Annotated in this window: 99 protein-coding genes, 1 tRNA gene and 3 pseudogenes (1 of these 103 running past the window's edge); 54 read left to right on the forward strand and 49 right to left on the reverse strand. The window is 65.7% G+C overall.

Annotation, left to right across the window (positions count from 1 at the left end; all coding sequences use genetic code 11):
* Positions 1 to 604 precede the first annotated feature (604 nt).
* Positions 605 to 1099: a hypothetical protein gene (locus tag HLH35_RS01595; protein ID WP_182977449.1), complete on the forward strand. Its 495-nt coding sequence runs from the start codon at positions 605 to 607 to the stop codon at positions 1097 to 1099.
* Entirely contained in the window at positions 1081 to 1371 is a 291-nt protein-coding gene (locus HLH35_RS01600) for a hypothetical protein (RefSeq protein ID WP_220790484.1), read from the forward strand. The genes HLH35_RS01595 and HLH35_RS01600 overlap by 19 nt, the downstream gene beginning before the upstream one ends.
* Before the next feature lie 50 nt (positions 1372 to 1421).
* On the opposite strand, the gene HLH35_RS01605 is transcribed toward HLH35_RS01600, so the two are convergent.
* The 6 genes from HLH35_RS01605 to aac(6') form a co-directional block, all read right to left on the reverse strand.
* Positions 1422 to 3704: a TonB-dependent receptor gene (locus HLH35_RS01605; RefSeq protein WP_246384755.1), complete on the reverse strand. Its 2283-nt coding sequence runs from the start codon at positions 3702 to 3704 to the stop codon at positions 1422 to 1424.
* Between the two features lie 179 nt (positions 3705 to 3883).
* Entirely contained in the window at positions 3884 to 5425 is a 1542-nt protein-coding gene (locus HLH35_RS01610; protein WP_182977450.1) for a PepSY-associated TM helix domain-containing protein, read from the reverse strand.
* Positions 5422 to 5718, reverse strand: a complete 297-nt coding sequence (locus HLH35_RS01615; RefSeq protein WP_182977451.1) for a hypothetical protein — start codon at positions 5716 to 5718, stop codon at positions 5422 to 5424. Before HLH35_RS01615 ends, HLH35_RS01610 begins: the two co-directional genes overlap by 4 nt.
* Positions 5715 to 5996, reverse strand: a complete 282-nt coding sequence (locus HLH35_RS01620) for a hypothetical protein (RefSeq protein WP_182977452.1) — start codon at positions 5994 to 5996, stop codon at positions 5715 to 5717. The genes HLH35_RS01615 and HLH35_RS01620 overlap by 4 nt, the downstream gene beginning before the upstream one ends.
* Positions 5996 to 8263 (reverse strand): TonB-dependent siderophore receptor, encoded by a 2268-nt coding sequence (locus HLH35_RS01625; RefSeq protein WP_182977453.1) that lies wholly within the window; start codon positions 8261 to 8263, stop codon positions 5996 to 5998. Before HLH35_RS01625 ends, HLH35_RS01620 begins: the two co-directional genes overlap by 1 nt.
* 238 nt (positions 8264 to 8501) lie before the next feature.
* Positions 8502 to 8951, reverse strand: a complete 450-nt coding sequence (aac(6'), locus tag HLH35_RS01630; protein ID WP_182977611.1) for an aminoglycoside 6'-N-acetyltransferase — start codon at positions 8949 to 8951, stop codon at positions 8502 to 8504.
* 164 nt (positions 8952 to 9115) lie between these two features.
* Between aac(6') and HLH35_RS01635 the strand changes: the two genes are divergently transcribed.
* The 3 genes from HLH35_RS01635 to HLH35_RS01645 all read left to right on the forward strand — a co-directional run bounded on the left by HLH35_RS01635 (position 9116) and on the right by HLH35_RS01645 (position 13533).
* Positions 9116 to 9802, forward strand: a complete 687-nt coding sequence (locus HLH35_RS01635) for an aspartate/glutamate racemase family protein (RefSeq protein ID WP_246384756.1) — start codon at positions 9116 to 9118, stop codon at positions 9800 to 9802.
* 101 nt (positions 9803 to 9903) lie between these two features.
* Positions 9904 to 12102 carry a TonB-dependent siderophore receptor gene (locus tag HLH35_RS01640; RefSeq protein WP_182977455.1) on the forward strand — a complete coding sequence of 733 codons (2199 nt, stop codon included), beginning with the start codon at positions 9904 to 9906 and terminating at the stop codon, positions 12100 to 12102.
* A gap of 255 nt (positions 12103 to 12357) precedes the next feature.
* Positions 12358 to 13533 carry an MFS transporter gene (locus HLH35_RS01645; protein WP_182977456.1) on the forward strand — a complete coding sequence of 392 codons (1176 nt, stop codon included), beginning with the start codon at positions 12358 to 12360 and terminating at the stop codon, positions 13531 to 13533.
* Here the strand turns inward: HLH35_RS01645 and HLH35_RS20125 are convergent.
* On the reverse strand, positions 13516 to 13647 hold the full coding sequence (locus HLH35_RS20125) for a hypothetical protein (RefSeq protein ID WP_275944203.1): 132 nt from the start codon (positions 13645 to 13647) through the stop codon (positions 13516 to 13518). The genes HLH35_RS01645 and HLH35_RS20125 overlap by 18 nt on opposite strands.
* A 249-nt stretch (positions 13648 to 13896) precedes the next feature.
* Between HLH35_RS20125 and HLH35_RS01650 the strand changes: the two genes are divergently transcribed.
* Complete coding sequence (locus HLH35_RS01650; protein ID WP_182977457.1) at positions 13897 to 14784, forward strand: hypothetical protein; 888 nt, start codon at positions 13897 to 13899, stop codon at positions 14782 to 14784.
* Between the two features lie 133 nt (positions 14785 to 14917).
* Here HLH35_RS01650 and HLH35_RS01655 read toward each other — a convergent pair whose 3' ends face one another.
* Together HLH35_RS01655 and phnX are read right to left on the reverse strand one after the other, a co-directional pair.
* Entirely contained in the window at positions 14918 to 16033 is a 1116-nt protein-coding gene (locus HLH35_RS01655) for a TIGR03364 family FAD-dependent oxidoreductase (protein WP_182977458.1), read from the reverse strand.
* A complete protein-coding gene (gene phnX, locus HLH35_RS01660) occupies positions 16030 to 16866 on the reverse strand; it encodes a phosphonoacetaldehyde hydrolase (protein ID WP_182977459.1) in 837 nt (278 codons plus the stop codon). The genes HLH35_RS01655 and phnX overlap by 4 nt, the downstream gene beginning before the upstream one ends.
* Before the next feature lie 104 nt (positions 16867 to 16970).
* On the opposite strand from phnX, the gene HLH35_RS01665 reads away from it, so the two are divergent.
* The gene (locus HLH35_RS01665) at positions 16971 to 17873 is read left to right on the forward strand and encodes a LysR substrate-binding domain-containing protein (RefSeq protein ID WP_182977460.1); all 903 of its coding nucleotides are present in this window, start codon (positions 16971 to 16973) and stop codon (positions 17871 to 17873) included.
* Here HLH35_RS01665 and panB read toward each other — a convergent pair.
* Genes panB through HLH35_RS01680 form a run of 3 tightly spaced genes read right to left on the reverse strand, consistent with a single transcriptional unit; the run spans position 17850 to position 20793 of the window.
* On the reverse strand, positions 17850 to 18677 hold the full coding sequence (gene panB, locus HLH35_RS01670) for a 3-methyl-2-oxobutanoate hydroxymethyltransferase (protein WP_182977461.1): 828 nt from the start codon (positions 18675 to 18677) through the stop codon (positions 17850 to 17852). The two genes, HLH35_RS01665 and panB, sit on opposite strands and share 24 nt — an antisense overlap.
* Positions 18678 to 18716: 39 nt before the next feature.
* Positions 18717 to 19313, reverse strand: coding sequence for a GNAT family N-acetyltransferase (locus HLH35_RS01675; RefSeq protein WP_246384757.1), 597 nt, complete (start codon positions 19311 to 19313; stop codon positions 18717 to 18719).
* A gap of 58 nt (positions 19314 to 19371) precedes the next feature.
* Positions 19372 to 20793, reverse strand: coding sequence for a helix-turn-helix domain-containing protein (locus HLH35_RS01680; RefSeq protein WP_182977462.1), 1422 nt, complete (start codon positions 20791 to 20793; stop codon positions 19372 to 19374).
* Positions 20794 to 20911: 118 nt separating this feature from the next.
* On the opposite strand from HLH35_RS01680, the gene HLH35_RS01685 reads away from it, so the two are divergent.
* From HLH35_RS01685 to HLH35_RS01700, 4 genes are all read left to right on the forward strand, one after another.
* Entirely contained in the window at positions 20912 to 22438 is a 1527-nt protein-coding gene (locus tag HLH35_RS01685) for an MmgE/PrpD family protein (protein ID WP_182977463.1), read from the forward strand.
* A 106-nt stretch (positions 22439 to 22544) separates the two neighbouring features.
* Positions 22545 to 23705 (forward strand): bifunctional 2-methylcitrate synthase/citrate synthase, encoded by a 1161-nt coding sequence (gene prpC / locus HLH35_RS01690; RefSeq protein ID WP_182977464.1) that lies wholly within the window; start codon positions 22545 to 22547, stop codon positions 23703 to 23705.
* Positions 23702 to 24622 carry a methylisocitrate lyase gene (prpB, locus tag HLH35_RS01695; RefSeq protein ID WP_182977465.1) on the forward strand — a complete coding sequence of 307 codons (921 nt, stop codon included), beginning with the start codon at positions 23702 to 23704 and terminating at the stop codon, positions 24620 to 24622. The genes prpC and prpB overlap by 4 nt, the downstream gene beginning before the upstream one ends.
* A 289-nt stretch (positions 24623 to 24911) precedes the next feature.
* On the forward strand, positions 24912 to 25841 hold the full coding sequence (locus HLH35_RS01700; RefSeq protein WP_182977466.1) for a lysophospholipid acyltransferase family protein: 930 nt from the start codon (positions 24912 to 24914) through the stop codon (positions 25839 to 25841).
* Positions 25842 to 25853: 12 nt separating this feature from the next.
* Here the strand turns inward: HLH35_RS01700 and HLH35_RS20435 are convergent.
* The 3 genes and pseudogenes from HLH35_RS20435 to HLH35_RS01710 form a co-directional block, all read right to left on the reverse strand.
* Positions 25854 to 26174 (reverse strand): annotated as a pseudogene (locus tag HLH35_RS20435) (transposase); the annotation flags it as partial.
* 33 nt (positions 26175 to 26207) lie between these two features.
* Positions 26208 to 26348: pseudogene (locus HLH35_RS20440) on the reverse strand (IS630 transposase-related protein); the annotation flags it as partial.
* Positions 26349 to 26627: 279 nt separating this feature from the next.
* On the reverse strand, positions 26628 to 29486 hold the full coding sequence (locus HLH35_RS01710) for a TonB-dependent receptor domain-containing protein (protein ID WP_182977468.1): 2859 nt from the start codon (positions 29484 to 29486) through the stop codon (positions 26628 to 26630).
* Between the two features lie 318 nt (positions 29487 to 29804).
* On the opposite strand from HLH35_RS01710, the gene HLH35_RS20445 reads away from it, so the two are divergent.
* Together HLH35_RS20445 and HLH35_RS20450 are read left to right on the forward strand one after the other, a co-directional pair.
* Positions 29805 to 30056 carry an IS630 transposase-related protein gene (locus HLH35_RS20445; RefSeq protein ID WP_456305628.1) on the forward strand — a complete coding sequence of 84 codons (252 nt, stop codon included), beginning with the start codon at positions 29805 to 29807 and terminating at the stop codon, positions 30054 to 30056.
* Positions 30010 to 30296: pseudogene (locus tag HLH35_RS20450) on the forward strand (transposase); the annotation flags it as partial. The gene HLH35_RS20445 and the pseudogene HLH35_RS20450, both read left to right, overlap by 47 nt.
* Before the next feature lie 30 nt (positions 30297 to 30326).
* Here HLH35_RS20450 and HLH35_RS01720 read toward each other — a convergent pair.
* The 4 genes from HLH35_RS01720 to HLH35_RS01735 all read right to left on the reverse strand — a co-directional run bounded on the left by HLH35_RS01720 (position 30327) and on the right by HLH35_RS01735 (position 33497).
* Positions 30327 to 31631 (reverse strand): replication-associated recombination protein A, encoded by a 1305-nt coding sequence (locus HLH35_RS01720; RefSeq protein WP_182977469.1) that lies wholly within the window; start codon positions 31629 to 31631, stop codon positions 30327 to 30329.
* Between the two features lie 45 nt (positions 31632 to 31676).
* Positions 31677 to 32099 (reverse strand): alternative ribosome rescue aminoacyl-tRNA hydrolase ArfB, encoded by a 423-nt coding sequence (gene arfB / locus HLH35_RS01725; protein WP_182977470.1) that lies wholly within the window; start codon positions 32097 to 32099, stop codon positions 31677 to 31679.
* A 74-nt stretch (positions 32100 to 32173) separates the two neighbouring features.
* Positions 32174 to 32893: a glutathione S-transferase gene (locus HLH35_RS01730; protein ID WP_182977471.1), complete on the reverse strand. Its 720-nt coding sequence runs from the start codon at positions 32891 to 32893 to the stop codon at positions 32174 to 32176.
* Between the two features lie 19 nt (positions 32894 to 32912).
* Positions 32913 to 33497, reverse strand: coding sequence for a glutathione S-transferase family protein (locus HLH35_RS01735; RefSeq protein ID WP_182977472.1), 585 nt, complete (start codon positions 33495 to 33497; stop codon positions 32913 to 32915).
* Positions 33498 to 33600: 103 nt separating this feature from the next.
* Here HLH35_RS01735 and HLH35_RS01740 point away from each other — a divergent pair, with 103 nt between their 5' ends.
* Positions 33601 to 34581 carry a LysR family transcriptional regulator gene (locus tag HLH35_RS01740; protein WP_182977473.1) on the forward strand — a complete coding sequence of 327 codons (981 nt, stop codon included), beginning with the start codon at positions 33601 to 33603 and terminating at the stop codon, positions 34579 to 34581.
* Between the two features lie 192 nt (positions 34582 to 34773).
* Entirely contained in the window at positions 34774 to 36033 is a 1260-nt protein-coding gene (locus tag HLH35_RS01745; protein ID WP_182977474.1) for a cation:proton antiporter, read from the forward strand.
* A 35-nt stretch (positions 36034 to 36068) separates the two neighbouring features.
* On the opposite strand, the gene HLH35_RS01750 is transcribed toward HLH35_RS01745, so the two are convergent.
* The gene (locus HLH35_RS01750) at positions 36069 to 36959 is read right to left on the reverse strand and encodes a pirin family protein (RefSeq protein WP_182977475.1); all 891 of its coding nucleotides are present in this window, start codon (positions 36957 to 36959) and stop codon (positions 36069 to 36071) included.
* Positions 36960 to 37054: 95 nt separating this feature from the next.
* A complete protein-coding gene (locus tag HLH35_RS01755; RefSeq protein WP_182977476.1) occupies positions 37055 to 37924 on the reverse strand; it encodes a pirin family protein in 870 nt (289 codons plus the stop codon).
* A 122-nt stretch (positions 37925 to 38046) separates the two neighbouring features.
* Here HLH35_RS01755 and HLH35_RS01760 point away from each other — a divergent pair, with 122 nt between their 5' ends.
* Positions 38047 to 38967, forward strand: coding sequence for a LysR substrate-binding domain-containing protein (locus HLH35_RS01760; RefSeq protein WP_182977477.1), 921 nt, complete (start codon positions 38047 to 38049; stop codon positions 38965 to 38967).
* Between the two features lie 9 nt (positions 38968 to 38976).
* Here HLH35_RS01760 and HLH35_RS01765 read toward each other — a convergent pair whose 3' ends face one another.
* Positions 38977 to 39420, reverse strand: a complete 444-nt coding sequence (locus tag HLH35_RS01765; protein WP_182977478.1) for a GNAT family N-acetyltransferase — start codon at positions 39418 to 39420, stop codon at positions 38977 to 38979.
* 169 nt (positions 39421 to 39589) lie between these two features.
* Here HLH35_RS01765 and HLH35_RS01770 point away from each other — a divergent pair, with 169 nt between their 5' ends.
* The gene (locus HLH35_RS01770; RefSeq protein ID WP_182977479.1) at positions 39590 to 39985 is read left to right on the forward strand and encodes a hypothetical protein; all 396 of its coding nucleotides are present in this window, start codon (positions 39590 to 39592) and stop codon (positions 39983 to 39985) included.
* Positions 39986 to 40000: 15 nt separating this feature from the next.
* Here HLH35_RS01770 and HLH35_RS01775 read toward each other — a convergent pair whose 3' ends face one another.
* On the reverse strand, positions 40001 to 40495 hold the full coding sequence (locus HLH35_RS01775) for a hypothetical protein (RefSeq protein WP_182977613.1): 495 nt from the start codon (positions 40493 to 40495) through the stop codon (positions 40001 to 40003).
* A gap of 493 nt (positions 40496 to 40988) precedes the next feature.
* Here HLH35_RS01775 and HLH35_RS01780 point away from each other — a divergent pair, with 493 nt between their 5' ends.
* Positions 40989 to 41531: a DUF4142 domain-containing protein gene (locus tag HLH35_RS01780; protein WP_182977480.1), complete on the forward strand. Its 543-nt coding sequence runs from the start codon at positions 40989 to 40991 to the stop codon at positions 41529 to 41531.
* Between the two features lie 51 nt (positions 41532 to 41582).
* Positions 41583 to 42107: a GNAT family N-acetyltransferase gene (locus tag HLH35_RS01785; RefSeq protein ID WP_182977481.1), complete on the forward strand. Its 525-nt coding sequence runs from the start codon at positions 41583 to 41585 to the stop codon at positions 42105 to 42107.
* Between the two features lie 109 nt (positions 42108 to 42216).
* Here the strand turns inward: HLH35_RS01785 and HLH35_RS01790 are convergent, their stop codons facing one another.
* Positions 42217 to 44784 carry a mechanosensitive ion channel domain-containing protein gene (locus HLH35_RS01790; RefSeq protein WP_182977482.1) on the reverse strand — a complete coding sequence of 856 codons (2568 nt, stop codon included), beginning with the start codon at positions 44782 to 44784 and terminating at the stop codon, positions 42217 to 42219.
* Between the two features lie 369 nt (positions 44785 to 45153).
* On the reverse strand, positions 45154 to 45834 hold the full coding sequence (locus HLH35_RS01795; RefSeq protein ID WP_182977483.1) for a TetR/AcrR family transcriptional regulator: 681 nt from the start codon (positions 45832 to 45834) through the stop codon (positions 45154 to 45156).
* 132 nt (positions 45835 to 45966) lie between these two features.
* Here HLH35_RS01795 and HLH35_RS01800 point away from each other — a divergent pair, with 132 nt between their 5' ends.
* The 4 genes from HLH35_RS01800 to HLH35_RS01815 all read left to right on the forward strand — a co-directional run bounded on the left by HLH35_RS01800 (position 45967) and on the right by HLH35_RS01815 (position 49477).
* Positions 45967 to 47625, forward strand: coding sequence for an efflux transporter outer membrane subunit (locus HLH35_RS01800; protein ID WP_182977484.1), 1659 nt, complete (start codon positions 45967 to 45969; stop codon positions 47623 to 47625).
* Positions 47626 to 47779: 154 nt separating this feature from the next.
* Positions 47780 to 48193: an RNA polymerase-binding protein DksA gene (gene dksA / locus HLH35_RS01805; protein WP_182968246.1), complete on the forward strand. Its 414-nt coding sequence runs from the start codon at positions 47780 to 47782 to the stop codon at positions 48191 to 48193.
* Positions 48194 to 48301: 108 nt separating this feature from the next.
* Positions 48302 to 48376: transfer RNA gene (locus HLH35_RS01810), tRNA-Thr, on the forward strand.
* A gap of 912 nt (positions 48377 to 49288) precedes the next feature.
* Positions 49289 to 49477, forward strand: a complete 189-nt coding sequence (locus HLH35_RS01815) for a hypothetical protein (protein ID WP_182977485.1) — start codon at positions 49289 to 49291, stop codon at positions 49475 to 49477.
* 149 nt (positions 49478 to 49626) lie between these two features.
* Here HLH35_RS01815 and HLH35_RS01820 read toward each other — a convergent pair whose 3' ends face one another.
* Both HLH35_RS01820 and HLH35_RS01825 read right to left on the reverse strand, forming a co-directional pair.
* Positions 49627 to 50967 carry an amino acid permease gene (locus HLH35_RS01820; RefSeq protein WP_246384758.1) on the reverse strand — a complete coding sequence of 447 codons (1341 nt, stop codon included), beginning with the start codon at positions 50965 to 50967 and terminating at the stop codon, positions 49627 to 49629.
* Between the two features lie 123 nt (positions 50968 to 51090).
* On the reverse strand, positions 51091 to 51864 hold the full coding sequence (locus HLH35_RS01825; protein WP_182977487.1) for an SDR family oxidoreductase: 774 nt from the start codon (positions 51862 to 51864) through the stop codon (positions 51091 to 51093).
* A 153-nt stretch (positions 51865 to 52017) separates the two neighbouring features.
* On the opposite strand from HLH35_RS01825, the gene HLH35_RS01830 reads away from it, so the two are divergent.
* From HLH35_RS01830 to HLH35_RS01860, 7 genes are all read left to right on the forward strand, one after another.
* Positions 52018 to 52920 (forward strand): LysR family transcriptional regulator, encoded by a 903-nt coding sequence (locus HLH35_RS01830; protein WP_182977488.1) that lies wholly within the window; start codon positions 52018 to 52020, stop codon positions 52918 to 52920.
* Positions 52921 to 53080: 160 nt separating this feature from the next.
* A complete protein-coding gene (locus HLH35_RS01835; RefSeq protein ID WP_182977489.1) occupies positions 53081 to 53371 on the forward strand; it encodes a YtcA family lipoprotein in 291 nt (96 codons plus the stop codon).
* Between the two features lie 17 nt (positions 53372 to 53388).
* Entirely contained in the window at positions 53389 to 54423 is a 1035-nt protein-coding gene (gene mdtN, locus HLH35_RS01840; protein ID WP_408870079.1) for a multidrug transporter subunit MdtN, read from the forward strand.
* Positions 54404 to 56206: an FUSC family protein gene (locus HLH35_RS01845; protein WP_182977491.1), complete on the forward strand. Its 1803-nt coding sequence runs from the start codon at positions 54404 to 54406 to the stop codon at positions 56204 to 56206. The genes mdtN and HLH35_RS01845 overlap by 20 nt, the downstream gene beginning before the upstream one ends.
* Positions 56203 to 57810, forward strand: a complete 1608-nt coding sequence (locus tag HLH35_RS01850; protein WP_182977492.1) for a TolC family protein — start codon at positions 56203 to 56205, stop codon at positions 57808 to 57810. The genes HLH35_RS01845 and HLH35_RS01850 overlap by 4 nt, the downstream gene beginning before the upstream one ends.
* 413 nt (positions 57811 to 58223) lie before the next feature.
* Complete coding sequence (gene exaC, locus HLH35_RS01855; protein WP_182977493.1) at positions 58224 to 59726, forward strand: acetaldehyde dehydrogenase ExaC; 1503 nt, start codon at positions 58224 to 58226, stop codon at positions 59724 to 59726.
* Positions 59727 to 59833: 107 nt separating this feature from the next.
* Positions 59834 to 61117, forward strand: a complete 1284-nt coding sequence (locus tag HLH35_RS01860; RefSeq protein ID WP_182977494.1) for an NAD(P)/FAD-dependent oxidoreductase — start codon at positions 59834 to 59836, stop codon at positions 61115 to 61117.
* A gap of 387 nt (positions 61118 to 61504) precedes the next feature.
* Here the strand turns inward: HLH35_RS01860 and HLH35_RS01865 are convergent, their stop codons facing one another.
* A complete protein-coding gene (locus tag HLH35_RS01865) occupies positions 61505 to 62227 on the reverse strand; it encodes a TetR family transcriptional regulator (RefSeq protein WP_338029264.1) in 723 nt (240 codons plus the stop codon).
* A 255-nt stretch (positions 62228 to 62482) separates the two neighbouring features.
* Here HLH35_RS01865 and HLH35_RS01870 point away from each other — a divergent pair, with 255 nt between their 5' ends.
* Entirely contained in the window at positions 62483 to 63187 is a 705-nt protein-coding gene (locus tag HLH35_RS01870; RefSeq protein WP_246384759.1) for an HAD family hydrolase, read from the forward strand.
* A 207-nt stretch (positions 63188 to 63394) separates the two neighbouring features.
* Here HLH35_RS01870 and HLH35_RS01875 read toward each other — a convergent pair whose 3' ends face one another.
* Entirely contained in the window at positions 63395 to 64933 is a 1539-nt protein-coding gene (locus tag HLH35_RS01875; RefSeq protein WP_182977495.1) for an MBL fold metallo-hydrolase, read from the reverse strand.
* A 125-nt stretch (positions 64934 to 65058) separates the two neighbouring features.
* On the opposite strand from HLH35_RS01875, the gene HLH35_RS01880 reads away from it, so the two are divergent.
* The 3 genes from HLH35_RS01880 to HLH35_RS01890 all read left to right on the forward strand — a co-directional run bounded on the left by HLH35_RS01880 (position 65059) and on the right by HLH35_RS01890 (position 68058).
* Positions 65059 to 66111 (forward strand): TolB-like translocation protein, encoded by a 1053-nt coding sequence (locus HLH35_RS01880; protein WP_182977496.1) that lies wholly within the window; start codon positions 65059 to 65061, stop codon positions 66109 to 66111.
* Positions 66108 to 67013, forward strand: coding sequence for a hypothetical protein (locus HLH35_RS01885; RefSeq protein ID WP_182977497.1), 906 nt, complete (start codon positions 66108 to 66110; stop codon positions 67011 to 67013). Before HLH35_RS01880 ends, HLH35_RS01885 begins: the two co-directional genes overlap by 4 nt.
* 427 nt (positions 67014 to 67440) lie before the next feature.
* Complete coding sequence (locus tag HLH35_RS01890; RefSeq protein ID WP_182977498.1) at positions 67441 to 68058, forward strand: LOG family protein; 618 nt, start codon at positions 67441 to 67443, stop codon at positions 68056 to 68058.
* A 260-nt stretch (positions 68059 to 68318) separates the two neighbouring features.
* Here the strand turns inward: HLH35_RS01890 and HLH35_RS01895 are convergent, their stop codons facing one another.
* The 7 genes from HLH35_RS01895 to HLH35_RS01925 all read right to left on the reverse strand — a co-directional run bounded on the left by HLH35_RS01895 (position 68319) and on the right by HLH35_RS01925 (position 75424).
* Complete coding sequence (locus HLH35_RS01895; protein WP_182977499.1) at positions 68319 to 68900, reverse strand: nucleotidyltransferase family protein; 582 nt, start codon at positions 68898 to 68900, stop codon at positions 68319 to 68321.
* A 174-nt stretch (positions 68901 to 69074) separates the two neighbouring features.
* Entirely contained in the window at positions 69075 to 70451 is a 1377-nt protein-coding gene (locus tag HLH35_RS01900; RefSeq protein ID WP_220790485.1) for a CoA transferase, read from the reverse strand.
* 182 nt (positions 70452 to 70633) lie between these two features.
* On the reverse strand, positions 70634 to 70867 hold the full coding sequence (locus tag HLH35_RS01905) for a hypothetical protein (protein ID WP_246384760.1): 234 nt from the start codon (positions 70865 to 70867) through the stop codon (positions 70634 to 70636).
* A gap of 36 nt (positions 70868 to 70903) precedes the next feature.
* Entirely contained in the window at positions 70904 to 72379 is a 1476-nt protein-coding gene (locus HLH35_RS01910; RefSeq protein WP_182977500.1) for an efflux transporter outer membrane subunit, read from the reverse strand.
* Entirely contained in the window at positions 72379 to 73497 is a 1119-nt protein-coding gene (locus HLH35_RS01915; protein WP_182977501.1) for an ABC transporter permease, read from the reverse strand. Before HLH35_RS01915 ends, HLH35_RS01910 begins: the two co-directional genes overlap by 1 nt.
* A complete protein-coding gene (locus HLH35_RS01920; RefSeq protein WP_182977502.1) occupies positions 73497 to 74420 on the reverse strand; it encodes an ABC transporter ATP-binding protein in 924 nt (307 codons plus the stop codon). The genes HLH35_RS01915 and HLH35_RS01920 overlap by 1 nt, the downstream gene beginning before the upstream one ends.
* Positions 74417 to 75424 carry an HlyD family secretion protein gene (locus HLH35_RS01925; protein WP_338029265.1) on the reverse strand — a complete coding sequence of 336 codons (1008 nt, stop codon included), beginning with the start codon at positions 75422 to 75424 and terminating at the stop codon, positions 74417 to 74419. Before HLH35_RS01925 ends, HLH35_RS01920 begins: the two co-directional genes overlap by 4 nt.
* Positions 75425 to 75741: 317 nt before the next feature.
* Here HLH35_RS01925 and HLH35_RS01930 point away from each other — a divergent pair, with 317 nt between their 5' ends.
* Positions 75742 to 76311, forward strand: a complete 570-nt coding sequence (locus HLH35_RS01930; RefSeq protein ID WP_182977503.1) for an HPF/RaiA family ribosome-associated protein — start codon at positions 75742 to 75744, stop codon at positions 76309 to 76311.
* 83 nt (positions 76312 to 76394) lie between these two features.
* Here HLH35_RS01930 and HLH35_RS01935 read toward each other — a convergent pair whose 3' ends face one another.
* Positions 76395 to 77810 (reverse strand): mannitol dehydrogenase family protein, encoded by a 1416-nt coding sequence (locus HLH35_RS01935; RefSeq protein WP_246384761.1) that lies wholly within the window; start codon positions 77808 to 77810, stop codon positions 76395 to 76397.
* Positions 77811 to 78123: 313 nt separating this feature from the next.
* Here HLH35_RS01935 and HLH35_RS01940 point away from each other — a divergent pair, with 313 nt between their 5' ends.
* The 3 genes from HLH35_RS01940 (at position 78124) to HLH35_RS01950 (ending at position 85785) form a co-directional block, all read left to right on the forward strand.
* Positions 78124 to 80196 carry a glycogen debranching protein gene (locus HLH35_RS01940; RefSeq protein WP_182977505.1) on the forward strand — a complete coding sequence of 691 codons (2073 nt, stop codon included), beginning with the start codon at positions 78124 to 78126 and terminating at the stop codon, positions 80194 to 80196.
* Positions 80197 to 80223: 27 nt separating this feature from the next.
* Positions 80224 to 82740 carry an alpha-glucan family phosphorylase gene (glgP, locus tag HLH35_RS01945; RefSeq protein ID WP_182977506.1) on the forward strand — a complete coding sequence of 839 codons (2517 nt, stop codon included), beginning with the start codon at positions 80224 to 80226 and terminating at the stop codon, positions 82738 to 82740.
* A 492-nt stretch (positions 82741 to 83232) separates the two neighbouring features.
* The gene (locus tag HLH35_RS01950) at positions 83233 to 85785 is read left to right on the forward strand and encodes a putative bifunctional diguanylate cyclase/phosphodiesterase (protein ID WP_182977507.1); all 2553 of its coding nucleotides are present in this window, start codon (positions 83233 to 83235) and stop codon (positions 85783 to 85785) included.
* 22 nt (positions 85786 to 85807) lie between these two features.
* Here HLH35_RS01950 and soxR read toward each other — a convergent pair whose 3' ends face one another.
* Positions 85808 to 86242, reverse strand: coding sequence for a redox-sensitive transcriptional activator SoxR (gene soxR, locus HLH35_RS01955; protein ID WP_220790486.1), 435 nt, complete (start codon positions 86240 to 86242; stop codon positions 85808 to 85810).
* Between the two features lie 121 nt (positions 86243 to 86363).
* On the opposite strand from soxR, the gene HLH35_RS01960 reads away from it, so the two are divergent.
* Positions 86364 to 87836, forward strand: a complete 1473-nt coding sequence (locus HLH35_RS01960; RefSeq protein WP_182977509.1) for an MFS transporter — start codon at positions 86364 to 86366, stop codon at positions 87834 to 87836.
* A gap of 141 nt (positions 87837 to 87977) precedes the next feature.
* On the opposite strand, the gene HLH35_RS01965 is transcribed toward HLH35_RS01960, so the two are convergent.
* The 4 genes from HLH35_RS01965 to metX all read right to left on the reverse strand — a co-directional run bounded on the left by HLH35_RS01965 (position 87978) and on the right by metX (position 92243).
* Positions 87978 to 89252, reverse strand: coding sequence for a DEAD/DEAH box helicase (locus HLH35_RS01965; protein WP_182968515.1), 1275 nt, complete (start codon positions 89250 to 89252; stop codon positions 87978 to 87980).
* 279 nt (positions 89253 to 89531) lie between these two features.
* Positions 89532 to 90449, reverse strand: coding sequence for a BadF/BadG/BcrA/BcrD ATPase family protein (locus HLH35_RS01970; protein WP_182977510.1), 918 nt, complete (start codon positions 90447 to 90449; stop codon positions 89532 to 89534).
* A 30-nt stretch (positions 90450 to 90479) separates the two neighbouring features.
* Positions 90480 to 91085, reverse strand: a complete 606-nt coding sequence (metW, locus tag HLH35_RS01975) for a methionine biosynthesis protein MetW (RefSeq protein WP_182968513.1) — start codon at positions 91083 to 91085, stop codon at positions 90480 to 90482.
* Positions 91086 to 91088: 3 nt separating this feature from the next.
* Positions 91089 to 92243, reverse strand: coding sequence for a homoserine O-acetyltransferase MetX (gene metX, locus HLH35_RS01980; protein ID WP_182977511.1), 1155 nt, complete (start codon positions 92241 to 92243; stop codon positions 91089 to 91091).
* Between the two features lie 388 nt (positions 92244 to 92631).
* Here metX and HLH35_RS01985 point away from each other — a divergent pair, with 388 nt between their 5' ends.
* Positions 92632 to 93063, forward strand: coding sequence for an OsmC family protein (locus HLH35_RS01985; RefSeq protein WP_182977512.1), 432 nt, complete (start codon positions 92632 to 92634; stop codon positions 93061 to 93063).
* Positions 93064 to 93238: 175 nt separating this feature from the next.
* Here the strand turns inward: HLH35_RS01985 and aroC are convergent, their stop codons facing one another.
* Positions 93239 to 94324, reverse strand: a complete 1086-nt coding sequence (gene aroC, locus HLH35_RS01990; RefSeq protein WP_182977513.1) for a chorismate synthase — start codon at positions 94322 to 94324, stop codon at positions 93239 to 93241.
* Positions 94325 to 94526: 202 nt separating this feature from the next.
* The gene (fabI, locus tag HLH35_RS01995; RefSeq protein WP_182977514.1) at positions 94527 to 95366 is read right to left on the reverse strand and encodes an enoyl-ACP reductase FabI; all 840 of its coding nucleotides are present in this window, start codon (positions 95364 to 95366) and stop codon (positions 94527 to 94529) included.
* A 170-nt stretch (positions 95367 to 95536) separates the two neighbouring features.
* On the opposite strand from fabI, the gene pdxH reads away from it, so the two are divergent.
* The 12 genes from pdxH (at position 95537) to HLH35_RS02055 (ending at position 108397) form a co-directional block, all read left to right on the forward strand.
* The gene (pdxH, locus tag HLH35_RS02000; protein WP_182977515.1) at positions 95537 to 96145 is read left to right on the forward strand and encodes a pyridoxamine 5'-phosphate oxidase; all 609 of its coding nucleotides are present in this window, start codon (positions 95537 to 95539) and stop codon (positions 96143 to 96145) included.
* Positions 96146 to 96187: 42 nt separating this feature from the next.
* A complete protein-coding gene (locus HLH35_RS02005) occupies positions 96188 to 97072 on the forward strand; it encodes a universal stress protein (RefSeq protein ID WP_182977516.1) in 885 nt (294 codons plus the stop codon).
* A 303-nt stretch (positions 97073 to 97375) separates the two neighbouring features.
* Positions 97376 to 98059: a phosphoadenylyl-sulfate reductase gene (locus HLH35_RS02010; RefSeq protein ID WP_338029266.1), complete on the forward strand. Its 684-nt coding sequence runs from the start codon at positions 97376 to 97378 to the stop codon at positions 98057 to 98059.
* 57 nt (positions 98060 to 98116) lie between these two features.
* Positions 98117 to 98911 (forward strand): sulfate adenylyltransferase subunit CysD, encoded by a 795-nt coding sequence (gene cysD / locus HLH35_RS02015; RefSeq protein WP_182977517.1) that lies wholly within the window; start codon positions 98117 to 98119, stop codon positions 98909 to 98911.
* Between the two features lie 26 nt (positions 98912 to 98937).
* Positions 98938 to 100815 carry an adenylyl-sulfate kinase gene (gene cysC, locus HLH35_RS02020; protein WP_182977518.1) on the forward strand — a complete coding sequence of 626 codons (1878 nt, stop codon included), beginning with the start codon at positions 98938 to 98940 and terminating at the stop codon, positions 100813 to 100815.
* Between the two features lie 148 nt (positions 100816 to 100963).
* Entirely contained in the window at positions 100964 to 101302 is a 339-nt protein-coding gene (locus HLH35_RS02025; RefSeq protein ID WP_182977519.1) for a DUF2849 domain-containing protein, read from the forward strand.
* Positions 101295 to 102989 (forward strand): nitrite/sulfite reductase, encoded by a 1695-nt coding sequence (locus HLH35_RS02030; RefSeq protein WP_182977520.1) that lies wholly within the window; start codon positions 101295 to 101297, stop codon positions 102987 to 102989. The genes HLH35_RS02025 and HLH35_RS02030 overlap by 8 nt, the downstream gene beginning before the upstream one ends.
* Positions 102976 to 103464, forward strand: a complete 489-nt coding sequence (locus HLH35_RS02035; RefSeq protein ID WP_182977521.1) for a DUF934 domain-containing protein — start codon at positions 102976 to 102978, stop codon at positions 103462 to 103464. The genes HLH35_RS02030 and HLH35_RS02035 overlap by 14 nt, the downstream gene beginning before the upstream one ends.
* Before the next feature lie 202 nt (positions 103465 to 103666).
* Complete coding sequence (locus HLH35_RS02040) at positions 103667 to 105628, forward strand: glycosyltransferase N-terminal domain-containing protein (RefSeq protein ID WP_182977522.1); 1962 nt, start codon at positions 103667 to 103669, stop codon at positions 105626 to 105628.
* A complete protein-coding gene (gene lpxK / locus HLH35_RS02045; protein ID WP_182977523.1) occupies positions 105628 to 106611 on the forward strand; it encodes a tetraacyldisaccharide 4'-kinase in 984 nt (327 codons plus the stop codon). Before HLH35_RS02040 ends, lpxK begins: the two co-directional genes overlap by 1 nt.
* Positions 106608 to 107546, forward strand: coding sequence for a lysophospholipid acyltransferase family protein (locus HLH35_RS02050; protein ID WP_182977524.1), 939 nt, complete (start codon positions 106608 to 106610; stop codon positions 107544 to 107546). The genes lpxK and HLH35_RS02050 overlap by 4 nt, the downstream gene beginning before the upstream one ends.
* Positions 107547 to 108037: 491 nt before the next feature.
* Positions 108038 to 108397: a hypothetical protein gene (locus HLH35_RS02055; protein WP_246384762.1), complete on the forward strand. Its 360-nt coding sequence runs from the start codon at positions 108038 to 108040 to the stop codon at positions 108395 to 108397.
* Positions 108398 to 108442: 45 nt separating this feature from the next.
* Here the strand turns inward: HLH35_RS02055 and HLH35_RS02060 are convergent, their stop codons facing one another.
* Positions 108443 to 109858: a penicillin-binding protein activator gene (locus HLH35_RS02060; protein ID WP_246384763.1), complete on the reverse strand. Its 1416-nt coding sequence runs from the start codon at positions 109856 to 109858 to the stop codon at positions 108443 to 108445.
* Between HLH35_RS02060 and rsmI the strand changes: the two genes are divergently transcribed.
* Complete coding sequence (rsmI, locus tag HLH35_RS02065; protein WP_338029267.1) at positions 109846 to 110892, forward strand: 16S rRNA (cytidine(1402)-2'-O)-methyltransferase; 1047 nt, start codon at positions 109846 to 109848, stop codon at positions 110890 to 110892. The two genes, HLH35_RS02060 and rsmI, sit on opposite strands and share 13 nt — an antisense overlap.
* 40 nt (positions 110893 to 110932) lie before the next feature.
* Here the strand turns inward: rsmI and HLH35_RS02070 are convergent, their stop codons facing one another.
* Both HLH35_RS02070 and HLH35_RS02075 read right to left on the reverse strand, forming a co-directional pair.
* Entirely contained in the window at positions 110933 to 111595 is a 663-nt protein-coding gene (locus HLH35_RS02070; RefSeq protein ID WP_182977525.1) for a LolA family protein, read from the reverse strand.
* A 121-nt stretch (positions 111596 to 111716) separates the two neighbouring features.
* Positions 111717 to 112379, reverse strand: coding sequence for a pyridoxamine 5'-phosphate oxidase family protein (locus tag HLH35_RS02075; RefSeq protein WP_182977526.1), 663 nt, complete (start codon positions 112377 to 112379; stop codon positions 111717 to 111719).
* Positions 112380 to 112475: 96 nt separating this feature from the next.
* On the opposite strand from HLH35_RS02075, the gene pdxR reads away from it, so the two are divergent.
* Positions 112476 to 113891 (forward strand): MocR-like pyridoxine biosynthesis transcription factor PdxR, encoded by a 1416-nt coding sequence (pdxR, locus tag HLH35_RS02080; RefSeq protein WP_220790487.1) that lies wholly within the window; start codon positions 112476 to 112478, stop codon positions 113889 to 113891.
* A gap of 126 nt (positions 113892 to 114017) precedes the next feature.
* Here pdxR and mbfA read toward each other — a convergent pair whose 3' ends face one another.
* Both mbfA and HLH35_RS02090 read right to left on the reverse strand, forming a co-directional pair.
* A complete protein-coding gene (gene mbfA, locus HLH35_RS02085; RefSeq protein WP_182977527.1) occupies positions 114018 to 114977 on the reverse strand; it encodes an iron exporter MbfA in 960 nt (319 codons plus the stop codon).
* A gap of 356 nt (positions 114978 to 115333) precedes the next feature.
* Positions 115334 to 115343, reverse strand: partial view of a glutamate--cysteine ligase gene (locus HLH35_RS02090; RefSeq protein WP_182977528.1) — the end only. 1403 nt of this gene lie beyond the right edge of the window; 10 of the gene's 1413 nt are visible here — the last part of the coding sequence; its start codon lies off the right edge, out of view; its stop codon occupies positions 115334 to 115336.

The following is a 115343-nucleotide window of genomic DNA, read 5'->3' on the forward strand; positions in this document are numbered from 1 at the left end:
TTCGGGCTGCGCAAGGGTATCGTGGAATCGACAGCGGCGGGCCGATTCTCTTACCTGCAAGGTTTGACAATCGTCGCAAAAACACCATGAATCACGGCGAGCCTCGCAGAACGATTTGACACACTATCTACTTGGTTTTCCCTACTTGTCCGTGTCCTGTCGAGTCCGCCATTCTCCTTAAAATTGATGAATAGAATCAATCTGTCAGATTGAGCGCATCAATTCTGACCCATGAAAAAACCCACGACATGGGTTGGAACACGGTCAGCCCCCGACGCCCGCGCACAATCGCCAGGCCGCGGCCGTCCCTCAGCACCGAATGGACAGCCATCCCGCCGCCCGCCTGCCGCCTGCCGCCTGCCGCCTGCCGCCTGCCGCCTGCCGCCTGCCGCCTGCCGGGCGGAGAATGAATGGAATCGGCGGAACTCCAATTTGAATTCCTGTGTGATGTCAGCATGATATCACATGATTTCGCAATCATCGCATCTCGGCGAGGCATCAAACATGCCCTCCGCCTTGCCAAACGATGGCTACCTTGGTACCAAGATAGCACATTCAGCTCGATCGCAGCCCCACGGCGTCACATGAAAACGAGCGAAGGCCAATGACCACCGACATTCATCCTGACGCGGAAGAGATCGCCGAAGTCGGAGAAGGGTTCTTGGGCAAGACTTTCCCCCCTGACCGTTTCCACCATCGTGAACACTTGATCATGATGGCCTATCTGCTCGTGAAGTATCCGGCCCACGACTGGCGAGCGGAACTTCCCGACCTCATTCGCAGCTATAATGTGGCTGCTGGCGGCATAAACGACGAAACCAGAGGCTATCATCACACCATCACCATGGCGTTCGTCACGATCGTCGAAACAATCGTTGCGCGGGCAGAGCACGGGGATCTCGTCGCGGCCTGCCGTGCCGTTCTCGCGTCGCCGGCCGCAAGGCAGGATGCCCTGCTGCAATTCTGGAGCCATGAACTGCTTTTTTCGAGAGAAGCACGGCGGAATTGGGTAGCCCCCGATCAGCGCGCGTTCAACGTGAGCGGCGTCGGCGATGATCTGACAACAGCGGAGAGAGAGGCGTGCGTAAGACGGCGATGAGTGGAGAAACCGGAAAGCACACGGTCGAGCGGGTCCAGACCGGCGTCCGGATCGAAAGGCGCATCCTCAAGGTCACCAAGGGACTCGCCGAGTATCTTGATATGAGCTTGGGAGACCTACTCGAAGGTGTCTTGCTGCACGCGTTCGAAGGGGAGGCCCCATTCGGCGCGCAGACGCTTGAGCGCATCAAGATCCTGCGCGGCCTCTACGAGCTGGATCTGACCGCAGCGGATGCGCACCAACTGGACGAAGCGCGCACCGCACGAAAATAGGGTTTGAGGAATGCAGCGGCAGCCGGTGCCGGCGCCCGATGGTCAGCCCCTCAGAACCCGCAGGACACCCGCCCACCGATAAAACGCGGCGAACCGGGAATATAGAGATAGGTCGTCGTCGCCTGCCCGCCGGAGGTGAAATACTGCCGGTTCAGGATGTTCGACGCATAGACCGTGACCTGCCAGCGGTCCGACGCGGGCCGGAACGTGACATGCGCGCCGAGCAGGAAATAAGGCGGCAGGCGATAGAATCCCGTCCCACCCGGCGTCATGGCCTGCGCACCACGGTAGATCCAGTTGGGCCCGAACTCGACCGCATAATGGGGGCTGACCGCCTGCCGCCAGTCGAGCTGCCCGTTCAGCGTCAGTTTCGGCTGCCCGTTATCCACGCCCGAGAAATTGTCGGTGATCGCCTTCCACACGCCATTCTGCGCGTAATAGGCATTCGTCTTCGCGCGGTTGACGGTCGGGAAATTCTGGAAAATGCCACGCTGCCAGCCGAAATTCTGGGTGACGAACAGATGGCGGAACGGGTGCAGGTCGATCGTGCCCTCGAACCCCCAGCTTTCGGATTTCGGCACATTGGTCAGTTGGCTCAGCGGCCCGTAATTCGGGATCAGGATCGTGCCGAGAATCTGCTGGTTGTGAAAATCATTGTAGAATGCGGCGGCGTTGATCCGCAGCACGTTGGGGATCGGGTCGCTCTTCAGCCCCAGCTCATAGGTCAGCACGGTTTCGGGCCTGAAGGGATCAAGCTGCGCCTGGACCTGCGTATTGTTGGCGGTAAACCCGCCGGGTTTGAACCCCTTGCTCATCTTGTAATAGAGCAGGACATTGCGCGTCGCCTGCCACGACACGCCCACCTGTCCGGCGAACTGCGCCGCCGCCGTGCTTTCGCCGTGGAAATCCAGCGTGCGCCCGCCATAGATCCGCGACGTCAGCCCGGTGATCGCCCGATCGTCGATCTCATGCAGTAGCCCCACGAACAGCGTCACATTGCGCGGCAGGCGGTAGCTGACATGGCCGAACTGCGACGTGGCCTCCTGATTCAGACCGAAGGTGGAGACCTGCATATAGCCACGGGCCGGCAGGTAATCCGTATAATCGAACGGAAAGGCCTGATTCATGCGCGAGCGCTGGTAATACGCGCCGACCACCCATTGCAGCCTGTCTTCGGCGTGCGTGTTCGCCAGCCGCACTTCCTGCGTAAAGCTGTTGGCCGCAACGGTGCGATAGGCATCCGCCTGCGCCGCCGCCGTCGCGTCCTGATCGGTGAACTCGGCCTCCCGCTCGGTCTCGAAGGCGCTGATCGCGGTCAGGGCGACGGGGCCGAAATCATGGGCAATATGCAGGTCCGCGCCCCAGAACCAGTTATTCTCGCTGGGCTTCAACCCGTTCTGGCGCCCGATCACGTTGGTAAACGCGTCCTTCGCCGACCATTCCGTCTGCGTCCAGCCCAGATGCGGGATCGGCGCCGAGCCGATCAGGCGCGCAATGGGCACGCCCCCCACCACCTCGCTCTGGTCGCGCACCACATGGCCCGACAGCATCACCGTCGTCCGCTCATCCGGCGTCCATTTCAGTTTCGCCCGCAGCGCCCAGCTATCGGCATCGCCCAGATGGGCGCCGTTCAGCGGATTGGTCTGCCAGCCGCCCCCCTGCCGCACCTGCCCGGCAAGGCGGAAGCTCAGCCCGTGAGCGATCGGCCCCGAGACATAGGCATCGCTGCGGCTGCGCGCGTAGGAAGCGATATCCTCGCTGGCGCCGTAATGGAAACTGTCGGTCGGGTCGTTCGTGCGCAGCATCACCTCGCCGCCGGTGGCCGACTGGCCATGCTGGGTGCCGACCGGGCCAGGGGTAACGGTCACGTCCGCCATGTCGAACATCAGCCCGGAAGCCATGGTCGAATAGGGATAGGCCACGTCGTCCACATAGGTCACGACCGGCCCCATATTGTTCTGGGTAAAATCGTTGAAGCCCAGGCCGCGCAGATAGAAATTGGTCGAGGCCGTACCGTTGATCGTCTGCACCGTCAGGTTCGGCGCCACATATTCCAGCCCGCGCAGATCCACCACACCCCGTTCGGTCAAACGTTCGGCCGTCACGCGCGTATCGGCATCGGGCAGATGCTGGGCGGCTTCATGGGTAAAGGCGCGACGGATACCGCTGACCTCCACCGTCTCGGGCGCCGGGCTGGCCGGATGCGGCACCGGCTTCACAGCCGCCGGCCGGCGCGGCGCGGCCTGTGTCACGGCACCATCCGGCTCGGCCCGGGCCGGCCCGCAAACCAGCAGCGCCGCCGTCAGGCAGACACTGGCGGAGCCGACCGCCATCACCCGATGTCCGGCAAGCGGGCACATCTTGCCGAATACGATCATATTGAGCCTCGCCGGGCGCCGTTCATTCTCGTTCATGACGGCATGGGCTATGACGCATCACATGCGCGAGAGCAACAAGGTTCGCCCAACCGCCTGCTTTCCCGCGACAGAACCGGTCGCCCTGTGGCCCGTGGTCAACGCTCGCCCGTCCCGGCAGCCATTTGCGTCAGGCTCCGCCACCCAGGCACCATCAGGCCCGCGGCCACAAGCAGCGCCGTCACCGCGATGCCGAACGAGATATCGAGGCCCCGCGCCCCGCGGCCCATCGCCACCAGCGCCAGCACAAGATTGGAGGCGGCCGCAACGAGAAGCAGAACAGGCGCCCCCATTCGCGGCGCCAGGCAGAATGAGGCCGCCACGCTCGCGACGAACACCCCATAATAACTCGCCGAGACCACAGCATAGGGCACAGGCCCCGAAGACATGGCCGCCACCACAAGCACCACCGCCACCCCGATCATGCACCCGGTGGTGCAGCCCAGTGTCAGGCGGGAGAGAATCCAGGTGCCGCGCGAGTCCGTGGCCATGCCTCTCCGGCGCTCCGAACGTCGCCGAGCCATGATCCACAGCCGATTGCCCGTATAGAACAGGAAGGCCCCGCCGAACCCCAGCACCAGATACCCCCAGCGCACGGGTGCTCCCCCATAACTGCCGAAATGCAGCGCGAAAAACGCGGTCACGATCGCGAATCCGGTCGACTGGCGACCCGGCAGGTAATCCGCCGAAATCACCCGGCCGGTATAGGGATCAAGCGTCGCGAAGCCGCTGACCGACCCGCGCAGCCCGAAGCGGACATCATGCCCGGCGACGCGCAGCGTCAGTTTTCCACCGCCCGGCCCCATGGGGCGCATGGCGTATTCAAGCGTATCCGGCACGAATCCCGGCGCCTGCCGCGCCAGGGCATCGACCACGGCGCGCGGCGCCAATGGGGCCGCTTGGGGCATGGCCGCAATCCGCACATGCGCCACCCTATCCTGATGGAAGAGATGCCCCTGGACGGCGAAGATCTGCTCGTGAAACGCAAAGACGACCGACGTGACCGCCATGACGACGTGAAAAGGCAACGAGAAGAACCCGAACAGATTATGCAGGTCGAGCCACGCACGAGACCTTCCGCCCTCCAGCCGGACCGCGAACAGCGTCCGCGTCAGCGCCGGCAGAAACGCGATCACCCCGGAAACCAGCGCCACGGCATAGACTAGGGCCACCACGCCCATGATCGGCATCGCCACCTCATGCGGCAGCGGCAGGCCGATCTTCTGGTGCAGTTCATCGATGAAATGAACAGCCTCGGACGGCGCCTGCGTGACAGTGACCGCCGTGCCGTCCGGCGCCAGCGCCGCCGCCATGATGACGGCCGGACCATGCCCATGGCCGCCCGGCCCCTTGGGCCACATCAGGCGCCCTGGCCGCATCCGGTCGGGCGCCAGCACGACCGTATAATGCGCCCGCGCCTCGGGAAACGCGGCGAAGGTCTTTTCCATCAATTCCGGCGTCCGGTCGAGCGGCACCGGCGCGGGCAGGCCCGTCGGCGGCGTCAACCAGTTCTGGAGCGGCTGCTCGAACATGCTGACGGCGCCGGCATAAAAAGCGACGAACAGGAACAGCCCCGCGAGAATTCCCGCCCAGCTATGAACCTCGCGATAGACCGCGACAATATCGGAACGGATTTTCATGACGCCACGATCTTCAGGATGACGAACAGCAGCCAGAGCGCCACGCTGCCCGCGCCCAGCACGGCCCAGGCGCGGGCACCGGAGCGAAACAGGAAACAGACACTGAGAACGACCACCCAGACCAACCCGGCCAGCCACATCAGAAACTGCGCAGAGAGCGTCATCGGACTGCCCGTCGTATGGCAGAGCGCCCCCACCACGGCCATGACCGCGAGGGCAAGGGCGCATCCCGGCACGATGCCGGCGGACAGTTTCGCCACCCACTGGCGATTATCCAGCCTGGCGCGCGTCATCGCCGTCTCCCCTGCCGGTCCAGCAGCGCGACCAGCGCCGGCACGATGCTCCAGAAGACCATCAGCAGCAGTGCTACCATGAAGATCGCCGTCGCGGGGCTCCGCACGCGAAGCACGCAGCCCAGTGCAACAGCTGCGGCGCCAGCCGCACCCGCCAGGCACGGCCCAGTCGCGGGACGGACGGCGAAAAGACGCTGGTGCGGCGAGGCGAGATAGGACAGCAGCCCGCACAGCACCGACGCCACGCCCCCGGTCGCCAGAAGGACAATCGCCAGCATCACCAGCGATATTCCAGACGCATGGTCAGGCTTCGCCCCTGCCCGTAATAGCAGGCCGAAACCGCGGTGCAGGTGGCGACAAACCGCTTGTTGGCGATATTGCGCATGTTGACCGAGAAGGACAGCCCGTCATAGCGGGGATGCGCCACGCCGAAATCATAGCGCAGGAACATGTCGAACAGCGTATAGGCCGGGATCGACAGCGTATTCGCCGTATCGCCATAACTGTGGCCGGTATAGCGAACCCCACCGCCGACACCCGCGCCCCGGAACATTCCCTGCCGGACGCGCTGGTCCACGAACAGCGACGCCATCCATTTCGGTGCCTGGGGCAGATAGTTGCCGACCTGCGACGCGGTATTCGACCGCGTGACCTTCGGATCACTGCGTGTGCCGGTGAAAATCACCGTCATGTCCCAGGGTAGCGTGGCGCGGCCTTCCAGCTCCAGCCCGCGCACGCGTCCTTCGCTGGTCTGCACCAGGCAGGTCGTGGTGCCACACAGCTCCCCTCCGGGAGAGGGGGTCGTCATGTTCTTCTGGGTAATCTGGTACCCACCGAACGTGACATAGATCGATTTGCCGTACTGATACCGCAGCCCCGCTTCGTACTGGTCGCCCGTCGTGGGCTTGAAGGGCTTGCCGTCCAGCGCGGTGGAAGGGTCGGACACCAGAGGCTGGAACGACGTGGCATAGCTGAAATAGGGTGCAAGGCCGAAATCCAGCAGATAAACCGCGCCCGCCCGCCAGGTGAATTTGTTCGAGTTCGTGACATAGCGTTTGCTGGTCAGGATGTTCAGCGTATCGTCCGACGCCCAATCCTGCCTGCCGCCGATCGTGACCCTCAGCCGCTCGTATTTGAGCTGATCCTGGAAATACACCCCGTTCTGGCGCGAAACCGTCGCGCTATAGACCTGCGGGCTCAATCCTGCCCCATAGCCCGCCGCCCCGCGCGAGACTGGATCGAAAATATCAAGCGTCGGCAGCACCAGCGAGGAATTCACCAGATCGCGCGAACTCTCCCAGTTCGTATAGAAATAATCCGTCCCAGCCAGCAACATGTGACGCACCGGGCCTGTGCTGACATGCCCCTCCGCCTGCGTATCCATGGCCACGCCCTGCGAACGGCCCCGCCCTTCCACCGCACGCCGATTGACCGTCTCTCCCGCGACACAGCCCGCGACCGTCGACGGACAGGCCGCCAGCGTGTCCCCGGACAGCACCGTGGCGCGATAGAGATTGTCCAGATAGGTGTAGCGCACATTGTTGCGCACCGTCAGGAAACGGTTGAAACGATGTTCCAGGAACGACCCGACCAGCGCCTGGGTACGGTCGAACGTGTCCCAATCCGGCTCGCCGATATTCGCATCATTGGCGATATAGCGCCCTTTCGAGGCCACGAGGGTGCCGGTCTTCGGCAGGAACTGGAAGGTGGAACCACCGGTATCGCGCTGATATTGCGCCAGCAGCGTCCACGACGATTGCGGCGCGAACGTCCAGGTCAGGCTGGGCGACACATAATACCGGCCGATCGATACGTCGTTCACCTGCGTCCCGCCATAGCGGGCCACACCAACGATCCGACCCAGCAGGGTACCGCTCTTGTTCAGCTTGCCGGAGACATCGCCCGACGCCTGCCCCTGCCAGTTTGCCAGATCCGTAAAGCCCGCCGTCTGCAGGAAGAATTCGCCATGGCTCTGCTCGGTCGGCTTCTTGGTCGTCAGATTGACGATGCCGCCCGGCGCCGTCTGCCCATACAGCGCGCCCGACGGCCCCTTGAGAACCTCGATCTGCTGCAATGCGAACGGATCGAACGATGTCCGGGTCCACTGTCCGCCGGCCGGCAGGCGCAGGCCGTCGACGAAATTATTGTTCGAGGAAAATCCCCCGGCGCCAAAGCCACGGACCGACACCTCATCCACGCGACTGTCGATGCCGCTCGGCTCGGCCTGCACGCCGGCGGTATAGGCCAGCGCATCCGCCACGGTCGGCGACGCCCGCAATTCGATTTCCTCGCGACTGACGATGGAAATGGATTGCGGGGATTCGATGATGGGCGTCCGCGTCTTCGTCGTGGAGGTGGCGTGCGACAGACCGGTCGCCGTCACCACGATCACCTCCTCCTTGGCACCCTTCTTTTCCTGCTTCTCACCTGTCGTTTCATCCTGAACGACATCCTGCTCGGGCACGGCCGCCATGGCAGGCGCGCCAAACGACGCCATGAAAGCAACGGGGGCGACGATGCCCGCCAAACGAACTGACTGTCTCATCGGCCCCTTTCCGCAACTGAAACCATGCAGCGGGTTCTTCTATGCAAATGAGACTTATTGTCAATAACGGACGATATTCGTTTACTTTTTGATACTCTTGCCACGATACGATATATTCACATTCCTCACTTTCCTTCTGCAAAATAAGGATTTTTTCAATATCCCCGCACCGAGGGCGCGCGGATGCCCATCGGCGTCCGCCGCCGCATGTTCCGTGTCCGGCCCGTCCCGGGCGACCTCAGATCAGGCTGCGCCGGAAGAAGACGACACGTTCGGTTTCACAAAATCCGAGCGCCTCGTGCATCGCGTGGCTGTCCATATTGCCGGCATCAGCGTCAGACGCGATTTCCGAACATCCGCGTGTCCGCGCCCACGCGACGATCCGGTCCATCAGCCGACGCGCCACACCGTTCCGACGCATGTCCGGCGACACATAGAGTCCTTCGACAAAAGCAACGGGCGACGTCGTGCACCCATTCACATAATCATGCCGCAGCGCAGCCTCCCCGAAACCGACGCACACATCCCCTCCCGCGACCGCCAGAAAGGCCACATGGTCGACGCTTGATGACGCCAGGGCCTCTTCAATGTCCCCTCGATGCCGGGCAATCGTCTCGGACGGCCACGATGCCGTCCGCATGGTCGCGTAGGCCTCGATATGCCTTTCGGCCACCGGCAGGATTTCCATCGCCCATCCCTCACGCACCTTTTCCGACAGGATGAGCATGATCCGCCTGAACACGGCACGCAACGCCTGCGCCCCGCATCGTCAGGGGCCGCAAGCCGCCATTCCGTCCTGAGTCCATTCGCGATAAGGAACGGAAAGACCTTATCCCCGGAGGCACCATGCGGATGATTGGCCTGATTGGCGGCATGAGCTGGGAAAGCTCGGCGGAATATTATCGTATCCTGAACCAGGGCGTGCGGGACCGCCTGGGCCCGACAGCATCTGCCCGCTGCCTGCTATGGTCGTTCGATTTCTCCGAGATCGAAGCCCTGCAGCATCGGAACGACTGGGAGGGCCTGACCGCCCGCATGGTCGATGCCGCCCGGCGCCTCGAAGCCGCCGGTGCGGACATGCTGCTGATCTGCACCAACACCATGCACCGGATGGCACCCGACATTCAGGCTGCGGTCCGCATCCCCCTGCTGCACATCGCCGATCCGACGGCCGCACACATCAAGGCGGCCGGGTTCCGGAAGGTGGGCCTGCTGGGCACCGCCTTCACGATGGAGCAGGCATTCTACAAGGACCGCCTGTCCGGACATCACGGCCTGGATGTCCTTGTGCCCGGCGCGCAGGACCGCGCCGAGGTGCACAGGATCATTTATGAAGAGCTGGTAGCCGGAACGGTCAGCCCGGCCTCCCGTGCCATATACCGCGAGATCATTGCCCGACTCGTCGAAGACGGCGCCGAAGCGATCATCCTCGGCTGCACCGAAATCATGCTGCTGGTGCGCCCTGAAGACAGCCCCGTACCCCTCTTCGATACCACCGCGCTGCACGCGCAGGCAGCGGTCGCCGAGGCGCTGGCCTGACTGGACAAGGCGATCGCGATCGGCATGGTCACCGCACATAATGTTATTGATAGTTATTCGCATTAAGACTAAAGGGGGCCCATCAACGCCGATGGTGGACCATGCCCCCTTCCCTTTCCCAGGCCAGACAGCCCCTTTTTCTTGCCTCCGCCCTGCTGCTGTTCGCGGGTTCCACTGCCTCCGCATCCACCATCCCTGACCAACCGCTCCCTCACGACAAGCCGCGCCATCACCCTCATGACGCGAAGCCCGCCCCCCATGGCCGGCATGAGGCGACAACCGAGGAAATCGAGGTCTCCGGCGCACGCCGCGCGCTGCTGGCCCGGAACGGCGCCGCCGCCACCAAGACCGCAACGCCCATCGAGCAGACCCCCCAGAACATCACGGTCATCACCCAGGAGCGCATGGCCGTGCTGAATTCCCGCGCGGTCTCCGAGGCCGTGCGCTATGCGGCGGGCGTTTCCGACTACGGCTCGAAGGACGATCCGCGCGGCTATTTCGGCACCATCCGTGGCTTCGCGCCCGACATCTATCTCGACGGCACCCGCACGCCGGATGCCGCCTCCTCCCAATCCTTCAGCATCGAGCCCTGGGGGCTGGAGGAAATGGACGTGCTGCGCGGCGCGACCTCGGCCCTGTACGGCTCCGGACAGCTCGGCGGCATCATCAACGCCGTCAGCAAACGGCCACGCGCGGACCAGAAGGACGAAATCGCTTTCCAGACCGGCTCCTACGGCCGCGTGCAGGGCGCGGCCGACCTGGGCGGCGCGCTCAACGCATCGAAAACATTGCTCTGGCGCTTCAACGGGCTGATCCGCAAATCCGATACCTACGCGAAGAACATCAAGAACAACGAAATCTATGTCGCCCCGTCACTGGGCTGGAAACCCGACAACAGGACCGACCTCACGCTGCTGGCCAGTTTCGAACAGCTCGACGCGGGCTCGACGGCACAGTTCCTGCCCGCCGCAGGCACCCTCACCGCCACGCAATATGGCCGCATCGCCCGCGATTTCCTCAGCAGCGATGCCGATTACGACGTCTATTCCAAACGGCAGGCGGCCATCGGCTACAGCTTCACGCGCCACCTCACACCCAACTGGACCATCACACAGAACATGCGCTACGCGCATCTCGATCTGGCCTATCGGTTCGTGACCACCTCGGCCCTGCAAAGCGACCAGCGCACCATCACGCGACAGGCGCTGCTGCAATCGGCCAACTACAACAATGTCACCCTCGACACCCGATCCGACCTGAAATTCCGGACAGGAGCAATCACGCACGAACTGCTCACCGGCATCGATTTCCGCAGCGATTTCCTGGCCAATCGCCGGGGGCAACGCGCCGCCCCCTCGCTGGATCTCTACGCCCCCGTCTACCGCCCCATCACCTGGCCGACCTATGCCACAACCACCAACACCAACGAGACGGAAAGCCAGACCGGCCTCTACGCGCAGGAACAGGCCACCTGGCACGATTTCCACCTGACCCTGTCCGGACGCGGCGATTTCACGGAAAGCCTGACCGTCGACAATCTGACGAAGCTGCACACCCCGCAGGCGAACAACGCCTTCACCGGCCGCGCCGGGCTGCTCTACTCTTCCCCGATCGGCCTCGCGCCCTACGCCGCCTACTCCACCTCGTTCCAGCCGCAGGTCGGCACGACACGGCTCAACACACCGTTCCTGCCGACACGCGGGCGGCAGGTCGAAGCCGGCCTGAAATACAAGCCGCCCCACGGCACACCATGGGGCGAGGATTTCATGCTGACGGCCGATTTCTTCGATCTGGTCGAAACCAACATCCTCACCACCGATCCGCTCGATTCAACCTACCAGATCCAGGCCGGCGAACAGCGCACCAGGGGGTTCGAGGCCGAAGGCGTCGGCCGCCTGCCGGGCAAGATCGACTTCCTCGCCTCCTTCACCTACCAAGACCCGAGAATCACCAAATCGACCACGACCGCGCAGGTCGGCCAGCGCCCCGTCGCCGTGCCATCGCATATGGCCTCCCTGTTCCTGAAGCGCGACTTCCATCTCACACAGGATCTCGTCACCGGCATCGGCGGCGGCGTGCGCTATACCGGCAACACGGCCGGCGCATTGCCCGAGACCTTCGCGGTGCCCAGCCAGGTGGTCTGGGATCTCGTCGCCCATGTCGATTACCGGCGCACGTCCATCCAGTTCAACGGCACCAACATCGCCGATCGCCATTATGTCGCGACCTGCACCCGTTCCGTCGCCTGCTCCTGGGCCCCCGGCCGCGCGGTGTTCGTCACCCTCGCCCATCGCTGGTAGAGGCACGCAAAAGCCATTCGTTGATCCATTGCGGCAGACAGCGTACAGATGTTCGCAATGATTGAACTCTTCGCGAACACCCAGCTCAGGGCCCTGCGGCAGACGGGAAAACCGAGGACCGACGCACGGTTTCATGATTGCTGCCCGATGCATACGGCAGATTTGTTGCGCAAAGAAATCATTCGTACCGCAAAACGAACAAGGGCCGATCGCGCCCGGATCTTTGAAATCCCCATCCTGTAGGAGAAACGCCCCTTGTCGAAAGCCGATGGTTCGTCCGGTCTTGCGCTGTTGTCCCTGGCCTGCGGGGCTTTCGCAATCGGGGTGACCGAATTCACCCCCATGGGGCTGCTGCCCGTCCTGGCGGACGGGGTCCATGTCAGCGTGCCCAAGGCAGGCAGCCTGATCAGCGCCTATGCTTTCGGCGTGATGGGCGGCGCGCCGTTCGTCACCCTGTTTCTGGCGCGCTATCCGCGCAAATATGCGCTGATCGGGCTGATGATCCTGTATGCGATCGGCAACCTCACCTCCTCCATCAGCGGCGACTATATGCAGCTGCTGCTGTCGCGCGTCCTGACCAGCATGGCACACGGGGCATTCTTCGGGCTGGGGGCGGTGGAGGCGGCGAGCCTGGTTGCGGCCAACCGCCGGGCCAGTGCGGTCGCCAGCATGTTCATGGGCCTGACCGTCGCCAATATCTTCGGCGTGCCGGCAGCAACCTGGCTGGGTGACACGCTGGGCTGGCGCAGCGCATTCGCCGCCATTTCGGTGCTGGGGGTAGTCGCGGCGGCGGCCCTGTCCTTCGCCCTGCCACTGGCCGAGGCCGGCCCCACGCCGGACGCGGCGGCCGAGATGAAGGCCATCATGCGCCCGAACGTGCTGATGGCGCTGGGCGTCACGGTGATCGGCGCCGGGGCGATGTTCGAGCTCTATACCTATATCGTGCCGATGCTGGAGCATATCACCCGGGCGGGGCCGACCCTGACGACGGTCGCGCTGATGCTGATCGGCGTCGGCTTCAGTATCGGCAATGCCATCGGCGGCCGGGCGGCAGACCGGTCGCTGGCCGGCACGCTGCTGGTGTTCTTCCCGATCCTCGGCCTGATCATGCTGGCCTTTCCCTTCGCGGCGCAGACGCCGGCCGGCGCGCTGGTCGGGGTCCTGCTGTGGGGCGTCGCCAGTTTCTCGCTGATGCCGGCCTTGCAGATGCGCACCATGCAGGCCGCGCACGATGCGCCGGGCCTGGCCTCGTCGGTCAATATCGGCGCCTTCAATCTGGGCAACGCGCTGGGGGCGGCCCTGGGCGGGGCCGTCCTGTCCCTGGGGTTCGGATATCCGATGGTCTCCGCCGCGGGCCTGGGAATCAGCCTGCTGGGCGTGGTGCTGGTCCTGCTGTCCCGTACGGGGCGCCTGTCACCGCAGGCCGAGTGACGCGCTTCCCGCCCTCTCCCCCCACAGATCGGCCAGCGTCTCCTCGGCAATGCCGAACGAGGTGCTGGCCCCCGTGCCGCTGCTGACGATCACCAGCCGCACACTATCCGACATAGCCGACCTAATCCTCCGGCCATACGATTGAAATATGGCAATTGTTACATCGGATTCCTTGCGATACGATAATATGGGAGGTTCCAAACGCGAAAGATGCAGAATCCATTTGGACACGCTATCGATCTCCTCAGACGCGTGGCATTGTTTTCGTGCAATCTCGCTCTCTTTGGATCGTGTCTGTTTCTCGCGCTGGATTATGGAAATCATTCGTCGGAATTCGTCCACGTTCTTCTGTTAAGAACAATCGTGGTCGCGCTGTGCATCAGGCTTCTCGGCATATTACTCGACGTGTATAGAGGCGATTCACGTTGGTCGCATTTGATCTTTCCGTCTGGCATGATGCTCATCTGTGCAATCTACGCCAGTGGCACCCAAATACAATCGCAAGCCCGCTTGCTTGTCGCGTGTGTCGAGTTGCTTCTAGTCTTCATCGCGATCAAATCATTTACAAGAAATACAAACAATAAATTCATATTCCCTGAACAGATCATATTAGAGAAGGCAGAGGCATTTTTCCCACCGCGAACAGCGCGAATTTTAGCTACCGAGCTTGTGGTCATCGTCTCTATTTTTTCTGGTATTCGCAGATCTTATCCACGGGATATCCAGCATGCGACGCGATTTGGATACACCGATAATGCGATTCTGCGCTGGATTCCATTGATCTTGGTGTTTTGTTCACCTGTCGACATCGGACTGACCCATCTTGCCTTACGAGCCCTCCATACAAATGCCGCCAAATGGACGCTTCTGATATTATTCGCTGATATTTATACGATTATTTGGATCTTTGGTATATTGGAAGCCATGAGGCAACGGCCACATTATATTACGGAAAATAAGCTGGTGGTCTTCCGGGGACCGTATAAGCGCGCCGAGATTGATCTTGCTCAGATCCTGTCAGTCGAGGTCGTGGAAACACCCAGCAAGAGAAGCATTCCCGGCGCAGAAAAAATGACTTTAAAGGGAGTTCCAACGGTACAGATTCAACTCAATCGGCCAATTCACCTGGTAAGATGGTTAAAGATAGACCCCACTCCCATTTCGACTTTTCTTGTCGCGGCTGATCAGCCACGTGCGCTGCACGAGGCTGTCATGGCGTCAAAGAAATCTCTTTCCTGCGATATAAAATAATGCACAGAACATCGTTTCCAACGCGTATATTCTCCAATGCGGCCCCACTTCGCATGCCCCCATCGGGTAGAGACCGGCTTTAACGCCTTACCAGGAATATTCCGACCCGGAAGGAGTCTGGCATCCCGCCCCTCTACCCCCACAGATCGGCCAGCGTCTCCTCGGCAATACCGAACGAAGTGCTGGCCCCCGTGCCGCTGCTGACGATCACCAGCCGCACACTGTCCGATATCCGCTCCATCAGCATGGTCTCGGGGCCACTGGCATAGGTGCCGGTCCAGCGCGACACCACGGGCGGGGTCGCCCGATGGACGGAAGCATGCTCGGACTGGATCAGATCATCGACCCGTTCGTCCGAAAACGGGTCCGGCTGGTCGGCATAGACATGGGAATCCCCCACGATCTGGCTGCCATCGGCGGCCCGCACCGCAATCAGGTGAATCCCCGCTGCCAGATAATCCGGCTGCTCCGCCTCCAGCCGCGTCATCAACGCCGCATGGCCCGCCAGATGGTGGTAGCCGCGATACCGCCCGACGCCGAGGTCAGACATCACCGCCGGCTGCGCGGCATCGATGCCGCCGGGCGCCAGACGCATCATCTGCAGCTTGCAGCGGGTCAGGCCGTGGGGCCGGATACGGTCGGGGAACAGCGTGTGGAAATCGTCGCCGGGGCAGACAATGGCCGCATCGGCATGGATCGTGCCCCGACTGGTCTCCAGGCGCGGAGGCGCCACGGAAAAGACGCTTGCCCCGCGCAGGAACGTCACCCCGTGCCGTTCCTCCAGCCAGCGCGCCAGACGCGGAATGGCCTCATGCGATTCCACCCGCAATTCATGGGGTGAATAGAGCGCGCCCAGCATGGCCTCGCCGCGCAGCCCCGGCCATGCCGACAGCGCCTCGCGGCTCAGCAGCGTACAGCCCGCGCCCATCTCGTCCTGACGAAAGGCTTCCAGCACCGCCATGGTCTCCGGCCGGCGCCCCAGCACCAGCAAGCCCCGCTGATGCACCGCAATTCCGGCATCGGGCGCGATCTCGGCCCAGATGTCGCGGCTGCGCCGCGCATGCCCCCAGGAACGGCCGCGTTCCTGCCCGCTGACGGTAATAAACCCGAAATTACGGATCGAGGCCCCATTGGCGGCCAGGTCCCGATCAATGACGATCACGCGCCGCCCCCGGCGGGCGGCAATCAGCGCATGGGCCAGGCCGCAAATGCCAGCACCGACAATGGCAAGGTCGTATCCGGCGGTCATGGAAAGGTCCGCAACTCGGTATCGGGCCGCTCGCCGGCCGCCAACCGCGCATCCAGCCGCTCCACCACGGCGGGCAGGTCGGCCACGCTGTCGATCACCTCATGCGCCCCGGCTTCCAGCAACACGGCGCGGGCGCGCTCGCGCCGGACGGCGAATTCATCGGGCGACATGGCCGCGATCTGCGCCTCGGTGCAGCCGAACACATTGCCCGAGACCGCAACCCCGACGCTCCACGCCCCGGCATTCCGTCCTTCGGCAACACCGACGATCGTGTCATCAACCTTCACCGCCCGCCAGGCCGGCCAGACATTCAGCGCGATCATGTTCCTCCACAGCATCAACGGGCCTGGACGGCCGGTTTGCGTCTCACCGGCACAGACCAGACAATCCACCTCAACCCCCTGACTGCGGGCGACGGGCAGGATTTCCTCCATGATCTCGCGCGTGTAGCCGGTGGTCGATCCGATCCGCAGCCCGCGCCGGCGCAGTTCCGCGACACACTCCGCGGCACCCGGGATCAGCACCGCGTGGCGCGCCGCCACCGCGATGTTGCGGGGGACAAACGCCTCGTAAACCCGATCGATCACCACATCGCCCGGCGCATGGCCATACATCTCCGTCCAGGCAGCGGCGATGCGCGGCTGGTTGAGCAGGGCTGCGACATGCGGGCGCTTGGCCAGCCCCATCGGGCGCCGTGCTTCCTCGATGTCGATCGAAAGACCGAATCCGGCAAAGGTTTCGACAAACGCTGCCATGGGCGCAAACGATCCGAAATCGACCAGCGTTCCAGCCCAGTCGAAGATAACCGCCTCGATGGAAAAATGCCCCGCCATGCGCCCTGCTCCGCATTCGACACAGGCACCATAACGCGCTGGCGGACGGGCAATAAAATCGATAATAACGATCATACTATCGATTGAATTTATGGATCAGCGACATGCAATATGTGCAGTTGCGGGCGGTGCAGGCGGTCGCAACCCACGGCGGCTTCTCTGCCGCCGCCTCGGCGCTGGGGCTGACCCAGCCCGCGATCTCCGATCAGGTCCGGCGCCTGGAACAGGATTATGGCTGCGTGCTGTTCCACCGGCGCGGACGAACGGTCGAACCGACCGAATTCGGCCGCCGGCTGCTGGCCATCATCCAGCCGATCTTCGAGGCCGAGCGCCAGGCGGCAGCCCTGCTGTCCCAGGCGGCGGCACTGGAATTCGGCACCCTGTCCATGGTGTCCGACGCGCCGGACCTGGCAGTGTCCCTGATCGCGGCCTTTCGCGCACGTCACCCCAATGTCGGCATCACCCTGGCCATCTCCAACGCCGATACCTGCCTCGAGCGGCTGCATACGGCCTCGGTCGATGTCGCGGTCACGGCGGCGGCGGCGGTCGATGCGCGGCTGCACGCGCAGACCCTGCGCGCGGACACGCTGATCGCGCTGGTCCACAAACAGTCCGACCTCGCCGCTCGCAAGAGCGTATCGTTTTCCATTCTGGCCGAACGCGGCATGATCTTTCGCGAACCCCGCTCCGCCACCCAACGCCTGCTGGCGGGCGAGCTGCAACGCCACGCGATCAGTTGCACCCCCACCCTGACGGTCGACGGGCGCGAGGCGATGGTAGAAGCCGTCGCGGCCGGGCTGGGCGTGGGCGTGATCGCGGCCAGCGAATATGGCGGGCGGCGCGGCGTGCGCGTGCTGCCGATCAGCGATTGCAGCGTGCGCATGGTCATCTCCCTGCTCGCCCCGCGCGAACAGGCCGCCTCGCGCCTGATCGGCGAACTGTTCACCGTCGCGCGGACACTGGAGCGGGCTCGCGCGGCCGCTTCAGCCCCCAAGGGCGCGGGATAGTTCCTCCGGGTCCATGCCACTGCTCTGCGCCGCGGTGGGAAAGGCGCCGGACCGCACATCGCCCACATAGGCCCGCAACGCCTCCTCGATCGCCGAGCCGATATCGGCATACCGCTTGGCATGGCGCGGCGACTTGCCCGGAAACAGGCCCAGCAGATCGTGCCACACCTGCACCTGCCCATCGCACCCCGCCCCGGCGCCGATGCCGATCACCGGAATGCGCAGCCGCTGCGTCACCGCCGCCGCCAGCGGCGCCGGCACCAGTTCCAGCACCAGGGCAAAGGCCCCGGCATCCTGCAACGCCAGTGCGTCCTCCACCAGCCGCCGCGCCGCCTCCGCCTGCCGCGCCTGCACCCGCAGGCCCAGCGTGTGCTGCGCCTGGGGCGTCAGGCCCAGATGGCCCATCACCGGCACGCCCAGCTCGGTCAGCCGCCGCACCGTCGGACCGATGGAGATCCCGCCTTCCAGCTTCAGCGCCTGCACCCCGGCCTCCTGCATCACCCGCCGGGCCGAGGCGATGGCGTCGCCCTCCGTCGCATAGGTCAGGAACGGCAGGTCGGCCACCACCAGCGCCCGGCTGCTGCCGCGCACCACGGCCCGCGCATGGCGGATCATGTCGTCCAGCGTGACCGGCAGGGTGGTATCGGCCCCATGGACCACCATCCCCAGCGAATCCCCGACCAGCAGCATCGGCACTTCCGCCCGCTCGGCCAGCGCGGCAGACGGATGGTCGTAGGCCGTCAGCATGGCGATCCGCTGCCCGGATTCCTTCATGGCCTGAATGTCGAAAACGGTGATGCGCATGATACGATCCATGAAATGGCCTGGTTGATGAACAGATAATCAGGAAACGGAAGAAACCGGCCGCCGCATGGCGCACCGCCGCGCCGCCGGCAGGCCATGCGCAATTTCGGCGGCCAGCACGCCCCACAGGCGCGGCGTCAAGGCCGCATCAGGCAGGATCGTAAAACCGGTCCGCGCATAGAACGGCGCATTCCACGCCACGTCGCGAAACGTCGTCAGGGTCACGGCCACCATGGCCTGCGCCGCGGCATGGGCAGCTGCATGCTCCAGAAACGCCCGGCCCAGCCTCCTGCCCTGATAGTCCGGCGCCACCGACATCTCCCACACATGCAGCACCGCCCGGCCGGCATCGGGTCCGTCGCCATCCTCCGTCGTCGCACGGGCGGTCAGGAAACCGGCAATATCCACCCCATCGGCGGCCACCCAGCAGGTCCCGGCTTCAATGGCTGCCAGATGCGCCTCCGCCGGCATCACGCCGTCATCCGCAATCCAGGCCAGATCGGGGATGGTGCGAAACAGCGCGCCCGACGCCTCTTCCACCGCCGGCAGCAAAGCGGCCTCATCCCGCCGGGCCGGCCGGATCTGCCAGTCACCACCCATCGTCCGTTCTCCCGGTTCCGGCATCGTCCTGTTCATGACGCCGTCCATGGAACGGGCCCGCCACGCGGTCAATCCACCCAGGACCGGCACAGTCTCAAGGTGCCACCATGTGATAGGGCACCACCCCCCGTTCCTCGCTGCCGGCGTCGATCCCGAATCCCGTGGCAGGAATCGCCCGATGCCGGCAATCGGTGCGGATGCAGGCGCGACACCCCGGCCCGATCGGGATCACCATCCGGTCGTCCCGCAGGTCCAGCCCGGCCGAATAGACCAGTTCCGGCGCATGCGACACCGCACAGCCCAGCACGATCGCCACCAGGCGCGGCCGGTCGAAATAAGAAACCGGCGAATGCCCCACCGTCCGCGCAACGCTGATATAGACCGCATCATCGGTGGTGCGCGACATCTGGACATGCAGCTTGCCGGGCGCCGAAAAACATTCGAACACATTCCATTGCGCGCACAACCCGCCGAACCGCGCACGGCTGAAGCGCGTGGCGCTGTAGCTCTTCAGCACATTGCCGGCGATATCGGTCTTGATGAAATAGAACGGAATTCCCTCCGCCCCCGGCCGCTGCATGGTGGACAGCCGGTGGCACACCTGTTCGAAACTGACGCCGAACTGCCGCTGCAACAGGTCCAGATCATGCCGCGTCTGCCGCGCCGCCCGCCGGAAACGCTCGTACGGCAACAGCAGCGCCCCGGCGAAATAATTGCTCATCCCCACCGTGGCCAATGCGCGCGCATCCGCGCTGCCCAGCCCCGACCGGCGCACCGGCCGGGCCAGAACCTGCCCATAATCCAGCCGCCCGATCACCTGCGCCAGCCAGAAGGCCGTACTCTCCGGCGGCACGCCCCCGGTGACCGCCAGCCGTCGCGCCCGCCGGTCGAACCGCCACATCACCCCCTGACTATCCAACGCGGCATCGGTCACGATCCGGATATCATGCCGATCGCGCAGATAGCGCCCCAGCATTTCGGCCGGCCCGCCTTCCTCCAGCCGCGCGGATTCGTACAACCCCTCCGCCGCCCGATCGATCTCGTCGAAATAGTTCCGCTCGGCCTGCACCCAATCGCCCACCGCGTCATACGATCCGGTGCCGGGCTGCGGCGCCGGCGCAGCGGCCCCGGCCTGCCCTCTCTCCTCCCGCAATGCCCGAAAGGCGCGATACAGCGTCACGAACTGATCGCACAGCCACGGCGCGCCCCGCACCGCCTCCTGCACCTGCCGAGGCGAGGGCATGGCGCTGAACAAAGGGTCCCCCAGGATCTCGCGCAACACCTGCATGCGCTGGATATCGCCGCTATCGCTGAACCAGGTCGGCTCGACCCCGAACAGCGTGCAAAGTTTTAACAGAATACCCGGCGTCAACGGCCGCTGATCGTTCTCGATCTGATTGAGATAACTCGCCGAAAGACCAAGCGCCGTCGCCAGCCCCTGCTGCGATTGGCCATTTTTCGCGCGCAGATCACGAATTCTCGACCCCGCGAAGATCTTTTCGCCCGCCGTCGCCATCTTCGCATCCTTCGCAAAACCAGCACCGGACCGTGGCACCATTTTGCCCGGATCGCCATTCCCGAATGCGCGAGAATGGCAATACTCCGCAGCAAGGCCCCCAAAGAGGAACCAAGCCATGCGCCAGTACGACATCACCGTCCACCCCGAGAGCGACCGTCTGCCGCGCGACGCGCAACTGGCCTGGCAGATCGCCGAAATCGCCGCCGATCCGGTCGCCATTCTCCCCGACGTCACCGAGATGATCATCAATCGCGTGATCGACAACGCATCGGTCGCCATCGCCTCGGTCAACCGCCATACGGTGGTCAGCGCCCGCGCCGAAGCCCTGGCCCACGCCCGGCCCGGCGGCGCCACCCTGTTCGGCTGCGGGCCGGAGGTGCGCGTCCACGCCGAATGGGCGGCCTGGGCCAACGGCACGGCGGTGCGGGAACTGGATTTCCACGACACGTTCCTGGCCGCCGAATATTCCCACCCGGGCGACAATATCCCCGCCATCCTCGCCGTGGCCCAGCAATGCGGCCGCTCGGGCGCCGAGCTGGTACGCGGCATCGCCACCGGCTACGAAATCCAGATCGACCTGGTGCGCGCCATCTGCCTGCACAAGCACAAGATCGACCATGTGGCCCATCTCGGCCCCTCGGTCGCGGCCGGCATCGGCACCCTGCTGGGCCTGCCTACCGAGACCATCTACCAGTCGATCCAGCACGCCCTGCACGTCACCACCGCCACACGGCAGAGCCGCAAGGGCGAGATCTCATCGTGGAAGGCCTACGCCCCCGCCCATGCCGGCAAGATGGCGGTCGAGGCCGTGGACCGCGCCATGCTGGGCGAAACCTCCCCCAGCCCGATCTATGAAGGCGAAGACGGCGTGATCGCCTGGATGCTGGACGGCAAGGGCGCCCATTACCGCGTCGCCCTGCCCGAGGCCGGCGAAGCCAAACGCGCGATCCTCGACAGCTACACCAAGGAACATTCGGCGGAATATCAAAGCCAGGCCCTGATCGACCTCGCCTTCCGCCTCGGCGCCGACGTCCGCGCCTCCGGCCGCAACTGGGACGACGTGAAGGACATCCTGATCGAAACCAGCCACCACACCCATTACGTGATCGGCACCGGCTCCAACGACCCGCAGAAATTCGACCCCGACGCCTCGCGCGAGACGCTGGATCACTCGATCATGTATATCGTCGCCGTCGCCCTGCAGGACGGCGCCTGGCACCATGTCCGCTCCTACGCGCCCGCACGCGCGCGCCGCGCCGACACGGTGCGCCTGTGGCGCAAGATCCACACGGTCGAAGACCCGAAATGGACCGCCCGCTATTACGCCGACGACCCGGCGATCAAAGCCTTCGGCGGCCGCATCACCATCACCTTCAATGACGGCACGACGCTGGACGGCGAACTGGCGGTCGCCAACGCCCACCCGCTGGGCGCCACCCCCTGGACCCGCCCCGACTATATCCGGAAATTCCGCGTCCTGACCGAAGGCATCCTCCCCCCCGCCGAAATCGAACGCTTCCTCGACGCGGCACAGTGCCTGCCCTCCCTGCGCGCGAACGAACTGCGCCAGCTCGAAATCGCCCTCCCGCCGGAGGCGCTGAAAGCAACCGACCGAACCGGCATCTTCAATTTCCCCGCATGAAAGACTGACCCCGCCCGCCCCTCAACGAACAGGGGTGAAGGGGACGACTGTCCCCTTCCGGGTGCAGGGCAGAGCCCTGCGAAAAGGCACAATAAGGAGACGTGACATGACCCAAGCGTCCAAGCCCAAGAAATCCGTCGCCCTCTCCGGCATCACTGCCGGCGAAACCGCGCTCAGCTCCGTCGGCCATGCCGGCAACGAGCTGCATTATCGTGGCTATGACATCAAGGACCTGGCGAACTCCTGCGAATTCGAGGAAGTCGCCCACCTGCTGATCCACGGCCACCTGCCCGACGCCGCCGAACTGGCGGAATACAAGGAGCGACTGCGCTCGCTGCGCGGCCTGCCCGTCCGCCTGCGCCGCCTGCTGGAGGATATTCCAGCCGCCGCCCACCCGATGGACGTGATGCGCACCGGCGTCTCCGCCCTGGGCTGCATCCTGCCCGAACGCCGCGACATGAACCCGGTGGGCGCGCGCGAGATCGCGGACCGCCTGCTGGCTTCGATGGGATCGGTGCTGCTGTACTGGTATCATTTCTCGACCAACGGCAAACGCATCGATGTCAAGACCGATGACGACACCATCGGCGGCCATTTCCTGCACATGCTGCACGGCCACGCGCCCCCGCCGGAATGGGTCAGCGCCATGCATGCCTCGCTGATCCTGTACGCGGAACATGAATTCAACGCCTCGACCTTCGCCAGCCGCGTGGTGGCGGGCACGGGGTCGGACATGTATTCCGCCGTCACCGCCGGCATCGGCGCGCTGCGCGGCGCGCGCCACGGCGGCGCCAACGAGGTCGCGCTGGAAATCCAGCAGCGCTACCAGACACCCGACGAGGCCCAGGCCGACATCCTGCGCCGGCTGGAAAACCGCGAGGTCGTCATCGGCTTCGGCCACCCGGTCTACACCATCGCCGATCCGCGCAACGAAGTGATCAAGCAATGGGCGGAACGCCTGTCGGCCCGCAGCGGCGCCATGCGCCTCTACACCGTCGCCGAGCGGATCGAGCGTGTGATGGCCGAGCGGCGGAACATGTTCGCCAACCTCGACTGGTTCAGCGCCGTTTCCTACAACATGATGCGCATCCCCACCGCCATGTTCACGCCGATCTTCGTCATCGCGCGCCTGACCGGCTGGAGCGCCCACGTCATCGAACAGCGCGAGAACGGCAAGATCATCCGCCCGTCGGCCGCCTATATCGGCCCCGACAAGCGGCCCTTCACCCCCCTGCACCAACGCGGCGGACTGGAGAAAGCAGCATGATCACCCTCACAGGCGGCGCCACCAACGGCGAGGCGGCAGGCCGGCGCTTCCGCGCCCTGCTGCAATCCCCCGATATCCTGCAACTGCCCGGCGCCCATAACGGCCAGGCCGCGCTCCAGGCCAAGGACGCAGGCTTCAACGCGCTCTATCTCTCGGGCGCGGCCATGACGGCCAGCATGGGCCTGCCCGATCTCGGCATCATCACCATCGACCAGGTCACGTTCTTCATCCGCCAGATCGTCAACGCCACCGGCCTCCCATTGCTGGTCGACGGCGACACCGGCTACGGCGAAGTGCTGAACGTGATGAACATGGTCCGCACCTTCGAGGATGCCGGCGCCGCCGCCGTGCATCTGGAAGACCAGATCCTGCCCAAGAAATGCGGCCACCTGAACAACAAGAAACTCGCCACCCCGCACGACATGGCCCTGAAGGTCGGCGCCGCCCGCAAGGCCGCGCGCGATCTGGTCATCATCGCCCGCACCGACGCGGCAGCCAGCGAAGGGATCGACGGCGCCGTCGCCCGCGCCAAACTCTATATCGAAGCCGGCGCCGACGCGATCTTCCCCGAAGCCCTGACCACGGCCGACATGTTCCGCGAATTCGCCCGCCGCATGCCCGGCGTCAAGCTGCTCGCCAACATGACCGAATTCGGCCGCACCCCGTTCTTCACCGCGCAGGAATTCGAAGAGATGGGCTACCACATGGTCATCTGGCCCGTCAGCTCACTCCGCGTCGCCAACAAGGCCCAGGAAGACCTCTACACCACCCTCCGCCGCAACGGCAGCACCGAGGCCATGCTGCCCCACATGCAAACCCGGGAATCCCTCTACCGCACATTGCGCTATCACGAATATGAGGCGCTGGATCAGTCGATCGTCGAAACCATCCTCCCCACGATCAGCGAACCGGCCTGAACTGCCAGATCGCAGGGCGCTGCCCTGCACCCGGAAGGGGACAGTCGTCCCCTTCACCCCTGATCGTCAGGGCCGGATGGCTCTGGGAGTAAGGTACAGCCTGCTTTCAGATAGCCCATCACAATTTGAAATCGCGCACGATCACGCACAGCATAAATAATAACTCCGCACATGTATAATTTTTTATTTTTATATATTTCGAACCTTCTCTGAAATATAAAATAATCCATCGACCCATTATGTTACACTTAGCAATCGTGGCACATTCTATTTAATGCCATACTCATTCATGCCTCTCATTCTTCTCGTCCTGAACCGCATCTCCCAGTCTGCCCAGGCATACGCTCTGTGGCACGCAATCGCTCTCCTCCGGCTGATCGGGCCCACATACGCATCGAACATGGGGGGCTTCCTGGCGCGTACGATTGGCATGAAACTCTCCGCTTCCCGCGTGGCCGATCGCAATCTGCGCGATATCATGCCCGAACTCGGCGCTTCGCAACGCAAGAACATTATCGCTGATGTCTGGGACAATCTGGGGCGAAACGTTGCCGAACTTCCACATCTACATGCTTTCATGCGTACGACTGCCGGCCCAGGCTGGGAAATAGAAGGGGAAGAACATCTTGAAGCGTTAAGGAAAAACTATAGCCAGGCGCTTTTCTTCTCCGGCCATTTCGGCAACTGGGAAATGATTCTCCCCATCGCCGGCAGCCTTGGCGTTATCGTGTCGGGCTTTTATCGGGCAAGTTCAAACCCGGTCATCAACAAGACCATACAGGCTCTCAGGCAGCGGGCTCTCAGCGAAGAAAGCATAATGTTTGCCAAAGGCTCCCGAGGCGCGCGGCAGGCGGTCATGCATCTCCAGCAGGGAGGCTCCCTGGGCCTTCTCGTCGATCAGAAAATGAACGACGGACTGTCCATCCCGTTTCTAGGGCGAGACGCGATGACGGCACCGGCCATCGCCCAGATGGCCTTGCGATTCAACCTGCCTGTCATGCCGGTATACGTGATACGCTTGGGCCCCGGCCGCTTTCGATTGGTTTGCGAACCACCTTTGCAGGTTTGCTCTACGGGCCGACATCATACTGACGTTGAGGCCATTTGCGTGGCCATGAACAATACGCTGGCCCGTTGGGTGCGGGAACGGCCGAACTCCTGGCTCTGGCTGCATCGGCGCTGGCCAAAGACCAAGGCAGCACTGCACGCTACTGGCTAGAGCATCTCCACTTTATTCCGGTTCATATCCTGCGGCGGTGAAGAAGTTGGCGCATTCGTCGGGAGTGAAAGCATCCAGGACTGATCCCGCGGCGTCCCATAAGGCTGTGACGGTTCTTGCTGCCTTGGCCCGTAAAAGGGCCTTGAGCTTGGCGAATGCCATTTCGACCGGGTTGAAATCAGGACTATAGGGAGGCGGGAACATCAGCCGCGCACCGGCTTGCTCTATAGCCTTTCGCGCTCTCGGAATCATATGAGCGGGCAGATGGTCCAGCACGACGAGATCGCCCGGGCTCAGCGTTGGCACGAGAACGTGCTCGACATAGGCCTGTAAGGCACGACCGCGCAGGCGCACCACCCGTTCGCCGTTCTCGCGCTCACGCCGAAGCCATCGGATCGCCGTCGAAATCCCGATCCCGAACCGCTTCGCCACCGAACGGGCCGACCCGCCCGCTGCTCCGGCTTCCAGAACGCGCACCCGTAGATCGTCACTCAATGCTCGCGCCATCACCTTCTATGAAAATGGTGAATCACAATCCACGGTCCGCGTCACCCCGCACGATTCATAGTTCAGTGGACGCTCTCTAGCAGCGACATCGGTCTCGTCCCTGAGCGGCACCGTAATCTGGCAGGTCGGCAGGCCGACAACCCCGCCGCGTCGATCAGGCGACGCTGGACGAAATCCTCCCATGTCAGGCCGCGCATCGCATCGATCGACACGATGCGCGGCGCACCGACGCACGAAAGACGTGCGCCGACTGGCCGGCGCACGTTCCTATGCAGGCTCTCAAAAATGGACCTGCGCCTTGAGGTACATATATCGTCCCGCATAGTCATACATGTCGGGCGAGGTGTTGTAGGAGCCGTTGGCATAGAAGTTCGGGTCGCGGCCGCCGATATTCTTCACGCCGGCGGTGATGCTGTAGCGGTCGCCATGATAGGTGACCATCACGTCATGATAGAAGGCCTGGTTCGTCTTCCACCATTCCGACACGCCCGGCCCGTAGGACGAGCTGGGATAGTAATTGAACCCGTCGATGAACCGCAGCATGTAGGTGAAGTCCCAGCGGCCGTGGCTGAACGTCGCCGTGCCGTTGGCAACCCATTTCGGCGGACCGGCGTCGGTGCCCAGATAGCTGATCAACGCCTGGCCATCCTGGCTCTGCTGCTTGTAGGACGTGACATCCTGGATGTCGGCCCCGAAGCGCAGCGAGTTCACGAAATCGATCGGCTGGTAGTAGCTGGCGTTGATGTCGATGCCGTCTTCGATGAAGGCGCCGGTATTCTCGTGCAGGCGAGACACCGGATAGAGCTGTCCATCTATATCGCGGCCATGCAGGATCGAGCAATAGCTGCTGGACAGGTTCGGACTCTCGTAGCACCCGTTCAATTCGGTCGGCAGCGACGGGTAGCCGATTGCCTCGGTGATGTGGGTGTGGAAATAATCGATCGTGGCGGTGAAGCCGGGCAGGAAGCGCGGTGTCACGATCGTGCCGATCGTATAGGTGCGTGAGAGTTCGGGCTGCAGTTCGGCATTGCCGCCAGTCTCGTATTTCAGCGATCCATTGGTCTGCTTGAAGCTCGACGGATTCACGCCCTGCGCGCGGCAGTTGGCGATAATGGTCGACTGCACCCCGGCCGGATAGGTCGAGACATAGGCGCAGGGATCGCGTGTTCCCGTCAGGCTGACGACCTTGGCCCTGTACAGGTCCTGGATGGTCGGGGCACGGAAGCCGGTGGCGATGTTGGCACGGAAGCTGATATCGCTGGTCGGCGCATAGATCAGGCCGGCATGCCAGTTATAAGTCTGACCGAACGTGTCGTAATTCGAGAACCGGCCCGACACCTCGGCGGACAGCGCCTTGGCCATCGGCAGGTCCTTCAGCAGCGGAATGCTGAGTTCGCCGAACACTTCGGTGACGTTATAGCCGCCGCCCGTATTGCCACGGACCAGGTTGGAATTGAGTCCCGCCGCATCTTCCCACGAGGAATGGAAATAGCCGTCGAGGCTGCGATGTTCCACGCCCAGGGCGATACCCAGCGGACCGTAGGGCAGCTTGGCGAGATGCTTGTTCGCGACGGTGAACTGCACGTCGCGCATCTCCTGCCCCGAGGGCTCGACATCGGTGAAGCCGATATAGTTCCGCGCCGCCTGGGACATCGTGCCGCTGAACGGATCCCACGACGCGCATCCCGCGATGCTGGAACACAGGTTGGGATCGTAATACCCCGTCGTTGATCCCGCGCCGCCGGTCTGGTGAAAGCCCAGAGCGTTTTCCATGTTGCGCCAGTTCACGTCTTCGCTCTCGCTGTAGCTCGTGGTGGTCTTGCCGTACGAGAAGAAGAAATCGTAAGTCCAGCCGTGGGTGCTCGGCAGGTCGCCCTTCGCGCCGCCGGTGAACTGGTAGTAGTTGACGCTGTCGTAGTCGTAGCGCCGGCCGAGATCGAACATGCGATCATACAGCGCCACGTCCTCGCCGAAGGGATTCCCCGGCTCGCCGGCCGGCACCACCATCGCGCCCGAATTGCCCGTCAGCGTCGTGACGGGGGTCGCGATATACATCGGCGTGCCGACGCTCTGCGTCTGGGTGTGGCTGTAATTCGCCGTCATATAGAGTTGCAGATGGGGGTTGACGTCGTAATGTCCGGTAACGGCCAGGGTCCCGACCTGCTGTTCGGAAATGATCTGGTTGTCCTGCGAATAATCGTAATTGTCGTTCCAGCTATAGGGGCTGTAGGTACCATCTCCGTTCGAGATCACGGATTGGGCCACGCCGTCACTGGACGCTGCCAGCGGCCGGCCGCCATTGACGGCGGCATAGACGGGCCGGGGTCCGTACTGCGATCCGAAATATTGCGGTTGGCCCGGCGGATTGTTGACCTTGGCTTCCTGCATCGCCCATTTGCGTTGATCCGCGGCCATGGGCGCCTGGTAGTTGTACGAACCTGCGATCGTGAAATTACCGCGATCGTGATCGAAGTTGAATCCGTGCGCCATCGTCAGCGCTGCCGTCTGGTCGTCGCCGTACTCGCTGACGCCGCCGTTCGCGGTAAAGGTCGTGCCGGTGAAATTCTTCTTCAGGATGATATTGACCACGCCAGCAATGGCGTCGGACCCGTAGGTCGTGGACGATCCATCCTTCAGGATTTCGATCCGGTCGATCATCGCCGGCACGATGGCATTCACGTCCGGACAGTCGACCGCCCCATTGCCGTTGACCATGCGGTGCCCGTCCACCAGCACCAGCGTGCGCGCCGTGCCCAGGCTGCGGATGTTCAGGCACGATCCGCCCGCATTGCTGAACGTGCTACCCGAAAAGCCCATCGACGGAATATGGGCGAAGATGTCGCCCGTGGTCATCGACGAGGATTGCTGGATCTGCTCGCTGGTGATGATCGTCACAGGCTGGATCTCGGCCGTTTCCTTGGCGCCCAGATGAGTACCGACGACGCTGATCGTCTCGCCGGTGCTATCCAGCTTCGACGTGACCTTGGTCCTCTTCGCGGACTGGTCGTTGATGGCCTGACCCGTCGTCGTGCCGGGCATCGAGATGATCTGCGCGCGGGCATCAAACGCCCAGCCAAGACTTAGTGCCGATATGCCGAAAAGAAGCCATTTTCTCGAACTGTTTCCAGACATTCTCATGAACTGACCTCTTCCCCACATATTTTTATTACGATTTGGAATTCTTTATCTCGCCGCTTTCCATGTCTATTTCAAAATGATTCACCGTCGATAACCCCCAGTTAAGGGCGGCCTGTTGAGTGCCACTGAGAACTGGGTTCTTCCGCAAAGTGTGTGCTGCTGAGGCTTGTACGGGATCGGTAAATCCTAAGAAATTGTGAAGAGAGAGGTGGCCGGGCGAATTCGGTCGGTCTGCTAGAACACGTCCGCTGAACAATGAATCGTTGGGGTGACGTACGGCGTGGATTGTGATTCCCCGTTTCATTGATGGAGAAGGTGATGGCGCGAGCATTGAGTGACGATCTTCGGGTGCGCGTTCTGGAAGCCGGAGCAGTGGGCGGGTCGGCCCGTTCGGTGGCGAAACGGTTCGGGATCGGGATTTCGACGGCGATCCGATGGCTTCGGCGTGAGCGCGAGAACGGCGAACGGGTGGCGCGCCTGCGCGGTCGTGCCTTACAGGCCTATGTCGAGCACGTTCTCGATGCTGAGCCCGGGCGATATCATCGTGCTGGACCATCTGCCCGCTCATAAGGTTCCGGGGGCACGAAAGGCCATAGAGCAAGCCGGTGCGCGGCTGATGTTCCTGCCCCCCCCTACAGTCCGAATTTCAACCCGATCGAAATGGCATTCGCCGAGTTCGAGGCTCCGTTACGGGCCAAGGCAGCAAGAGCCGTCACAGCGTAGTGGGACGCCGCGGGATCAGTTCTCGATGCCTTCACTCCTGACGAATGCGCCAACTTCTTCACCGCCGCAGGATATGAACCGGAATAAAGTGGACATGCTCCAGGTGCGCAGGTGCCTTTATTGCCACCCCTTGCGAGCCTGCGCCTCCCCCGTCACCCGCTGCCAATACTCATCCGCCCGCTTCTCGAACGTCCCCGCATCACGCGCATCACTCCGATAAAGCGTCCCCTTCGGAATCGGCGAGTAAACCTGCTCCACCCAACCGCGCGGATCATCATGCGGAAAGCGATACCCGACATGCCCCAGCGACGCCGCGCCCTTGTAATGCGTATCGCGCAGATGCAGCGGCACGGCGGCCGGCGGATTGTTCGCCACGAACTGCATCGCCGCCGAAATCCCCCGGCACGCCGAGCCCGATTTCGGCGCCCGCGCCACATGCAGCGCCGCATGCGCCAGCACGATCTGCGCTTCGGGATACCCGATCTTCTCGACTGCCTGCATCGCCGCCACGGCAGTCTGGAGCGCGGCATTATCGGCCAGCCCCACATCCTCCGACGCATGGATCATGATCCGCCGCGCGATATAGCGCGGGTCTTCGCCACCATGAATCAGGCGCGCCAGCCAGTACAGCGTGGCATCGGGGTCGGACCCCCGCATGGATTTCACGAACGCCGAAACCACATCGTAATGCGCATCGCCCGACCGGTCATGATTGACGGGCGCCGCCGCATAGGCCTCATCCACCATCGCATCGGTGATCGTGACCCGCTTCGCATCATGCCCGACCGCGAGGCTTTCCAGCGTCGTCAGCGCCCGCCGCGCATCGCCGCCTGACCGGCCGGCAATCCGGCGAACCTGCGCGCCCGTCAGCGAGACCTCGATCCCTTCCCCCCGCAGATGGTCGACGCCACGCCGCACCACCTGCTCCATCTCCTCGAGCGTCAGCGGCTCCAGCTTCAGGATGGTTGAGCGCGAGACCAGCGCCGGCGTCAGCACATGATAAGGATTGCCGGTCGTGGCCCCGATAAAATCGGCCGTGCCCTCCTCGCAGATGGCCAGCAGGTCATCCGCCTGCGTCGCCGAAAAGCGCTGCACCTCATCGACGAAGATCAGCAGCGGCACCATCCGCGCCTCATCCGCCAGCTTGCGAATGTCCGCAACCCCGCTGCGCGTCGCGTGCAACGGGCGAAAGCTCTTGCCGAGCATGTTCCCCACCGCCCGCGCGATCGAGGTCTTGCCCACCCCCGGCGGCCCATACAGAATCACGCTGCCCAGCGCCCCACCGGCAATCCGCCGCCGCAGGATCGAACCGGGCGCAACCGCCGCCGACTGGCCGATCACGTCATCCAGCGTCGCCGGGCGCAACTGCGCGGCAAGCGGCATCCGCCCCAGTGCCGTCCCACTGTCAAAAAGGTCGCTCATCCCTCACCCCAGACACGGAATTTTCCAGAACGGCGCAGGCCGCGCCTAATCATCGAACCGCCCGGAACGCCCGCGTTTGATGCCCGCCCGGTGCGCCTTGCCGTCCAGCCGGCGCTGGCGGGCCGCACGGCCGGGGCGCGTGGCCACACGAAAAGCGGGACGATGCGCCGCCTCGCGGATCAGCTCGGCCAGCCGTTCAATGGCATCCTCGCGGTTGCGCAGCTGCGTGCGAAAGCGCCGGGCGGTGATGACGATCACCCCATCCCGCGTGGCACGGCTGCCCGCCACCTCCAGCAGCCGGGCGCGCACCCGTTCGGGCAACGAGGGCGAGCGCGCGGCATCGAACCGCAATTGCGCCGCCGTGGCCACCTTGTTGACGTTCTGCCCACCGGGGCCGGACGCAAGGATATAGCTGACCTCCAGCTCGGACTCGGCCAGGGACAGTCCGGGAAGGATCGGGATTGCCATGCGCGCGGCATAGCATGTTTTGCGCCGCCGCGCGTGCTATTCCCCGCCTTGGCGCAGGGCGCCAACCTGCCCCTTCACCCCTTGTCGTGAGAGACAGGATGTTCCGGGTGGCCAGTCATCCGACTGCTTTCAGGCTTGCCGTCCGACTGGTCCGGCAGCTCGAACATATCGATGATTTCGGCTTCATCCTGTCCGGAAGCAAACCACTCCCGCACCAGTGGATGCGCGAGCATCCGCTCCAGATACGTCGCGGCGCCCCCCTGCAAGGAAACACCATAGGTCTGAAATCGAGAGGCCACCGGCGCGAACATGATATCGGCGGCATTGAAGCGCCCGAACAGCCAGGGCCCCTCGGGATGACTCCCCGCCGTCTTCCATATCGCCGCCACGCGCGCAATATCGTCTTCGACAGCCTGCGTCCGCACGGCCCGCCGATTGCGCCCCCTCGCATTGACCGGCATCGCCTCCCGCAGCGCATTCAGGCCCGAATGGACCTCTCCGGCATAGCTGCGTGCCCTCGCCCGCAGGAAGCGGTCGGCCGGCCAGAGGGCAGGACATTGCTCGTAAAGATATTCCACGATCGCAAGCGTGTCCCAGATCGGGAAGCCATCGACGCGCAAAACAGGCACAAGGCCGGTCTCGCCGCCACGTTCAATGACGCACGCCCGGGCACCCGTTACATAAAGCGACTGGATCGTCTCTTCGAAAGGCACGCCAGCCAGACGCAGCAGCATCCACGCCCGCATCGACCATGACGAATAATTCCTGTTCCCCAGGATGATCTCCCACGCCATCAATTCGTCCTCCAGAAGATCAGATCCAGGGCATCGGCAGAAAGCCGGGCAGAGCCTCGACACGCAGGAGCCATGCCCGCACGTTCGGATAGGGCTCCAGCGACACATGGCCTTCCGGAGCGTGGGCGACATAGCCATAGCAGGCAAGATCCGCGATCGTCGGAGGGCGCGCGGCCAGGAACGTTCGTCCGTCGAGATGCGCGTCCATGAACGCCAGCAATCGCTCGGCGCGCACGCACGCATCGGCGGGCTCGCCCGGGCGTTGCCACAGCGCCACCATACGGGCGGCAGCCGGCCCTTGCCTCAGTTCCCCCGCCGCAATCGAAAGCCAGCGCTGAACGCGCGCCGCGCCCACCGGATCGTCCGGCAGCCACAAGGTGCCCGCGCCGTAGGCCTTGGCCAGATAGACCAGAATGGCATTGCTGTCGGCCAGCACCAGATCACCGTCACACAGGATCGGAATCTGTCCGAGCGGGTTCAGACGCAGCAATTCCGGCGTCGGGCCGGAAACGATCTCGAACCTGTAATCGATGCCGAGCATCGACAGAAGCAATTGTACGCGATGCACATGGCCTGAAAGAGGCATGCCGTAGAGAATCATCATCGGTGCGATCTTTCGCTATGGTCGCTCCAGGGTCATTGTTTTGTCCGAACATGGCGATACGCTATCCTGGCACGACAGTCTTTCGGATGATGGAAGAATAGCGTTGGACCGCCTGGATGAACTGGCAGTGTTCGTTGCCGTGCTCGACTCAGGAAGCATGGCGGCGGCGGCGCGACGCCTGCATCGCTCTCCTCCCAGCATCAGCCGTATCCTGGCGGGGCTGGAGCAACGACTGGGCGCACGCCTGATCGATCGCACGACGCGACGCCTGGCCCCGACCGAATTCGGCCGTCACTTCGCCATGCAGGCGCGGGATCTCATCGCGCAATACGAAGCGCTGACCCAGGCAGCCACGCATGAGGCCGATCAACCCGCCGGCATGCTTCGGATCACGGCCCCGGCGACATTCGGGCGCCGCCACGTGGCGCCCATGCTTTCGGATTTCCTGTTACGGTTTGAAAGGGTCCGGGCCACATTGGTGTTGTCGGACCGCAATCTCGATCTGATCGAAGACGGTCTGGATGTCGCCATCCGCATTGGCGCGTTGACCGATTCAACCCTCGTGGCCCGCAAAGTTGGCAGCGTCGGGCGCATTCTGGTCGCCAGCCCCGCCTATCTGGAAAAACGGGGCACGCCGCGATCCGTCCGTGACCTGGCGAACCATGACAGTATCCTCATCGAAAGCCGGCCTGTCGCGCGGGAATGGCGCTTCGCCTCAGGCCCACACGACCGTGGGCAGCGTCAGGTCATACGATTGACACCACGCGTCCTGGCCAATGACGTCGAAGGCGCCATCGCAATGGCACGCGCAGGATTGGGCATCGTGCAGGTTCTGTCATACCAGGTGACGGAGGAACTCTCGGCGGGCCACCTCGTCCGGCTCCTGCCGGAGGCGGAACTTCCCCCCACCACGGTACATCTGATCAGCACCTGCACCTCCCATCGGCCCGCGAAAACGACCGCCTTTCTCGATTTCGCGGCGAACGCGCTGGAACAGCGTCTCCGGGTCATATCCCGCTCATCGAACCCGCCTGCCCCGGCCATGTCGCCACCCGGCAATCACGAGATCGAAACAAGACAATAACGCATAAAAATATGATCATTATATAAATGTGAATGATAAAAGATGCCTCTCGCACCTCACGAATAGAACACTCTATTGCGCGATCCGACGCGACCGCCAGCATGAAACATCCTTCATATTGGTATGCGCAATTTGCATAAATGACATACGCTCCGTTAGGGTGTCCGCCGAATGAACCAGAGGAGGTGAGCAATGCATAACATTACGGCGCTGATAGGCGACGCCGCGATCTTCGTGCTGCTACCCTGGCTGCTGTGGCGCCTGACGCGACGCGCCCTGCCCATCGCGGTACTGCCGATCCTGATCGGCATCCTGCTGGCGGTCTGGCACGTTCCCGTCGGCAAACTGGGTGTCCCGTCGCTCTATGGCGACGATATCGGCTGGGTGGCCGTGCTGATCCTGGCCTTCACCGCCGGGCTCGAGATGTGGCAGCACCCTGGCGAAGACGCCAATGCGGCCCATCGGCTCCCGCCCCAGCCTCTTGGCCGGCTCCTCGGCAGCGCGCTGGTCGCCCTGGGCGGCCCGTTCCTGGTCGGTTCCTTCCTGGCCTATGAATTCTTCCTGCCCCTGCAGGGCTGGCACGCGCCGCATGCCGCGCCATGGATCGCGGCGGCCTCGATCGGGCTCTGCATGGCCGTCAGCGCGCTGCCGGTGCTCATCGGCGTGGTGCGCGAACTGGAGCCCGCCCAGCGCCCGCTGGGCCAACTGGCGCTCAAGCTCGCCGTGGTCGATGACGCCGCCCTCTGGATCGGTCTGGCCGCACTCCAGTTCGCCGCCAGGGGCAGCGCCGCACTCCATGGATGGACCAGCCTGGAGTTCCTGGCGGTCGCACTCCTCGTGGGGCTGGCGGCCACAGGCAACTGGGCCTCCCGGCATTTCAGGCACCCGCCGGCCTGGGTCATCTGGACTGCCGTGCCGATCTATCTCGCCGCCGGTTCCTGGGCCAGCAAGCAGCTGGGGCTCCACGAACTGATCGGCGCCTATTTCGCGGGCGCGATCATGCCGCCCAGCTGGGTGCGCCGCCTCCCCATCGAGTGGGCCGGGACCTTCGCCCTGATCTGGCTGGCGCCGATGTTCTTCGGGCATAGCGGCCTGCGCATCGATGGCGATGCGCTTACCTGGCCGTCTGTCCTCGCCTCGCTGGCACTGGTGGCCGTCTCGATCGTGACCAAGATCGCCGCCATCTATATCTGCCCCCCGGCGGCGGGCCTGACACGCCGGCAGACATTGGGCGTCGGCGCCCTGCTGCAATGCAAGGGGCTGATGGAAATCGTCGCCGCGACCATCCTGCACCAGCAGGGCATGCTCTCCGAATTCGCCTTTGCCGCGCTGGTGGTCCTGGCCGTGATCTCCACCACGCTGACCGGGCCGATGTTCCGCGCCCTGGCCCCGAAACCGGGCGCCAGGAAACCCGCAACGCTGCCGGCGGGAGTGATCACGGCCAATTCCTGATCCCAGCCGCGTCTCTTACGACCCGTGCGCCGCCATCACGACATCGGCGGCGGCGCCGTGTCGGCCGAAGGCAGGGGGATGAACTCGTCATGGTCCGCATCGGGCAGTTTCATCCGCCCTTCCTTCCAGTCCTCGGCCGCCTGCGCCAGCCGCTCCTTCGAGGAACTGACGAAATTCCAGAACAGGAACCGCTCGCCAACGGACTCGCCCCCCAGCACCATCGCGGTCGTGGGCGCCAGGGCCCGAAAGGATGAGACATCGGGCCCCAGCACCAGCATCCGTCCCGCCGCGTATTGCTCTCCATCGATCTCGATCGCACCCTGGGCGATATAGACAGCCCGCTCCGGGTAACCCATGGGAATTTCCGCCCGCACCCCGGCATCCAGCTCCAGATGCACATAGAAGAGCGGCGAATGCGTCCGCGCGGCAGCGGTCAGGCCGTAAGCGTGGCCGGCAATCACCTGCCCCCGCACCCCGCCCGCATCCCATTGCGGCAGATCCGCCCCCTCATGATGCGAGAAGGACGGCGCCGCTTCCTCATCTCCCTTCGGCAACGCGACCCACGCCTGGATACCGTGCAGATGATCGCCGACCGCCCGCGCTTTCTCGAACCGCTCGCTATGCGTGATCCCGCTTCCGGCCGTCATCCAGTTGACCTCCTGCGGCCGGATCGCCTGTTCCGACCCCAGACTGTCGCGATGCATGACCTCGCCCGAGAACAGATAGGTGACGGTCGACAGGCCGATATGCGGATGCGGCCGCACATCCACGCTGCGATCGACCCCGGCCGCCAGATCCAGCGGCCCCATATGGTCGAAGAAGATGAACGGCCCGACCATCCGCCGCCGCGCGAACGGCAGAATGCGTCCCACTTCCAGACCACCGCCCAGACTGCGGCGACGCTGCTCGATCATCATCTCGATCATCGCACTTCTCCCTTCCAGCCTCACATGATCGAACCGCCCCGCCACAGGCGGCGGGGGCAATCACCCCCGCCACCGTCACGGCGATCCAGGCGCGCTCAGGCAGCGATCCCGCCAAAACGCCCGTTATTGAAATCCTCGATCGCCTGACGGATCTCCTCCTGCGTGTTCATGACGAAGGGCCCATATCCGGCAATCGGTTCATTCAGAGGCTGACCCGTCAGGACCAGGAAACTGGCCTCTTCCGCCGCCTGAAGCGTCACCTCCGTTCCCTCCCGACTCAGCAGAGCGAACTGCGCGCTGCCCAGTTCCGTACCGCCATTCACAATCAGGCGCCCCTCCAGCGAGACAATCGCCGTACTGTGCCCGGCGGGCAGGTCGAGCGTGACCTGCGCACCGGCCCGCAGCGTGCCGTCCCACACATTCAGCGGCGAGAAGATGCGCGCCGGCCCCTGCGCCGCCCGATACTCTCCGGCGATGATGCGCAGCCGCCCGGCATCGTCGGCAAAGCGCACCACCGGAATATCGGCCGCATGCAGCGTCTGATAGGCCGGCGGCGCGGCCTTGTCCTTCGCCGGCAGGTTCACCCACAACTGCACCATCCGGAACGCGCCGCCCTGCCTTGCATAGGACGCCGAATGGAACTCCTCATGCTGGATGCCATTCCCCGCCGTCATCCACTGCACGTCGCCCGGTCCGATGACGCCACCGCCACCGGCGGAATCGCGGTGCTCGACCTCGCCGTCATAGACGATCGTCACCGTCTCGAACCCCTTGTGCGGATGCTCGCCCACACCGCGCCGGCTTTCCGTGGGGCCGAACGCATAGGGCCCGGCATAGTCCAGCAGCAGGAACGGGCTCAGATGCTCGCCGAAATTGCTGTAGGAAAACAGGGAGCGGACCGGAAACCCGTCCCCCACCCAATGGCCGCGATCATTGCCGTAGCGGCCGAGAATCGTCTTCTGCATTGCCCATACTCCCAATCGACAGCACCCCGATGGAGGGCGCCCTTGCATGACAAGGACAATGGGGCGTTCCCCGCGCCGCATGAAGATTGCCGTATCGAACGGTGCGTCCTATTCATGAGACGATGAAGGACCTCAACGACCTTTATTACTTCGTGCAGGTCGTCCGCCACGGCGGCTTCGCCAGCGCCGCGCGCGCCACCGGGCTGCAGAAATCCCTTCTCAGCCGCCGGGTACGCCTGCTGGAGGAACGGCTGGACACGTTGCTGCTCCAGCGTTCCTCCCGCCATTTCTCGGTCACCGATGCCGGGCGCGCATTCTACGAACGCTGCGCGGTGGTCCTGGAAGACGCCGAGGCGGCGGAGCAATCGGTCGCGCAGCACCATGCCGAACCGTGCGGCATCATCCGCCTCAGTTGCCCGGTAGCCCTCCTGACCTTCCAGTTCGGGGCGCTGCTCGCCAAATTCATCATGCGCTACCCCGCCGTCACCCTCAGCCTCGAGAGCACGAACCGACGGGTGGAGGTGCTGGAGGAACGGTTCGATCTCGCCATCCGCGTGCGCTTCCCGCCGCTGGAATCGGAAAATCTCATCATGCGCGTGCTCGACACCAGCACACAGTGCCTGGTTGCCGCACCTGGCCTGATCGCAGCCCCCCTCACCTCGCCCGCGGACCTGAACACGCTGCCCAGCCTCGATTTCAACACCGCCTCCACCAGCCATTCCTGGCTTCTCGAAAGCAGGGACGGTCAGACGGCAACGATCTTCCACACGCCGCGCCTGGCAACCGACGACATGGCCGTCCTGCGCGAGGCAGCACTGGCCGGCGCAGGCATCGTCCAGCTCCCGACCATGATGGTCTGGCGAGACATCGCGGAAGGTCGCCTGATCCACCTTCTCCCCGACTGGCGGCCCCGCGCCGGAATCGTGCACGCCGTCTTCCCCTCCCGCCGGGGGCTTACCCCCGCCGTGCGCACACTGATCGACTTCCTCGCCGCCGAATGCGCCGCCCAGCGGCACGATGCGTCACGGGTTCTGCAACCATGACGGAGATTGTCACGAATGCGCCGGGGACCATTGATAGCGGACAACCATGATCGGCAAATGATCATGCGGAGATTCGCCACTCTTGCGCAGGCCGTGCCTTTCATAGAAGCGGCGCGCCGCGACATTGCCGGAACCGGTCCGGAGCCAGAATCCCTCATGCATGTCACGTTTAGCCACATCGAGCAGGATGGACCCGATGCCCGAGCGCTTTTTCATCGGGGCGACGAAAAGCTGCCGGAGCCAGGACTCCCCAGGCTCGAACGCCAGAAATCCGACGATCTCAGCCCCGTCACGCGCGACATAAACGCGCCACGCCCGCGTCCATTCGAACTCGAGACGCTCACGATATTCCGCCACAGCCGACACGGTATGGGCGTCGAGACCCGTAGACAGCGCACTCGCATGCCAGAGCTGCGCAACCGTATCGAGGTCGGACGCGCGCAATTCGCGCACCTGAACATTCTTCATGTCTTGCCCCTATGTTCCAATCCCGACAGACATGTCTCCCGAGCGGAGGCAGCGCCCGGAAAATGGACGAATATCCTGAAGACACGCATGATCAGGCGGATATCACCCTGTGATACTATTCTTTTTCCAGACAAGCTCCCAGAAGGTTGCCGACATGAGGCGCCTGCCTGCCCTTGCCTTCCTCTGCGCCCTGTCGGCAGGCTGTGCGGACGATCAGGGCCAGGGCGATCTGCACACGGCCGTTTCCCGCTGTTTCGCAACCTATCCGTTCCGCAAGGGCACCGCATACGACCGGTTCAGTTGTATCGCCGGCGCCCATCTCCACTACGGCCCGAACGCACTCGGCCCCCAGTACGACCTGGTTTCACAGATCGACATGGCCTCCCTGCGCATTGGCCTGGATGTCGACACCGGCACATTGAGCGTGCCGGAAGCCGAGAAAGAACTGCACTGGGTCACCACCAAGGCCCAGAACGAGGCCATTCAGCGATCGAACAGCCAACCGGTCACAACAGCGCCCCGCATGGACGATAAAAGACCGGCCAGTTGATCGGCCGGAAAACCCTTACTGCGTCCGGGGAATAACGGCCGGGTCGGAAGATTTCGCATCGGGATTGAGCACGACCGATCCGGATTGCGGGGAATAGGTGCCGGACGTCGACTGGTTCGGCGTGATAGGCGGATGGAACGCCGAAACAGGGCCGAATATGCCGCCGGCGGATTTCTTCATCGTGCCTTCCGGCTGGCGCGCACATCCGCGGGTGATAATGGAACAGATCCCGTCCGTTCCGAACAGTTCGTCATTGTCGCCCGTATAATGCACGTCCGACACCCGGTCATGGTCCAGGCGGATCACGGCCGTGCAGGTCGTCCCGCCACCGCCGCCGAACTGCGAGATCGTCGTAACGATGTCGCCCACCGGAATCAGCGTCGAACCGCCATAGCTCGGCTGCTTGTGCGTGCCGGTATAGACGAAGATCTGGGTCGTATCGTTCAACTGCTTGGTGGCAGCCGGAATCCCGGCACATGCCTGCAGATCGTAGGACGTCATCCCGATCATGGTAATCTGCGCCGTGTGCGCCGCCCGTGCATCCAGATATCCGCATCCACCCAGACCGAGAGAGAGCGAAGACACAGCGAGCAGACACAGAGTGCGACAGTTCATTCCCGGATTATCCCCACATCTCGATCGAACCACGCCCGGCACGGCGCATTTGTCCGACGACCCTAGTGCGCTCTTTCCGGTCGATGCAAGGCCGGGCCGGGCACAAAATACCCATTTCGCAATGAAACGGGCCGTTACAGGAATTATGGCCACATCATGATGGGCCGATCCTCAAATATCTTAATGAAAGGCTTACGCCTTTACTTCACCATTGCCTTCCGCGCCCCGCACTATCATCATGATGCCTATCGCCAGTACGGAGGGCGTCGTCCACGACGGATCGAAAGACCGGGCACGCCAGCCCGGCCGCAGCGTCCTCGACACGCCATCCGGCACCACGGGCCGCCATGCGGAACCGCATCGGAAATCCAGGGAGAATCCGCCACTCATGTCGCTTCTGTCTCGCCATACATCGCTTGCCCAGCCCGCTCTTGTGGCAAGCCTGCTCGCACTCGGCGCCTGCACGGCCGGCCATCCTCCCGCACCACCCCTGCCGGCCCTGCAAAAAGCCCCCGACCTGACGACGGCCGACGCGGCTTTCGTGCAGAAACTCAACGACATGAACGTAACGCAGATCGCCCTGGCCAAGGCGGCCCGGACCCACGCGGCCCGCAGCGACATCGCAACCCTCGGCGCGACCATTGAAAAGGACCTGACAGGCAACCAGGACAAGCTGGCGAAACTGGTAGCCCCCCACGCCATCACCCTGGCAGCCAAGCCTTCCCCCGAAGACCAGAAAATCGTCGACCGGATGCAGCATCTTCATGGCCCCGCATTCGACCGAAGCTATATCCGCTATCTTTCGCGCAACCAGGCCGGAATGAGGCCCGTCATCGAAACCGAGATCGCCACCTCGAAGAACACCGACCTGGCCAAACTCGCAACCGACACCAAGACCATGCTGGCCGCCTACACGGCCCAGCTCAAATAACCCCCTTCCGGAACGCGACGTAGGCAACACACAGCCTGAAGAGAGGTGCCGGTGGATATCAAGATTGTCGAACTGGATAACGAGGCTCTCGTCAACGACCTCGATGACTTGTCGGGGATTCTTGTCGACAGTGTCACGGCTGGAGCCGCCATCGGCTTCATGCTGCCCCTGTCAAAGGAAGAGGCAAGTCGTTTCTGGTCGCAAGATATCGGGAATGCACTATCGCGGGGAGAGCGCATCCTCTTTGGCGCCAGGCTGGGGCCGCGCCTCGTCGGCACTGTGCAGCTTGTCACAGCCTGTCCACGAAATCAGCCGCATCGCTGTGAAATAGCCAAGATGATGGTACATCCCGAAATGCGCCAGCGCGGCATCGGACGGATGCTGATGAATGCCGCACTCGAGCGCGCCCGCGACATCGGCAAGACCCTTGTGACATTGGATACGCGCAGCGGCGATGTCGCCCAGGGATTGTATTCGTCACTGGGTTTCGAAATTGCCGGTGAAATCCCCGATTACGCATGGGATTCCGATGGTCAGGCGATGCATGCCACGACCTACATGTTTCGACGCCTGTAGGCATATCCTCTGCAATTTCCATTTTCCCGTGCGCGTACAGACGCCCCGAATGTCACTCCCTGCCGAACAGCCGAATCGGCGATGAACGATCTGACAGCCGCCATAACGCTCAAGGCGGGGCGGAAGGCGAGCTTCCTGAAATACGGGGCAGCGCCCCGCTCGCACCCTTGTCCTCCCCGGCCTCAGCCGGCTCCGAAGGCAGTGAAATCAATTCCACACTCTGCGCCGGCCGCGCCAGCCGAATACCCTCGCCGGCGAAACGCTGGACCAGAAGCCGATTGAACGCCCGCTGCACCGGCCACCGGGCCGCATCGGTGCAGACGATCTGCCCCAGCAGCGTGACGGCCTGGGATGAAACCGCATTCACCCCCCAATATTGCAGGTCGCTCAACATGCCGGGGGCAAGTTCCGGGTCCTGGCGCATGCCCTCCACAATCTCCGCCAGCAGGGCGGCGGCACGGTCGATATCCTGGTCCGGCGCGATATCGACGCTGACGGCGGCATTGCCCACACCGCGATTGGTGTTGGTGACGGTGGAAACCGCGCTGAAGGGAATGATATGCACCGACCCGTCGCTCGCCCGCAGGCGCAGCGTGCGGATCGACAATGTTTCCACCACGCCGGACAGGCCGCCGGCAGTCACCGTGTCTCCCACCTCCATCGCGTTTTCCAGCAGCAGGAAAATGCCGGTAATGAAATCCTGCACCAGCTTCTGCGACCCGAACCCGACGGCAACACCGATGATCCCCGCCCCGGCCAGCAGCGGCGCGATATTCAGCCCGATCTGGCTGAGCACGGTCATGACCACCACAATGCTCAGACACACCAGCAGCACGGTGCGCAGGATCGGTGAGAGCGTGCGCAGCCGCATCGCCCGCCCAGGCTGCGCGCTGCTGGTATAATGGCCGATCTGCCGATCCAGCGCGGCATTGACATATTCCCAGACGACGATGCCGATCGCCAGCGCCACCAGCACCGTGGCCGCGGCCGAAACCAGCCGGCGCCCCACCTTGCCGTTATCGAACCACGCGAAGGCCGGCACCCCCCAGGCCTGCAACAGCGTGACGGCACCCGCGATTCCCAGTATCCACGCCAGCATCTGGCGGACATACGGGTAATAGCGCACGCCACGCCGAACCAGGCCCGATGCCGCCATGTCCGCATCCTGATCAGGGCGGAACGCACGGTCCAGCAACCCGAACAGCAGGATCGCCAGCGCCCGGAACACGATCAGAACGCCGAGGGCAATGGCACACAGGCGCCACACTCTCGTATAGCCCCCCGGAATGTCGGCCGCCGACACCAGCCACAACGCCCCGTCGAGGACCAGCGCGAAGATCCACCACCGCTCGGCCAACCCGTCGAACAGACCATGGCCCAGCCGCCAGCGCAGCATGCCCGGCGGCTGCAACATGCGCGCGACCGGGCGCCGCACCTGCACGATCAGCCCCGCCACCAGCAGATGTTCCTCCAGCAGGATCACCAGCCCGATCGCATCCTGCCCCGGTTCGGACAGCCCCAGCAGCCCGCCTGCATCGGCCAGGCACAGCGCCGCGACAGGCAGCGCGATCAGCGCGGTCGTCCATCCTGTGAGAATCCGCGCCATACCATCACTCAGCGGCACCGGCCGCAGATGCGGCAGCCGGGGCGACAGCAGGGCACCCAGCCCGATGATCGCCGCACGACCGATCGCATAGGCATTGATGACCATCAGCATGATCTGCGCCGTCGGCAACGCGTCATCCTCGCCGGCCAGAACATTGGCCATCAGCGTGGCGATCCCCAGGAACGCGGCGAGCGGCGTCAGTTCCAGCACCAGACGCAGCACGATCCAGGGCAGCAGACGCAATTGCCGCAGCAGGCGCGCGGCACGCCAGCGGGTCGCGGCCTCCTGCACGCGCACCCGTTCCGCAGAGGCACCGTTATCTTCAGCCGCGACGGCCGCACCGGGCGGCGGCCCCACCGCTTCATGATCCGGCTCGCGGGCCGGCAGCGGCAGGCGCGTCGCCAGCATCGTGTCGATCCGGACCAGATACCGGCGCAGCAGCATGGCCACTCCGCGCTCGAGGGCGAGCCCGATCAGCATCACCAGCCCCAGCCGCCACCCCAGCGCAACCAGCCCATCGCGCCGGGCACCGGGCGCCATGATCCGCCGCCCCCAGACGCCCACACTGCGCAGGTCCGTAAACAGGGCACCGAAATGGCGCACATGCTGGGTCACCGCGCCCGCAATCCCCCCCAGCCCATGCAGGGCCACAGCCCCCAGACTGCCCGGGGCCAGGGCGATCGGCGCCGGAGCCGGAGCCGGAGCCGGAGCCGCCGCCTTGGCCGCGTCCGCCGCAGGCGGTGGGGCAGCGGCCGCCTTGCCCGCCGCACCGGCAGGCGTCCGGGCCGCCGCATCCGGCGGCAGTCCCTGCAATGCGCGCAGATCCTGCAGAAAGGCCGCCCGCCGCTGCGGATCATCCAGCGTGTTCAGCAGATGCTGCAATTGCGCCTGGTCCGGCGTCGCCCCCTGCCCCCCAGGCACGGCACGATCCTGCGCCCGCGCCACCGGGAACAGCCCGGAACGCGGCACGATCAATGCGGACAGAAGCATGACCGTCATCAGCGCAAGCGCAACACGCAGACAGGCGGAAGACAGGCGATGGCGAGACGTAACAGAGGCGTCGACGGGCATGAGTCCTCCGGCTGAGCGATCTGGCGGACGGATATGGACCGACGGCGGCATATGCGTGTGCGCCGGGCGCGCGGCCCTAAACGCATGAGACAACAGGAAAGTTCGCGCGCACCCCGGCTGACGCGCGGCCGCACCGACGAGGACCGGTCTGGAAACGTGGGCGGGGCAAGCGGGAACGCCCCCCGGAGCCGACCCCATCATGTGCCTGCAAACCGGCCGCCACGGCGTACGCCGCCCGGGCGCACGACCAGCCAGGCCCAACGAAAAACCGGGGCCAGAGGCCCCGGTTTCCCACATGATTCGGAGTGCAGGCTCAGCCTGTTCCGTCAGCAGAATGGCGCGAATGCCGCGCCAATGGTTTGATCTGGATCAAGCCGGCGCGTCAGGAATCGCTTCCGGCACAGGCGGCCCCTTGCCCACCTGGAACGTGTTCAGGAACATCCGCGTCACCGCCCGCGCGATCATCGCGATATGGGCCGGGTCGGAATCGACCGGCAATTGCAGGCGCTTGCGCCAGGTAATGCGCGTCTGGCACAGGGCATAGAAGAGTTCGGCCGCCAGTTCCGGGTCCGGCACGTCCAGAATACCGTCACTGGTACGCGCCCGCAGCCAGTCAGACAGGATGCCGATCGCCTTGCACGGCCCGACCTGCCAGAAAATCTCAGCCAGATGCGGAAAGGTCGCCGCTTCCGACACAACGATGCGGTTCAGCATCAGCGACAGCGGCGAAATGGTCAGCCGGATCATCGCGGTGGCAATGCCCTCCAGCGTGGCCTCGGGGCTCTGGGCCTCCCCGATCGTCTCGAACAGCTTCGGCAGCTTCTCGCAGGCACATTCCTCGATGAAGGCCGCGAACAGGCTCGCCTTGCTGTCATAGTAATTATACAGCGTGCCCTTCGAGACCCCGGCATCGCGCGCGATCTGCGACATGCTGGCGCCCTCATACCCGTGCTCGGCAAAGATCCGGGCCGCCCCATCCAGGATCTGCCGCCGCTTCGCGCTGGAAATCCCCGGCAGATCCGGCACGTGGGGCGACTGAACGGCTGACATGGCGCTTACTACCTCCGGCGACCATTGCTTTCCAGCCCGGACGGATTGACCGGGCGGGGAAAGCCGATAGGGTATCGGCAATGACCGAACCGGTCGGTCATTGTTCATCATGATGTCATATTGCCTCCCGTCATGTCGATAGGACCGCTGGCGGGACCGGAGGAAGCAGGGGACCGTCTGGTGTATAAGGGATATTCTTGGCGGGCCGCCATCATCGGATTATCCGCCCTGGCCGGTGGATGCGCGGTCGGGCCCGATTTTCACAAGCCCGCAAGCTGGACGCCCCCGCACTGGGCCGGTCCGGGCTCGTCCCCGCCGACCGGACCGGCAACGGGCCCGGTCACCAGCGACATTTCCGACGCAGCGCCCGATCCGGCCTGGTGGGACGTGTTCCACGATGCCGAGCTGTCGGCGCTGGAACGCCGCGTGGCTTCGCAGAACCTGTCGGTCGGCATCGCCACCGCCCGCCTGGCGCAAAGCCGCTCCCAGCTCCGCATTGCCGGGGCCGAACGCTATCCGGGCCTCAGCGCCGCGGGGTCGTATTCGCGCGCGCAATACAGCACCAAGATGCTGCAACGCATCGTCAGCGACGTGGGCAAGTCCCCGCAGGTACAGCAGGCCATCCGCCAGTCCGGGCAACTGGGCAACGCCACCCTGGCCGACGAATCGGGCCACCTGACGATTCCCCTCTTCGACCAGTGGAAAGACAGTATCGACGCGACGTGGGAGGTCGATCTGTGGGGCCGCGTGCGCAGGCAGTACGAAGCCGCGGGCGCCGACCTGCAGGCCTCGAACGAGGAACGGCGCGGCGTGCTGACGGCACAGATGGCCGAACTGGCCCGCGACTACATGGCCCTGCGCGAGGCCCAGACCCTGCTGCACATCCTGCTGGACAATCGCGACACCGCTGCCCGCACGCTGGAACTCAGCCGCCAGCGCAATCAGGCCGGACTGGTCAGCGAGCTGGACGTGCAGAGCGCTCAGTCCCAGCTCGACGCCACCACCGCCCGCATCCCGCAGACCGAGCAGCAGATCGCCGTGCAGGTCAACGCGCTCAGCCTGCTGCTGGGCGAACCGCCGGCCGCCCTGGCCGGCGAACTGCTCAAGGCCGAGGCCATTCCGCCGGTGCCGCCGCGCGTCCCGGCCGGCGTGCCGTCCGAGCTGGCCCGCCGCCGTCCCGACATCCGCCAGGCGGAAGCGCAACTGCACGCCGCCACCGCGCAGGTCGGCGAGGCGGTGGCCGAATTCTACCCCCGCGTCACCATCGATGCCGGATTCGGCTTCCAGTCGCTCTCGTTCCGCGACCTGGGGTTCTGGAACGCACGGGCGTGGAATGTCGGCCCCTCGATCACATTGCCCATCTTCCAGGGCGGCCGACTGCGCGGCCAGCTCGAACTGCGCAAATCCGCCCAGCAGGAAGCCGCGATTTCCTACCGCCAGACCGTGCTGGGCGCGTGGCACGAGGTCGATAACGCGCTGACCGCCTATCGCGACGAACAGATGCGCCGCGACAGCCTGGCGCGCGAGGTCGCGGCCGACCAGCGCGGGCTGGACCTGGCCCGCGACCAGTATCGTCACGGTATGGTGACGTTCCTGACGGTGCTGGACGCCGAACGCCGCCTGCTGGCCGCCCAGACCGACCTCACCGGCAGCACGGCCACCCTGTCGACCGACCTGGTGCAGCTTTATTCCGCCCTCGGCGGCGGCTGGGAGACCACCTTCCCCGACTCCATTCCCGCCGGCTCTGCCCCGCATACGGTCGCGCAAGCGTCTTCCCATGGCCCGGCCTGATGGGAACTTCGCGTCGAAACCTGCTTTTCCGAACGACTCCAGCCGGCTTCAGGCTTGGCGGATGGCGGGCGGCAGCGTATAAGCCGCCCGTTTCGCGGCGGGTCCCTGTCGGGCGATGATCTCGTCCCGGGGGCAATATTCAAGGACGCGCACCATGATCACACTGCCCCCCGATTACCATCCCTCGGAAGACGAGGAGTTCATGAACCCGCTTCAGGTGGAATATTTCCGCCAGAAGCTCCTGAAATGGCGCGCCGATCTGCTGAAAGAAGCGGACGAGACCCTGGCCAGCCTCTCCGAAGGCGGCATCCACGAAGCCGACATCACCGACCGCGCCAGCGTCGAGACCGATCGCGCGCTGGAACTGCGCACCCGCGACCGGGCCCGCAAGCTGATTTCCAAGATCAACCAGGCCCTGCTGCGAGTCGAGAACGGATCATACGGATTCTGCGAGGAAACCGGCGAGCCGATCGGCCTGAAACGGCTGGAAGCCCGCCCGATCGCCACCCTGTCGATCGAGGCGCAGGAGCGGCACGAGCGCATGGAAAAGATCCACCGCGACGACTGACCGCACTTCGGCGGGGGCATGACCGGCTATCATACGGCCCGGTCATGTTTTCTCGCCAAGGGGGGTTGCAACACTCCCCGGGAGGCGGTAGGAACCGCCCACCCCGTTGCTGCTGTAGCTCAGTGGTAGAGCACTCCCTTGGTAAGGGAGAGGTCGACAGTTCAATCCTGTCCAGCAGCACCATGATTTCCCTTAGCTTTCTTCGGCAAGTGCCGGCACATTTTCTGTGCCAGTTGGCACAGAAAATCCCGAGAATGCGGATAACGCATCCGATGCGCGCCCCAGCATCCGTCCCAGCGCAGCCTCTCGCTGGCACGATGGTTGCCGGACCGGCGCCAGCCCTTGAACCGGCCCACGCCGTCCATCATGGGGTGATCGAAGCCATCATGAAGAGGCGGGTCAGTTAATGCTGACCGGCTTCACCGCTTGCGAGGCACGAATCGACGCCTCATGCATCGCCTTCAATGATGCATCAACGCGCGCCCTGATCGTCTCCGGGGGACCTGAAACGCCTCCAGCGACAGAAACGCGGGTCTATGGCAGCGGTCGACGTTCGATGCCTTTCCGGTCTCGCCGACAGCGCATCGATCTTTTCTGTCTCGTCGACCATGGACAAAAATTGTCGGTCTGTAATTCTGTGGCAGCAGCGTAACAAATGCACCAGCGGAAGCAATATCGGCAGGCGTCCCGATGACTGTATTTCTATAAGTGTTTCAATTGCGGCTACCCGTGCCAATTTCGTCATGGGACGAAGAACCAATAGAACGTTCAGGAACTGCAACTGCAAATCCGGTGCAAGTGTTCGCACGACTTCTTGGACCATAAATCGAGGCATCAGCACATTATCCTCTGCTCTATGTTCGCAATTACAAATTAATCTCACTTCGTTAATAAACCATGATGCAGAGGAAAAGAATTCTTATGCGGCCAAGTTTCCTTCTCTCTCTTTTATCTTTTATTCCTAAATTCTATGAATACGCGGGTATCCGCTGTCCGCATGGCCACTCCCGCATCCGCGCGGCGAGCGGCTAATGGGCCGCCCGCGCGCGGACCGGGCGGATCACCTGACTCTGACGTAGGAGAAAATTCCGTATCATGGACATATTGACGATGGCCCGCGCCATGGGCGCCGCACGCGCAGAACTGAGCCGTCAGAGTGCTGAGGGGCCAGATGCACCAACGATCGGATTTGACGGTTGGCCGACAGACGTGACCCTGGAGGGCCATTTCGATATCGAGGCCCTGGTGAAGGCCATCCTGTCCGGGGTGGCAGCTCACACGTAAGAACCTGTCTGGACCTGCGCGCCAGCAGCGTGTCCTCCGCGCGTTTCCACGCCGGGCGCGGCCCTCCGGGCCGCTCTCGGAGACTGCCCGCTCCACGCGCCCGCGCAGCCTCCGTCACAGGGTCCGCGCGGCACCCTCTGCCAAAGGCGTCACACCAGGGACGCCCCCGCCCGGCGCGCCGACAGCCGCCCATGCAGCAGCACCAGCGCCGCCAGCCACGCCATATCCAGCAGGAACGGCACATACAGATGCCCGCCCCAGACGATATCCAGCCCGATCGCCAGCAGGAAGGCGATGGCCAGCCAGTTACTGACCGGCGCCCCCGGCAGCGCCGCCACCTGCCCCCGCGCGCCGTCCGCGCTGCGCCGATAGGCCAGATGCGCCACCATGATCGACGCCCAGACGAAGATCAGCAGAAACGCCACACCCTGGATCGCGTAGCCGAACAGCCGGTCGGGCAGGAAATAATTCAGCACCACGCCGGCCAGCACGGTGGCGAACGAGACCGCGAAAGCCATCGCGGGCACCCCCGCCGCCGAACGCTCACGCAGCCGCGCCGAGGCCATGCCGCTTTCGGCCAGCGACGCCAGCGTGCGGCTGGTGGCATACAGCCCGGCATTGCATGACGACAGCGCCGCCAGCGCCATGACGGCATTGATCGCCTCGCCCGCCGTCGGCAGCCCCATATGCTGGAAGGCCAGCACGAACGGGCTATGCGTCGCATCCGCCTCGCCCCACGGCACGATCGCCATGATCACGGCCAGACTGCCCACATAGAAGACGATGATGCGCCCGACGATGCCGTTGATCACACGCGGCAGCACCCGCACGGCATTATCCGTTTCGGCCGCCGTCAGCGCGATGATCTCGGTGCCGCCGAAGGCGAACAGCGCCATCGGCAGGATGGCGGCAAAGCCGGCCATCCCATGCGGCAGCATCACCCCCGCATCCCACAGATGGCCAAAGGAGGCACGCGGCCCCGCCGGCCCCACATGACCCAGGATCGTGACCAGCCCGCAGCCGATCAGTGCAACGATGGCCCAGATCTTGATGATGGCCAGCCAGAATTCCATCTCGCCGAAGGTCGCCACGGCACGCGACCCCACGGCCAGCAGCACGCCCCCCAGCACAGCGGCGACCGCCCATTGCGGCACCTCCGGAATCCAGTGGCGCACGAAGATCCCGGCAGCGGTGATCTCGGAAATGCACACCAGCGTCCAGATCAGCCAGTAGCTCCAGCCGACCAGGAATTCCATGCGTGCGCCCAGATACCGCCCGACAAAGGCGTTCAGCGTCCGCCCTTCCGGGTCCGACAGCGCCAGTTCCGCCGCCGCCCGGCCGATCAGGAACACGACGATTCCGCACAGCACATAGGCCAGCAGCACCGACGTCCCCGCCTGCTGGATCGCCCCGCCGGACCCGAGGAACAACCCGGCCCCCACCGACCCGCCCAATGCCATGAACAGAATATGGCGCTGCTTCAGACCCAAGAACCGTCCCCCCGAAACCAACAGGGGCGGCGCCATGCCGCGCCGCCCGGGCCCTCACCATAGACACGGCCCATGCCGGCGCAAAGCCGGATCGCAGGGGAAACGACCGGACGGACGGCGCGATTATTTGGTGGTGTACCCGCCATTGATCAGGATGGTCTGGCCGGTGATCCACCAGCCCTCGGACACCAGGAAGCGGATGAAGGGCGCCACGTCCCCGATTTCCGTCAGGCCGGTGGGGCTGAAGGCCGACAGCGCCGCCGCCTGCTTGTGATAGGCCACGGCTTCCGGCGCCTCCTGCCCGTAGAAGAACGGCGTATCCATCGGGCCCGGCCCCACCGCGTTGACCGAAATCCCCCGCGCGCCGAACTCCTTCGAGGCCGCGCGGGTATAATGCTCCACCGGCGCCTTGGCCCCGGCATAGGTCGAATAGAAGGGCGTATAGGCCCCCAGCAGCGAGGTCACCAGCGTCACCAGCTTGCCGTTATCCTTCAGGTAAAGCCCGGCCTCCTTGATGAAGAAATAAGCCGCCTTGGAATTGATCGCCGTCATCGCGTCGAATTCCGCCTCCGTGGTTTCCACGATCGGCTTCTTCAGCACCTTCCCCACGGTATTGATCGCGATATCCGGCCGGCCGATCGCCCCCACCGTGTCCGCGAACAGCGCGCCACAGGCCCCGGCACGGGTCAGATCGGCCTGAAAGGCCACCGCATCGGCCCCCGCCGCGCGGATGTCGGCCAGGGTCTTCTCGGCCTCGGGCCGCGAGGAATCGCTGTTGTAATGGATCGCGATTGCCTTCGCCCCGGCCGCCGCCAGGTCGCGCGCGATCAGCCCGCCCAGATTCTTCGCCCCGCCGGCAATCAGGACCGTCTTTCCACGAATGCTGTGATCGGCCATCTCGATGGCTCCTTCCCGTGCCCCCGCCGGATGCGGGAGATCATGCGCCGCACGATATCATTCCAAAAACGCGGATAAATTTGCGTTTCCGAACAACACATGTCGTAGAATCCGAACAAACACCCCCATGCCGGGAGGGTTCCGAGGCCAATAATGGACCGCATCGACCTGTTCCGCATCTTCGCCCGCGTGGTCGAAAGCGCCAGCTTCACCCGGGCCGCCGCCACGCTGGACCTGCCGCGCTCCACGGTCTCGACCGCGATCCAGGATCTGGAGGCCAGACTTGGCACCCGCCTGCTGGCCCGCACCACCCGCCGCGTCGCCCCCACCCCGGACGGCGCGGCCTTCTACGAACAATGCGTCCGCCTGGTGGCGGATGTAGAGGAAGCGGAAGGCCAGTTCCGCCGCGAACCCGGCGGCCCGCACGGTGTGCTGCGGGTGGACATGCCCGGCCGCATCGGCCGGCTGGTCGTCGCCCCCGCCCTGCCCGACTTCCTGGCCCGCCACCCCGGCATCAGCATCGAACTGGGCGTGACCGACCGCGCCGTGAACCTGATCGAGGACGGAACCGACTGCGCGCTGCGCGTCGGCCCGGTGCACGATTCCACGCTCATCGCCCGCCACATGGGCGAATTCCGCCTGCTCAACGTGGCCAGCCCCGCCTATCTGGCCCGCCACGGCACGCCGCACCACCCGGACGACCTGCCCAACCACCTGGCCGTCCGCTACGCCTCCCCCGCCACCGGGCGCGTCGAGCCCTGGGAATGGGTCCAGGACGGCACAATCCGCACCCTCCCCCTGCCCGGCCGCGTTACCGTCAACAGCGCCGAAGCCCTGATCGCCTGCTGCCTGGCCGGACTGGGCATGATCCAGGTCCCCGCCTACGATGTGCAGGACCATCTGCGCTCCGGCGCGCTGGTCGACCTGCTGCCCGACTGGCGCGCCGAGCCCATGAAGCTCACCCTGCTGCATCCCCACCGCCGACACGCCGCACGCCGCGTGCGCGTCTTCGCCGACTGGCTGGCCGGGCTGCTGGCCCCCTTGTTGCGGGCCTGAGAGACTAAATTTTCAAACAGTCTTTAACTTTAACGTGCCATGACCGGCTGGTGATGGTGAGATGGACACTGGAAAGCCTCTTCCTGTTCTTTTTTGAAAAAAAGAACCAAAAAACTTCTGGACGTTTTAAACAAAACCCTGCCAGCCCGCGCGGAGGCCAATGAGACAAAAGTCTTTTTGCTTCTTTTTCTTCAGAAAAAGAAGAACCATCCTCCCGCTCCTCGCCCTGAACGGTTGCGCCCTGCGCGGCGCGCCTTCCTTCCCCATCGTCGGCGCCTATTTCCCGGCCTGGATGCTGTGCGCACTCACGGGCATCGCCGTGGCCGTGGGGCTGCGCGTGGTGTTCCTGCAAACCGGGATCGACGCCCTGCTCAGCTTCCGCCTGTTCACCTATGTCGCCCTGGGCACGCTGGCCGCCCTCGCCCTATGGGCGCTGGCATTCGGGCCCTAAGCATGGAGCGGATACACATGGGCGGCAGAAGCCGCATCGGCATCCTGATCGCCCTGGCCTGCATCGGCGCGGCCATCCTGGCCGGGCTCTATGTCGCCCATTGGGACGATGCCTACCCCTCGACCGACAGCGCCACCATCGACGCCGAACTGGTCCATGTCGCCTCGGTCGTCGGCGGCCGGCTGGTCGACCTGCCGGTCCGCGAGAACCAGCATGTCCACAAGGGCGACCTGCTCTACCGCATCGACCCGGAACCCTACGCGCTGACAGTGCGGCAGGCCGAAGCCAATCTCGCACTGGCCACGGCGGAACTGGCCAACCAGCGCCGCCTGCTGGCCGTCCGCACGGCGCAGGCCGCCACCGCCCGCGACCAGGTCACACGGGCACAGACCAACCGCGACCTCGCCGACCGCACCGTGACGCGGCTGGAGCCATTGGCCAGCCGCTCCTACGTCCCATGGCAGCAATACGACCAGGCGCGCGTGGCGCGGAACGACGCCGAGATCTCACTGGCCCAGGCCCGCCAGCAATCGGCGGCTTCCGAGGTCGCAATCGGCGACCTGGCCAGCGCAACGGCCGCACAGGCCGCCAGCCAGGCGGCACTCGACCGCGCCCGCTACGAACTGCGCCAGACGGCGGTAACAGCCCCGACCGACGGCTACGTCACCAGCCTGCGGGTAAAGGCAGGCGAGGTTCTGGCCCCCTCACAGGTCCTGTTCACCCTGATCGCCGACGAGGCATGGTACGCCGTCGCCAATCTGCGCGAAATCACCCTCCCGGCCGTCCACCCCGGCGACTGCGCCACGATCTATTCGATGATCGACCGCCGCACCCCGATCCAGGGCCGGGTGGAGAGCATCGGCTGGGGCGTGCTGTCGGCGGATTCGGCCGGGCCGGCCCGCACGCTGCCCCTGGTGCCGCGGCAGATGGACTGGGTGCATGTCGCCCAGCGCTTCCCGGTGCGGGTGCATCTGCAAGGAGCCACCCCCACCCTGTTGCGGATGGGTGCCACAGCCACGGTCGAGATCCGACATGGCGCCGCCTGTCCCTGACCCCGGCATGGCCGACGCCCCCCTCACGCCGCCCCGCCTGTGGCGCCTGGTGCGCGACCCCACGCCCGGCCGGCTGGGCCACGCGCTACGCATGGCGGCCGGCTGCACGACCACGGTTCTGTTGGGCGAAATCTGGCAGATACCCGACCTGGCGGTGCCGGCCCTGGTCACCCTGGCGCTCTGGCAGAAGGACCGCGTGACCAACGCCGTGGCCGGCGTGGCGGTCAACCTGCTGATCGTCATCCTGCTGGTGCTGATCTACGGGCTGATCGCGCTGACGCTGGACCACCCGGTGGCGCTGGTGCTGGTCATCACCCTGCTGTCCTTCGGCTTCTTCTTCCTCGGCTCGGCCAGCAAGCTGAAGCCGGTGGCCTATATGCTGGGGCTGATCGTGGTCTACGGGCTGGTCGCCATCGATCAGGCCCCGATCGGCGAAATCGTCACCCGCGCGCTGCTCTATACCGACCTGTTCCTGGCCGTGCCCGGCGCGGTCATGCTGGTGCTGGGCCTGCTCATCTGCCCCTCGCCGCGCCGGATTCTGACCGACGACATCGCCGCCCGCCTGCGCCTCAGCGCCGCCCTGCTGCGCGGCACCGACGCCGAGGCCCGCGCGCACGCCACCGGCCTGCTGCGCGAAGGCGCCACCGGAATGACGAAGGCCCTGCGCATGGCCGGCCTGGAACGGCTGTGGCACCCAGCCGACCTCGCCTGCCTGCGCCAGGCGGCCGATTGCGCCGTCGCGGTCCTGGCCCTGGCGGACTCCGAGGCCGCGCACCAGCACGACGCACCGCCCCAGGCGCTGATCGACGCGCTGGAGGAAATGGCCGCCATCTTCGCCGACGGCGACTACCCGACCGCCATCGCCGCCCCCGCCACGCCGCCCGACCGGCCGGCCTGCGCGGCCATGGCCGCTCTGCTGGCGGTCTTCACCACCCCCGACCCGACGTCCGGACAGCAGGACGCGCCGGCGAAAAAGAAAGGCGGCTTCTTCGCCCCCGATGCCTTCACCAATCCCGTCCATGTCCGCTTCGCGGTAAAGGGCACCGCCGCCGTCATGACCAGCTATCTCCTGTTCCGGCTGATCGACTGGCCGGGCATCCATACCTGCATCATCACCTGCTTCATCGTCGCCCTGCCGACGATGGGCGAAATGATCGCCAAGCTGACGCTGCGGATCAGCGGCGCGCTGATCGGCGGCGCCATCGGCATCGCCGCCATCCTCTTCGTCCAGCCGCATCTTCAGGACATCACCGGCTTCCTGATCCTGGTCTTCGCGGTCTCGCTGCTGGCGGCATGGGTCAAGACCGGCGACGAGCGGATCGCCTATGCCGGGCTCCAGATCGGGCTGGCCTTCTACCTGACCGACCTCAAGGGCTACGGCCCCACCAGCGACATGGCGACGGCCCGCGACCGCATCGTGGGCATCATGCTGGGCAACGCCATCACCTACGCCATGTTCACCAGCTTCTGGCCCACCAGCGCCTATGACGGCATCGCCCAGCGCCTGCACGCGGTCGCCGCCCTGCTGCGCCGCCAGCGCACGGCCACCACCAGGCAGGAGCAGGCCGCCTGCGTCGCCGCCCTGCAATCCGCCGTCTCGCAGGGCGAACGACAGGTGGAATACGCCCTCGCCGAGCCCATCCACATCCGCGCGGAAATGGACCGGATCACCGCCTTCCAGACCGGCTTCGCCGACGCCAGCCGCCTCGGCGCCGACATGCTCGACGGCACGGCAGCCGACCCCGGCGCCCGCATCGCGGCGCTGGAGGCGCTGGCATCATGAAAAGCCGCTTCAAAACCGCCGGCACGCCGCGCCGCGCGTCCCTGCCCACACTGGCCGCAACCGCGCTGCTGCTCGCCGGATGCGCCACCGCAGAACTGGCCACCGCCCCGCCGCGCCCGGACCGGCCCTGGACCCCGGACGTGACGGCAGCGGGCACCATCGTACCACCCGGCCACGGACAGCGCGGCCTGACGCTGCCGCCCGGATACACCCTGCCCGCCGACCCGGCGGTGGTAACGCGCGGCGCCTCGCCCGCCCTGCCGGCACAAACAGCGCACCCCTACACGCTGGCGGACCTCATCGACGTTGCGCAATCCGCCAATCCCCAAACCCGCCGCGCCTGGAATACCGCGCGCGACGCGGCGCTGGCGGTCGGCATCGCCCGCAGTACCTACCTGCCGCACCTGACGGCCACCGTGGTCGGCGGCTGGTCGCACAGCCACGGCCAGACATCCGATGCATCGCTGGACACCAACGGCGACGGCACACTGCCACTGGGCAACGGCCCCGGCACCCGCACGTCCGGCGCCGGCGAGGTGCAGACGCTGGGGCTGGAATGGCTGCTGTTCGATTTCGGCCGGCGCGCGGCCACCATCGCGGCGGCGCATCAGGCGCAGATCGCCACCAATATCCTGTTCACGGCGGCGCACCAGAAGGTGATCTATGCCGTCACCACCGCCTTCTACACCCACGCCGCTGCCACTGCCCGCGTGCGCCTCCTGCACACCGCCCTGGACAATGCGCGCCGCGTCCAGGCGGCGGCCGAGGCCCGGCTGCACCAGGGCCAGGGCACGATCGTCGACGTCACGCAGGCACGGCAGGCCACGGCGCAAATCGCCCTCCGCCTGGTCCAGGCCGAAGGCGATGACGAAAACACCTATCTGACCCTGCTGGCCGCCACCGGCGTCTCCGCCGAAACCCGGATCGGGCTGGAAGACGTGTCGGGCCGCCCCCTGACCCAGGACGACGCCCGGCTGAGCGAGGACATGGTCAAGCGCGCGGTAGCCCGCCGCCCCGACGTACTGGCCGCCTATGCGGCGGCGCGCGCGGCCCACAGCCGCGTCAGCGCGGCACGTGACGCGTTCCTGCCCAGCATCTTCATGACCGGCAACGTCTCCTACGCCACCGGCCGCATGAACCTCACCTCGGTGCCCGGCATCGGCAGCGATTCCGCGCCGACGCTGAACCTGTCGGCCAACCGTTTCAGCAGCCTGGTGCTCGGCGGCATCAGCGTGCCGATCTTCGATGGCGGCCTGCGCGCGGCGGTGGTCAAACAGGCGCAGGACCAGTCGGACAGCGCCGAGGCCACGCTGCGCGAGACGGTCAACGACGCCATCCAGCAGATCGTGGCGGCGGAAAACGCCCTGCGCACCGGCCTGCACGCCTACGCCGCCGCAACCACGCTGCGCACGGCCGCCCAGACCAGCTTCGACGCCTCCCTGACCGCCTATCGCAGCGGCACCGGCGCGATCACCCAGACGCAACTGGCGCAGAACGGCCTGCTGGACGCCGACATCAGCCGCTCCGACGCCTATTACGCCACATTGATCGCCGCCGCCGGGCTCGCCTTCGGCACAGGCGCATTAGGTGGGGCCGGGTTGTAAATGCGCGCTGGCGGCGATCCGACGCGCGTTTCCTGTGCTTCGGTGCTCACTTCCATCAAGGCCGCTCCGCTCCGATGCTCGGAAACACACGCCGGCCGTGCCGCTGCGCGGCACTCTCGCTCACCAGCCCACATTTCCAATCCGGCCCTCCGACCCTGAAGGCCCGCGGGCGCACGCAAACCCACCCAAGAATAATCATATAACTAATTGTTATATAATATTTTTCTACGAAATTATTATGGCACTCAGTGCCATTTTTCACAAGGATGTGACCGCGCTCCCGATTGCCGGTCATCCCCCCATCTATATAACGCGGGATACAGCAACACGGACCAACCCGGTCCTGTTTGATGTCCGGCTCCGTTTCCGGCCGCCTGTCGGATAGGGCCGTCGCAGTCCAAGGAGTGTCCGCAATGTCTGTCAACGAACAGCCGCCGTTCAAGGCACGCTACGAGAATTATATCGGTGGAGAGTGGGTGGCCCCGGTCAAGGGCGCCTACATGTCCAACATCACCCCCGTCGACGGAAGCGTGCTGTGCGAGGTCCCGCAATCCACCGCCGAGGATATCGAACTGGCGCTGGATGCCGCCCACAAGGCGTTCAAGGGCTGGGCCCACACCTCCCCCGCCGACCGCTCGCTGATCCTGCTCAAGGCCGCCGACCGGATGGAGCAGAATCTCGACCTGCTGGCCCGCGCCGAAACCTGGGATAACGGCAAGCCGATCCGCGAGACGCTGAACGCCGACATCCCGCTGGCGATCGACCATTTCCGCTATTTCGCCGGCTGTATCCGCGCCCAGGAAGGCGCGCTGAGCGAGATCACCGACACCACGATCGCCTATCATTTCCACGAGCCGCTGGGCGTGGTCGGCCAGATCATCCCCTGGAACTTCCCGCTGCTGATGGGCTCGTGGAAGCTGGCCCCCGCGCTGGCCGCCGGCAATTGCGTGGTCATGAAGCCTGCCGAGACCACCCCCGCCAGCATCCTGGTGCTGATGGAACTGATCGGCGACCTGTTCCCGCCCGGCACGCTCAACATCGTCAACGGCCTGGGCCGCGATGTCGGCGCCGCCCTGTCCAACAGCAACCGCATCGCCAAGATCGCCTTCACCGGCTCCACGCCGACGGGCAAGATGATCGCCCACGCGGCGGCCGAACACCTGATCCCGGCGACGCTGGAACTGGGCGGCAAGTCGCCGAACATCTTCTTCGCCGACGTCATGGACCATGACGACGATTATCTGGACAAGGCCATCGAGGGCTTCGCCCTGTTCGCGCTGAACCAGGGCCAGATCTGCTCCTGCCCCAGCCGCGCGCTGGTGCACGAATCGATCTACGAACGTTTCATCGAGCGCGCCCTTCCCCGCGTAAAGGCGATCAGGCAGGGCAACCCGCTGGACCCCACCACCATGATGGGCGCCCAGAACTCGCTGATGCAGCAGCAGAAGATCCTGGACTATATCGACATCGGCAGGAACGAGGGCGCGCAGCTCCTGACCGGCGGCGGCAAGCCCGATCTCGGCGCCGTGCTCCAGGAAGGCTTCTACGTCCAGCCCACCGTCTTCAAGGGCAACAACAAGATGCGGATCTTCCAGGAAGAGATCTTCGGCCCGGTGCTGGCGGTCACAACCTTCCGCACCGAGGAAGAGGCCCTCGCCATCGCCAATGATACCGAATTCGGCCTCGGTTCGGGCGTCTGGTCCCGCAACGCGAATACCTGCTACCGTATGGGACGCGGTATGGAAGCTGGACGTGTGTGGATCAACTGCTATCACGTCTATCCGGCTCACGCCGCCTTCGGCGGCTACAAGAAGTCGGGGATCGGTCGTGAAACGCACAAGATGGTGCTAGAACATTATCAGCAGACCAAGAATCTCCTGGTCAGCTACAGCGAGAAGAAGCTCGGCTTCTTCTGAGACCGCCGCGGGGGCGCAGGACACGGCGCCCCTACCCAACCCGGCAGGGCCCCGGCCCGCGCCGGGCCACCCGTGGCAACCCCTTGCAGATGGACCCTGAAGACGCGATGGCGACAAAACCGGAAATTCTCATCGTAGGGGGCGGCGTCGCGGGGCTGGCTCTGGCCACCCGGCTGGGCGACACGCTGGGCCGGCAGGGTCAGGCCCGGATCACGCTGATCGACAAGAGCTTCTCCCATGTCTGGAAGCCCATGCTGCATTGCTTCGCGGCCGGCACGGCCCAGAACGAGAATGACCGCATCAGCTTCATGGCGCAGGCCAGCAGCCGCCATTTCGAATTCTGGCCCGGCGAGATCGTGGCGCTGGACCGCGCGAACAAGCGCGCCATCCTCGGCCCCTTCCGCTCCGCCGAGGGCGAGGTGGTGCTGGAAAGCCGCACGGTCGAATATGCCGCCCTCGTGCTGGCCATCGGCAGCCGCGCCAATGATTTCGGCACGCCAGGCGTCGCGGAACATTGCCTGTTCATCGACAATCTGGTCGAAGCCAACGGCTTCAACGAAAAATTCCGCATGGAGCTGCTGCGCGCCTACGCGGCCGACAAGCCGCTCGACATCGCCATTGTCGGCGGCGGCGCAACCGGCACACAACTCGCGGCCGAACTGCACAAGGCGCTGGACCTGGTCGCCCTGCATTCCTTCGGCGCGGCACCCCCGCAGCTCAAGATCACCCTGCTCGAAGCCGGCCCCCGCATTCTCCCCGCCTTCCCCGAAACCGTGTCCACCGCAGCCCAGCGCCAGCTCGAAAGCATCGGCGTCTCGGTCCGCACCTCCGCCATGGTCTCCGGCGCCGATGCCGAAGGGCTGAGCCTGAAGGACGGCACGCGCATCCCCGCCACGCTGCGCGTCTGGGCCGCGGGCGTGAAAGCGCCGGACGTCACATCGGCCTTCGACGGACTCTCCCTCAGCCGCTCGGGCCAGATCCTGGTCCACCCCAACCTGCAATCACAGGATGACGAGCATATCTTCGCCATGGGCGACTGCTCATTCATCTCCTCGGACCCCCTGCCGCCCACGGCGCAGGTCGCCCGCCAGCAGGCCCACCACCTCGCCCGCCACCTGCCGGCCTGGCTGCGCGACGGACGCACGGTCCCGGCCTGCGTCTTCCGCAACAAGGGCGCCATCGTGGCGCTGGGCAATTACAATGGCTGGGGCACCCTGCCCGGCGGCACCGTCTTCGGCGGCGGCTTCCTCAACGGCCTCACCGCGCGGCTCGGCCACCTGATGCTCTACCGCCAGCACCAGGTGGAACTGTACGGCCTGTTCCGCGGCCTGATGTCCATCCTGGCCGACCGGATCGATGCGTTCGTGCGGCCCTCGGTCCGGCTAGACTGACCGAGCCTGACCGTAAATGCGCGCTGGCGGCGATCCGACGCGCGTTTCCTGCGCTTCGGTGCTCACGGCCCCAAAGGCCGCTCCGCTCCGATGCTCAGAAACACACGACGGGCGCGGCCCTTCGGGCCGCTCTCGCTCACCAGCCCACATTTCCGGTCAGGCTCTCCATTCCACCAGCCGCACAACGCGCACTGACAGCGATCCGACGCGCGTTTCCTGCGCTTCGGTGCTCACGGCCCCAAAGGCCGCTCCGCTCCGATGCTCAGAAACACACGACGGGCGCGGCCCTCCGGGCCGCTCTCGCTCGCCAGCCCACATTTCCGGTCAGGCTCTCCATTCCACCAGCCGCACAACGCGCACTGACAGCGACCCGACGCGCGTTTCCGATCAGGCCCTTAAAAGCCCCGCCTGCAATGCCAGCACCTTGTGCAGGATCGGCACCAGCGCCGGGCGCCCCTTGAGCCTGATCCATTCATCCAGCGCGGTGCGAAAGGCCGCGATCCCCGACCGCGCGGCCACGCGCGCCGCCAGCGCCTGATCGGGCGACGGCGGCAGCCGGCTGGCCAGGGCGGCGGCCAGCGCATCCTCCCACCGCGCATATTTCCGCAGGCTCACCGACAGCAGCGCCGGCGTCCGCTCAATCAGACAGGCGAAGGCGAACGCCTCGGCCCGGTTCTTCGCCATCTGCGGCACCACGGCTTCCAGCGCCGTGCGGATGATGTCCTGTGGCGTGAAATCCGCCGGGCAGGATTCGACGCTGGCGGTCAGCACATCGGTCATGTTCTGCGCCCAGGCGGTGACGATATCCGCCTTGGCCGGAAAATACCGGAACAGCGTCCGGCGCGAAATGCCCGCGCTGGCCGCGATCTCGTCGACCGTGGTGGTGTCGAACCCCTGGGTCGACAGCAGGCGCATCGCCCCTTCGATCAGCGCAGCATGGGTCTCGCTCCGCCGCGCCTCCCGCCGGGACGGCACGGAAGCGGCGACACGCAGGGAAGAAACCGGGGGCCGGGACACGGGCAAGACAGGATCGCTCTCGAACAGGACGGACCGGCGCACCGAACGGATCGGCACACCGAAAAAGGGGAAACCGGCAGGGTATCGGCCCACAAGACCGCCCCTCCCCGGCCGATGATAGTCGCGAACGGCAAAAGCCTCCACCCTCGCCACCGCACCCCCTCCCGGCAACGCAGACACACCGGAAAATGGCACTCACCATCCCGCCCCGCATCGCCACGATGCGAATAGACATGAAATTTCGTTTTCAAATCAACGATGTTTACGAAAAACCCCCATACCGGGTTGCACCGTGCAGCGCCAACGGACGATAATGCGCCGAAAGAAACAGCAGCGAGAGAAAAACGCATGACGGGATATCCGATCCCCACCCACCTGAGCCCATCCGCCTTCCAGGCCATCAAGGGCGTGATCTTCGACATGGACGGCCTGCTGCTGGACAGCGAAACCCTGGCGATGGACGCACTGGCCGAGGCCGGGACCGACCTGGGCTACGACGTGCCGCTCGCCTTCTGCCGCGGCATGATCGGCATGCCCGCCGACACCTGCCGCCAGATGGTGCACGACACGTACGGCACCGATTTCCCGCTGGAACGCTTCTTCGCGCTGCAGGAAGAGCATCTCCGCCGCTATGTCGACAGCGACCGCCTGGTGCTGAAAAAGGGCGTCATCCCCCTGCTGGACCTGCTCGACCGGCTGGGCCTGCCGCGCGCCATCGCCACCTCCTCCAGCCGCTATCGCACCGACCATCATCTGGAACTGGTCGGGCTCCTGACCCGCTTCGACGCCATCGTGACCCGCGACGACGTCACACGCGGCAAGCCGAATCCCGAACCCTATTTGACGGCAGCGGAAAAAATCGGAATCGCCCCCGAAGCCTGCCTGGCATTGGAAGATTCCCACAACGGCGCCCGCGCCGCCCACGCCGCCGGCATCCCCGTCATCGTGGTGCCCGATCTCCTGGCCCCCACCGAAGACATCCGCGAAAAGGCCCTGGCCATCGTCAACGACCTGGACCATGTCCGCCACTGGCTGGAACAGGCCCACGCCTGAACACCGGACAAAAACGCGCGCCGGGAGACATCGGCGCGCATGTCCCGACACGTTCCCCCAAAGCCGGAGGAAGGGGCAACGCGCCCTTTCCTCCCGCCCACGATGTCCCTCACTTTAGCGATTACGCATCGCCCGACATGGCTGCTTCCGCCTACTTTCCAGACGACAGATGCAAGCACATGCCTTCCCGACAGCGGACGCCCAATCTTACGGCACCATCCCTATCGCTCTACCCCACGGCATTGGTGCCTGATGCATCGCGTAGACAGTCTGCGGCACGATATGCGCCCGCGCAACCGCTGTTTCCACTTCATGCATCAGTTCAGGATTATACAACGAATTGTCCGGGTTCAGTACCAGCGTGTCGCTCGCGTAGAGGAGTTTCGCATCGGGCCAGTAAACCATGTATTGTCGCTCGGTCGAGGGCCCGCAGATCGGGATCAGCATGATCGGATTGTGACGGCTGGGGATCGCAAGCACCTGATTCACCATATGCCATTGCGGCGGCCGGGGATGACGGGCAAGGTCGTCGGGTCGCAGGATATGGGGAGCAGCAATCAATCGGTCCAGCAACGGACGGTTCAGATCGAGCTGATAAACCGGAATACCCCGCGCCACGGCTTCCCGCAGTCCCGCGACATGCGGCCAGGAATCCGTCGTCGAGATCACGGCCTTGATTGGCTTGCCCGGCACAAGGTGCGCGGCAGCGTCTAGCGCTTGTGCCGTATAGGACGCGGAAATCGGCGCTTCGAGCAGAATCAAGCCATCATCCTGTTCGATCACGCTGACATTCCATGCCCCCTGGAACAGCCAGACCCCGGGAACGATCGTTTGTGCCTGTGGTGGGAACGGCCGTTCCCATCCCGGCGACCGCAGGCTCTTGGCCGCCGCCGCTGAATCGACGGAGAAGGCGTCGCTTGCCAGGGCCGGATCGAATCGCACGTCCAGATATTGCTCGTGAGCAGTCTCCAAGCCGTTGCGCTGATCGACCCGGCTGGCCGGGAAAAGCACGCCGCCGACATCCTGCCAGCTGTCGAGATAGATGCGCTGATCGACGTCGCCCCAGACGTTCCAGAAATCTTCGAACGTCCGGGTCCGCTCGATCGCGTCGGGCAGATGGCTTCCGGCATTCAGGGCGAGACGAACCGTCTGCCCGTGATCCGTGAATGTCACCACCGTATGCGGTGCCGCGTGCAGCCATTCGGGCGCGGCGTAGCGCAGATCGGGCGCCTTTGCTGCGGCCTGCAGCACCATCATGGGCTCGTCATGCAGGATATCGTCACCTTGTTCGCGCGTTTGCCTGGCGGCCGGCCTGTCACCGCCTGGCGTTTTCATGACCGCGCCGGCTGCCGACACCACGACATGGGTTTTGTTGATATTTTCGTCCGGTGCGGTCGAGGGGAAAATGGACTCATGCACGCGATCGACCGCACCATGCCGATAGTCGACGATTCGGGTCTCCCGACCATATTCGATCTGGAATGGCGCCTGGCGATAGGATTGTTCCGCTTCCTCACGATGGCCAATGATCGCATATCGCGCCGTTCGCACGCCGGCCAGGCGGTTCGCACCACCCATAGCCTCGAGTGCGATGCCAATGCACGCATGGGGCGCAAGGCCGGCGCAGCCGGGTGCTCCATGCGCTGAAGCGACGGGCGCCCCATCGGGCGGCGGCGCAGCGGCACAGAGGAAAACCGGCACGGTCGCGCAGGTAATTGCCAGGAAGATCCGGTTCGCAGGAGCCATAAGATACCGTCTCAACGAGAGTCGCCAATCTGCATTAGGCATATTGCGGCAATTGCCATGCAGAAGTTACCGCACATTACCTTTCTGCAATTTTATTATGATTCATGTTTGAGAGCGGACAGTTCGTGGATACCGTCGCCTCCAGAAACGTTACGGCGGCGGCGATATCGCGTCAACGCCCTCCAAGGAGACTGGCAACGTCAATGGCACGCCCTTCTTTGTCCGGACGATGGGGCCTCGGACTGGCTCTTCTCGTAGGCATGACGCAGACTGCGCTCGCCGAGGAGGTTCCTCCGGTTTCCCCCGCCGGGTTCGGCGTCTTTCAGCCGTTCTCCAGCGATCCGGGCTTTACTCTGAACGCCGCATTCACGCCGGATGGCAACACCGTCTACGTCTCCAAAAGCCAGCCGACATGGGATGGCTTGACCATTTTCGCGGCGACGCAACAGCACGGCATATGGTCCGCCCCACAAGTCGCGCCGTTCTCCGGCGTGGACAAGGACACCGACCCGGCCGTGTCCCCTGACGGCACGTCGATCGTGTTCGCCTCGATCCGTCCCGCCACCGGGGCGGGCTATCGCTTGTATCGCTACGATTTCAAGGCCGGCCTGACCACGCCGGCCCTGCCCGAGCCAGCTTCGGCGACCGACAATGACCTTTACCCGAGCTTTACCCGAACCGGCGTCCTGTATTTCATGAAGATGGGCACAACCGGAACGGCGATCTATCGCGCCTCGCCAGCCGGTCATGGGTTTGCAACGCCGTCGCCTATCGTCATCCCTGGCGCGGATAAAACGACCCACGACATGGATCCGACCATCGCGCCGGACGAGAGCTTCATCGTCTTCGCCAGCAACCGTGCGGGCACGCTGGGCGCGAAGGATCTGTTCATCGCGTTCCGCACCACAACCGGCTGGTGTACGCCGTTGCATTTTGGCGCCCCGATCAACAGTACCGGCAACGAGGTCGCGACCGGTCTATCGCCGGATGGGCAGACATTATATTTCTCCACTGCCCGCTCAAGTGTCACGACACCGCGCACAAAACCAGCCAACAGCGTGGCTTTCCGCGTGGAACAGGCCAATTATGCCAACGGACTCCTGCGGCCCTACAAGGTGTCGATCGGCGCATTCGTTGCGACGCACCGGCCAATCGGCGGTGTGTGCAGTCATCCATGATGAAGCTGGTTCCCACCAAAGGCGCGCAAGGTGTCAGTCCCGCGAGGAAAAAGCGCATGGAGAGGTGCCTTTTGCCGACGCATGCGCATTATCGGCTGTTGCAACTTTCCTCAGGAAGCCTCGCCTGCTTATGCAGCGCCGTCCTGTGGTGCAGCGGCGCTCTTGCGACGCCGGACCCTTCATTCGAACCGAACCTGAAATCGGGAGACTTGTTCAGCAACGCTTTCTCGATCCAGCGTTCCGTAACGGCCCCTGGTTATCAGGAGTTCGTTTGGCGCAATGGCGGCACTGCCGATTACCGGGTGACCAAGGCGACCACCCACGACATCGAATTCGATATGCAGGCGCGGTACGATGGGCGACCGATCGCCCGGCACCATATCTCGATGACACCGGGTGGCGATCGCTTCTGCATCTTTAATGCGACCAAGGTTGCATGCGAGTCCGATCGCGATGCCAGTGGGTTATTGTTCAACCAAGCTGTATGGGGCAGACCGCTTGGCGGTCTGAAAAGCGGCAGTCATTGGCACGAGAGCCATCTGCCTGCCTGGGAATTCGGGGGGGCGGGTGGCTCGCAGGACGTCATTGTGACCGGCTATGACGTCACCACAGGCGCAATGACCTTATCAAGAGCCGGATCGGCGGAGGGTTTCTATTCCGAGAACGATCCGGGAACAATCACCCTTCTGAAAGATGGTCATCAGAAGGAGTTTCATCTACGGCGGGGCCATACCTCATGGCGCGGTGTGACGATCATTAAGGCTGGCATCGTCCTCAGCGACGAGATTATCGTCGAGCGTGATGACGTTCTTGTCGACGACGCGAACCAGACGGTCACCGCGCATGAACGTCGGATCATGCTGGAGAATGCGGCACCGTTTCCGACAATCGGTGTGTTGTGACCATGGAGAGGAAACTGCTGCGCGATCAAACCCGGGACTAAACATCTTGTCGAGGTATCGTCATGGCCTGCTCATGCTGGCCCGATATCGCGGTCGCCGCGGTCATGGGCGCTCTCGGCCCGCATGGCAGCAGACAGATCATCCGTCATGCCCGGCGTGAAAGGAAGGGAGTTTCACGTCGGGGCTGCGCGCTTGTTATCCCCGGCAGGGCTGCTTGAACGGGAGTGCGCAGGGGCGTGTCGTCTTTCGCCCTCACACGCGACCTGCCGATTTGTCTTTAACGTGTCCATAAAGCAGACACGATATCTTCCGCGGGAGCATCCCCGATTGCGCAGAACCTGGAAAAATGCAGGAGTTAGAGACGTTCCCAACGGTTCGGCAGGCGATTGCCAGAACGTAACTTTATGCTCGAAGGATCGATCCCAATATGAAACTTGCTGTCTTTTGTGGCTCAGCATCAGGAGATATTCCTATTTACACGGAGGCGGCCTATGCGTTCGGGAAACTTGCAGCCCGACGTGGGATCGGGCTTGTCTATGGTGGAGGCCATGTCGGCCTGATGGGTGCAGTGGCAGACGGAGCCCTCGCGGCAGGTGGGGAGGTGACGGGTATCATGCCGACAGCGTTGGCAGAGAAGGAGATAGCCCATACCGGCCTGACACGCCTAGAGGTTGTTCCAGATATGCACACGCGAAAGACCCGAATGGCAGAGTTAGCTTCAGGATTTGTGACTTTGCCAGGTGGCGCGGGAACACTGGAGGAAATTTTCGAGCAATGGACTTGGGCGCAACTAGGGCTTCACCAGAAGCCATGTGGCTTTCTGAATGTCGCTGGCTACTTTGATCCTCTTTTTGAAATGATCGAACGAACCGTGTCAGCCGGCTTCATGAAACGGGATTATGCGGAAATGCTGGTGTGTACGGTTGACCCGGATACGCTTTTGGAACGATTTGCCCGTTATCGCCCTCCTGCTCAGAAGTGGCAGTCAAAAAGCGCAGAAATCAAAGCCCAATGTATGCTCGAGAATCAAAACAACGGTTCTTGATAGTTTCTTGGCGCAAGACAGATAGATTGCAATCCGACACCAGACATTCGACTTTTTCTGTCCATGTCTGCCTGTCTGCCTGTCTGCCTGTCTGCCTGTCTGCCTGTCTGCCTGTCTGCCTCAGGATACGAGTAGACAGACGGGATACGCCTCATGTCAGTCGTTCTGAATAGATAGATGCATGTGGCAAAGCGGCTATTTATTATTCTGTGGATGTTGCTCGCCTATAGCATGACCAAAAATCGACCAGTTGAGGCGGTTCACTCTGCATTCCAGGGAATAATCGTCAGATAGGGCCAGCGTTTCAGCCATTTCTCCACTTTCGCCTCATAAATATCAGCCGTAATCTGACGTTTATTTGGTCTGACAATGCCATTGAGTAGGTCTGACAAACCGAATGGTGCGTATACTTCACTGCCATGTTTTCCCGGCTTGATGCCAATTGCTGTGGCGGTCGTCGGGAACGTATCAATAGCGTCTTCTACAGAGCGATAGGGTGAAATCGGATAGCCAAATTTTTCTTTGTACCAAAGATGCACACGCGCTTCGTTCTTTACGTCTATCCATACTGGTATGTGCGACAACATTGTCCGGATACGCTCGGCATTTCGTTGCTCACTTAATGCAGAGGTATCATCTGCATCGAAATACACAATATCCAGATCCGAAATGCCGTGATTTACGGGTAAGCCGAAATGGTTATTCCATATGGTTTGTGCCAAACAACCAGCCACCAACCAGCAATTATCCAGTTCTATTTGTTCCCAGATATACGACAGATCACGTATGAACGGATTCTGTAAAACAGTATCGGAAAATTGAATCGCGAGCGCAGTCTGCATGCTTGCTTTCTATATGCCTGCGTGAAAATCGAAACTTACATGCCTAAAGCATATAGGATCAAGTGTCGGCTTTTCCACGGTTTATTCTGATAGCCGACATGCCGCTTACCCCCGCATGTCTGCCTGTCTGCTGCACAAAGAAAGCCGGCAGTTCGGAGTAAAGCGTTGCTGCTTTTATTGGTTCCATTCTGCTCGTCCAGACCCAAGAAGAACAGCCGGCGACATCCACCGCATCCGCATTTCTCCGACAGTCGCAGGAGGACGAAGACGCAGCGCCGGCCCCCATGCCGTCATTTCCGAGTGTTCTAAAAAATCGCCCGGTCCGGCCCCACCAGGATCATCTCCGGCGTATTCACCCTCATGCGCGAAAAGCAGCTCCGCCGTCCGCGCCAGAGACAGCCGAAACCGCGTCATGGTATCTCCATGCAGTCGGGCGGCAATACCACGCACTGCCGCCGCAGCCATCAGATAACCTGTCGCATGATCAAGCGCCTGCACAGGCAAAGAAACCGGCACATCAGAACCGCGCCACGCCATTCCGCTGGCAGCGATCCCGGATGAGAACTGTACCAGACTGTCGAAACCGCGCCGGTTCGCCCATGGGCCGCTATGGCCATAAGCATCCAGTGACACATCAACCAGACCGGGCCGGATGGCCTGCCGCGCCTCAGCACCATATCCGAGACGGTCGAGGGCATCGGCCCGATAGCCGTGAACAAGAATATCTGCGCGGGACAGCAATCGTTCAAAGGCAGCTCTGTCGCCGGCATCGTGCAGATCCAGCCGGGTGCATTGCTTCCCGAGCGTGACATCCGGCGCCACGACGGGTTCTTCCCATCCTGGCGGATCGATGCGGAGAACCTGGGCTCCCCATCCCGCAAGAAAACGGGTCGCGACCGGACCGGCCAGAATCCTCGTCAGATCCAGCACGCGCAAACCGGCGAGCGGCCTTTCGCGATCGGGCCGCCATCCGGAATTACCGCACGATCCTCCCCTATCACACAGAACCAGAGGCTCTCGCGAAACGGCCTTGCCCTGTAGATGGTTTTCCCACTCTGGGCGGCTCCGCAGCCGCGCCGCGCATCCTCCGGCGGCGACAATCGCCCGCTCAAGCTCATCCCCGTTCCAGCCCGTGACAGCTTCTGCGACCGCTTCGCGCGTCGCGGTACTGCCGAGCACGGAAAGAGTTGCGCGTTTATGATGAGCGGCATTGGTGTGGATTTTAATCCAGCCATCCCGCGTGCGGTAATCACCCGCAATGGCATCCCATGCAGCCGGAAGCGTCCAGCCCTGCGGCCGGATCGAAAACCCGAACCAGAGTGAAGCGAGACGATGATCGACTATCACCGGTAAAGATGAACCTTCCTGATTCAGAAGGTCCGCGACCGACAGGCAGGCGGCTCCGATCGCCGCCGCCGCGAGTTCTGTCACAGGAAAGCAGGAGGAAAGGCGCTCTCTTCCAGAAAATGTCACCCGCCCGGATGCCTCATGAGCAAGCCCGGTCGCGGCAAGAATATCTCTGAGCAAAAAATCCGTCATATCCAGCGCCATGCGATATTCTCCTTTCGTCCGACAAGGCATGAAAGACACATGACTGGCGAATCAATTCGAATCCATCTCGTTGATATGGGAAACGGGTCCGTTATGAGCCGCTTCCTTCTTCCGCTCTTCTTCTAATGTTCCCGATACCAGACATTCCGCTTTCCCGGCCATAGCCGCGGTCGCGCGCGCTTTTACGAACAGGCTCTCGCAACCTCACGCAGCACAGCCCGCACATCCCCATCCGTCAGCCGCCGCAGCATGTCTGCAATGGCCGCCACCTGCCCGTCATGATCCGGCAGAGGCGGCCCGAACACGTCCTCCATCGCCAGAAACGTTTCCGCCTGCGCACGATGATCGTCCCGCGCATCGGCACAGATCTGCCACGGTCGGCAGATCCGCCAGCCCCCGGCATAGGCCAGGATCATGCGCGTGTCCGCTGAAAACCCCCATACGAAAGGATGCTAGTCCCCGGCCTCCGGCCAGCCGCCGCCCGTCGCCTTGCACAGCGCCACCACGTCCAGCAGCACCGCCAGCCGCGCCTGGATGTCGTCCTGCTGCGCGGTGCCCAGATCAGCCCGTGCGTCCAGCACCGCCAGCGCGTCGCCGGTCCCGTCGCGATAGCGGGTTCGGGCCAGGCCCAGCCGGGCGTTGATGCTGGCCACCGCCGCCCGGTCGCTCTCCCGCGTGGCGCGGTCGGTGCGCAGTGCGACCAGGGCATCCTCCACCTCGCCCAGCGCGTCCAGCACGCGCTGGCGATAGGTCAGGGCGGCCTCCTGCTGCTGTGCGCGGGCCAACCGGATCGCGGCCCGCAGCCGCCCGCCCTGGAACAGCGGCAGGGAAATCGCGGGGCCGAACTGGTAGAACGTGTTGCCCCAGTCCGCCAGGCTGCCCAGCGTCAGCGTGCGCTGGCCGACCTGCCCGGACAGCGTGATGTCGGGATAATGCTGCGCCACCGCCGCGCCGACCCCGGCGGTGGCGGCGTGCAGATCGGCCTCGGCCGCGCGAATATCAGGCCGCAGGCGGGCCAGCGCCGCCGGCAGCACCACCGGCACGCGCGGCGGCGGGTCCGGCAGGGGACGCAGTGCGGCAAGCGGGCCATCCAGCGCTCCCGGCGGTTGCCCGGTCAGGATGGCCAGCCGGTTCAGTGCCTGTCCCGCCTGTCGCTGGAATCCGGCCGCCTGCCCCTGCGCCCGCGCCAGCGCCGCGCCGGCCAGGTCGACATCCGTGCCGTCTGCCAGCCCCAGTCGGCGCTGGAACGCCCGCAGCGCCACCGTTCGCGCCCGCGCTGCCGCCACCTCGCCCGCCGAGTCCAGCAGCGCCTGGGTCGCCCGCCATTGCAGATAGGTCCGCACCACATCGCCCTGCAGCGTCAGCCGCGCATCGCCCTGGCGGGCGGTCTGCACCGCCACCTGCGCCCGTGCCTGTTCCACCAACCGCCGCACCCGGCCGAACAGGTCCAGTTCCCACGATGCGTCAAACCCGACCTGATACAGGTCCGTCCCCTGCGTCAGGCCACCGATCCCGCCCAGGAATGCCGGCTGCCCCGTGCCGCTGCCCGCGCCCCCCAGCACCGAGAACAACCCCGCCTCCCCCAGCCGCTCGCGCGTATAGCGCGCCGAGGTCCCCAGCTCCGGCAGGCCCGCGGCGCGCTGGGCGGCCTCCTGCTCCCGCGCCTGGACAATGCGCGCGCTGTTTTCCTGAAAGCCAGGATTGCCCGCCATGGCCCGCGCCACCAGCGCGTCCAGCACCGGGTCGTGAAACATCCGCCACCAGCCGGGATCGGGCCGCGCCACCAACGCGACACCACCATCATGGGCCGACACATCATGCCACGCCGCCGGCACCTCGGCGCGCGGGGCATGGAAGGCCGGCCCCACCGTGCAGCCCCCCACCCAGGCGAGACCCGCGACACACCCAGCCCGGACGGTCTGGCGCATCAATCCAGCGTTTCCCGATAGAAGCGCACGGCGACCGCGACCGTGCAGAGCGTGAACAGCACGATCGGCCACAGGTCGGGCAGGATCTCCGCCAGCCCGTTTCCCTTCAGCAGCACCCCGCGCACGATGCGCATGGCGTGGGTCGTCGGCATCCCTTCGCCGATCACGCGCGCCCAGCGCGGCATGCCCTGGAATGGAAAGACGAAGCCCGACAGCAGCATAAACGGCAGCATGGTGAACTGCGCCATCTGCTGCGCCTGCATCTGGTTGGCCGCCAGCGTGGAATAGGTGATCCCCAAGGCCAGGTTGCTGGCGATGAACACCCCCAGCACCCCGAACAGCAGAAGGATCGACCCATGCACCGGCAGATGCAGCAGCAGCACCGCGATCAGCAGGATGACCAGCACCTGCAGGTAGCCGATGCCGATATAGGGCGCGATCTTCGCCAGCATGACCTCGACCGGGCGCACCGGCATGGCCAGCAGGTTCTCCATCGTCCCGCGCTCACGCGTGATGGCCAGCGTGGTCAGCATCAGCGTCGACATCATCAGCACGACACAGATCAGCCCGGGCACCACGTTCAGCACCGTCAACTGCTCGGGGTTGTAGCGGGTATGCACCACGAAGCGGAATGGCACCGGCAACGCCATGCCCCGCCTTGCCGGCGGCAGGTCGCGCGCCAACACGTCGCCCAGGCCGGACAGCGCGGCGGTGGCATAGCCCACCGCCGTCGGGTCGGTGCCGTCGGTATCGACCAGGACTGACGGCGCCTCGCCCCGGTCCACCGCACGGTCGAAGCCCGGCGGGAAGTCGACGACGAACAGCAGCCGTCCTTCCGCGATACCCGCCTCCGCCTCGGCTTCCGACCGGACAAGGCGGGTCCGGTAATAGCCGGTATTGCGCAGCGCGGCGACGATGGTGCGCTCGTAACGCGACGGCTCCGCCATCAACACCCCGGTCGGCAGATCGTGCGGGTTGGAATTGATGGCGTAGCCGAAGATCAGCAACTGCATCACCGGCAGCGCGATGATCAGCCGCAGGGTCATCGGGTCGCGCCGCACCTGCAGCCATTCCTTGCGCAGCAGCGCGCGCAGGCGGCGGGCGGACAGCATGCCCATCACCCGTCCTCCTGTCCCAGCAGATGGATGAACACATCCTCCAGCCGGGGCGGCACCTCCTGCCATGCCAGCCCGCCCCCCTGCGCACGAATGGCCTCCTCCAGCCGCGCGCGGTCCATCCCCGCGACATGCAGCGCCCGGCCGAAGACGGTCGCGGCCTCGACCCCGGGCGCCTCGCGCAGCCGCCGCACCGCGTCCTCGACCCCGTCGCCCGTGCCCTCGAACGTCACCAGCCCGACACGGGCCAGCAACTCCCCGGCGCTGCCCTGGACGACGATGCGCCCGCCGGCCAGGTAGACCACGCGCGCGCAGCGTTCCGCCTCATCCATGTAATGGGTGGACACCAGCACCGTCAGGCCGCCGCCGGCCATGTCGTGGATCAGGTCCCAGAACGCGCGCCGCGCCCGCGCATCCACCCCCGCCGTCGGTTCGTCCAGCAGCAGCAGCGCCGGCCGGTGCAGCACGCAGGCCGTCAGCGCCAGCCGCTGCTTCCAGCCGCCCGACAACTGGCCGGCCAACTGGCTGGCCCGGCCGCGCAGCTCCATGCGGTCCAGCATGGCATCGACCGCGCCGCGCGGGTCCGACAGTTCATAGATCCCGGCGACAAGCTCCAGGTTCTCCCGCACCGTCAGGTCCTCATACAGGCTGAAGCGCTGCGTCATGTAGCCGACTTGCCGGCGGATGCGCGGCGCATCGCGGATGATGTCCAGCCCCAGGCAGGTCCCGCGCCCCGCATCGGGCACCAGCAGCCCGCACAACATGCGAATGGTCGTGGTCTTGCCGCTGCCATTCGCGCCCAGAAAGCCGCAGATCTCGCCCCGTGCCACGCGCAGGCTCAGCCCGTCGACCACGCGCAGCGTCCCAAAATCCTTGCGAAGGTCGTGGACGTCTATGACGTAATCCTCGGGCTTCGGGCCGTTCATCGCACGTTCCCCCGCCTGGTGGCCCACGGCGGACTGACCGTCACCGGCTGGCCCGGATTGAGCATCCCCACCTGGCCGGTGCGCGGCCGCGCCTGGACCATATAGACCAACTTGGCCCGGCTCTGGTCGCTGTAGATCAGCGGCGGTGTGTATTCGGCATGCGGCGCGATAAAATCCACATACCCCTCCAGCCCGGACGGGCAGCCATCACAAGCCAGTCCCACCCAGTCACCCAGATGAATGCGCGCCAGCATGCCCTCCGGCACGAACAGGCGGATCACGATATGACCCGGCGGCAGGAGCGAGATGACCGGCGTGCCGGCGTCCAGCACTTCGCCCGGCCAGGCCATGATATCGGCGATGACGCCGGTATCGGGCGCCACGACATGGCGCTGCGACAATCGCCAGTCCATGATCGCAAGGGCCGCGCGCGCCGCCGCCGCCGTCGCCGCCTGGGCGAAGATCTGCTCCGTTCGGCCGCTGGGAGCGCGTGCCTGCTCCAGCGCGGCGCGCAGCCCCGCGACGCGGGCCTCGGCCGAGCGCCAGGCGGCGCGGGCGGCGTCACGCGCCTGCATCGTCGCGGCGCCAACCGGGGCCGCCGCCTCCAGCCGGCGCAGGTCGGCCCGCGCGCGGTCACGCGTCGCCTCGGCGTCCGCCAGGTTCGACGCCGCTTGGCGGATTTCGGTCTCGCGGGCAGGGCCTTGCAGGTTTGCCAACTGGCGCGCGCTTTCCTCGGCCTGGCGCGCTGCCTGGTCACGCGCGGCGCGCTCGGCCACGTCGTCCTGGTCGAACAGCGCCTGCCCCGCCCGCACCTGATCGCCGCGCATCACATGCAGCCCGGTCAGCAGCCCGGCCTGCGTCGGACCGATCCTTACGAAATCCGCATCGACATACCCCTGCAACGTCATCGGCACCGCATGCCACGACAGCCCCCACCACAGGACCGCCGCCAGCAACAGCACGACCCCGGCCACGCCGGCCCGGCGGAGGCCCACCCGCGTCACCGTGCTTCCAGCGCCTCGACCATCGCCCGACCCTTCGCATATGCCGCACGCCGCGATAACGGCACACCGGGCGCCGCGTCGCGCGCCTCAGCTGAATTTTATTGGGGGCAGGAGGATTATTTCGGACGCTCACGCTGAACGCATCGATCCATGTCCGTCTTACAGAACGCGAACTGGCGCATTGCATGTCCGGATCAAGGAGGGGCAGCCGTCAGGAGTGCGCGCGCCGTAACCTTTCCCTGGCCGCCGACCTCCGAAGATCATGCCCGAAACCGCTCTGGTTCCAGCACGTTCAAGTCTGTCAAAGGAACGATGTCATGACCATTCCCGTGCTGATTACGTTCAGGAATATGGCGCCCTCATCGACGCTGGAAGCCAGAATCCGCGAAAAGGCTTCACTTCTGACGCGGTTCGAGCACGATATCCAGCGATGCCACGTGACGGTCGAGATCCCCCACCGGCACCATCGTCAGGGCCAGCTCTATCGTGTGAAACTGGTCATCACCGTGCCAGGAGGCGACATCGTCGTCGGGCGCGAAGGGTCGCAGGATCATGCACATGAAGATGCCCATGTCGCCGTGCGGGATGCGTTCGACGCTGCCATCCGGCAGTTGGAAGACCATGTCCGCATCCGCGGAACCCAGGTCAAGCACCACGAGCCCCTCTGGCTGGAAGGCCACGTTGCCCGGTTCGTCGCCGAGGCGGATCACGGCTTTATTACGACGCATGACGGGCGAGAGGTCTATTTCCATCGCCATAGCGTGGCCGACGACGGGTTTGATCGCCTGCAGGTCGGCAGTCCGGTACACCTGGTCGTGAGCGAAGGCGTAAACGGCGCCCAGGCCAGCATCGTGCGTGTGGGCGGAAAATCCGATCCATCGTCCTGAATACGGGAGGCCGCCCAGAGCCGCCGGCACACGCACGCTTTCCATCCCGGCTATCATCATAACCGGGATGGATTCAGGCGCCTTTACGAACAGGCTTTCGCAACCTCACGCAGCACAGCCCGCACATCACCATCCGTCAGGCGCCGCAGCATGTCCGCAATGGCCGCCACCTGCCCGTCATGATCCGGCAGAGGCGGCCCGAACACTTCCTCCATTGCCAGAAACGCTTCCGCCTGCGCCCGATGATCGTCCCGCGCATCGGCGCAGATCTGCCGCAGCACATCCGCGCGCGGGTCCGTCAGGCCGATTTCCAGGGCTTCCTGCTCATGCAGCGCAAACCAGCGGATCCAGCACGCAATCAGCAGCACGGCCCCCGTCACCGGGCGACCGGCCTCCAGATTCTCGCGCATCGGCGCAATCACCCGCGCGGCCATCTTCGCCGACCCGTTGCGCCCGATCCGCTCCACATCATGCGCAATGCCCGGATTGCGGAACCGCGTCATCAGCCCGGCGGCATAGGAATCCAGATCCTCGTCCGACAGATCGACCCCGGCCGACTGCTCATGGCGCATGAAATGCGTGGCAATCGCCCCCAGCGCCGGATCGGTCGCAGCCTCGGCCACCGTCGGCAGGTCCGCCAGCCCCCCGGCATAGGCCAGGATCATGTGCGTGCCGTTGAGCATCTGCAATTTCGCCCGTTCGAACACGCTGACATCGCGCACGAAACGGGTGCCCGGATGCGCCTCCCAGAACGGCCGCTCACCGTCGAAATTCTGGATGATCCACTGAAACCACGGCTCGGCCGAAACCGGGATCGTATCTTCCACACCCCCCAGCAGAAGCCGCGCATCGTCCAGATCCGCCTCCTGAAACGGCGGCGTAATCCGGTCGACCATCGTATTGGGAAAGACCACATGCGCGCCGATCCACGCCGACAGCGCATCGTCGCCACGCAGCGATGCGTAATCCATCACCACCTGCCGCAGCGTATCGCCATTCTCGGCCACATTGTCGCAACTCAGCACCACGGGCGGCACGCCCCCGCGCTGCCGCACCAGATCGAGCCCCGCCACGAGGATGCCGGGCGCGGTCCGGGGAAACGGCCGCTCCAGATCCTCGCGAATGGCGGCGGATTCCGGGTCCAGCCGCCCTTCGGCGGTGATATGATAGCCGCTGGCCGTCACCGTCAGCGTCACCACCCTGATCAGCGGATCGGCAATCCGGCCGATCAGCGCCCCCGGATCGGCCCCGGCAAAAACAGCTTCGGAGATCGCCGCCATCACGGAGGCCACCGTGCCGTCCGGCTCGCGGGTCAGCAGCGTGTAGCAATTCTCCTGCTCCCGCAATTGCTCGGCCAGCAGTGGCCGACGCATCGTCGCCGACACAATGCCCCAGCGCAGCCCGTCTTCCCCTGCGTGATGGATGGCCGCCTGCGTCGCCGCGACCTGATGCGCGCGATGGAAACTTCCGCATCCCAGATGCAAAAGCCCGGATTTCAACAGGGCCGGATCGAATTGCGGCCTGTAGACGCCAGCGGGCAGACTGGATAATGCGGAACGGCTCAATCGCAAAACATCAACCTCCATAAGCTTTATTAGTAAAATCAATTAAACAGGAATTATCAGGAAAATTCAAGATTTTTCACACATTCAAAATAAACTCCAATATTTCCCTTTGTTTTAAAGGATCTTTCATCACGATATAACAACAGATGAAACCGGGAAAACGTTCTCATCCACCGCCGGATTTTCTCGCCTTCCCGCCCCGATCCCGCTAGGCTGCGCGCGAACCCCATCCGTGGCGAGCATGGCCATGCCGAACGCGCCGTTGCCGGTCAGCAGGAGCTTCACCTCGGCCGACGGCGCGCCCTTCCCGCCCGGCGCCGTCTGGCTGCCCGAGGAGCAGGCGTTCAATTTCAGTCTCTTCTCGCGCAACGCCACCGCCATCACGCTGCTGCTCTATCGCGCGGACGACCTCTTCACCCCCTGCCTGCGCCTGCCCCTCCGCCTGCCGCACAACAAGACGGGCGACATGTGGCATGCCCGCGTACCGGCCGGGCAGGCCGGCGACGCCTGTTATTACGGCTATTCCGTCGCCGGCCCGCACCGGCCGGAAGAGGGGCTGCTGTTCGACGCCGAAAAACTGCTGCTCGACCCCTATGCGCGCGGCGTGTTCTTCCCGCCCGACTTCGACCGCGCGGCGGCCTGCCGGCCGGGACCGACGGCAGGCCGCGCACCGCTGGGCGTCCTGCCCGATCGCACCGGCGCCAGCCCACCCGCCATCCAGCGCCCCCGCCGCCACGATCACGACCTCATCATCTACGAGCTTCACGTCCGCGCCTTCACCCGCCACCCCTCGTCCGGCATGGCCAAGGCGCAGCGCGGCAGCTACGCCGCGCTGACGGCGCGCATCCCCTATCTCAAGGCGCTGGGGATAACGGCGGTGGAACTGATGCCGATCTTCCAGCGCGACCCGGTCTACGGCACGTTCTGGGGCTATATGCCGCTCAATTTCTTCTCGCCCCACGCTGGCTACGCCTCGGACGGCGCGGTCGATACGGCATGGCGCGAATTCCGCGCAATGGTCGCCGCCCTGCATGAAGCCGAAATCGAGGTCTTTCTCGATGTCGTCTACAACCATACCGCCGAGGACCATCCCGGCGGCCCGGTCTGGTCCTATCGCGGAATCGACAATCCCAGCTATTATTCCAGCACACCCGGCACCCCGTTCCGCCCCACCAATCGCAGCGGCGGCGGCAACGACCTGGACGTGGCGGCGCCGGTGGTGCGGCAGCTCATCCTGTCCAGCGCCTGGTTCTGGATCGCGGAGATGGGCATCGACGGCCTGCGCTTCGACCTCGCCTCGATGTTCTCGGTCGACGAAAGCGGCCGCGTCAATCTCGCGGAACCGCCGATCATCACCGAACTGTCCACCGCATCCCAGCGGTGGCAGACGCGGCTGATCGCCGAACCCTGGGTCGGCGACGGCTCGCTGATGCAACTGGGCCGGGCCTTTCCGGGCCGGAGCTGGCGGCAATGGAACGCCCATTTCCGCGACGATATCCGCCGCTTCCTGCGCGGCGACGATGGCTGCGTGCCGGTGCTGATGACCCGCCTTTACGGCAGCACCGACCTGTTCCCCGACGACCGCGCCCATGCCGCGCGCCCCTATCAGAGCGTCAATTACATCGCCAGCCATGACGGGCTGACGCTGCGCGACCTGTTCTCGTTCGACAATCCGGGCCAGATCGCCGCCAATTGCGGCCATCAGGGCACCGAGGGCACGCCCGAACAGGTCCTGGCCCTGCGCCGCCGCCAGACGCGCAACGCCTTCTGCCTGCTGATGCTGGCCAACGGCACGCCGATGTTCCAGGCGGGCGACGAATTCGGCCACAGCCGGGGCGGCGACCCCAACCCCTATGACCGCGACGACGAAACCAACTGGCTCGACTGGCGCCTGACGGAAAACGAAAGCGCCCTGCTGCGTTTCGTACGCATGCTGATCGCCTTTCGCACCGCCCACCCCTCGATCGCCCGCAGCGTCGGCTGGCGCGACGATGTCTCGTGGCACGGCGTCGATGGCGGCGACCCGGATCTGCGCCCGGTCTCGCGCAGCCTGGCCCTCTTCCTGCGGGGTGCGACGATGGAGGATGACGATCTCTATGTCTTCATCAACGGCTGGGACGACACGCTGCATTTCGCCCTGCCCGAGGCCGCACGGGGCGGCGCGCCATGGCGCAGCCTCATCGACACCGCCGCCGCCCCGCCCGCCGACATTCTCGCCGCCGAAACGGCACCGCCGGTCGGCGACATGGCGCGCCTGCCCGCACAGGCCCGCTCGATCCGCGTCCTGCTGCGCGGGCGGCACGACACGATCACGGAATAGCAGGAACCACAGCTACGGAGAGGTGACATGGCGGCCGACAGTCCCACGCTGACCCCACGCGCGGCGGAACGCGCGCTGAACAGCCTCGCGCTGGATCTGCTCTGGAGCTGGAACCACGCGACCGACGCGCTCTGGCACCAGATCAACACGGATTGCTGGGCCCACACCCGCAATCCCTGGACGACGCTGAACAACGCCTCGCGCGCGCATCTCAAGGCACTGCTGGGCAAGCCCGCCTTTCGCCGCGCGGTCGGCGATGCCATGGCCGCCCAGGCCGAACGCCTGCGCCGCCCGACCTGGTTCGCCCAGACGCACGACACATCCGCCCTGTCCTGCGTGGCCTATTTCAGCATGGAATACATGCTCAGCGAGGCGCTGCCGATCTATTCGGGCGGGCTGGGCAACGTGGCGGGCGACCAGCTCAAGGCGGCCAGCGACCTCGGCGTGCCCGTGGTGGCGGTCGGCCTGCTGTTCGCCCAGGGCTATTTCCGGCAGGAACTGACACCGGGCGGGCGGCAGCAGGCGCTCTACCCCTTCAACGACCCGTCCCAACTGCCCGTCAGTCCCGTCCTGACGAAAGATGGCGACGTGCTGCGGATTCCGTTCCGTTTCGGCCAGGGGCATGTCTGGGTCCGGGCCTGGAAGGCCATCGTCGGGCGCGCGACGCTCTATCTGCTCGATACCAACGACCCGGCCAATCCGGCGGCCGTGCGCTGCGTGACGACCCAGCTTTATGGCGGCAACGACGACCTTCGGCTGCGCCAGGAACTTACACTGGGCATCGCGGGCTGGCGCCTGCTCGACATGCTCGGCTACCAGCCGGATGTCTGCCACCTCAACGAGGGCCACGCCGCCTTCGCGGCGGTGGAACGCGCGCACGGCCTGATGAAGCGGCTGCAGATCCCCTTCCGCCAGGCCCTGACCATCGCACGGGCGGGCACGCTGTTCACCACCCATACCGCCGTACCGGCCGGTTTCGACCGGTTTCCGGCCGACCTGCTCCGGACCTATCTCTCGAATTACGCCAAGAACCAGCTCGACATTCCGCTGGACACATTGCTGGCCCTCGGCCGCGCCAATCCTGACGATCAGGGCGAGCCCTTCAACATGGCCTGGCTGGCCATCCGCGCCAGCGGCGCGGTCAACGGCGTGTCACGCCTGCACGGCGCGGTCAGCCGCCGCCTGTTCGCCCCCCTCTTCCCCCGCTGGCCCGAATCCGAGGTCCCGGTCGGCCACGTGACCAACGGCGTGCATACACCAAGCTGGGATTCGATCGAGGCCGACGCGCTGTGGACCGAAGCCGCCGGCCCCGAGCGCTGGCGCGGCACGCAGGAGGGCGTGGCCGACCGTATCCGCGCACTGGACGACCGCATCCTGTGGTTCACCCGCTGCCAGGCGCGCAGTTCCTTCATCGACAAGATCTCCATCCTGTATGCCGAGCGGCAGAGCTATGCCGACGCCGCCGGACTGTCGGGCCGGCCGGTCCCGGCTCTCAGCCCCGACGTGCTGACGCTCGGTTTCGCCCGCCGCTTCGCGACCTACAAGCGGCCGGACCTGCTGCTGCACGATCCGGACCGCCTGGCGCGCCTGCTCTCCCACCCTGATCGGCCCATGCAACTGGTGCTGGCGGGCAAGGCCCACCCCGCCGACACCGCGGGGCAGGACCTCATCACCCGCTGGATCGCCTTCTCGCAACGGCCCGATATCCGCGGCCGCGTCGTCTTCATGACCGATTACGACTTGGCACTGGCCGAAATCCTGGTCCAGGGGGTCGATCTGTGGATCAACACCCCCCGCCGCCCGTGGGAGGCCAGCGGCACCAGCGGCATGAAGGTACTGGTCAATGGCGGGCTGAACCTGTCCGAGCTTGATGGCTGGTGGGCCGAGGCCTACGCGCCCGAAATCGGCTGGGCCCTGGGCGACGGGCACGAACATGGCGAGGACCCGGCGGTGGACGCGGCCGAGGCCGATGCAATGTACACCCTGCTCGAATCCGAAATCGCCCCGTCCTTCTACGCCCGCGATGCCCAAGGCATTCCCGTCGCATGGGTCGCGCGGATGCGCGAAAGCATGGCGCGCCTGACACCGCTCTTTTCCGCCAACCGCGTGGTGCGCGATTACACCGACCGTTTCTACCTGCCGGCCGCCAACCACTACCGCGCCCGCCTGGCCAATGGCGGACAGGCGGCGCACGACATCCTGCAATGGCAGGACATGCTCGACGCATGCTGGCCCCAGTTGCGCATCGAATCGGTAACGTTCTCCGAACCGGACGGGCAGCGTCACGTGGCGGTGGCACTCTTCCTCGGGCATATTCCACCCGACGCGGTCCAGGTGCAGCTCTACGCCAACCCCATCGATGGCGGCCCGCCCTTCGTCACGACCATCCCCCCCGGCGGCTGCCCCGACGCGAACGGCATGACCCATTATACAGTAACGACCGGGCTGGACCGGCCGGCGACGGATTATACCGTGCGCGTCATCCCGGCCCATTGCGGCGTGGCGATCCCGCTGGAGAGCACGCATATCGCCTGGCAGCGATGAACGACCATCCCGAACGTGAAAAGACCTTGAATCACCAGACGGCATGCAAAAAGATAAAAATTCCACACTCGATACAATAAAGGCGCGCCAGGGTACAGGCACAGGCCTCCCCACGGGGCGCATGATCATCGACCGGCGGCCCGGCAAGTCATCCTCACTCGCCTCTCGACCAGCGCACGCCGAGCGCATATGCTGTTGCGGCTCTTTGGTTATATTTGCCGCTCACGAACAATGAGCAAGGCAGAAATCGTCCATATGGACCTTGCCTGACGTCTCGGGACCACACACGATACCGCGCCTCAACACTCAGTATAAGGTCAATCGTGGGAATCAATCAGCCTGTCCTCCCCCTGGCTACGGCGGAAGCCGCAATACGGGTAAAGACCTTCTGATGCGCAGAGCCTGTTTGGAAATGCGCGCTGGTGAGCGAAAGCGGCCTGGAACGGGCCGCGCCCGGCGTGTGTTTCCGAGCATCGGAACGGAGCGGCCTATATGGAAGTGAGCACCGAAGCGCAGGACGCGCGCGTCGGATCGCCTCCTGCGCGCATTTCCAAACAGGCTCTCAGAGGTGCATTGGCGATCCTGCTGTCAATGCTGATCTCATCGCTGGGCGTGCCGGCCCATGCCGACCCGCTGGACCTGCACCCGTCCATCTGCCTGGACGGCGCCGCCGGCATGGTGGAGCAACTGGCCCGGTCGGCCTACAGCATCCGGGGCTGCGCGACGCCGCCCAGAACGGACGGATGGGTCTGGCTGCATCTCTCCGACCCGTCCGTGCTGAAGGACCTGCCCGCGGGCTGGGCGCTGCTTCTCGACGAGAATCGTTTCGACCGCATAACCGTCGCCGCGACGAACAGCGACGGCAGCATCCAGAACTACAGTTATGCCGACGGCGGGGTCGGCCATGACTGGGCCCCCGGCGGCCTGCTGCGCTTCCCCTTCGATTCCCCCGGTGTCGAAATCTCCAGCCTGTCGATCGGCTTTCATCATCTCGACGGCGCCATCTTCATCCGCAAGATCGAAGCCCGCACCCCCGATGAGGAAGCCGCGCGGAGCATGGCCTGGCTGATCCTGACCGGGGTGATGATCGGGGCCCTGGTCTCCGCCATGGTCTACAACCTGGCCACCTATGACGGGCGCCGCGATCGTTTCCAGCTCTGGTATGCCGTGTGGACCGTGCTGACGCTGGGCTACTGCCTCTCCTGGACGAATTTCCTCGGCCTGTTCGACGACCGCCTGACCGGCCCGCTGGCGGTCAGGCTCAGCGACTGTTTCCTCGGTGCCACGGTCGCCGCCGGAACCATGCTTCTTCTGACGCTCATCGAGTTCCAGGCGCGCCACAGATACCTGCTGTGGACAGGCTATGTCCTGACCGTTCTCTCGACCCTCTCCGGCTTCGCCGCGGCGGCCGACACGCTGCTCCCGCCCGTGTGGACCGATCACGTCCTGAATGCCGTGCTGATGCTGGACGTCCTGTGGATTGCCGCGACGATCGCCTTCGCCATCCGCAGGCGAAGCCGGATCATCTGGTTCTTCCTGCTGGCCTGGATGCCTGTCATTTCGGTCTTCACATTGCGGCTGGCCCGCAATATGGGCTTCCTGCCCCAGAGCGACGCGATCGACATGGCGACATTCGCCTGCATCGCCTTCGAAGCGGTCGCCCTGTCGGTCACCATCGCCTACCGGCTGCGCGATATCGGGCGCGCGCGCGACAGGGCGGCCCGCGCGATGGCCGTGATGCAGACCGAAGCCGAAACGCTGCGCCGCGCGGCCATGACCGACCATCTGACCCAGCTGGACAATCGCGCCGCGTTCCAGGCGGCGCTCGACCAGGCGGACCCGCTGACCACGTTGCTGCTGATCGACGTGGATCACCTGAAGTCGGTCAACGATTCCTACGGTCAGGAACTGGGCGACAATCTGTTGCGCCACATGGCCATGCGCCTCAGCCAGATCGTTCCCGACGGCACCGCCCTCGCGCGGCTGGGCGGCGACGAATTCGGCATCCTCGTGTCCCGACCGGTGGAACAGGTGCTGCTCGAACGTCTCGATGCCCTTCAGGGAGAACCCTGGTCCCAGTCCGGCCGCACCCTGTCGCTCTGGTTCAGCGTGGGACAGACGGAATGCAACGGCTCCCCGGTCTCGGCCATGCATCGGGCGGACCGGGCGCTGTACTGGGCCAAGCAGCGCGGCGGCGGGCGCAGGCAGCCCTACACTGCGGAATTCGACCGCGCCGACAGCCTGGCCGCGCGACTGCTGGCCGACGCGCCCCACGCCCTCGCGGCAGGGGAATTCACGCTCTACTACCAGCCCCTGGTCGATCTGAAGACCGGCCGCCAGCGCGGCAACGAAGCCCTGCTGCGCTGGAACCATCCGGAACTCGGCCTGCTGGCACCGTCCGATTTCCAGATCCTGCTGATGGACGAGACGATCGGCCCCCGGCTGCAGGACGAAGTCATCTCCATCGCCCTGGCCGCGCTGTCCGATGTCGGCGACGGGCTGGCCTATATCGCGGTCAATTTCACCGGCGTGCATCTGCGCGGGGCGGCGGCGGGGCGGCACATCCTCAACCGCCTGCAGGAGGCCGGGGTCCCGCCCCACCGGCTCTGCGTCGAGGTCACGGAAGGCATCGCCCTCGACCATGCGTCCGACGAGATCGCCGAGGCCCTGCACGTCCTGCACACCGCCGGCATCCGCACCGCCTTCGACGATTTCGGCACCGGATACGCGTCGCTGGTGCATCTGCTGCGCTTCCCCGTCGACATCATCAAGATCGACCGGTCCTTCGTCCGCCAGCTGACGACGCCGGCCCGCAACGCGCAAGAGATCGTCCGCTCGGTCATCTCGCTCGGCAAGGCCCTGCACAAGCAGGTCGTCGCCGAGGGAATCGAGACTGAAGCACAGGCCGCCATCCTGCGGGAACTGGGCTGCGATTACGGGCAGGGCTATCTGTTCGCCCGCCCCGGCCCGCTTCTCCAGCCGCCGATCTACTGGCCCATCCGCGATGAAAACCACGAAGCCCTGGACGACGCGCCGCGTTCATAACGCCCCCCGGCCAGCCCCTCTCTCAATCCAGCAGAACCGGCCCCGAACGTACCGCCCCCAGCACATCCTGCGGGTTGCGCAGCGGGCAATCGGCGAGCGACAGGCAGCCGCAGCCGATGCACCGGTCAAGCTGGTCGCGCAGGCGCGTCAGATCGTCGATCCGCTCCTGCAGGCTCTCCCGCCAGGAGGTGGACATGCGGCGCCAGTCCTGCACGGTCGCCGCCCGGCCATCCGGCACACCCGCCAGCGCGGCCTTGATCTCCGCCAGCGACAGGCCTGCCCGCTGCGCCACGCGAATGATCGCGATCCGCCGCAGTACCGCCCTGCCATAGCGGCGCTGATTGCCCGCGTTCCGCCCGCTGCGGATCAGCCCCCTGGCCTCGTAGAAATGCAGGGTGGAGACCGGAACGCCGCACCGGCGCGCGACTTCGCCGACAGAGAGATCATCCGCGCGCATCGCATTTCCCGCCCGATTCTGCATTGACCTCAACCATGCTTGAGATTTTATGACCGACACCGGCACGCCCAGGCAAGCCCCGCGCCAGGACACTCCCCGCGGCACCCGGAAGGCAGCGTTCATGCGTTCTGACACCCCGTCGCGATCATCCCCCGCCCATGCCGCCGAGGCACGGCCGGCCCACACCGCGACCGGCTGGGCGGCCCTTTTTTCCGGCGGCAACGCGGCGCGCTCCATCACCCTCTCGGCCGGCGTCGTGCTGCACGCCATCAACCTGTACATGGCCATGACCGTACTGCCCTCGGCGGTGCGCGATATCGGCGGCATGCGCTATTACACGTGGAACACCTCGCTTTTCGTCGCTGCCTCGATCGTCGGTTCATCCCTGTCGGCGCGCGCGCTCGGCCGTTTCGGCCCGCGCGCCGCTTACGGGATCGCGGTTGCAATCTTCGCCACCGGTGCCGTGCTGTGCGCCACGGCCCCCGCCATGCCGCCCATGCTGGCCGGCCGCGTCCTGCAGGGCATCGGTTCGGGCCTGCTGGTCTCGATGGCCTATGCCGTCATCCGGCTGGTCTTCCCGCCCGCCCTGTGGCCACGGGCCATGAGCATGCTGTCCTCGATGTGGGGCGTCGCCACGCTGATCGGCCCCGCCATCGGCGGCCTGTTCGCGGGACTGGGCGTCTGGCGCGCCGCCTTCTGGACGCTGGCGGCGCTGTCGATCCCGTTCGCCATGCTCGCAACCTGCGTGCTGCCGCGCACCACCGGCGCCGAAGCCGGCAGCTTCCCCGGCATCGCCTGGCGGCAGATCGCGCTGATGGTCGGCTCGGTGCTGTGCCTGGCGGTGGCCGGTGCCAGCCCGCATGGATGGGAAAACCTGGCCGGATGCCTGATCGTGCTGGGCCTGTTCGCCTGCCTCGCCCATCTCGAACGGCAGGGCGGCACGCGCCTGCTGCCCGCCCGCGCGCTGGTCTGGGGCTCCAGCCTGGCCCCCTTATACGCCCTGATGGGCTGCCTGGCCCTGACCGTGGAAGTGATCGAGATCTTCGCGCCGCTCTTCTTGCAGGATCTGCACCGCCAGCCCCCCCTTACCGCCGGCTATCTGTCGGTACTGATGGCCGCCGGCTGGTCCACCGGCTCGATCCTCAATGCCGGCGCCCCACCAGCCCGCGTCGCACGCGCCCTGGTCGCCGCCCCCGCGCTGGGGCTGGCCGGCATTCTCTTCCTGGCCTTCTATCTGTCCGTGCCCACCGATGGCGCATGGCAGGCGATGGCGCCCGTCTGCGTCACGTTCCTGATGGTGGGCCTGGGCGTCGGCACGGCGTGGCCGCATCTGCTGACGCGCGTATTGCTCACCGCCCAGCCCGCCGACCGCGACCTGGCCTCGGCCTCCCTGACCACGGTGCAGCTCTACACCACCGCACTGGCCGGCGCCTGGGCCGGCATGATCGCCAACATTGCCGGCCTGGCAGACCCTGGCGGCATGGTGGGGGCCGAAAGGGCGGCATTCTGGGTGTTCGCGCTGTTCGCGATCATGCCGGCCATGGGTATTCTGACAGGATGTTCTTTTTTGAAAAAAAGAACCAAAAAACTTTGATTCGTTCAGGAGTTTTTTGCTGGGCCATACGATGACCCAAAACGAATAAAAGTCTTTTTGCTGCTTTTTCTTCAGAAAAAGAAGAGACCTTTCCCCAAAGAAGAAAGGGCGCCCCGTCTTCCAACGGAGCGCCCCCTTCAATCAGGCAACGCGACGCGGAGCGCCACGATGCTGCCCGCCGCCCGAGCGGGACTGGTTGCGGCCACCGCCGCCACCCCCACGGCCCCGGCCACCGCCGCCGCCCAATACCGGCGGCCGCATGGTCGATTTCTCGGCCGCCTCGGAATGGTACGGATGCTCCATCACCACCGGGATCGGCTTGCCGATCGCCTTTTCGATGTCGCGCAGCCACGCCCGCTGTTCGGCATCGCACAGCGACACCGCCCAGCCCTCACGCCCGGCGCGCGCCGTACGGCCGATCCGGTGAACATAGCTCTCCGGCACGTTGGGCAGGTCGTAGTTGAAGACATGCGTGACGTCATCGACGTCGATGCCGCGCGCCGCAATGTCGGTCGCCACCAGCACCTTGACGGCACCGGACCGGAAGCCCGACATCGCCCGCTCGCGCGCACCCTGCGACTTGTTGCCATGGATCGCCTCGGCCACGATGCCGTGGTCGTTCAGGAAGGCGGCGACCTTGTTGGCCTCATGCTTCATCAGCGTGAACACCACGGCGCGCTCGACCTTGGGCGAGTCCACCAGCATCTGCAGCGCGTCACGCTTCTTGTCGGTATCGACGAACATCACCGCCTGACGGATACGGTCGACGGTGCTGGACGGCGGCGTGACCTGCACGGTCGCGGGGTCGCGCAGCAGGCCGTGCGCCAGCTCGGCAATGCTGCGCGGCATGGTCGCCGAGAACAGCAGCGTCTGCCGGTCACGCGGCAGCTCGGCCACGATCCGGCGGATATCGCGGACAAAGCCCATGTCCAGCATCCGGTCGGCCTCGTCCAGAACCAGCACTTCCAGCCCGGACAGGTCGATATGGCCCTGGCCCATCAGGTCCAGCAGGCGGCCGGGGGCGGCCACCAGCACATCGACGCCACGGCGCATCGCCTCGACCTGCCGGCCCTGGCCGACACCGCCGAAGATCACGGCATGGCTCAGGCGCATATGGCGGGCATAGGCCTTGAAGCTCTCATCGATCTGCGATGCCAGCTCGCGCGTCGGCGCCAGAACCAGCACGCGCGCACCCTTGGGGGCGGCACGGCGATGATGGGTCAGCAGACGGTGCAGGATCGGCAGCGCGAAGGCCGCCGTCTTGCCGGTGCCCGTCTGCGCCAGGCCCAGCAGGTCCCGCCCGGCCAGCAGGTGCGGGATGGCCCCGGCCTGGATGGGGGTCGGGGTGGTATATCCTTCCTCGTTCAGCGCGCGCAGCAACGGCTCGGCAAGCTGAAGGTCGGCAAAAGTCGTCATGAAATGAAGCGCCTCCGGGCACTCGGCAATGGCCGGATTCCTCACGACAGGATGAGCATCCGGAAAGACTTGAAAGGAAAACACGACGCACGGTTCGCGCCCCTGCCTGGCAGGGCACGCTGTCATTCACCGTAATCCGTGGGTCAGAAAGGGTCTCTTGTCCGTCCAGTCCGTGCCCCCCGCATCAATAAGGCACGCGCGTACAAGTCCAGATACGGGACAGGCGGGGACCGTCCACGGGCGAGGCTTCTACCCGCATGCGCTCCCCACCGCAAGTCCTTATTCTGGCTGGCTGTCTCCGGGCGCCTCCGGGGCGGCCTCATGCAGCCGCCGCGCCAGCAGCATCGCACCGTCGATCGCATGCCCCCTCGGCACCGACAGACCGGCCTGCACACCAGCGGAAAGATAAGGCCGCAGCACCGGCGCCAGCCCGCCCAGCAGGCAGCAGGGCAGCGCCCCGAAACCATCCGCCGCGCGCAGGGCGGCCAGCAGCGCCTCGATCTCCGCCCCGGCACGGGCCAGCAGCCCGCGCGCCTGCGCATCCCCCTGCTCCGCCAGGGTGCAGACCAGCGGCGTCAGCCGGGCGAAATCGGCGGCCCGCGCGCCAACCGCCCACAGCATCGGCTCCGCCCCCTCATCCGCCAGCCGCGCGCGCACCGCCTCGCTCAACACAGTGCGCTGGGCACGGCCATCGCCCGCGCACAGCATCAGCCGGACGGCCTCCAGTCCGATCCAGGCCCCGCCACCCTCATCCCCCTGCGGAAAGCCCCAGCCCCCGACCCGCCGTGTGGCCCCGCCGGCAATGGCCAGACCCACCATCCCGGTTCCGGCCGCGATCATGGCCCCGTCTTCGCCCGCATGGGCCCCGACGCAGGACGTATAGGCATCCGAGACGATATCGAGGCGCGCGAACAGTGCCGGCCGGGCCAGGAACCGCGCCATGGCCCCGCTCACCTCGGCCCCCGCCAGCCCAGCCACGGCAACCAGCCGATATTCCGCACCCGACAGCCCCGCCCGCGACAGCGCCAGTTCCAGTGCCTGACGAATCGAATCCCACGCCTGCCCGGCATCGGTAGCGATATTGGCGGGTCCGCCTTCCCCTTCGGCCAGCAGAGCACCTTCCGGCGTCGCCAGCCGCAGGCGCGCCCGCGTCCCACCCCCGTCGATCCCGACCAGAACGGCAGGGCCGCCCGTCACGACAGGTCCGTCAGTGTCTGTGGCAACAGCTCAATGTCCCCGGCGGCGTAACAGAAACAGCGCCTGCTCGCCGAACAGATTGGCCAGCCGGATGGAGCGGCGCCAGGGCGCGCGCTCGCCATCCTCATCCACCGCCATCCACTGCTCGACCACATAGCCTTCCTCGCGGCACAGCATCAGGAAGTCGAGGATAGTGCAGGGGTGAATGTTCGGCGTCTGGTACCACGGCGTATGCCATACGGCGGTCATCGGCATGCGCCCGCTCGTCAGCAGCTTCAGCCGCAATTGCCAGTGGCCGAAATTGGGGAACGAGACGATGGCATGCCGCCCGATCCGCAGCATCTGCCGCAGCACCTCGCGCGGCCGCTCGACCGCCTGCAGCGTGCGCTGCAACACCACATAATCGAACGCCTCGTCGGGATAATGCGCCAGATCATGGTCGGCATCGCCATGCATCACCGGCAGCCCGTGGGCGACCGAGCGCGTGACCTCGCGCATGTCGATCTCGATCCCCCGCGCATCGCAGCCCCGGGTGCGGAACAGGTAATCCAGCAACGCCCCGTCACCGCTGCCGATGTCGAGCACCCGCGTGCCGGGACGGATCATGTCGGCAATCAGCCGCTGGTCGAGGCGCATGGGTCAGCCGATCCGTGCATGTTCGGCGGCGCCGGACAGGAAGCCGCGCACCGTCCGGTCGAAATCCGGCTCGTCGAGCAGAAAGGCATCATGCCCCTTGTCGCTGTCGATCTCGACGAACGACACGTTGGCCGCCGCGCGGTTCAGCGCCCGGGCCAGCAGCCGCGCCTGCGAGGTCGGGAACAGCCAGTCGGAGGTAAACGAGACGATGCAGAAGCGCGTGCGCGTGCCATGGAAGGGCCGCGACGGGTCCCCGTCATGCTCCGCGCCCAGATCGAAATAATCCATGGCCCGGGTGATGGTCAGATAGGAATTGGCATCGAACCGCCGCACGAACGACGATCCCTGATGCCGCAGATAACTCTCCACCTCGAAGATCTCGCCGAACAGCGACAGCGATCCGGCCTTGTCATACGGGTCGCGCCGCACCCGGCGGCCGAATTTCCGCGTCAGCGCCTCTTCGGACAGATAGGTGATGTGCGCCATCATCCGCGCCACCGCCAGTCCGCGCGCCGGCACCGCGCCCTGCTCCCAGTAGCGCCCGCCATGCCAGTCGGGATCGGCGAAGATCGCCTGCCGGCTGACCTCATTGAAGGCGATGTTCTGCGCCGAATGAAAGGGCGAGGTCGCGATCGGCATGGCGGCGAAGACCATGTCGGGGAAGGTGGCAGCCCATTCCAGCACCTGCATCCCGCCCATCGAGCCACCGACCACGGCAAACAGCCGGGCAATGCCCAGCGCATCGACCACCAGCTTCTGCGCCCGCACCATGTCGCGGATGGTGATGGGCGGAAAATCGGTGCCCCAAGGCTCGCCCGCCACATCGGGGCGCGGATCGCGCGGCCCGGTCGAGCCCATGCAGCCGCCCAGCACGTTCATGCAGATGACGAAGAACCGGTCGGTATCGATCGGCAGGCCCGGCCCGACCATGCGGCTCCACCAGCCCGGCTTGCCGGTCAGCGGGTGGGTTTCGGCCAGATACTGGTCGCCCGTCAGGGCATGGCAGACCACGATCGCATTGTCCCGCGCCGCCGACAGGGTGCCATAGGTCCGATACGCGACCCGCACCGGCGCCAGCCGGAAACCGCATTCAAGCTGCATCCCCTCGGGAAACAGCATGTGCGCATGCTCGATCTGGGTGGGCGTTGTCTGGTCCATTGCGCGGGCGGACATTCCGTCAAGAACGATTGCAGGGCGCGGGCAATATCCCCGTCACGGTCGATCGTCCTATGGCACCGGCGCCGAACACACGCAACAGGAGGCTGCGCCCAAACCTATTATCCCATGCGCAGAGGCTGTTGCAAAAGCTCCGATGGTGAGCGGAAGCGTGGCGCCAGCCACGCGTCTGGCGGTGGTTTTTGAGCATCGGAGCGGAGCGGCCTTGATGGCCGTGAGCACCGAAGCGCAGGAAACCGCCGTCAGGCCGCCGCCAGCGGGGCTTTTGCAGCAGCCTCTTTCACCGGATCGTGTGCACCCTGCCGGGTCCCTTCCACGCAGCACCGCGTTATGGTCGGGCATGCGGCCAACCATCGAAGGAACCGACGCCATGACCATCAAGAAATTCGGCACCGCCCACTGGGAAGGCGGCCTGAAGGACGGCAAGGGCACCGTTTCAACCGAAAGCGGCGCATTGTCCGCCCTGCCCTACGGCTTCAACACCCGCTTCGAAGGCGTGGCCGGCACCAACCCCGAGGAACTGATCGGCGCATCCCATGCCGCCTGCTTCGCCATGGCCCTGTCAGGCATTTTGGGCGGCGCCGGCCTCACCGCCACCGCGCTGGACGCCAAATCGGTCATCTCGCTGGAAAAGCAGCCCGACGGCTTCGCGGTCACCGCCGCCCACCTGACCCTCACGGCCACCATCCCCGGCGCGACCGAGGAACAGTTCCAGGACCTCGCCGCCAAGGCCAAGGCCGGCTGCCCGATCTCCAAACTGCTCAAGGCCGAAATCACGCTGGAAGCGACGCTGAAGGCCTGACCAGAAACGCGCTGGTGAGCACCTGCTCGCCACCAGCGCGCATTCCGCTCTGAGCCTGACCGAAAATGCGCGCTGGTAAGCGAGAGCGGCCCGGCCCGGGCCGCGCCCGTCGTGTGTCCGCGAGCACCGGAGCACAGCGGACGCGCGCCGGATCGCCACCAGCGCGCATTTTCGGTCAGGCGCGCGGATCGTGCCCGGTCTGGCCTCTGTGACGCAGCAGATGATCGGCTAGCACACACGCCATCATCGCCTCGCCAACCGGCACCGCCCGAATCCCCACGCACGGATCATGCCGCCCACGTGTCGAGACCTCGACATTCTCCCCGCCCCGCGTCACCGAGGGAACGGGCGTCAGGATCGAACTGGTCGGCTTCACCGCAAACCGCGCCACCAAAGGCTGGCCGGTGGAAATCCCACCCAGCACACCGCCGGCATGGTTGGCACCGAAGACCAGCCGCCCATCTTCCATCCGCATCGGGTCGGCATTTTCCTCGCCGGTCAGGGCAGCGGCGGCAAACCCGTCGCCGATCTCGACCCCCTTCACGGCATTGATGCTCATCAGCGCCATCGCCAGGTCGGAATCCAGCTTGCCGTAAATCGGCGCCCCCAACCCCGGCGGCACGCCCTCAGCCACGATCTCGACCACCGCACCGACCGAAGACCCGGCCTTGCGCACGGCGCCCAGATATTCTTCCCACACCGGCACCATCGCCGGATCGGGGCAGAAGAACGGATTGGTGCCGACCGCATCCCAGTCCCAGCGCACCCGGTCGACTTCATGCGTGCCGATCTGCACCAGCGCGCCGCGAATGCGCACCCCCGCGCCAAGCACCTGCCGCGCCACGGCACCCGCCGCCACCCGCATCGCGGTCTCGCGGGCCGAGGAACGCCCACCGCCGCGATAATCGCGAATGCCATATTTCAGGTCATAGGCCACATCGGCATGGCCCGGCCGATAACGCTCGGCGATATCGCCATAATCGCGCGACCGCTGGTCCACATTGCGAATCAGCAGCGAGATCGGGGTGCCGGTCGTCTGTCCCTCGAACACGCCCGACAGGATCTCGACGGAATCGGGCTCCTGCCGCTGGGTGGTGAATTTCGACTGGCCGGGCCGCCGCTGGTCCAGCCAGGGCTGGATATCGGCCTCGGACAGCGCAATGCGCGGCGGGCAGCCATCGACCACACAGCCAATCGCCGGCCCATGACTCTCCCCCCAGGTCGTAACCCGGAACAGATGCCCGAAACTGTTATCCGACATGACCCGATAATCCCTTCGCTACCACCCCAGCCTGCCCGCAAAACCTGCCCGGAGATGTGGGCTGGTGAGCGAGAGCGGCCCAACGGGCCGCGCCCGTCGTGTGTTTCCGAGCACCGAAGCGGAGCGGCCTTGATGGCCGTGAGCATCGGAGCACAGGAAACGCGCGCCGGATCGCCACCAGCGCGCATCTCCGGGCAGGTTTTCAGTCGCTGGCGACGCTGATGTCTGGCGCCATGGGGTTCTTCATGCCCACGATATTATAGCCGCAATCCACATGGTGGATCTCGCCGGTCACCCCGCCCGACAGGTCGGAGAGCATATACAGCCCCGCGCCACCAACCTCTTCCAGCGCCACATTGCGCTCCATCGGCGCATTGTACTGGTTCCACTTCAGGATATAGCGGAAATCGCCGATCCCGTTGGCGGCCAGCGTCATGATCGGACCGGCTGAAATGCCGTTGACGCGGATGCCGTCACGGCCCAGATCGGCCGCCATATAGCGCACCGAGGCCTCCAGCGCCGCCTTGGCCACGCCCATGACGTTGTAGTGCGGCATCACCTTCTCGGCGCCCAGATAGGACAGGGTCAGCATCGACCCGCCATTCGTCATCAGCCGCGCCGCCCGGCGGGCGACGGCGGTGAACGAGTAGCAGGAAATATCCATCGCGGTCAGGAACGCATCGCGCGGCGTGTCCACATAGCGCCCGCGCAGGAACTGCTTGTCCGCCCAGCCGATGGCATGGACCAGGAAATCGAGCGTGCCCCATTCTTCCTCGATGCGGGCGAAGGCCTCGTCCATCGCGGCGTCGTCCGACACATCGCACGGCAGCACCAGCGACGAGCCCACGCGCTCGGCCAGCGGACGGACGCGCTTGCCCAGCGCCTCGCCCTGATAGGTAAAGGCCAGCTCGCCGCCCTGCGCCGCCACGGCGTTGGCAATGCCCCAGGCGATCGAGCGGTCATTGGCCACACCCATCACAAGTCCGCGCTTGCCCTTCATCAGGGTGCCGGTGGCCGGGGCTTTGGACGCGCCGTCTGACATGATAGAATCCTCGGAATGGATGGAATATGGCATGATCGGAATGGCGCCGTGGTTGCACAAGCGCGCGCGTCGGACAAGATCCGAGCGGCCAGGCAGCCCCGGTTTCACCGAATGCGTGGCATGCCGGCCATGTTTCCACCCCCCGCCCGGCCAGAATGGGACCGACCGCTATGACCACGCCGCTGATCGACCTGGGGTCCGATCCCTTCGCCCTGTTTGCCCACTGGATGCGCGCGGCCGAGGCCGCCGAACCCAACGATGCCAATGCCATGGCGCTGGCCACCGCCACGCCCGACGGCAAGCCCTCGGTGCGGATGATCCTGCTCAAGGGCGCCGACCGGCGCGGCTTCGTCTTCTATACCAATCTTGAAAGCCGCAAGGCCGGCGAATTGCTGGAAAACCCGCAGGCCGCGCTGCTGTTCCACTGGAAGAGCCTGATGCGGCAGATCCGGATCGAGGGACCGGTCGAACCCGTCACCAACGAGGAAGCCGACGCCTATTTCGCCAGCCGCTCGCGCCTCTCGCGGCTGGGCGCCATCGCCTCCGACCAGTCCCGCCCCCTGGCCGACCGCGCGCTGTTCGAACAGAGGCTGGCCGAGGAAGAGGCCCGCTACCCGGAAGGCACGCCGATTCCGCGACCGGCCGACTGGTCCGGCTTCCGCCTGATTCCGGAGCGGATCGAATTCTGGCAGAACCGCGCGCACCGACTGCACGACCGGGCGGTATGGCGCCGCACGAATGCGGATGCGGGATGGGAGACCACGCGCCTCTACCCCTGACCCTTCCCGCTGGCGACGTTCCTGGGATTCTGGAGAATAACATTGAAGAATATACAGAAAATCCTTCTACCCCTGAACGGGACGTCCAATGCCGAGGCCGCCCTGGCAACCGGCCTGCTCTTCGCGCGGCAGTTCGGCGGCCATATCGCCGTCCTGCATGTGCGCGCCGACAGCCGCGACGTCGCCCCCCTGGCCGGCGAGGGCCTGTCCGGCGCGATGGTCGAGGACATGATGTCCGCCGCCGAGCGCGAGGGCGCACGCCGGGCGCTGGCCGTGCGCGAGATGTTCGCGCAGTACACCACCGATAACGGCGTGACGGTCACCGACGCCATCCCGCCCTTCCACGGCAACCCGATCGGCAGCGCCTCGGCCAGCCTCGTCACCATGATGGGCCGCGAGCATGAGGTCGTGACCTACCGCGCCCGCCTGTCCGACGTCACCGTGGTCCCGCATCCGGATTCGGGCGAGGAAATCTCGTCGTCCGAGACCCTGCACGCCATCCTGTTCGACAGCGGCCGCCCGGTCGTCATCGCCCCCCGCCGCGTCCCCACCGCCGCCGGACGGCGCATCTGCATCGCGTGGAACGGCACGTCGGAAGCCACGGCAGCCCTGCATCACATCCTGCCCTGGGCGGCCGAGGCCGAGGCGGTGCGCATCCTCTATTCCGGCGACTATCAGCGCCGGGGCCCCGAAGCCCGCGATGCCGCCGACTACCTGACCATCCACGGCATCCACGCCGACCTGGTGGAATTCGGCGACCCGGACGAGACGGTGGGCGCCAGCCTGCTGGCGGCCTGCCGCGATTTCGGCGCCGACATGCTGGCCATGGGCGCCTATTCCCACTCCCGCCTGCGTCAATTGATCCTGGGCGGTGTCACACGCCACGTTCTGGAGAATGCCGAAATCCCGGTGCTGATGAGCCGCTGACCCCCCTCATCATAGGTGCCATGCCAAAAATACCACGCCAATAAGACGTATATTTCACTTGAATATCGATCGAAGAATGGTTAGATCCCTCCTCAAAGCACGATAACCTCTCGTGCATTGAGAGGCTGCTTGCAAAGTCGGCCTGCCGAGCGAGAGTGCCGCATGGCGGCACGCCCGGCGTGTATTTTTGAGCATCGGAGCGGAGCGGCCTTGATGGCCGTGAGCACCGAAGTGCCGCAAATGCACGTCGGATCGCCGGCAGGGTGGCTTTGCAAGCAGCCTCCGAGGATATGGGTCTGCACCGTGCATATCGAGCCGACGATCATCCATGCCATCGAAGCCGCCGGCGAGGACGCGCCGGCGATCCTGCGCGCGGCGCTGACCGGCATGCCGCACGGGCGGATCGGCCTCGTCTCCTCCTTCGGCACCGAATCCGCCGTGCTGCTGGCCATGGCCGCCGAGATCGACCCGTCGGTCCCCGTGCTGTTCCTGGAAACCGGCCAGCATTTCCCCGAGACCCTGGCCTATCGTGACCAGCTCATCGAACGGCTGGGCCTGACCGGCGTGCGCAATATCAGCCCCGACCCGGCACAGATCGCAGCCCGCGACCCGCAGGGCCAGCTCTGGGCCTTCGATCCCGATGCCTGCTGCGCCCTGCGCAAGGTCGAACCGCTGGACGCGGCGATCATCCCCTTCGATGCGTGGATCACCGGCCGCAAGCGCGGCCAGGCTGCCACCCGCACCCACCTGCCGGTGATCGAGCCCCAGGCGGATGGCCGCTTCAAGATCAACCCCCTGGCGCGCTGGAATGCGGCCGAGCTGGATGCGGAAATGACACGCCGCGACCTGCCCCGCCACCCGCTCAGCCACCTGGGCTATCGCTCGATCGGCTGCGCGCCCTGCACGCGTCCGGTCGCCGAGGGCGAGGACCCTCGCGCCGGCCGCTGGGCCGGCATGGCCAAGACCGAATGCGGCATCCACGTCTGAGCCCCGCCGCAACGACCCCGAACCCTTTTCTGCCGAACCTGTAAGGTAGCGCCCACCATGGACGATCTCGACCAACTCGAAGCCCAGAGCATTTACATCCTGCGCGAGGCGTACCGGAAGCTGAAGCCGCTGGCCATGCTGTGGTCGCTGGGCAAGGATTCCAACGTCATGGTGTGGCTGGCGCGCAAGGCGTTCCTCGGCCGGGTGCCGTTCCCGGTGATGCATGTCGATACCGGCAAGAAATTCCCCGAGATGTACCGCTTCCGCGACGAATATACCCGCAAGTGGGAACTGGAGCTGCTGCTGGGCGACTGCCCCCCGGTCGAGGAAATCGACCCGACCCTGCCCCCGGCCGCCCGCTCCGCCGCGCGCAAGACCGCCGGCCTGGCGACGATGATCGAGAAATACAAGCTGGAAGGCGTCATCGCCGGCATCCGCCGCGACGAGCAGGCCACCCGCGCCAAGGAGCGCGTCTTCAGCCCGCGCGGATCGAGCCATAAATGGGACGTCCGCAACCAGCCCCCCGAATTCTGGGACCAGTACGCCACCCCGCATGAAGAAGGCGTGCATATCCGCGTCCACCCGCTGCTGTCCTGGCGCGAGATCGACATCTGGCGCTATATCGAGCGCGAAGGCATCCCGCTGGTCGACCTGTATTTCTCCAAGAACGGCAAGCGCTATCGCTCGCTGGGCGACCAGGACATCACCAGCCCGATCGAGAGCGACGCCTCGACGGTGGCCGAAGTGATCACCGAACTGCAGACCACCCGCACGTCCGAGCGCGCCGGCCGCGCCATGGACCATGAATCGGAAGATGCGTTCGAGCGGCTGCGCGTCGCCGGCTATCTGTGAACCCAGCGGACGGATCGAGACACACAATGAGCAACGATATCCTCCGCCAGGACGCGGCGACCCCCATCGTCATCGTCGGCCATGTCGATCACGGCAAATCCACCCTGATCGGCCGCCTGCTGCATGACACCGACAATTTGCCCGAAGGGCGGGTGGCGCAGATCATCGAATCCAGCCGCAAGCGCGGGTTGAAGGTCGAGTGGAGCTTCCTGCTCGACAGCCTCCAGATCGAGCGCGACCAGGGCGTCACCGTCGATTCCACCCGCATCCCGTTCCTGCTGGGCAACCGGCAGTTCGTGATCGTGGACGCACCGGGCCACCGCCAGTTCCTGCGCAACATGATCACCGGCGCCGCCGATGCCGAGGCCGCCGTGCTGGTGGTCGACGCCGCAGAGGGCGCCCAGGAACAGACGCGCCGCCATGCGATGCTGCTGCGCCTGATCGGCATCCGCCACGTCATCGTGCTGATGAACAAGGTGGATCTACTGGACTATGACGAGCAGAAGATCGCCGCCTCCGAACAGGCAGTCGCCGCCCTGCTCAAGCAGCTCGACATCGAACCCAGCCTGTTCATCCCGGCCTCGGCGCGCGAGGGCGACAATATCGCCTCCCGCTCGCCGCAGATGGCATGGTACAAGGGCCCGACCCTGACCGAGGCCCTGGCCCTGGTCCCGTCCCCCGCCGGCCGCGCCGACCTGCCGCTGCGCCTGCCGGTGCAGGATGTCTATCGCTTCGACAGCAAGCGCGTGGTTGCCGGCCGCATCGAGCGCGGCCGCGTCACGGTCGGCGACACGCTGGTCATCGGCACCCACGGCACCACCGCCCGCGTCGCCTCGATCGAAAGCTGGCACACCGCGCCGCAGATCTCCGCCGTGGCCGGCCAGTCGGTCGCCATCACGCTGGAACCGGACGTGATCCCCGATCGCGGCGACCTGCTGCACCGGCCGGAAGAAGCGCCGATCCGCACCGCGCGCATCCGCTCGCGCCTGTTCTGGCTGCGCCAGGAGCCGCTGCGCGTGGGCGAAAGCTTCCGCCTGCGCCTCGCCACCGCCGAGCATCAGGTCACCGTCGCCTCGATCGATTCCGTGGTGCGGCTGGACGACCTGACGGAACACGCATCCGACCACGTCCCGCCCGAAGGCTTCGCCGAGATCACCCTGGCGGCGTCGGAGAGCATCCTGTTCGACGCCTTCACCCCAGGCACCACCGACGGGCGCGGCGTCCTGGTCGATCGTCACCAGCGCATCGTCGGCGGCGCGCCGCTGATCGGCCCGGCCGATATCGCCAGCGGCACCAAGGCCATCCACCCCACCGACAGCACCGTCTCGCTGTGGGACCGGGCACAGGCGCGCGGCCATCGCGGCGGCGTGTTCTGGATGACCGGCCTGCCCGGCGCCGGCAAGAGCACCATCGCCCGCGCGGCGGAATCCCGCCTGTTCGGGCAGAAGATCGACGTCTCGGTGCTGGACGGCGACACGCTGCGCGCCGGCCTGTGCGCCGATCTGGGCTTCTCCGAGGCCGACCGCACCGAGAATGTGCGCCGCGCCGCCGCCGTCGCCCGCATCCTGGCCGAAACCGGCCAGGTGGTGCTGGTGGCGCTGATCTCGCCGCGCGCCGCCGACCGCGAACTGGCGCGCCAGGTGGTGGGCGAAGGCTTCCACGAGATCTTCGTCGATGCCGACCAGGCGACCTGCGAGGCCCGCGACCCCAAGGGCCTGTACCAGGCCGCCCGCGCCGGCCGCATCACCGGCTTCACCGGGATCGACGCCCCGTACGACACCCCCGCCAGCCCCGACCTGCACCTGCCCACCGGCACGGGCAGCGTGGGCGAGGTCGCGGATCGTCTGGCCGCCTATGTGGCCGACAGCGTCGTGCTGGCCGAGGGCACCCGCCGCCGCTCCTGACCGGAGGGCGGCCCCATACGAAGAGTGTAATGCACGATTAATAATCGTGCATTCCTCTTGTATTGGCCCCACGTAACCCCTAATGACCCTGTAGAACAGGGGAGCATCCTGTCGGCACCGGCCGGATCGGGTAAAAGAGGACTGACCAGTGAGCGATGTCAGGAACAACCGCCGCGAGGCGGGCGGTTCAAGCGTGATCACCGCCAACCGGCTGCTGGACGGGCGCATCGTCTGGCAGGTGGAAGAGGGCACATGGTCGACGCTGATCGACGACGCCCGGATCATCCCCAATGATGAGATCGAGGCCGCGATCGCCCACGCCGCCGGCCGCCAGCAGGCCGACGGGCTGGTCGGCGTCTATGGCGTGCAGGTGGATGCCGAGGCCGCAACACCGACTCCCGTGACGGTGCGCGAGCGCATCCGCGCCTTCGGCCCCACCGTCCATCCCGATTTCACGCCCGCAGCCGAGCTCGAAGCCCATGCCTGACACCATCCCAGCACCCGCGCTGCCCGTCGGGCATTACGGCTACGACCAGGTGGACCGCGCCTTCCTGGCCGACCGGGTCGAGCAGTTCCGCGACCAGGTGGCCCGCCGCATCGCCGGCACCCTGTCCGAGGACGAGTTCAAGCCCCTGCGCCTGATGAACGGGCTGTATCTGCAGCTCCACGCCTACATGCTGCGCATCGCCGTCCCCTATGGCGTGCTGGATTCCCGCCAGCTGCGCGAACTGGCCCATATCGCCCGCACCTACGACCGCGATTACGGCCATTTCACCACCCGCCAGAATCTCCAGTTCAACTGGATCAAGCTGGAAGACACGCCCGACATCCTGGCCCGCCTGGCCGATGTCGACATGCACGCCATCCAGACCAGCGGCAACTGCATCCGCAACGTGACCTGCGACCAGTTCGCGGGCGCGGCACAGGACGAGCTGGTCGATCCGCGCGTCCATGCCGAAATCCTGCGGCAATGGTCCACCCTGCACCCGGAATTCACCTTCCTGCCGCGCAAGTTCAAGATCGCGATCAGCGGCAGCCCGAACGACCGCGTGGCCGCCCGCTTCCACGATATCGGCCTGGTCGCCAAGCCGGCGCCGGACGGCGGCACGCAGTTCGACGTCTTCGTGGGCGGCGGCATGGGCCGCACCCCCATCGTCGGCGTGCACCTGCGCGACGACCTGCCGGAAGAAGACCTGCTGGCCTATCTGGAGGCCATGGTCCGCGTCTATAACGAGTACGGCCGCCGCGATAATATCTACAAGGCGCGGATCAAGATCCTGGTCCAGGCGCTGGGCACCGAAGGCTATCGCCAGAAAGTCGATGCCGAATTCGCGGCCATGAACCGCGCCCGCTACCGCCTGCCGCCCGAAACCGTCGCCGCCATCCGCGCCCGCTTCGGCACGCCGGACCTGCACGCGCCCGACGACGCGGCGGCCCAGCTCGACCGCGCCCGCCGCGCCGATCCGGCCTTCGACCGCTGGGTCCGCACCAACACAAACCCGCATCGCGCGCCCGGCTACATCTCGGCCGTCATCTCGCTCAAGCCCGCCGGCGGCATCCCCGGCGACGCGACTTCGGCACAGATGGACCTCATCGCCGACCTCGCGGATCGCTACGCATTCGGCGAAATCCGCGTCACCCACATGCAGAACCTCGTGCTGGGCCATGTGCGGCAGGACGAACTTTATGCCGTCTGGCAGGCCCTGCGCGGGGCCGACCTCGCCGCGGCCAATATCGGCCTGATCGGCGACATCATCGCCTGCCCCGGGCTCGATTACTGCTCGCTGGCCAATGCGCGCTCGATCCCGATCGCCCAGAAGCTCAGCGCCCGTTTCGCCAGTCCCGAATTGCAGGAAACGATCGGCCCGATCGAGATCAAGATCTCGGGCTGCATCAATGCCTGCGGCCATCACCATGCCGGCCATATCGGCATCCTGGGCGTGGACAAGAAAGGCGAGGAATATTTCCAGCTCACGCTGGGCGGCTCGCCGGGCAGCGACGCCTCGGTCGGCCAGATCCTCGGCCCGGCCCTGCCCGAGGACGCGACCGTGGACGCCATCGCCCGCCTGGTCGATGCCTATCTGGTCCACCGCACCGGGGGCGAACGCTTCCTGGATACCTACCGGCGCCTGGGCGCCGCCCTGTTCAAGGATGCCGTCTATGCCACTGCTTGAAAACGGACGGCTCGTCCCTGACATCTGGACGATTCTCGACGAAGAAGCTCCTTTTCCCGCCACCGGCCCGGTCATCGTGCCGCTCTCCCGGCTGGAAGAAGGGCTGGCCCGCGCGCCCGGCGAGAAACTGGGCGTCGCGATCCCGCAGGACGCCGAAATCGACACGCTGCGCACCGTCCTGCCCCGCCTGTCGCTGGTAGCCGTCACCTTCCCGATCTTCCGCGACGGCCGCGCCTTCAGCCAGGCCCGCGCCCTGCGCGAACACCTGCACTTCACCGGCGAAATCCGCGCCACCGGCAAGCCCCTGCCCGACCAGTACGAGTTCCTGCTCCGCTGCGGCGTCTCGACCGTCGACCTTCCCCCCGGCAGCGACCCGGAAGTCTGGGCCCGCGCCCACACACGCTTCCGCACCGCCTACCAGCCGTCGGTCCTTGGCGAACGCGCCGAAGGCGTCACACTGCGCCGGGTGCTCTGATCTCTCTGTTCTTTTTTGAAAAAAAGAACCAAAAAACTTTGATTCGTTCAGGGACGTCGTGTGCCCCCAGCACAAGGCTCCTGAACGAATCAAAGTCTTTTTGCTTCTTTTTCTTCAGAAAAAGAAGAAACACTCCTCCCGCACGCACCTCTTCCGCCCGACAGTCGCGCATGCTACCGCCGAACCCATGACACGACGCGGCATGCTGAAACGCCTGACGGCGACGGGCGCGGCCCGCGCGGCGGCGATCGGCCTGCTGCGCTCCTATCTGCGGCTGGCGATCGGCACCACGCGCTGGACGTTCGACATCCACCCCGACGCCTATCCGCTGCTGACCGGCCAAGGCGAACATTCCGTGCTGGTCGCCTTCTGGCATGAAGCGCTGGCCCTGACCCCGGCGCTGCTCTGGTGGTCCACCGCCCGCAATCCGACACTCCGACCCCATGTCCTGATCAGCCGCAACCGCGACGGCCGACTGATCGCCGACATCATCGCCCCGTGGGGCGCCGGCACCATCGCCGGTTCCACCGACCGCAAGGGCAAGGACAAGGGCGGGGCGGCGGCACTGCGCCAGTTGCTGACCCTGATCCGGGGCGGCAACCCGGTCGTCATCACCCCCGACGGCCCGCGCGGCCCACGCCGGCAGGTCGAACAGGGGGTCATCGGCCTGGCCCGCCTGTCCGGCGCACCCATCGTCCCCGTGGGCGGCTGGTGCGCCAACTGGCGGCTGGGCGGCTGGGACCGCATGATGATCCCCCTGCCCTTCGGACGCGGCCGGATCGTCTGCGGCGCACCGATCGCCGTCACCCGCGACGATCAGGACACCGCCCCCACCCACCTCGCCACCGCGCTCGACGCCGCCATGCACGCCGCCACTCCCGCCCGCGCGCGTGCGGCCCAACGCGTATGGGCCGGGCTGGCCACCCTGCTCGCCCCGGCCCTGACCCTGCTGCTGCACCGCCGCCTGGCACGCGGCAAGGAAGTGCGCGGCCGCCAGCGCGAGCGCATGGGCCTGACCGCCCGCCCCCGTCCAGCCGGCAGGCTGGTCTGGCTGCACGCCGCCAGCGTGGGCGAAACCCAGTCGATCCTGCCCGTGATCACGGAACTTCTGGCCCGCGACGCCGCCCTGCACGTGCTGCTCACCACCGCCACCGTCACCGCCGCCAACCTGCTGGAGCAGCGACTGGCCGGCACGGCGGAGGGCGCGCGTGTCATCCACCAGTTCGTGCCGCTGGATGTCCCCCGCTGGATCGGCCGCTTCCTCCGCCACTGGCGCCCCGACGCCGCCGCGCTGACGGAAAGCGAACTCTGGCCCAACCTGATCGAGGCCTGCCACCGCAAGGGCATCCCGCTGGCGCTGCTGAATGCCCGCCTGTCCGACCGCGCACGAACCGGGTGGGGCCGCCTGCCCGGCCTGGCCGACCGCATGCTGGGCCGTTTCACGTGGATCGCCGCCCGCTCGGACCTCGACGCCACCCGCCTCCGGGCGCTGGGCGCCACGCGGATCGACATACCGGGCGACCTCAAGAACGCCGCCCCACCCCTGCCGGCCGACCCGGCCGCAATCGCCCACCTGCGCACCCTGCTGGCCGACCGCCCGGTCTGGCTGGCCGCCGCAACCCATGAGGGCGAGGAAGAACAGATAGCCGACGCCGCCCGGCAACTCCGCACGCGCCACCCGGACCTGCTGACCATCATCGTGCCCCGCCATCCCGAACGCGGCCCGGCCATTGCCGAAACTTTGGGCAACGCCCCCCGCCGCGCGGCAGGGCAGGAACCCGGCCCGAACGATACCTTCTGGATCTGCGACACGCTGGGCGAACTCGGCCTGTTCTATCGCGTCGTGCCGATCGCCTTCATCGGCAACAGCCTGCCGGGCCCCGGCCGGCGCGGCGGCCACAACCCGCTGGAACCCGCCCGCTTCGGCACCGCCCTGGCCACCGGCCCCCTGACGGAAAATTTCCTCGACGCCTTCGCCCGCCTGGGGGACGCGGTGCGCGTGGTGCCCGATGCCGGCGCACTGGCCGAATGGGTCCACATCATGCTGGCCGACCCCGCCCGCCGCGCCGAGGCCGGACATCAGGCCGAGGCCGCCACCCACGCCGATTCCACCCTCCCCACCTGTCTGGCCACGCGCCTGCTGGCCCTGATGGATGCACGCTGATGCGCGCCCCCCGCTTCTGGTCCGATAGCGATGACAGCTGGCCGGCCCGGTTTCTGGCCCCCGCCGCCACCCTCTACGCCCACGCCACCGCCCGGCGGGTGCGCCAGCCGGGCTGGCATGCCCCCATCCCGGTCCTGTGCTGCGGCAACCTGACCGCCGGCGGCGCGGGCAAGACGACACTGGCGCTCGATCTGGTCGCCCGGCTGGCCGCACGCGGCCGACGCGTGCATGTGCTCACGCGTGGCTATGGCCGCCGCCGCGCCGGGCTGCTGCGGGTCGATCCCACCCGCCATACCGCCGCCGATGTCGGGGACGAGGCCCTGCTGCTGGCGTCCCTCGCCCCCACCCATGTCTCGGCCGACCGCGCGGCCGGCGCCCGGGCGGCGATCGCCGAAGGCGCGGACTGCCTGGTGATGGATGACGGGTTCCAGAACCCCGGCCTCCATCAGGACATGAAGCTGCTGGTCATCGACGGCGCCAGCGGCTTCGGCAACGGTCACGTCATCCCCGCCGGCCCGCTGCGCGAACCGGTCGCAACCGGCGCCGCCCGAGCCCACGCCGCCATCCTGATCGGCGACGACCGCACCGGCGCCCTCGCCCGCCTGCCGGGCCACCTGCCGGTCCTGCGCGCCGATCTGGCCATGCAGGACGCAACCCCGCTGCTGGCCGGCCAGCCGGCCATCGCCTTCGCCGGCATCGGCCGGCCCGAGAAATTCTTCGACGGGCTGCGCGCCCAGGGCATCACGCCGGCAGCCTGCGTCCCCTTCGCCGACCATCACCCCTACACGCCCCGCGACCTGAAGCGCCTGCTGGCGCTGGCCACAACCCACGGCGCGGCACTGCTGACCACCCCAAAGGACGCAGCCCGCCTGCCCCAGGCATTCCGGGCCCGGATCCGCACCGTCGGCGTCAGCCTGGCATGGGCCGACCCCGCCGCGCCGGAACGCCTGCTGGACCAATGGCTGGAAAGCGCCCCCCGATGACCCAGCCCCGCGACGAGACCCGCCCCATCACCCGCCTGATGCGGATCGAAGCCCTGGCCGCGCGCGCCGCCCTGGCCCTGCTGCGCCGCCTGGGGCCGGTGCGGGCCTCGAATGCCGGCGGCGCACTCTGCCGCGCCATCGGCCCGCTCCTGCCGGTCTCGCGCGTGGCCGACACCAACCTGCGGCTGGCGATGCCGGAACTCGATGCCCCGGCCCGCCGGGCGGTGATCCGCGCGGTCTGGGACAATCTGGGCCGCACGGTGGGCGAATTCCCGCATCTGGCCGCCCTGCCGGAAAATCCGGCCTCCGGCCCCGGCTGGGATGTCGTCGGTGCCGAGCATCTGGCCGAACAGGTGGCACGCGGCGGCCCGGTGATCTTCATGTCCGGCCATATCGGCAACTGGGAAATGCTGCCCCCCGGCGTGGCCCATCACGGGCTGCCCTTCGCCTCGTTCTACCGCGCCGCCGGCAACCCGCTGGTCGACGACATGATCCGCGCCCTTCGCGAAGCGGCCATGAACAAGGCAGCGGGGGGCGAGCCAGTGCCCATGTTCGCCAAGGGCGCACGCGGCGCACGCGGCGCGCTGGCCCATATTGCGCGAGGCGGCCGCCTGGGCATGCTGGTGGACCAGAAGATGAATGACGGGATCGAGGCCAGGCTGTTCGGCCACCCGGCCATGACCGCCCCGGCACTGGCCGCCATGGCCCTGCGCTATCGCTGCCCCGTCATCCCCGGCTATGTCGAACGGCTGGGCCCGGCCCGCCTGCGCATCCATGTCGAACCCAAGCTGGACCTGCCCGACAGCGGCGACCGGCAGGCCGACATCCTGGCCCTGACGCAGGCCGTCAACGACCGGCTGGAACGCTGGGTCCGCGCCCGCCCCGGCACCTGGCTGTGGCTGCACCGTCGCTGGCCGAAATCCCTCCGCCCCTAGGGCCTGAGCGAAAATGCGCGCTGGCGGCGATCCGACGCGCGTTTCCTGCGCTTCGGTGCTCACGGCCATCAAGGCCGCTCCGCTCCGATGCTCGGAAAACACACGCCGGGCGCGGCCCTGCGGGCCGCTCTCGCTCGCCAGCCCACATTTTCGCTCAGGCCCTGACAGGCTGCTTCATCGCACACCCACGCGCCACCGCCCCGTTCATGGTCAATCGGTGGCAAATTCGTCTCAGAATCGCATCAATCATAGGCAATTCACGCTGCCGATGCGACAAATCAATGACACTCACGATCAATCGCTGATTACGTTACGATCATATGCATCATTTCGTGCCTAAAATTAGGTCTTTTTTGCAACAAATCATTGCTTTTTTGCCACATGCCCGAACTTCTGCCTTTTTGGGTGGCGGGACGGATCAGATTCAATTTGGCAATGCCCGGCACCGCGCTCTAGCGTTTCCCTCGCCCCATACTCCGAGGACATGACAGATGCCCGCGACGATGATGACCCTGAAGGCGACCACTCCCTCCACCGACAACGTCGTTCCGCTGCGTGCGAATTTCCTGCCCCGCCATCGGGAATATCTGATGCGCTGGCTGGACGCCGGAACCTGCATGGGACTGTGTGACGTCGACGTCTCTCCCCGTTCCGGCAACGGCCCGATCGAGCACGTGCTGGTCTGGGTACGCGAGAACGCCGATCCCGCCTATCTGTTGCGTCCCGAAGGCATGAATTGGGTCCTGGTCGACAATCTGCGCGACCACCGGCTGGGCAGCTTCAAGACGTTCGAAGCGGCGCTGTACGCAATCCGCCCCGTCCTGGCCTGCGGCGCGACCGCGGCGGCCTGAACGCCGCCGCCCCTGCCGCCTGCGTTCCCGCCAACCGCCAACCCGTCAGCTCTGTTCCCGCGCCAGGCGCCCCGCCGCGGGACTGACAATCCGCCCGCCGCCGGTGGGCTGGATCTGGAAAATCGCCAGATCGCGGCGTGTCTGACCATCCGGCGTCAGCCCGAACACGCCATCCACTCCTGAAAACCCGTCCGGACGCGTCAGGGCCTCGACCGTATAGCCGTTCGGCCGGTCCGCCGGCCGCGCCCGGTCCAACGCCCCGACCAGCGCCGAGGCATCATAGGCCAGGTCGCTCAGCGGCGTCGGCATGGTGTGATAGCGCGCCATATAGAGCTGGACGAAACGCTGCCGCGCCGCCGGGTCGGGCGCCGCATACCACGCGCCCTGCAACGGCCCCAGCTTGCCGGCAAACGACGCCCACAGCGCCGTCCCCAGAATCCGCACCGGCGGCAGGCCGCCATTCACCGGTGGCGCCGGCGGAGCGGCCGAGCCATCGGCGGTCGCGGCCGCACCCGGCGCCGGTGGCACGCCGATCACCTGGAACGATTGCAGCGCGTCGATCACCGCCGCCAGTTGCAGCCCGGTATCGGCCAGCAGCAGTGCATCGAAGGGCGGCGGCCCCGGCCGCGACGGCGCGGGCGCCGGCTGCGCCTGCTGCACCGCGCCCCCCACCGGATCGACCGCCGCCGCCACATCGGGCGGCAGCGCGGCCTGGGCGGCAGGCTGTGCCGCGCTCATGCGCGCATCGTAATTGGACAGGGTCTTCAACCCCTGCGTGATGCTGGCGGGGCTGTCGGTATGATAGACGATCTGAGGCACGGCCAGGCCCCGCGCCGCGCAATCCTGCACCAGCGCACGCCCCATCGCCCGGCCCAGCGCCGTCCCGGGCAGGAAGGCGGCAAAATGCTGCCGTCCCTCGGCCTGCGCCGCCGCCACCATCCGCGCGACCTGCTGCTCCGGCGCGATCCCCAGCGCCCACACGCCGGGCCGGCCAACCGACACGTCGCTGGTAAAGGCCAGCATCGGCACCGGGCCCGTCGTGGAAACAGTCGCCGCCTGCATGGTCTCGGCGGCGGTCAGCGGCCCCAGGATCACGCCATCGCCGGCCGCCAGGGCCGCCTGCGCCGCGGCTCCCGCGCCACCGGCGGCGGCCGTGTCCCGAATATCCAGCGGCGGGGCCGTGGGGCTGCCCAGCGCCATCCGCGTCGCCGACAGCATCGCCTGGCCCAGCCGCGCATTGCCGCCACTCAGCGGCAGCAGCACGCCGACCGTGCGGCCCGGCACCACCGCCGCCGGCGCCGCCGGAGTGACCGTCGCCACCGGACCGCCCCCTTCGGGGCCCGCACAGGCGGCCAGTCCGGCCAATGACGCCGCCAGCAGCAGTCCGGCCTTGCCAGAGAGGCCATGACGGGCTGAATCTGCAGGCCGTTTCTGCATCCGGGTTGCGAATGACCGATTCATCTTCCTCGTCCCTGCCTTTCCACGCACCCCATGAAGCGGTGTCCTCCAGACCTGCGCCATCTTCCCATAGCGGAGCCGACCCCGCCCGTCATGCCCCCGGCCCGGACGACACCGTCCCACCGGCCGAAGACCTCACCGAAGACGAGGACGCTCTCGCCCCCGCCGGCCATCCCGGCGGGGGCGTCCTGACCCTCGTCTCCACGCCCATCGGCAATCTCGGCGATTTCAGCGACCGCGCGGCCGCAACCCTGGCGGAAGCCGACCTGATCCTGTGCGAGGACACCCGCACCAGCGCGCGCCTGCTGACCGCGCGCGGCATCACCACCCGCACCGAGCCCCTGCACGACCATAACGAGCAGCACCGCATTCCCGCCCTGATCGCTCAACTGGAACGCGGCCGCCGCATCGCCATCATTTCCGACGCCGGCACGCCGCTGCTCTCCGACCCCGGCTTCCGCCTGGCGCGGGCGGCCATCGCGGCCGATATCACGCTGACGGCGGTGCCCGGCCCCAACGCCGCCATCACGGCGCTGACCCTGTCGGGCCTGCCGCCGCACCCGTTCATGTTCTCGGGTTTCCTGCCGCCCCGCTCGGCGGCGCGGCGCGAGGTCCTGGGCAGGCTGCGCGCCGCCGAGCAGGCCGGCCTGTCCGCCACCCTGATCTGGCACGAGGCCCCGCACCGGCTGGCCGAAATGCTGGCCGACCTGGCCGACATTTTCGGCACCGACCGCCCCGCCGCCGTGGCGCGCGAACTGACAAAACGGTTCGAGGAAGTACGGCGCGGCCCCGTGGGCACGCTCGCCGCCTGGTACACCGACAATCGGGCGCGAGGCGAAATCACCGTCCTGCTGGGTCCGCCGGCCGAGGATGACAGCGGCGCCGACGATCTGGACGACCGGCTGCGCGCGGCGCTGGCCACCCTGTCGGTCAAGGACGCGGCTTCCTTGGTCGCGGGCGCGATCAACCTGCCCCGCCGCACGGTCTATGCCCGCGCGCTGGAACTGGCCCGGCAGACCGACGACCCGCACCGCTAGCGCCTGCCCGCCGGCGGAAGGGCCACCCGGCACGCCCCGCCTATTGGTCACCAATATTCGTATCGAACAGCCCGTCCGGCATCGGGCCGCCCCCCAGGCGGACATTGAACAGATCGACCTGCGTCGCCTGCCCCTGCGCGTCCACCACGCTCCACGAGCGCAGCGACAATGGATTGTCATGGAACACCAGTGTCAGGCTCCCGTCTCCCGGCGAGGCCGTCCGCACCAGCGTGACCTGCACCAACCCGTTGGCATGCGTAAAGGCCGTAACGGTCACATCGCCCGACAGTTGCAGGCCGGGGCGCAGCAGCAACCCCAGAGGAGTCTTGTCCAGCGGCAGGGTCGTGGTCTGGCCCAGCTGGCTGTCGTTGAAGACCACCTGCCCATGATTGGCCACCAGCAGCAGCGGGCTGGGCTTGTCATATTCAAAGCGCATCCGCCCCGGCCGGTTCAGCCATGCGGTGCCAGTGGCGCGCTTGCCGTCCGGCGCCAGTTGCTGGAACTGCGCCTCCAGCGTCGTAATGCCGTCCAGATAGGTCTGGATACGCTGCACCCAGCCCCGATCGGCGGGCGAAAGCGTCGCCGCCACCGTCGTCTGGGCGCGTGCTGACGCCACGGGCAGGCAACCCATGGCCACCAGCCCGCCCAGCAGGCAGGTCGCGATACGGGTCGGCAGGAAAGGCAGGCGGTTCGGTCGCGTCATGGCACCCGGTCGGTCGCAGGGGGGGTCGCCGGTCAGCCACCCCGCCGGGGCACCGGTCCAGCCCGACTTCGTTGCCCGATCATTCCGGCAAGATCAAGGCGCTGCCCCCGATGCCCCCGCCCTATCGCAGCCGCCCCGACGCCACCAGCGCCGCCAGCCCCTCCGGCACGGGCATGTCCGCCGGCAGTTCCGGCGCCGGGCACGGCGCATCCAGCACGGTGCGGATCGGAATCACGCCCGCCCAGACCGGATAATCGCCCTCGGCCCCATCGCCCGGCGGCGCGTTGCGCACCTTCACGCTGGCCTCCTCGATATCCATCCACAACACGGCGGTCGCCTTGCGTTCCTGATCGGTCATCGGCCGCAGCGTCTCCCACCGGCCGGGAAAGAAATCCTCGATCATGTCGCGCAGCGCGGCGCCGATCGCCTCCTCCCCCTCCAGCAGATTGGCGGTGCCGAACACCATGGCCGAGCGATAATTGACCGAATGGCTGAAGGCCGAGCGCGCCATCACATACCCGTCCATCTGGCTGCATGTCAGGCACACAGGCGTCCCTCGCGCCGCGCGCAGAAACCGGCTGGCCGCCGAACCATGCCAATACACCCGGTCCCCCACCCGCCATTGCAGCGTCGGCGTCACATAGGGCGCGCCATCGATCACATAGCCCACATGGCACAAGGGCGAGGCATCCAGCACGGCATACACATCCGCCCGCGCGTGGCTGCCGCGCTCATGGGCGCGCCGCACCCGGCTGCGTTCGGTCACGGGGTAGGACTCGGTCATCACAGGCTCCTGTCGTTGCCCACCGACGCTGGACGGAAAACGGTCTGGCGTTAACATCCAGTTCTTCCATTTCCATCAGACCAGTTGAGCCCCACCGTGACCGACGCAACCCGTCCTCCGCCGCCCGCCTGGCTGGTCCTCACCCCCGAATCCGGCCCGCTGGAAAGCCAGATCCACCGCGCAATCCGCGAACGGGTCCTGGCCGGGCAGCTCGCCGCCGGCGACCGCCTGCCCTCCAGCCGCGCCCTCGCCCGCGCGCTCGGCGTGGCGCGTTCCACCATCGTACTGGCCTATGACCGGCTGCGCGCCGAAGGCTTCCTGGACGCCCGCGCCGGGTCCGCCACCCGCGTCGCATCCCTGCCTTCCCCGCCCCTCCACGGGCACAACGCCCCGCCGCCATCCCCGCCCCCCGGCATGCCGGACATCGTGCTCGACGCCCTGCGTCCCGGCCTCCCCGATCTCGCATCCTTCCCGCATGCCGCATGGGCCCGCTGCCTCGGCGCCCGCGCCCGCGCCGGCCGGCTGATCGACCTGGGCTACGGGGGCCGCGCCGCCGGCGCCCCGGAACTGCGCGCCGCCATCCTCTCCCATGTCCGGGCCACACGCGGCGTCGTCGCCACGCCCGATCAGGTCGTCATCGTCCCGTCGATCCGCATCGCCGTCGAAGCCATCGCCCGCATCGCCCTTTCCACCGCCGCCAACCCCGTCGCCTGGGTCGAGGAACCGGGCTACATCCCCATCCACACCATTCTGAAAGCCGCGGGCGCCCGGCTGGTGCCCCTCCCCTGCGACAGCGAAGGCATGGACGTCACCCACGCGCCCGGCCCGCCCCCGCGCCTGATCTGCGTCACCCCCTCGCACCAATACCCGACCGGCGCGGATATGAGCCTGCGCCGCCGCCTGGCCGTACTGGGCCACGCCCACGCCAGCGGCGCCGTGGTGCTGGAAGACGATTACGACAGCGAATTCCAGTACGACACCCGCCCGGTCGCCGCCCTGCAAGGCATCGACCGCACCGGATCGGTCGCCTATCTGGGCACGTTCTCCAAGATCCTCGCCCCCGGCCTGCGCGTCGCCTACGCCGTGCTGCCGCCCCGGCTGGTCGCCCCCCTCACCGATTTCCTGTCCGGACGCGGCATCGCGGTGCCGATCCACCTCCAGCTCGCCCTCGCCGACTTCATCACCGACGGCCATCTGCGCGCCCACATCCGGCGCATGAACACCCTCTACGCCGACCGCATGGCCGGCGCCCTCGCCGCCCTGCGCCACCATTGCGACACTGTGCTGATCCCCGGCCCCGGCACCGGCGGCCTGCAACTGGCCGCCCGCTTCACCGACCCCACACGCGACGACCGCGCCATCGCCCGCCGCCTATGGTCCCAAGGGCTCGGGGTCCGCCCACTCTCGGACTATCATCTGGGCCCCGCCCAGCCCGGCCTGCTGCTGGGCATCGCTTCCGCCACGCCGGAGGCCATGGATCGCGCGGCACGGGTGATTCGCGCGTGTCTGTAGATGTTCTTTTTTGAAAAAAAGAACCAAAAAACTTTTGATCCGTTCAGGAGTTTTTTGCTGGGGCACACGATGCCCCAAACGAATAAAAGTCTTTTTGCTTCTTTTTCTTCAGAAAAAGAAGATCCTTTATCCCGCCGACCCGATCAGAATCCCGGCTGCAAACACCAACGCCCCACCAAAGACAATCTGCACCACGGCCGAGCCGAACGGCGTATCCTGATACCGCCACCGCACCCAGGAAATCAGCAGCAGTTCGACCACCACCACCACCATGGCCACACTCATGGCCAGCGGAAACCGGTCGATCAGGAACGGCACGGTATGGCCGATCCCCCCGGCCGTGGTCATCAGCCCGCAGATCAACCCGCGCAGCAGCGGCGCCCCGCGCCCCGACAATTTGCCGTCATCCGACAGCGCCTCGGCAAACCCCATGGAAATCCCGGCCCCGACCGACGCCGCGATCCCGACCAGAAAAGCCTCCCATGGCCGGTGCGAAGCAAACGCCGCCGCAAACACCGGCGCCAACGTGGAGACCGACCCATCCATCAGCCCCACCAGACCGGGCTGGATCACCTGCAACACGAAGCGCCGCCGCGCGTCCTCGTCCTCATCCTCGCGCTTGCTGGCCGGCAGGCGGTTCAGTTCGATCTCGCCCGCCGTCTGCTCGTGCCGGTCTTCGGCCACGGCCAGATCGCCCAGCAGCTTGCGCGTGGCGGCATCGGTCGTGCGCAACGCCGCCTGCCGATAGAAGCGCGCCGCATCCATCTCCATCTGCCGCGCATAGCCGCGCACGGCCTCGATCCCCAGCCCCTGCACCTGCCAGGCCGGCCGGCGAACCATGACCCCCGCGATATCCTGCCTGCGAATCAGCGGAATATGCTGGCCGAACCGCCCCACATACAGGTCGATCAGGTCGCGCCGGTGCTCGTTCTCCTCATGCACCATGTCCGTAAAAATCATGGCCGTATCAGGATATTTTTCACGAATAGCATAGGCGAAATCGGCATAGATCCGCGCGTCTTCCTCCTCGTTCGAAATCGCGAGGGCAAGGATTTCCTGATCGTTCAGCGTCGTGAATTTGCGCATGGCCACTATATGCCGGAACCTTCCGGTCCCGCACAAGATGTTTCGATATCGTGAGAATTAGTCGCGTTATCGACTACAAAGAAACAAACACCACCAGCTCGTCTCTCCACGAAGAACCTGGCCGCACATGCGGGCTGGCGAGCAAGAACGCCGCAAAGCAGCGCGCCCGGCGTGCACCGCCAATCAGCCGCGAAGAGCGTGGCCGGAAATGTGGGCTGGTGAGCGAGAGTGCCGCGAAGCGGCACGGCCGGCGTGTGTCCGCGAGCACCGGAGCGGAGCGGCCTTGATGGCCGTGAGCACCGGCGCACAGCGGACGCGCGCCGGATCGCCACCAGCCCGCATTTACGGCCACGCTCTCAGACGGCG

This window comes from Gluconacetobacter asukensis, assembly GCF_014174375.1.
Classification (GTDB): domain Bacteria; phylum Pseudomonadota; class Alphaproteobacteria; order Acetobacterales; family Acetobacteraceae; genus Gluconacetobacter; species Gluconacetobacter asukensis.

Bases quoted from the DNA above. Each gene is read 5' to 3' on its own strand.
- HLH35_RS01920 (WP_182977502.1), bottom strand. From the start codon at position 74,420: ATGAACGGCCCGAAGCCCGAGGATTACGTCATAGACGTCCACGACCTT.
- fabI (WP_182977514.1), bottom strand. From the start codon at position 95,366: ATGTCAGACGGCGCGTCCAAAGCCCCGGCCACCGGCACCCTGATGAAG.
- HLH35_RS01965 (WP_182968515.1), bottom strand. From the start codon at position 89,252: ATGACGACTTTTGCCGACCTTCAGCTTGCCGAGCCGTTGCTGCGCGCG.
- HLH35_RS01790 (WP_182977482.1), bottom strand. From the start codon at position 44,784: ATGCCCGTCGACGCCTCTGTTACGTCTCGCCATCGCCTGTCTTCCGCC.
- HLH35_RS01890 (WP_182977498.1), top strand. From the start codon at position 67,441: ATGAAACTTGCTGTCTTTTGTGGCTCAGCATCAGGAGATATTCCTATT.
- HLH35_RS02060 (WP_246384763.1), bottom strand. From the start codon at position 109,858: ATGAATCGGTCATTCGCAACCCGGATGCAGAAACGGCCTGCAGATTCA.
- HLH35_RS01910 (WP_182977500.1), bottom strand. From the start codon at position 72,379: ATGCGCCAGACCGTCCGGGCTGGGTGTGTCGCGGGTCTCGCCTGGGTG.
- HLH35_RS01845 (WP_182977491.1), top strand. From the start codon at position 54,404: ATGGCGCCGCCTGTCCCTGACCCCGGCATGGCCGACGCCCCCCTCACG.
- mbfA (WP_182977527.1), bottom strand. From the start codon at position 114,977: ATGCGCAAATTCACGACGCTGAACGATCAGGAAATCCTTGCCCTCGCG.
- soxR (WP_220790486.1), bottom strand. From the start codon at position 86,242: ATGCGCGCGGATGATCTCTCTGTCGGCGAAGTCGCGCGCCGGTGCGGC.
- cysD (WP_182977517.1), top strand. From the start codon at position 98,117: ATGGACGATCTCGACCAACTCGAAGCCCAGAGCATTTACATCCTGCGC.
- HLH35_RS01635 (WP_246384756.1), top strand. From the start codon at position 9,116: ATGATTGGCCTGATTGGCGGCATGAGCTGGGAAAGCTCGGCGGAATAT.
- HLH35_RS01850 (WP_182977492.1), top strand. From the start codon at position 56,203: ATGAAAAGCCGCTTCAAAACCGCCGGCACGCCGCGCCGCGCGTCCCTG.
- metW (WP_182968513.1), bottom strand. From the start codon at position 91,085: ATGCGCCTCGACCAGCGGCTGATTGCCGACATGATCCGTCCCGGCACG.
- HLH35_RS01595 (WP_182977449.1), top strand. From the start codon at position 605: ATGACCACCGACATTCATCCTGACGCGGAAGAGATCGCCGAAGTCGGA.
- HLH35_RS01760 (WP_182977477.1), top strand. From the start codon at position 38,047: ATGAAGGACCTCAACGACCTTTATTACTTCGTGCAGGTCGTCCGCCAC.
- HLH35_RS01870 (WP_246384759.1), top strand. From the start codon at position 62,483: ATGACGGGATATCCGATCCCCACCCACCTGAGCCCATCCGCCTTCCAG.
- pdxH (WP_182977515.1), top strand. From the start codon at position 95,537: ATGACCACGCCGCTGATCGACCTGGGGTCCGATCCCTTCGCCCTGTTT.
- mdtN (WP_408870079.1), top strand. From the start codon at position 53,389: ATGGGCGGCAGAAGCCGCATCGGCATCCTGATCGCCCTGGCCTGCATC.
- HLH35_RS01815 (WP_182977485.1), top strand. From the start codon at position 49,289: ATGGACATATTGACGATGGCCCGCGCCATGGGCGCCGCACGCGCAGAA.
- HLH35_RS02050 (WP_182977524.1), top strand. From the start codon at position 106,608: ATGACCCAGCCCCGCGACGAGACCCGCCCCATCACCCGCCTGATGCGG.
- HLH35_RS01755 (WP_182977476.1), bottom strand. From the start codon at position 37,924: ATGCAGAAGACGATTCTCGGCCGCTACGGCAATGATCGCGGCCATTGG.
- exaC (WP_182977493.1), top strand. From the start codon at position 58,224: ATGTCTGTCAACGAACAGCCGCCGTTCAAGGCACGCTACGAGAATTAT.
- arfB (WP_182977470.1), bottom strand. From the start codon at position 32,099: ATGGCAATCCCGATCCTTCCCGGACTGTCCCTGGCCGAGTCCGAGCTG.
- HLH35_RS01950 (WP_182977507.1), top strand. From the start codon at position 83,233: ATGGAAGTGAGCACCGAAGCGCAGGACGCGCGCGTCGGATCGCCTCCT.
- HLH35_RS02030 (WP_182977520.1), top strand. From the start codon at position 101,295: ATGCCTGACACCATCCCAGCACCCGCGCTGCCCGTCGGGCATTACGGC.
- prpB (WP_182977465.1), top strand. From the start codon at position 23,702: ATGATCACCCTCACAGGCGGCGCCACCAACGGCGAGGCGGCAGGCCGG.
- HLH35_RS01830 (WP_182977488.1), top strand. From the start codon at position 52,018: ATGGACCGCATCGACCTGTTCCGCATCTTCGCCCGCGTGGTCGAAAGC.
- HLH35_RS01775 (WP_182977613.1), bottom strand. From the start codon at position 40,495: ATGATCGGGATGACGTCCTACGATCTGCAGGCATGTGCCGGGATTCCG.
- HLH35_RS01915 (WP_182977501.1), bottom strand. From the start codon at position 73,497: ATGGGCATGCTGTCCGCCCGCCGCCTGCGCGCGCTGCTGCGCAAGGAA.
- HLH35_RS20445 (WP_456305628.1), top strand. From the start codon at position 29,805: ATGGCGCGAGCATTGAGTGACGATCTTCGGGTGCGCGTTCTGGAAGCC.
- HLH35_RS01735 (WP_182977472.1), bottom strand. From the start codon at position 33,497: ATGATGATTCTCTACGGCATGCCTCTTTCAGGCCATGTGCATCGCGTA.
- HLH35_RS01665 (WP_182977460.1), top strand. From the start codon at position 16,971: ATGCAATATGTGCAGTTGCGGGCGGTGCAGGCGGTCGCAACCCACGGC.
- HLH35_RS02035 (WP_182977521.1), top strand. From the start codon at position 102,976: ATGCCACTGCTTGAAAACGGACGGCTCGTCCCTGACATCTGGACGATT.
- HLH35_RS01640 (WP_182977455.1), top strand. From the start codon at position 9,904: ATGCCCCCTTCCCTTTCCCAGGCCAGACAGCCCCTTTTTCTTGCCTCC.
- HLH35_RS01730 (WP_182977471.1), bottom strand. From the start codon at position 32,893: ATGGCGTGGGAGATCATCCTGGGGAACAGGAATTATTCGTCATGGTCG.
- HLH35_RS02075 (WP_182977526.1), bottom strand. From the start codon at position 112,379: ATGACCGAGTCCTACCCCGTGACCGAACGCAGCCGGGTGCGGCGCGCC.
- HLH35_RS01860 (WP_182977494.1), top strand. From the start codon at position 59,834: ATGGCGACAAAACCGGAAATTCTCATCGTAGGGGGCGGCGTCGCGGGG.
- HLH35_RS01625 (WP_182977453.1), bottom strand. From the start codon at position 8,263: ATGAGACAGTCAGTTCGTTTGGCGGGCATCGTCGCCCCCGTTGCTTTC.
- HLH35_RS01615 (WP_182977451.1), bottom strand. From the start codon at position 5,718: ATGACGCGCGCCAGGCTGGATAATCGCCAGTGGGTGGCGAAACTGTCC.
- aroC (WP_182977513.1), bottom strand. From the start codon at position 94,324: ATGTCGGATAACAGTTTCGGGCATCTGTTCCGGGTTACGACCTGGGGG.
- HLH35_RS01745 (WP_182977474.1), top strand. From the start codon at position 34,774: ATGCATAACATTACGGCGCTGATAGGCGACGCCGCGATCTTCGTGCTG.
- HLH35_RS01675 (WP_246384757.1), bottom strand. From the start codon at position 19,313: ATGAACAGGACGATGCCGGAACCGGGAGAACGGACGATGGGTGGTGAC.
- metX (WP_182977511.1), bottom strand. From the start codon at position 92,243: ATGGACCAGACAACGCCCACCCAGATCGAGCATGCGCACATGCTGTTT.
- HLH35_RS02055 (WP_246384762.1), top strand. From the start codon at position 108,038: ATGCCCGCGACGATGATGACCCTGAAGGCGACCACTCCCTCCACCGAC.
- HLH35_RS01940 (WP_182977505.1), top strand. From the start codon at position 78,124: ATGCCGAACGCGCCGTTGCCGGTCAGCAGGAGCTTCACCTCGGCCGAC.
- HLH35_RS01885 (WP_182977497.1), top strand. From the start codon at position 66,108: ATGATGAAGCTGGTTCCCACCAAAGGCGCGCAAGGTGTCAGTCCCGCG.
- HLH35_RS01875 (WP_182977495.1), bottom strand. From the start codon at position 64,933: ATGGCTCCTGCGAACCGGATCTTCCTGGCAATTACCTGCGCGACCGTG.
- prpC (WP_182977464.1), top strand. From the start codon at position 22,545: ATGACCCAAGCGTCCAAGCCCAAGAAATCCGTCGCCCTCTCCGGCATC.
- HLH35_RS01685 (WP_182977463.1), top strand. From the start codon at position 20,912: ATGCGCCAGTACGACATCACCGTCCACCCCGAGAGCGACCGTCTGCCG.
- HLH35_RS01795 (WP_182977483.1), bottom strand. From the start codon at position 45,834: ATGTCAGCCGTTCAGTCGCCCCACGTGCCGGATCTGCCGGGGATTTCC.
- HLH35_RS01710 (WP_182977468.1), bottom strand. From the start codon at position 29,486: ATGAGAATGTCTGGAAACAGTTCGAGAAAATGGCTTCTTTTCGGCATA.
- cysC (WP_182977518.1), top strand. From the start codon at position 98,938: ATGAGCAACGATATCCTCCGCCAGGACGCGGCGACCCCCATCGTCATC.
- HLH35_RS01985 (WP_182977512.1), top strand. From the start codon at position 92,632: ATGACCATCAAGAAATTCGGCACCGCCCACTGGGAAGGCGGCCTGAAG.
- HLH35_RS01835 (WP_182977489.1), top strand. From the start codon at position 53,081: ATGAGACAAAAGTCTTTTTGCTTCTTTTTCTTCAGAAAAAGAAGAACC.
- HLH35_RS01655 (WP_182977458.1), bottom strand. From the start codon at position 16,033: ATGACCGCCGGATACGACCTTGCCATTGTCGGTGCTGGCATTTGCGGC.
- HLH35_RS01750 (WP_182977475.1), bottom strand. From the start codon at position 36,959: ATGATCGAGATGATGATCGAGCAGCGTCGCCGCAGTCTGGGCGGTGGT.
- HLH35_RS01780 (WP_182977480.1), top strand. From the start codon at position 40,989: ATGTCGCTTCTGTCTCGCCATACATCGCTTGCCCAGCCCGCTCTTGTG.
- HLH35_RS01800 (WP_182977484.1), top strand. From the start codon at position 45,967: ATGTCGATAGGACCGCTGGCGGGACCGGAGGAAGCAGGGGACCGTCTG.
- HLH35_RS01895 (WP_182977499.1), bottom strand. From the start codon at position 68,900: ATGCAGACTGCGCTCGCGATTCAATTTTCCGATACTGTTTTACAGAAT.
- dksA (WP_182968246.1), top strand. From the start codon at position 47,780: ATGATCACACTGCCCCCCGATTACCATCCCTCGGAAGACGAGGAGTTC.
- lpxK (WP_182977523.1), top strand. From the start codon at position 105,628: ATGCGCGCCCCCCGCTTCTGGTCCGATAGCGATGACAGCTGGCCGGCC.
- HLH35_RS01605 (WP_246384755.1), bottom strand. From the start codon at position 3,704: ATGGCGGTCGGCTCCGCCAGTGTCTGCCTGACGGCGGCGCTGCTGGTT.
- HLH35_RS02070 (WP_182977525.1), bottom strand. From the start codon at position 111,595: ATGACGCGACCGAACCGCCTGCCTTTCCTGCCGACCCGTATCGCGACC.
- HLH35_RS01930 (WP_182977503.1), top strand. From the start codon at position 75,742: ATGACCATTCCCGTGCTGATTACGTTCAGGAATATGGCGCCCTCATCG.
- HLH35_RS20125 (WP_275944203.1), bottom strand. From the start codon at position 13,647: ATGTCGGATAGTGTGCGGCTGGTGATCGTCAGCAGCGGCACGGGGGCC.
- phnX (WP_182977459.1), bottom strand. From the start codon at position 16,866: ATGGCGGGGCATTTTTCCATCGAGGCGGTTATCTTCGACTGGGCTGGA.
- HLH35_RS01610 (WP_182977450.1), bottom strand. From the start codon at position 5,425: ATGAAAATCCGTTCCGATATTGTCGCGGTCTATCGCGAGGTTCATAGC.
- HLH35_RS01900 (WP_220790485.1), bottom strand. From the start codon at position 70,451: ATGGCGCTGGATATGACGGATTTTTTGCTCAGAGATATTCTTGCCGCG.
- HLH35_RS02040 (WP_182977522.1), top strand. From the start codon at position 103,667: ATGCTGAAACGCCTGACGGCGACGGGCGCGGCCCGCGCGGCGGCGATC.
- rsmI (WP_338029267.1), top strand. From the start codon at position 109,846: ATGACCGATTCATCTTCCTCGTCCCTGCCTTTCCACGCACCCCATGAA.
- HLH35_RS01700 (WP_182977466.1), top strand. From the start codon at position 24,912: ATGCCTCTCATTCTTCTCGTCCTGAACCGCATCTCCCAGTCTGCCCAG.
- HLH35_RS01620 (WP_182977452.1), bottom strand. From the start codon at position 5,996: ATGCTGGCGATTGTCCTTCTGGCGACCGGGGGCGTGGCGTCGGTGCTG.
- HLH35_RS01720 (WP_182977469.1), bottom strand. From the start codon at position 31,631: ATGAGCGACCTTTTTGACAGTGGGACGGCACTGGGGCGGATGCCGCTT.
- HLH35_RS01905 (WP_246384760.1), bottom strand. From the start codon at position 70,867: ATGATCCTGGCCTATGCCGGGGGCTGGCGGATCTGCCGACCGTGGCAG.
- glgP (WP_182977506.1), top strand. From the start codon at position 80,224: ATGGCGGCCGACAGTCCCACGCTGACCCCACGCGCGGCGGAACGCGCG.
- HLH35_RS01825 (WP_182977487.1), bottom strand. From the start codon at position 51,864: ATGGCCGATCACAGCATTCGTGGAAAGACGGTCCTGATTGCCGGCGGG.
- HLH35_RS01680 (WP_182977462.1), bottom strand. From the start codon at position 20,793: ATGGCGACGGCGGGCGAAAAGATCTTCGCGGGGTCGAGAATTCGTGAT.
- HLH35_RS01960 (WP_182977509.1), top strand. From the start codon at position 86,364: ATGCGTTCTGACACCCCGTCGCGATCATCCCCCGCCCATGCCGCCGAG.
- panB (WP_182977461.1), bottom strand. From the start codon at position 18,677: ATGCGCATCACCGTTTTCGACATTCAGGCCATGAAGGAATCCGGGCAG.
- HLH35_RS01770 (WP_182977479.1), top strand. From the start codon at position 39,590: ATGAGGCGCCTGCCTGCCCTTGCCTTCCTCTGCGCCCTGTCGGCAGGC.